The sequence below is a fragment of the Akkermansia sp. RCC_12PD genome (genome assembly GCF_036417355.1).
In the GTDB taxonomy this organism is placed as follows: domain Bacteria; phylum Verrucomicrobiota; class Verrucomicrobiia; order Verrucomicrobiales; family Akkermansiaceae; genus Akkermansia.
Map to the genome: position 1 here is coordinate 922,743 of NZ_CP143889.1, position 115,343 is coordinate 1,038,085.

Annotated in this window: 95 protein-coding genes and 1 tRNA gene (2 of these 96 cut by a window edge); 56 read left to right on the top strand and 40 right to left on the bottom strand. The window is 55.5% G+C overall.

All coding sequences use genetic code 11. The features are described from left to right. The 5 genes from rplA to rpoC form a co-directional block, all read left to right on the top strand. Nucleotides 1-660, top strand: partial view of a 50S ribosomal protein L1 gene (gene rplA / locus V3C20_RS03805; RefSeq protein ID WP_067570723.1) — the 3' portion only. It extends 42 nt beyond the left edge of the window; the window shows 660 of its 702 coding nt (coding positions 43-702); its start codon lies off the left edge, out of view; it ends in the stop codon at nucleotides 658-660. Nucleotides 661-681: 21 nt separating this feature from the next. Continuing rightward, nucleotides 682-1,185: a 50S ribosomal protein L10 gene (gene rplJ, locus V3C20_RS03810; RefSeq protein ID WP_067570725.1), complete on the top strand. Its 504-nt coding sequence runs from the start codon at nucleotides 682-684 to the stop codon at nucleotides 1,183-1,185. Between the two features lie 158 nt (nucleotides 1,186-1,343). Beyond that, a complete protein-coding gene (gene rplL, locus V3C20_RS03815; RefSeq protein WP_067570727.1) occupies nucleotides 1,344-1,718 on the top strand; it encodes a 50S ribosomal protein L7/L12 in 375 nt (124 codons plus the stop codon). 203 nt (nucleotides 1,719-1,921) lie between these two features. Further along, entirely contained in the window at nucleotides 1,922-5,860 is a 3,939-nt protein-coding gene (gene rpoB / locus V3C20_RS03820; protein WP_130083671.1) for a DNA-directed RNA polymerase subunit beta, read from the top strand. Nucleotides 5,861-5,932: 72 nt separating this feature from the next. Beyond that, nucleotides 5,933-10,126: a DNA-directed RNA polymerase subunit beta' gene (rpoC, locus tag V3C20_RS03825; RefSeq protein WP_130083672.1), complete on the top strand. Its 4,194-nt coding sequence runs from the start codon at nucleotides 5,933-5,935 to the stop codon at nucleotides 10,124-10,126. On the opposite strand, the gene V3C20_RS03830 is transcribed toward rpoC, so the two are convergent. After that, complete coding sequence (locus V3C20_RS03830; protein ID WP_130083673.1) at nucleotides 10,123-10,377, bottom strand: hypothetical protein; 255 nt, start codon at nucleotides 10,375-10,377, stop codon at nucleotides 10,123-10,125. The genes rpoC and V3C20_RS03830 overlap by 4 nt on opposite strands. A gap of 57 nt (nucleotides 10,378-10,434) precedes the next feature. Between V3C20_RS03830 and V3C20_RS03835 the strand changes: the two genes are divergently transcribed. Both V3C20_RS03835 and V3C20_RS03840 read left to right on the top strand, forming a co-directional pair. After that, complete coding sequence (locus V3C20_RS03835) at nucleotides 10,435-11,139, top strand: PEP-CTERM sorting domain-containing protein (RefSeq protein WP_130083674.1); 705 nt, start codon at nucleotides 10,435-10,437, stop codon at nucleotides 11,137-11,139. Between the two features lie 100 nt (nucleotides 11,140-11,239). Next, a complete protein-coding gene (locus V3C20_RS03840; RefSeq protein WP_130083675.1) occupies nucleotides 11,240-11,875 on the top strand; it encodes a GyrI-like domain-containing protein in 636 nt (211 codons plus the stop codon). Nucleotides 11,876-11,892: 17 nt separating this feature from the next. On the opposite strand, the gene V3C20_RS03845 is transcribed toward V3C20_RS03840, so the two are convergent. Further along, nucleotides 11,893-12,096 carry a hypothetical protein gene (locus V3C20_RS03845; protein ID WP_130083676.1) on the bottom strand — a complete coding sequence of 68 codons (204 nt, stop codon included), beginning with the start codon at nucleotides 12,094-12,096 and terminating at the stop codon, nucleotides 11,893-11,895. A gap of 261 nt (nucleotides 12,097-12,357) precedes the next feature. On the opposite strand from V3C20_RS03845, the gene lepA reads away from it, so the two are divergent. The 11 genes from lepA to V3C20_RS03900 all read left to right on the top strand — a co-directional run bounded on the left by lepA (nucleotide 12,358) and on the right by V3C20_RS03900 (nucleotide 25,593). Next, nucleotides 12,358-14,157, top strand: coding sequence for a translation elongation factor 4 (lepA, locus tag V3C20_RS03850; protein ID WP_067570480.1), 1,800 nt, complete (start codon nucleotides 12,358-12,360; stop codon nucleotides 14,155-14,157). Nucleotides 14,158-14,318: 161 nt separating this feature from the next. Then, nucleotides 14,319-15,155, top strand: a complete 837-nt coding sequence (locus V3C20_RS03855) for a hypothetical protein (protein ID WP_130083677.1) — start codon at nucleotides 14,319-14,321, stop codon at nucleotides 15,153-15,155. 26 nt (nucleotides 15,156-15,181) lie between these two features. Beyond that, the gene (locus tag V3C20_RS03860) at nucleotides 15,182-15,427 is read left to right on the top strand and encodes a hypothetical protein (protein ID WP_130083678.1); all 246 of its coding nucleotides are present in this window, start codon (nucleotides 15,182-15,184) and stop codon (nucleotides 15,425-15,427) included. Between the two features lie 17 nt (nucleotides 15,428-15,444). Beyond that, nucleotides 15,445-16,371 carry a hypothetical protein gene (locus V3C20_RS03865; protein WP_149873404.1) on the top strand — a complete coding sequence of 309 codons (927 nt, stop codon included), beginning with the start codon at nucleotides 15,445-15,447 and terminating at the stop codon, nucleotides 16,369-16,371. Between the two features lie 90 nt (nucleotides 16,372-16,461). After that, nucleotides 16,462-17,436, top strand: coding sequence for a thioredoxin family protein (locus tag V3C20_RS03870; RefSeq protein ID WP_130083680.1), 975 nt, complete (start codon nucleotides 16,462-16,464; stop codon nucleotides 17,434-17,436). Between the two features lie 249 nt (nucleotides 17,437-17,685). Continuing rightward, nucleotides 17,686-19,428, top strand: coding sequence for a sulfatase (locus V3C20_RS03875; RefSeq protein WP_130083681.1), 1,743 nt, complete (start codon nucleotides 17,686-17,688; stop codon nucleotides 19,426-19,428). Nucleotides 19,429-19,542: 114 nt separating this feature from the next. Continuing rightward, nucleotides 19,543-21,099, top strand: coding sequence for a beta-N-acetylhexosaminidase (locus tag V3C20_RS03880; RefSeq protein ID WP_130083682.1), 1,557 nt, complete (start codon nucleotides 19,543-19,545; stop codon nucleotides 21,097-21,099). A 119-nt stretch (nucleotides 21,100-21,218) separates the two neighbouring features. After that, the gene (cysS, locus tag V3C20_RS03885; RefSeq protein ID WP_130083683.1) at nucleotides 21,219-22,634 is read left to right on the top strand and encodes a cysteine--tRNA ligase; all 1,416 of its coding nucleotides are present in this window, start codon (nucleotides 21,219-21,221) and stop codon (nucleotides 22,632-22,634) included. Between the two features lie 488 nt (nucleotides 22,635-23,122). After that, nucleotides 23,123-23,878 carry a LamG-like jellyroll fold domain-containing protein gene (locus V3C20_RS03890; RefSeq protein WP_161981420.1) on the top strand — a complete coding sequence of 252 codons (756 nt, stop codon included), beginning with the start codon at nucleotides 23,123-23,125 and terminating at the stop codon, nucleotides 23,876-23,878. 202 nt (nucleotides 23,879-24,080) lie between these two features. Further along, nucleotides 24,081-24,968 (top strand): DMT family transporter, encoded by an 888-nt coding sequence (locus tag V3C20_RS03895; RefSeq protein ID WP_130083685.1) that lies wholly within the window; start codon nucleotides 24,081-24,083, stop codon nucleotides 24,966-24,968. 214 nt (nucleotides 24,969-25,182) lie between these two features. Further along, nucleotides 25,183-25,593, top strand: coding sequence for a PEGA domain-containing protein (locus V3C20_RS03900; RefSeq protein WP_192907204.1), 411 nt, complete (start codon nucleotides 25,183-25,185; stop codon nucleotides 25,591-25,593). Nucleotides 25,594-25,654: 61 nt separating this feature from the next. Here V3C20_RS03900 and V3C20_RS03905 read toward each other — a convergent pair whose 3' ends face one another. Together V3C20_RS03905 and V3C20_RS03910 are read right to left on the bottom strand one after the other, a co-directional pair. Continuing rightward, on the bottom strand, nucleotides 25,655-27,634 hold the full coding sequence (locus tag V3C20_RS03905; RefSeq protein ID WP_130083686.1) for an ABC-F family ATP-binding cassette domain-containing protein: 1,980 nt from the start codon (nucleotides 27,632-27,634) through the stop codon (nucleotides 25,655-25,657). An 87-nt stretch (nucleotides 27,635-27,721) separates the two neighbouring features. Continuing rightward, a complete protein-coding gene (locus V3C20_RS03910) occupies nucleotides 27,722-28,225 on the bottom strand; it encodes a peptidylprolyl isomerase (RefSeq protein ID WP_130083687.1) in 504 nt (167 codons plus the stop codon). A 525-nt stretch (nucleotides 28,226-28,750) separates the two neighbouring features. Between V3C20_RS03910 and V3C20_RS03915 the strand changes: the two genes are divergently transcribed. The 9 genes from V3C20_RS03915 (at nucleotide 28,751) to V3C20_RS03955 (ending at nucleotide 34,984) form a co-directional block, all read left to right on the top strand. Further along, entirely contained in the window at nucleotides 28,751-29,524 is a 774-nt protein-coding gene (locus V3C20_RS03915; RefSeq protein WP_130083688.1) for an Hsp33 family molecular chaperone HslO, read from the top strand. Between the two features lie 117 nt (nucleotides 29,525-29,641). After that, entirely contained in the window at nucleotides 29,642-30,214 is a 573-nt protein-coding gene (locus tag V3C20_RS03920) for a hypothetical protein (RefSeq protein ID WP_130083689.1), read from the top strand. Beyond that, complete coding sequence (locus tag V3C20_RS03925; RefSeq protein WP_130083690.1) at nucleotides 30,211-31,269, top strand: hypothetical protein; 1,059 nt, start codon at nucleotides 30,211-30,213, stop codon at nucleotides 31,267-31,269. The genes V3C20_RS03920 and V3C20_RS03925 overlap by 4 nt, the downstream gene beginning before the upstream one ends. Then, nucleotides 31,266-32,294 (top strand): GDSL-type esterase/lipase family protein, encoded by a 1,029-nt coding sequence (locus V3C20_RS03930; protein ID WP_130083691.1) that lies wholly within the window; start codon nucleotides 31,266-31,268, stop codon nucleotides 32,292-32,294. The genes V3C20_RS03925 and V3C20_RS03930 overlap by 4 nt, the downstream gene beginning before the upstream one ends. A 5-nt stretch (nucleotides 32,295-32,299) precedes the next feature. Next, nucleotides 32,300-32,707 (top strand): hypothetical protein, encoded by a 408-nt coding sequence (locus V3C20_RS03935; RefSeq protein ID WP_130083692.1) that lies wholly within the window; start codon nucleotides 32,300-32,302, stop codon nucleotides 32,705-32,707. A 395-nt stretch (nucleotides 32,708-33,102) separates the two neighbouring features. Continuing rightward, nucleotides 33,103-33,306: a hypothetical protein gene (locus tag V3C20_RS03940; protein WP_130083693.1), complete on the top strand. Its 204-nt coding sequence runs from the start codon at nucleotides 33,103-33,105 to the stop codon at nucleotides 33,304-33,306. A gap of 36 nt (nucleotides 33,307-33,342) precedes the next feature. Then, the gene (locus V3C20_RS03945) at nucleotides 33,343-33,948 is read left to right on the top strand and encodes a MarC family protein (protein ID WP_130083694.1); all 606 of its coding nucleotides are present in this window, start codon (nucleotides 33,343-33,345) and stop codon (nucleotides 33,946-33,948) included. A 15-nt stretch (nucleotides 33,949-33,963) separates the two neighbouring features. After that, a complete protein-coding gene (locus tag V3C20_RS03950) occupies nucleotides 33,964-34,671 on the top strand; it encodes an alpha/beta fold hydrolase (RefSeq protein ID WP_130083695.1) in 708 nt (235 codons plus the stop codon). Then, entirely contained in the window at nucleotides 34,664-34,984 is a 321-nt protein-coding gene (locus tag V3C20_RS03955; protein WP_130083696.1) for a DUF3820 family protein, read from the top strand. Before V3C20_RS03950 ends, V3C20_RS03955 begins: the two co-directional genes overlap by 8 nt. Nucleotides 34,985-35,375: 391 nt before the next feature. On the opposite strand, the gene V3C20_RS03960 is transcribed toward V3C20_RS03955, so the two are convergent. From V3C20_RS03960 to V3C20_RS03990, 7 genes are all read right to left on the bottom strand, one after another. Continuing rightward, on the bottom strand, nucleotides 35,376-35,654 hold the full coding sequence (locus V3C20_RS03960; protein WP_130083697.1) for a hypothetical protein: 279 nt from the start codon (nucleotides 35,652-35,654) through the stop codon (nucleotides 35,376-35,378). A 299-nt stretch (nucleotides 35,655-35,953) separates the two neighbouring features. Beyond that, nucleotides 35,954-39,868, bottom strand: a complete 3,915-nt coding sequence (locus V3C20_RS03965; RefSeq protein WP_130083698.1) for a TIM-barrel domain-containing protein — start codon at nucleotides 39,866-39,868, stop codon at nucleotides 35,954-35,956. Between the two features lie 400 nt (nucleotides 39,869-40,268). Then, entirely contained in the window at nucleotides 40,269-40,982 is a 714-nt protein-coding gene (locus V3C20_RS03970) for a GTP-binding protein (RefSeq protein WP_161981419.1), read from the bottom strand. Between the two features lie 22 nt (nucleotides 40,983-41,004). After that, on the bottom strand, nucleotides 41,005-41,811 hold the full coding sequence (locus V3C20_RS03975; RefSeq protein WP_130083700.1) for a phosphoadenosine phosphosulfate reductase family protein: 807 nt from the start codon (nucleotides 41,809-41,811) through the stop codon (nucleotides 41,005-41,007). A gap of 6 nt (nucleotides 41,812-41,817) precedes the next feature. Then, nucleotides 41,818-42,423 carry a hypothetical protein gene (locus tag V3C20_RS03980; protein WP_130083701.1) on the bottom strand — a complete coding sequence of 202 codons (606 nt, stop codon included), beginning with the start codon at nucleotides 42,421-42,423 and terminating at the stop codon, nucleotides 41,818-41,820. Nucleotides 42,424-42,762: 339 nt separating this feature from the next. Further along, nucleotides 42,763-45,012, bottom strand: a complete 2,250-nt coding sequence (locus tag V3C20_RS03985; RefSeq protein WP_149874300.1) for an alpha-1,2-fucosyltransferase — start codon at nucleotides 45,010-45,012, stop codon at nucleotides 42,763-42,765. 14 nt (nucleotides 45,013-45,026) lie between these two features. Next, the gene (locus V3C20_RS03990; protein ID WP_149874855.1) at nucleotides 45,027-46,073 is read right to left on the bottom strand and encodes a glycosyltransferase; all 1,047 of its coding nucleotides are present in this window, start codon (nucleotides 46,071-46,073) and stop codon (nucleotides 45,027-45,029) included. Between the two features lie 343 nt (nucleotides 46,074-46,416). Here V3C20_RS03990 and V3C20_RS03995 point away from each other — a divergent pair, with 343 nt between their 5' ends. Beyond that, the gene (locus tag V3C20_RS03995) at nucleotides 46,417-47,583 is read left to right on the top strand and encodes a DUF418 domain-containing protein (RefSeq protein WP_130084328.1); all 1,167 of its coding nucleotides are present in this window, start codon (nucleotides 46,417-46,419) and stop codon (nucleotides 47,581-47,583) included. Between the two features lie 165 nt (nucleotides 47,584-47,748). Here the strand turns inward: V3C20_RS03995 and V3C20_RS04000 are convergent. Continuing rightward, nucleotides 47,749-47,825: transfer RNA gene (locus V3C20_RS04000), tRNA-Met, on the bottom strand. A gap of 349 nt (nucleotides 47,826-48,174) precedes the next feature. Here V3C20_RS04000 and raiA point away from each other — a divergent pair. After that, nucleotides 48,175-48,768 (top strand): ribosome-associated translation inhibitor RaiA, encoded by a 594-nt coding sequence (raiA, locus tag V3C20_RS04005; RefSeq protein ID WP_130084329.1) that lies wholly within the window; start codon nucleotides 48,175-48,177, stop codon nucleotides 48,766-48,768. Nucleotides 48,769-48,983: 215 nt separating this feature from the next. Continuing rightward, nucleotides 48,984-49,112, top strand: coding sequence for a hypothetical protein (locus V3C20_RS04010; RefSeq protein WP_262714652.1), 129 nt, complete (start codon nucleotides 48,984-48,986; stop codon nucleotides 49,110-49,112). Between the two features lie 220 nt (nucleotides 49,113-49,332). Here V3C20_RS04010 and V3C20_RS04015 read toward each other — a convergent pair whose 3' ends face one another. Further along, nucleotides 49,333-50,034 carry a hypothetical protein gene (locus tag V3C20_RS04015; RefSeq protein ID WP_149873786.1) on the bottom strand — a complete coding sequence of 234 codons (702 nt, stop codon included), beginning with the start codon at nucleotides 50,032-50,034 and terminating at the stop codon, nucleotides 49,333-49,335. 132 nt (nucleotides 50,035-50,166) lie between these two features. On the opposite strand from V3C20_RS04015, the gene V3C20_RS04020 reads away from it, so the two are divergent. From V3C20_RS04020 to V3C20_RS04045, 6 genes are all read left to right on the top strand, one after another. Next, on the top strand, nucleotides 50,167-51,777 hold the full coding sequence (locus V3C20_RS04020) for an ABC-F family ATP-binding cassette domain-containing protein (RefSeq protein ID WP_130084332.1): 1,611 nt from the start codon (nucleotides 50,167-50,169) through the stop codon (nucleotides 51,775-51,777). A 58-nt stretch (nucleotides 51,778-51,835) separates the two neighbouring features. Beyond that, nucleotides 51,836-52,366: a hypothetical protein gene (locus V3C20_RS04025; protein ID WP_130084333.1), complete on the top strand. Its 531-nt coding sequence runs from the start codon at nucleotides 51,836-51,838 to the stop codon at nucleotides 52,364-52,366. 332 nt (nucleotides 52,367-52,698) lie between these two features. Continuing rightward, complete coding sequence (gene fabG / locus V3C20_RS04030; protein WP_130084334.1) at nucleotides 52,699-53,445, top strand: 3-oxoacyl-[acyl-carrier-protein] reductase; 747 nt, start codon at nucleotides 52,699-52,701, stop codon at nucleotides 53,443-53,445. A gap of 20 nt (nucleotides 53,446-53,465) precedes the next feature. Continuing rightward, complete coding sequence (locus V3C20_RS04035; RefSeq protein WP_130084335.1) at nucleotides 53,466-54,668, top strand: SUMF1/EgtB/PvdO family nonheme iron enzyme; 1,203 nt, start codon at nucleotides 53,466-53,468, stop codon at nucleotides 54,666-54,668. 617 nt (nucleotides 54,669-55,285) lie between these two features. After that, nucleotides 55,286-56,002, top strand: a complete 717-nt coding sequence (locus V3C20_RS04040; protein WP_130084336.1) for a PEP-CTERM sorting domain-containing protein — start codon at nucleotides 55,286-55,288, stop codon at nucleotides 56,000-56,002. A 387-nt stretch (nucleotides 56,003-56,389) separates the two neighbouring features. Next, complete coding sequence (locus V3C20_RS04045) at nucleotides 56,390-56,941, top strand: N-acetylmuramoyl-L-alanine amidase (RefSeq protein WP_130084337.1); 552 nt, start codon at nucleotides 56,390-56,392, stop codon at nucleotides 56,939-56,941. 195 nt (nucleotides 56,942-57,136) lie between these two features. Here V3C20_RS04045 and V3C20_RS04050 read toward each other — a convergent pair whose 3' ends face one another. Both V3C20_RS04050 and V3C20_RS04055 read right to left on the bottom strand, forming a co-directional pair. Continuing rightward, complete coding sequence (locus V3C20_RS04050) at nucleotides 57,137-57,955, bottom strand: TatD family hydrolase (RefSeq protein WP_162851517.1); 819 nt, start codon at nucleotides 57,953-57,955, stop codon at nucleotides 57,137-57,139. 5 nt (nucleotides 57,956-57,960) lie between these two features. Continuing rightward, a complete protein-coding gene (locus V3C20_RS04055; RefSeq protein WP_130084339.1) occupies nucleotides 57,961-58,233 on the bottom strand; it encodes a hypothetical protein in 273 nt (90 codons plus the stop codon). A gap of 233 nt (nucleotides 58,234-58,466) precedes the next feature. Between V3C20_RS04055 and V3C20_RS04060 the strand changes: the two genes are divergently transcribed. Genes V3C20_RS04060 through V3C20_RS04070 form a run of 3 tightly spaced genes read left to right on the top strand, consistent with a single transcriptional unit; the run spans nucleotide 58,467 to nucleotide 61,922 of the window. After that, nucleotides 58,467-59,135, top strand: a complete 669-nt coding sequence (locus V3C20_RS04060; protein ID WP_161981383.1) for a succinate dehydrogenase cytochrome b subunit — start codon at nucleotides 58,467-58,469, stop codon at nucleotides 59,133-59,135. Nucleotides 59,136-59,155: 20 nt separating this feature from the next. Beyond that, complete coding sequence (locus V3C20_RS04065) at nucleotides 59,156-61,114, top strand: fumarate reductase/succinate dehydrogenase flavoprotein subunit (RefSeq protein ID WP_130084341.1); 1,959 nt, start codon at nucleotides 59,156-59,158, stop codon at nucleotides 61,112-61,114. Nucleotides 61,115-61,154: 40 nt separating this feature from the next. After that, nucleotides 61,155-61,922 (top strand): succinate dehydrogenase/fumarate reductase iron-sulfur subunit, encoded by a 768-nt coding sequence (locus V3C20_RS04070; protein ID WP_067572315.1) that lies wholly within the window; start codon nucleotides 61,155-61,157, stop codon nucleotides 61,920-61,922. Nucleotides 61,923-62,254: 332 nt separating this feature from the next. Here the strand turns inward: V3C20_RS04070 and dtd are convergent, their stop codons facing one another. From dtd to V3C20_RS04100, 6 genes are all read right to left on the bottom strand, one after another. Further along, complete coding sequence (gene dtd, locus V3C20_RS04075; protein WP_130084342.1) at nucleotides 62,255-62,707, bottom strand: D-aminoacyl-tRNA deacylase; 453 nt, start codon at nucleotides 62,705-62,707, stop codon at nucleotides 62,255-62,257. Then, the gene (locus tag V3C20_RS04080) at nucleotides 62,704-63,480 is read right to left on the bottom strand and encodes a LysM domain-containing protein (RefSeq protein ID WP_130084343.1); all 777 of its coding nucleotides are present in this window, start codon (nucleotides 63,478-63,480) and stop codon (nucleotides 62,704-62,706) included. The genes dtd and V3C20_RS04080 overlap by 4 nt, the downstream gene beginning before the upstream one ends. Next, nucleotides 63,437-63,979: a hypothetical protein gene (locus V3C20_RS04085; RefSeq protein ID WP_130084344.1), complete on the bottom strand. Its 543-nt coding sequence runs from the start codon at nucleotides 63,977-63,979 to the stop codon at nucleotides 63,437-63,439. The genes V3C20_RS04080 and V3C20_RS04085 overlap by 44 nt, the downstream gene beginning before the upstream one ends. Nucleotides 63,980-64,078: 99 nt before the next feature. After that, a complete protein-coding gene (locus tag V3C20_RS04090) occupies nucleotides 64,079-64,321 on the bottom strand; it encodes an acyl carrier protein (protein WP_012420022.1) in 243 nt (80 codons plus the stop codon). Between the two features lie 135 nt (nucleotides 64,322-64,456). Then, entirely contained in the window at nucleotides 64,457-65,185 is a 729-nt protein-coding gene (locus V3C20_RS04095) for a type III pantothenate kinase (protein ID WP_130084345.1), read from the bottom strand. A 5-nt stretch (nucleotides 65,186-65,190) separates the two neighbouring features. Next, a complete protein-coding gene (locus tag V3C20_RS04100; protein WP_161981384.1) occupies nucleotides 65,191-66,411 on the bottom strand; it encodes a hypothetical protein in 1,221 nt (406 codons plus the stop codon). Nucleotides 66,412-66,502: 91 nt separating this feature from the next. Here V3C20_RS04100 and fmt point away from each other — a divergent pair, with 91 nt between their 5' ends. Together fmt and V3C20_RS04110 are read left to right on the top strand one after the other, a co-directional pair. Further along, complete coding sequence (fmt, locus tag V3C20_RS04105; RefSeq protein WP_130084347.1) at nucleotides 66,503-67,447, top strand: methionyl-tRNA formyltransferase; 945 nt, start codon at nucleotides 66,503-66,505, stop codon at nucleotides 67,445-67,447. Beyond that, on the top strand, nucleotides 67,448-69,454 hold the full coding sequence (locus tag V3C20_RS04110; RefSeq protein WP_130084348.1) for a UvrD-helicase domain-containing protein: 2,007 nt from the start codon (nucleotides 67,448-67,450) through the stop codon (nucleotides 69,452-69,454). A 164-nt stretch (nucleotides 69,455-69,618) separates the two neighbouring features. On the opposite strand, the gene V3C20_RS04115 is transcribed toward V3C20_RS04110, so the two are convergent. The 4 genes from V3C20_RS04115 to V3C20_RS04130 all read right to left on the bottom strand — a co-directional run bounded on the left by V3C20_RS04115 (nucleotide 69,619) and on the right by V3C20_RS04130 (nucleotide 75,177). Continuing rightward, nucleotides 69,619-70,191 (bottom strand): hypothetical protein, encoded by a 573-nt coding sequence (locus V3C20_RS04115; protein WP_149873787.1) that lies wholly within the window; start codon nucleotides 70,189-70,191, stop codon nucleotides 69,619-69,621. Next, the gene (locus V3C20_RS04120) at nucleotides 70,139-72,436 is read right to left on the bottom strand and encodes a sodium/solute symporter (RefSeq protein ID WP_238623845.1); all 2,298 of its coding nucleotides are present in this window, start codon (nucleotides 72,434-72,436) and stop codon (nucleotides 70,139-70,141) included. The genes V3C20_RS04115 and V3C20_RS04120 overlap by 53 nt, the downstream gene beginning before the upstream one ends. Nucleotides 72,437-72,448: 12 nt before the next feature. Next, the gene (gene galK, locus V3C20_RS04125) at nucleotides 72,449-73,627 is read right to left on the bottom strand and encodes a galactokinase (RefSeq protein WP_130084351.1); all 1,179 of its coding nucleotides are present in this window, start codon (nucleotides 73,625-73,627) and stop codon (nucleotides 72,449-72,451) included. Nucleotides 73,628-73,845: 218 nt separating this feature from the next. Continuing rightward, a complete protein-coding gene (locus V3C20_RS04130) occupies nucleotides 73,846-75,177 on the bottom strand; it encodes a sugar transferase (protein ID WP_161981386.1) in 1,332 nt (443 codons plus the stop codon). Nucleotides 75,178-75,620: 443 nt separating this feature from the next. Here V3C20_RS04130 and V3C20_RS04135 point away from each other — a divergent pair, with 443 nt between their 5' ends. Beyond that, entirely contained in the window at nucleotides 75,621-76,271 is a 651-nt protein-coding gene (locus V3C20_RS04135) for a hypothetical protein (protein WP_130084353.1), read from the top strand. 128 nt (nucleotides 76,272-76,399) lie between these two features. Here the strand turns inward: V3C20_RS04135 and V3C20_RS04140 are convergent, their stop codons facing one another. From V3C20_RS04140 to V3C20_RS04155, 4 genes are all read right to left on the bottom strand, one after another. Beyond that, on the bottom strand, nucleotides 76,400-77,134 hold the full coding sequence (locus tag V3C20_RS04140) for a L,D-transpeptidase family protein (protein ID WP_130084354.1): 735 nt from the start codon (nucleotides 77,132-77,134) through the stop codon (nucleotides 76,400-76,402). Between the two features lie 84 nt (nucleotides 77,135-77,218). Next, nucleotides 77,219-79,123, bottom strand: a complete 1,905-nt coding sequence (locus V3C20_RS04145) for a hypothetical protein (protein ID WP_130084355.1) — start codon at nucleotides 79,121-79,123, stop codon at nucleotides 77,219-77,221. Nucleotides 79,124-79,141: 18 nt separating this feature from the next. Next, entirely contained in the window at nucleotides 79,142-79,573 is a 432-nt protein-coding gene (locus V3C20_RS04150; protein ID WP_130084356.1) for a hypothetical protein, read from the bottom strand. Nucleotides 79,574-79,626: 53 nt separating this feature from the next. Then, nucleotides 79,627-81,450 (bottom strand): ATP-binding cassette domain-containing protein, encoded by a 1,824-nt coding sequence (locus V3C20_RS04155; RefSeq protein ID WP_130084357.1) that lies wholly within the window; start codon nucleotides 81,448-81,450, stop codon nucleotides 79,627-79,629. Nucleotides 81,451-81,812: 362 nt separating this feature from the next. Here V3C20_RS04155 and V3C20_RS04160 point away from each other — a divergent pair, with 362 nt between their 5' ends. Next, nucleotides 81,813-82,265 (top strand): GNAT family N-acetyltransferase, encoded by a 453-nt coding sequence (locus V3C20_RS04160; RefSeq protein ID WP_161981663.1) that lies wholly within the window; start codon nucleotides 81,813-81,815, stop codon nucleotides 82,263-82,265. A 465-nt stretch (nucleotides 82,266-82,730) separates the two neighbouring features. On the opposite strand, the gene V3C20_RS04165 is transcribed toward V3C20_RS04160, so the two are convergent. Both V3C20_RS04165 and V3C20_RS04170 read right to left on the bottom strand, forming a co-directional pair. Beyond that, a complete protein-coding gene (locus V3C20_RS04165) occupies nucleotides 82,731-84,338 on the bottom strand; it encodes a 4Fe-4S dicluster domain-containing protein (protein ID WP_330935422.1) in 1,608 nt (535 codons plus the stop codon). 222 nt (nucleotides 84,339-84,560) lie between these two features. Continuing rightward, entirely contained in the window at nucleotides 84,561-85,475 is a 915-nt protein-coding gene (locus V3C20_RS04170; RefSeq protein WP_130084360.1) for a DUF362 domain-containing protein, read from the bottom strand. Between the two features lie 165 nt (nucleotides 85,476-85,640). Here V3C20_RS04170 and V3C20_RS04175 point away from each other — a divergent pair, with 165 nt between their 5' ends. Further along, complete coding sequence (locus V3C20_RS04175; RefSeq protein WP_130084361.1) at nucleotides 85,641-86,216, top strand: class I SAM-dependent methyltransferase; 576 nt, start codon at nucleotides 85,641-85,643, stop codon at nucleotides 86,214-86,216. A 59-nt stretch (nucleotides 86,217-86,275) separates the two neighbouring features. Here the strand turns inward: V3C20_RS04175 and V3C20_RS04180 are convergent, their stop codons facing one another. After that, a complete protein-coding gene (locus V3C20_RS04180; RefSeq protein WP_130084362.1) occupies nucleotides 86,276-86,887 on the bottom strand; it encodes a non-canonical purine NTP pyrophosphatase in 612 nt (203 codons plus the stop codon). Nucleotides 86,888-86,914: 27 nt separating this feature from the next. Then, a complete protein-coding gene (locus tag V3C20_RS04185) occupies nucleotides 86,915-87,676 on the bottom strand; it encodes an exodeoxyribonuclease III (RefSeq protein WP_130084363.1) in 762 nt (253 codons plus the stop codon). Nucleotides 87,677-87,930: 254 nt separating this feature from the next. Here V3C20_RS04185 and nusA point away from each other — a divergent pair, with 254 nt between their 5' ends. The 3 genes from nusA (at nucleotide 87,931) to rbfA (ending at nucleotide 91,850) form a co-directional block, all read left to right on the top strand. Next, nucleotides 87,931-89,226 (top strand): transcription termination factor NusA, encoded by a 1,296-nt coding sequence (gene nusA / locus V3C20_RS04190; RefSeq protein WP_130084364.1) that lies wholly within the window; start codon nucleotides 87,931-87,933, stop codon nucleotides 89,224-89,226. Nucleotides 89,227-89,269: 43 nt separating this feature from the next. After that, nucleotides 89,270-91,330, top strand: coding sequence for a translation initiation factor IF-2 (gene infB / locus V3C20_RS04195; protein ID WP_130084365.1), 2,061 nt, complete (start codon nucleotides 89,270-89,272; stop codon nucleotides 91,328-91,330). Between the two features lie 142 nt (nucleotides 91,331-91,472). Then, nucleotides 91,473-91,850, top strand: a complete 378-nt coding sequence (gene rbfA / locus V3C20_RS04200) for a 30S ribosome-binding factor RbfA (protein ID WP_130084366.1) — start codon at nucleotides 91,473-91,475, stop codon at nucleotides 91,848-91,850. Between the two features lie 449 nt (nucleotides 91,851-92,299). On the opposite strand, the gene V3C20_RS04205 is transcribed toward rbfA, so the two are convergent. Together V3C20_RS04205 and V3C20_RS04210 are read right to left on the bottom strand one after the other, a co-directional pair. Continuing rightward, nucleotides 92,300-96,535: a sulfatase-like hydrolase/transferase gene (locus V3C20_RS04205; RefSeq protein WP_161981387.1), complete on the bottom strand. Its 4,236-nt coding sequence runs from the start codon at nucleotides 96,533-96,535 to the stop codon at nucleotides 92,300-92,302. A 193-nt stretch (nucleotides 96,536-96,728) separates the two neighbouring features. Then, complete coding sequence (locus V3C20_RS04210; protein WP_130084368.1) at nucleotides 96,729-97,493, bottom strand: PEP-CTERM sorting domain-containing protein; 765 nt, start codon at nucleotides 97,491-97,493, stop codon at nucleotides 96,729-96,731. Nucleotides 97,494-97,889: 396 nt separating this feature from the next. On the opposite strand from V3C20_RS04210, the gene V3C20_RS04215 reads away from it, so the two are divergent. From V3C20_RS04215 to V3C20_RS04245, 7 genes are all read left to right on the top strand, one after another. Further along, complete coding sequence (locus V3C20_RS04215) at nucleotides 97,890-99,359, top strand: carbon starvation CstA family protein (RefSeq protein ID WP_130084369.1); 1,470 nt, start codon at nucleotides 97,890-97,892, stop codon at nucleotides 99,357-99,359. 278 nt (nucleotides 99,360-99,637) lie between these two features. Beyond that, nucleotides 99,638-100,981 (top strand): MFS transporter, encoded by a 1,344-nt coding sequence (locus V3C20_RS04220; protein WP_130084370.1) that lies wholly within the window; start codon nucleotides 99,638-99,640, stop codon nucleotides 100,979-100,981. A gap of 160 nt (nucleotides 100,982-101,141) precedes the next feature. Then, nucleotides 101,142-101,735 (top strand): peptidylprolyl isomerase, encoded by a 594-nt coding sequence (locus V3C20_RS04225; protein WP_130084371.1) that lies wholly within the window; start codon nucleotides 101,142-101,144, stop codon nucleotides 101,733-101,735. Between the two features lie 31 nt (nucleotides 101,736-101,766). Beyond that, nucleotides 101,767-102,024 carry a hypothetical protein gene (locus tag V3C20_RS04230; RefSeq protein ID WP_130084372.1) on the top strand — a complete coding sequence of 86 codons (258 nt, stop codon included), beginning with the start codon at nucleotides 101,767-101,769 and terminating at the stop codon, nucleotides 102,022-102,024. Nucleotides 102,025-102,086: 62 nt separating this feature from the next. Next, nucleotides 102,087-103,235: an N-acetylglucosamine-6-phosphate deacetylase gene (nagA, locus tag V3C20_RS04235; RefSeq protein ID WP_130084373.1), complete on the top strand. Its 1,149-nt coding sequence runs from the start codon at nucleotides 102,087-102,089 to the stop codon at nucleotides 103,233-103,235. An 84-nt stretch (nucleotides 103,236-103,319) separates the two neighbouring features. Then, nucleotides 103,320-104,363 (top strand): biotin/lipoyl-containing protein, encoded by a 1,044-nt coding sequence (locus V3C20_RS04240; RefSeq protein WP_130084374.1) that lies wholly within the window; start codon nucleotides 103,320-103,322, stop codon nucleotides 104,361-104,363. Nucleotides 104,364-104,414: 51 nt separating this feature from the next. Continuing rightward, nucleotides 104,415-104,978 (top strand): DJ-1 family glyoxalase III, encoded by a 564-nt coding sequence (locus V3C20_RS04245; protein ID WP_130084375.1) that lies wholly within the window; start codon nucleotides 104,415-104,417, stop codon nucleotides 104,976-104,978. Between the two features lie 52 nt (nucleotides 104,979-105,030). Here V3C20_RS04245 and V3C20_RS04250 read toward each other — a convergent pair whose 3' ends face one another. Genes V3C20_RS04250 through V3C20_RS04265 form a run of 4 tightly spaced genes read right to left on the bottom strand, consistent with a single transcriptional unit; the run spans nucleotide 105,031 to nucleotide 109,483 of the window. Beyond that, nucleotides 105,031-106,119: a glycosyltransferase gene (locus tag V3C20_RS04250; RefSeq protein WP_130084376.1), complete on the bottom strand. Its 1,089-nt coding sequence runs from the start codon at nucleotides 106,117-106,119 to the stop codon at nucleotides 105,031-105,033. After that, complete coding sequence (locus V3C20_RS04255; RefSeq protein WP_130084377.1) at nucleotides 106,116-107,201, bottom strand: glycosyltransferase family 2 protein; 1,086 nt, start codon at nucleotides 107,199-107,201, stop codon at nucleotides 106,116-106,118. Before V3C20_RS04255 ends, V3C20_RS04250 begins: the two co-directional genes overlap by 4 nt. A 15-nt stretch (nucleotides 107,202-107,216) precedes the next feature. Continuing rightward, on the bottom strand, nucleotides 107,217-108,359 hold the full coding sequence (locus V3C20_RS04260) for a glycosyltransferase (protein WP_161981388.1): 1,143 nt from the start codon (nucleotides 108,357-108,359) through the stop codon (nucleotides 107,217-107,219). 11 nt (nucleotides 108,360-108,370) lie between these two features. Beyond that, nucleotides 108,371-109,483, bottom strand: coding sequence for a glycosyltransferase (locus V3C20_RS04265; RefSeq protein ID WP_130084379.1), 1,113 nt, complete (start codon nucleotides 109,481-109,483; stop codon nucleotides 108,371-108,373). A 423-nt stretch (nucleotides 109,484-109,906) separates the two neighbouring features. Between V3C20_RS04265 and V3C20_RS04270 the strand changes: the two genes are divergently transcribed. Both V3C20_RS04270 and V3C20_RS04275 read left to right on the top strand, forming a co-directional pair. Beyond that, the gene (locus V3C20_RS04270; RefSeq protein ID WP_130084380.1) at nucleotides 109,907-110,995 is read left to right on the top strand and encodes a glycosyltransferase family 8 protein; all 1,089 of its coding nucleotides are present in this window, start codon (nucleotides 109,907-109,909) and stop codon (nucleotides 110,993-110,995) included. 37 nt (nucleotides 110,996-111,032) lie between these two features. Further along, entirely contained in the window at nucleotides 111,033-112,118 is a 1,086-nt protein-coding gene (locus tag V3C20_RS04275) for a glycosyltransferase family 8 protein (RefSeq protein ID WP_130084381.1), read from the top strand. A gap of 44 nt (nucleotides 112,119-112,162) precedes the next feature. On the opposite strand, the gene V3C20_RS04280 is transcribed toward V3C20_RS04275, so the two are convergent. Next, nucleotides 112,163-115,343, bottom strand: partial view of a VIT domain-containing protein gene (locus tag V3C20_RS04280; RefSeq protein WP_130084382.1) — the 3' portion only. 536 nt of this gene lie beyond the right edge of the window; 3,181 of the gene's 3,717 nt are visible here — the last part of the coding sequence; the start codon falls outside the window, past its right edge; the stop codon is at nucleotides 112,163-112,165.

Here is a 115,343-nt window from a genome sequence, read left to right on the forward strand (position 1 = left end):
CTTGTTACTCCTAACAAGAACTACAGCATCTCCGAAGCCGTGGAAACCATGAAGTCCTTCCCGGCGCCGAAGTTTGACCCGACTGTCACCGTTTCCTTCCACCTGACCGTGGACCCCCGCAAATCCGACCAGATGGTCCGCGGAAGCGTCTCCCTGCCCAACGGCACGGGCAAGAACGTCCGCGTCCTCGTCTTCGCCCAGGGCGACGCCGCGAAGGCCGCCCAGGAAGCCGGAGCCGAATACGTGGGTTTTGAAGACCTCATCAAGAAGGTCCAGGACGGTTTCGTTGACTTTGACACGGCCATTGCCACCCCCGACGCCATGACGGAGGTTCGCAAGGTTGCCCGTGTACTGGGTCCGCGCGGCTTGATGCCCAACCCGAAAACCGGTACGGTTACGGACGACACGGCCAAGGCCGTGAAGGAAGTGAAGGCAGGCCGCGTCGACTACAAGGTTGACAAGAACGCCAACATCTCCGCCGCTGTAGGCAAGCTGTCCTTCTCCAACGAAAGCATCTGCGAAAACATCGCCGCTCTGGTTGATTCCGTCATCAAGGCACGCCCGGCTTCCGCCAAGGGCGCCTATGTGGAATCCGTCACCGTTTCATGCGCCATGTGCCCCGGTCTCCCGGTTGACACCGCTTCCATCGCCAAACTGTAACCCGAACCGATTTAGCACATCATGAATCCTGACAAGCGTATCATCATTGACGACCTGACCGCCCGCGTCAACGCCTCTCCGTTCCTGATCGTTGTGGACTACACCGCGATCACCGTGCCCGAGTTCACCAATCTGCGTTCCGCCCTGGCCGCCTCCGGCGCCCAGTGCCACGTGGCCAAGAACAATTTCATGCGCACGGCCCTGACGGATGCCGGCCTGCCGGACATCGGCGAACACCTCGTCGGCCAGACCGCCTTCATCACCGGAGCATCCGACGTGGCTGGTGCCGCCAAAGCCATCAATACCTTCAACAAGGCTTCCAAGAAGGCCGAATACAAGGTAGCCATTCTGGACGGGGCAGTCCTCACTGCCGACCAGATCCGCGCCATCGGCGACCTGCCTCCCCGCGACCAGCTGCTGGCCAAGCTCCTTGGCACCATCAATGCTGCCGGTTCCGCTCTTGCCCGAGTCATTCAGGCATATGTGGACAAGGAAAACGGCGGCAGCGAAGAACCCGCTGCTTAATACTAACCCCTTGACCGGACGGCCCGGTTGCACTTTAGCCAAAATGCGTGAAAACCGGGCCCGACCTCTCCTAGAGGTTCCTTGTCGGAACTCCGGCCGGAGAACTGAAATGCCAAGTGGCTCTTGGCGCGACTAGAACCAAAAAAGAAAACAATACAATGGCTGATATTAATAAAATCGCTGAAGAACTCGGCACCCTGACCATTCTGGAAGCCGCCGACCTCGTCAAGCTCCTGGAAGAAAAGTGGGGCGTTTCCGCCGCTGCTCCCGTAGCCGCTGCCGGCGCTGCCGCCGCTCCTGCCGAAGCTGAAGAAGAAAAGACCGAATTCGACGTTGTGCTGACGGACGCCGGCGCCAACAAGATCGCCGTGATCAAGGCTGTCCGCGAAGTGAAGGCCGGCCTCGGCCTGGTGGACGCCAAGAAACTGGTTGAAGGCACTCCCGCCACCATCCTGGAAGGCGTTTCCAAGGACGAAGCCAACGCCGCCAAGGCCAAGCTGGAAGAAGCCGGCGCCAAGATCGACGTCAAGTAAGCTTTTTACTTCCCGCGCAACAGGAGAAATCCCGTTTTTTCTCCTGTTGCGCTTCCTCGTCTTCACATCCCGCGTGACCGACTAGAGGCTTTTTGCACATCAAATCGCTTCCAGTCGGTTCCGTCTCCCCAAGGAAGGAACCGTTCTGCCCCGCATCCGGGCAGCAAGGATGCACATTCATAACATCTCCGCCACAGCAGCCCATGTCAAAGCGACTCTACTTCGGGAATATCAAGGAAGTCATCGAACCTCCCAACCTTATTGAGATTCAACTGCAATCATACTTCGATTTTCTACAACAGGACACGCCGGCCGCGGCCAGGAAAAACATCGGCTTGCAGGGTGTTCTGAAGGAAATCTTTCCTATCAAGAGCTATGACGAAAACATTGAGCTCGATTTTCTTTCTTATGAAATAGAACAGCCCAAGATGAGCGACTACGAGGCTATCCGCGCCGGGGAAACCTACAGCGCCGCCCTCCAGGTCACCTTCAAGCTCAAATCCGACAACGAATCCAAGGAAGAAACTGTTTACATGGGTGAAATGCCCATGATGACCAACCGCGGCACCTTTGTGATCAATGGCGCCGAGCGCGTCATTGTGTCCCAGCTTCACCGTTCTCCGGGCATCTGCTTTGAAAGCGCCCAGCACCTGAACGGCAAGCTCCTGCATTCCTTCCGCATCATTCCGGACCGCGGTTCCTGGCTGGAAGTCCAGTTTGACACCAACGACCTGCTCTACGTCTATCTTGACCGCCGCCGCCGCCGCCGCAAGTTCCTTGCGACCACGTTCATGCGCTATCTGGGCTTCAAGACCGACCGCGACATCGTCAGCCAGTTTTACGATATCCGCACTCTTCCCCTGAGCGAAGATATGACGGAAGAAGACCTGCACAACCTCGTCGCCGTCGATACGATCAAGGACAAGGATCTGGTTCTTGCCAAAGCCTTCGAACAGCTCAATATGGGCGTGGTACGCCAGTTGCTCCAGTTCGGCATCAAGGAAATCGACGTCATCAACCAGAACGAGGACGACGTGCTGATCAAGACCCTGAAGAAGGATCCCGCCCACGACGAGGAATCCGCCCTCAAGGAAATTTACAAGCGCCTGCGTCCCGGCGACCCCGCTACGGCCGCACAGGCCCGCACGCTTCTGAAGAGACTCTTCGACGATCCCAAGAAGTACGACCTCACCCGCGTGGGCCGTTACAAGATCAATCAGAAACTGGGTCTGGACACCAGCCTGGACCAACGCCTGATGACTGCGGAAGATTTCCTGGCCGCCCTCAAGTATCTCCTGCGCCTCAAGAAGGGCGAAGGGATGGTGGACGACATCGACCACCTGGGCAGCCGCCGCGTGCGCGCCGTGGGCGAACTCATGGCCAACCAGTGCCGCGTGGGCCTCGCCCGGACGGAACGCCTGGTGAAGGAACGCATGACCCTCATCGACCAGAATATTGAAGGCGTCACGCCCAGCAAGCTGATCAACCCGAAGGCGCTGAGCGCCGTCGTACGCGACTTCTTCGGCCGTTCCCAGCTGTCCCAGTTCATGGACCAGATCAACCCCCTCGCGGAACTGACGCACAAGCGCCGCCTTTCCGCCCTGGGACCCGGAGGCCTGAACCGCGACCGCGCCGGCTTTGAAGTGCGAGACGTGCATCCTTCACACTATGGCCGCATCTGCCCGATTGAAACGCCGGAAGGCCCCAATATCGGTCTGATCAACTCCATGTGCACCTACGCCCGCATCAATGAATTCGGATTCATTGAAACGCCCTACCGCAAGGTGGAAAACGGACGGGTCACCAATACCATCGAATACGTCACCGCCGACCAGGAGGAAGGCTACCTCATCGCCCAGGCCAACAACCCGCTGGACGAACAGGGCAACTTCACCACTTCCCGCGTGACCGCCCGTGAAAAGGGCGAGTTCATCGAAGTGGACCCGGCCGACGTGCATTACATGGACGTGTCTCCCAAGCAGCTCGTCTCCATCGCCGCAGGCCTCATTCCCTTCCTGGAACACGACGACGCCAACCGCGCCCTGATGGGCTCCAACATGCAGCGCCAGGGCGTGCCTCTGATGGTGGCGGAATCCCCGTACGTGGGCACCGGCATCGAAGGCAAGTGCGCCCGGGACTCCCGTTCCGTCGTGCTGGCGGAAGCGGACGGCATCGTTGCCTCCGCCTCTGCGGAAGTTATCATCACCACGAAGGACGGCGAATTGCCCGTACGCCCGGAAGTGTACCTGTCCGATCCGGACAGCGTCCGCACCGACCGCGACAACGGCATTTACGTCTATCCCCTGCGCAAGTTCATGCGTTCCAATGCCGGCACCTGCATCAACCAGAGGCCGATCGTGCGCCGCGGGGACAAGATCAAGGCCGGCGACGTGCTGGCGGACGGCCCGAACACGGACCAGGGCGAACTGGCTCTCGGCCGCAACGTACTGGTGGCATATATGCCGTGGAACGGGTACAACTTCGAAGATGCCATCGTCATCTCCGAAAAGACGGTCAAGGAAGATACCTTCACCTCCATCCACATTTCCGAGTTTGAAGTGCAGGCCCGCGACACCAAGCTGGGCCCGGAAGAAATCACCCGCGACATTCCGAACGCCGGGGACGAAGCCCTGAAGAACCTGGACCATGACGGCGTCATCCGCATCGGTGCGGAAGTGAAGCCCGGCGACATCCTCGTCGGCAAGATCACTCCCAAGTCTGAAACGGAACTGGCTCCGGAAGAACGCCTGCTGCGCGCCATCTTCGGTGAAAAGGCGGCGGAAGTGAAGGATACTTCCCTTCGCGTTCCCTCCGGCTGCACCGGCATCGTGATGGACGTACGCATTTCTTCCACAGGTTCCGGCCATCACCGCGGCGACCTTGTGGTGGACAGCGCGGAGAAGAAGAAGCAGTTCAAGAAGATCAACGACGAGCACAAGAAGAAGAAGGAACAGCTTATTGACCAGCTGACCAAGAAGCTGTCCGACATTCTTCTGGGTGAAAAGATCCCGCTTGATGTCGTCAACGAACAGACCGGCGAAATCATCATTCCGGCCAACCGCAAGATCACCAAGACCCTGCTGCGCAAGCTGGCGCTGGTTCACGACCACATCGAAATCGAGCCCAGCCCGATCCGCAACAAGATTCTGGAAATCATCACCTCCTTCGAAGGCCGCTTCACCGAGCTGGACGACGAACGCGAACACAGACTGGACCAGATGGAATCCGGGGACGAATCCGAACCCGGCGGCCTGAAGGAAGTCAAGGTGTACATCGCCGCCAAGCGCAAGCTCGGCGTGGGTGACAAGATGGCCGGCCGCCACGGCAACAAGGGCGTGGTAGCCAAGATCGTTCCCGAACAGGACATGCCCTTCCTCGCGGACGGCACTCCGGTGGACATCGTGCTGAACCCCCTGGGCGTACCTTCCCGAATGAATGTGGGACAGGTGCTTGAAGCCCACCTCGGCATCGCGGCCAGGGCCCTCGGCTTCAAGGTGGCCACTCCGGTGTTCGACGGCATCAGTGAAGAAACCATCTGGAACTATATGTCCGAAGCCAAGAAGGTGGACGGCTTTACCTGGATCGGCGACGGCAAGGACGGCACCGTGGGAGGCAAGAGCATCCTGTACGACGGCCTTACCGGCGAACCCTTCCACAACCCCGTTGTGGTAGGCCAGACCTACATGCTCAAGCTGAACCACCTGGTGGCGGACAAGATCCACGCCCGCGCCGTGGGTCCGTACAGCCTGGTCACGCAGCAGCCCCTGGGCGGCAAGGCCCAGTACGGCGGCCAGCGTTTCGGGGAAATGGAAGTGTGGGCGCTGGAAGCCTATGGCGCCGCCTACACCCTCCAGGAACTCCTCACCGTGAAGTCCGACGACGTGCAGGGCCGCACCCGCATTTACGAATCCATCGTGAAGGGGGACAACACCCTGGAAGCCGGCACTCCGGAATCCTTCAACGTTCTGATGAAGGAAATGCAGTCCCTGGGCCTGAACGTACGCCCCGGCAGCAAGGATGAACAACCTTCCCTGCAGCTCGGCGGTACGGACCTTGCCCCGGTGGACGGCATGACGGAAGGCTTTGACAGCGACGACATGGCCGGACTGGCGGATGTCGATTTCTCCGACCTTAAATTCTAACATCCATCGCATTCCCCTTCCGCCCTGCACGGTGCGGGAGGGGGCATCAACCCTTCTTAAGATTTTTAACATATGTCTGATACCCCTACCATTCGGGAAATGCACGGTCTGAGCGACAAGCCCAAGACCTTTGACCAGGTAGCCATCACCGTGGCTGATCCGGATACCATCCGCAGCTGGTCCCATGGCGAAGTAGTCAACCCGGAAACCATCAATTACCGCACGTTCAAGCCGGAAAAAGGCGGCTTGTTCTGCGAACGCATTTTCGGCCCCACCCGCGACATGGAATGCGCCTGCGGCAAGTACAAGCGCATCAAGCACAAGGGCATCACCTGCGACCGCTGCGGCGTGGAAGTGACCAACGCCCGCGTGCGCCGCGAACGCATGGGCCACATTGAACTGGCCGTTCCGGTGTCCCACATCTGGTTTTACAAGTGCATGCCCAGCCGCATCGGTCTCATGCTGGACCTGACGGCCCGCCATCTCGAACGCGTGATTTACTATGAAGATTACATCGTGGTGGATCCCGGCAGCACTCCCCTGGAAAAGGGCGCCATTCTGACGGAAGAGGAATTCCGCAATGCGGAAGACGAATACGGCTATGACAGCTTTGAAGCCGGCATGGGCGCGGAAGCCATCCAGAAGATGCTTGCCTCCATTGACCTGCCCTCCCTCGTGGCCGACCTCCAGGAACAGCTGGACAACACCAACTCCAAGCAGAACAAGCGCAAGATCGCCAAGCGCCTGAAGCTGGCCCAGGGCTTCCTTCAGTCCAACACGCGCCCGGAATGGATGATCCTGAACGTGCTACCTGTCATCCCGCCGGACCTGCGCCCGCTGGTTCCGCTGGAAGGCGGCCGCTTCGCCACGTCCGACCTGAACGACCTGTACCGCCGCGTCATCAACCGCAACAACCGCTTGAAGACTCTGCTGAGCCTGAAGACTCCGGAAGTCATCATCCGCAATGAAAAGCGCATGCTTCAGGAAGCCGTGGACGCCCTGTTCGACAACGGCCGCCATGGCCGCGCCGTCACGGGAGCCGGCAACCGCCCCCTCAAGTCCCTTTCCGACATGCTGAAAGGCAAGGGCGGCCGTTTCCGCCAGAACCTGCTGGGCAAGCGCGTGGACTACTCCGGCCGTTCCGTGATCGTGATCGGCCCGGAATTGAAGCTCAACCAGTGCGGCCTTCCCAAGAAGATGGCCCTCATCCTGTTTGAACCCTTCATCATCCACCGCCTCAAGGAGCTGGGCTACGTGCACACCGTGCGCTCCGCCAAGAAGCTGATTGACCGCAAGACGCCGGAAGTGTGGGACATTCTGGAAGAAGTCACCAAGGGCCACCCCGTCATGCTCAACCGTGCGCCCACGCTGCACCGCCTTTCCATCCAGGCATTTGAACCGGTCCTGATTGAAGGTTCCGCCATCCGCCTGCACCCGCTTGTCTGTAACGCGTACAACGCGGACTTCGACGGTGACCAGATGGCCGTGCACGTGCCGCTTTCCGTGGAAGCCCAGATGGAAGCCCGCCAACTCATGCTAGCGCCCAACAACATCTTCTCCCCGGCATCCGGCAAGCCTATCGCCACGCCTACGCAGGACATCATCCTTGGCGCGTACTTCCTGACGCACACCCGCGCCGCGGAAGTGCAGAATTACCAGGACAACCACCAGCACCTGCCCCTCTTCGAATCCATCGATGAAGTGGAATACGCCATTGCCGCCCGCAAGATCGGCTACCATGACTGGATTCGCCTCCACAATCCGGATTACGGCAAGAAGCCGTCCGAAGTGGTGTACGGAGACGTAACCAAGAAGGTGATCGTGACTACGGCCGGACGCGTGCGTTTTAATGAAATCTGGCCCCGAGAACTCGGCTACATCAACCGCAACGTGGGCAAGAAGCAGATGGGCGACATCATCTGGCGCTGCTACCAGACGGTGGGCAAGGAACGCACCGTGCAGACCCTGGACGCCCTGAAGAACCTGGGCTTCAAGGAAGCTACCCGTTCCGGCTGCTCCATCGGCATTGTGGACATGGTCGTTCCGTCCCAGAAGAAGACGGAAATCGAAAAGGCCTATGCAGAGCTGGACAAGGTCACCAAGCAGTACAAGAACGGTATCATCACGGACGGCGAACGCTATCAGAAGGTGGTGGATATCTGGACCCAGACTACGGACGTGATCCAGGCGGCCCTGTACCGCAAGCTGGAACACAATGAAGGTTCCAAGATGGCCAGCCCGCTCTTCATGATGGTGGATTCCGGCGCCCGAGGCAACAAGGCTCAGATCAAGCAGCTCTCCGGCATGCGCGGTTTGATGGCCAAGCCCAGCGGTGAAATTATCGAACGCCCCATCACGGCCAACTTCCGTGAAGGCCTCTCCGTGCTGGAATATTTCATTTCCACCCACGGCGCCCGCAAGGGCCTGGCGGACACCGCCTTGAAGACGGCGGACTCCGGCTACATGACCCGCAAGCTCGTGGATGTGGCCCAGGACGTCATCGTTTACGCGGACGACTGCGGTACGAATAACGGCATCACCGTTCACGCCATCTATGACGGCGACGAAGAGGTGGCCTCCCTTTCCTCCCGCATTTACGGCCGCGTTTCCTGCGAGCGTATCGTCGATCCCGTCAGCGGCGAGATCATCGTGGACATCAACGACCTCATCAACGAGAAGCAGGCGGAACAACTGGAAAAGATCGGCATTGAACAGCTGAAGATCCGTTCCGTGCTGACCTGCGAACTCAAGAAGGGCTGCTGCGCCAAATGCTACGGCCTGAACCTGGCTACTGGCCAGGAAGTGAAGATCGGTGAAGCGGTCGGCATCATCGCCGCCCAGTCCATCGGCGAGCCCGGCACCCAGCTGACCATGCGTACGTTCCACGTGGGCGGCACGGCCACTACGGCGTTCAAGCAGCCTATCGTGAAGGCGAAGAACGACGGTCGCGTGATCTACACGGAAGACCTCCGCACGGTGGAAAACGTGGACGGCAACTTTGTGGTTCTGAACAAGAACTGCTCCGTCCGCATTGAAAACGAACAGGGCCGCGAGCTGGAATCCTACCAGCCCGTCATCGGCACCATCCTGTACGTTCCCAACGGCGGCTCCATCAAGAAGGATGAAACCCTCGCCACATGGGACCCGTACAACGTGCCCGTGATCGCTGAAAAGGGCGGGATGGTCGAATTCAAGGATATGATCGTGGGGATCACCGTTTCCAAGGAAACGGACCGTGAAACCGGTACGTCCACCCTCGTCGTGATGGAACACAAGCAGGAACTCCACCCGCAGGTGGTCATCCGCGATGCCAAGACCCGCGAGGTTCTGGCCCACCACGCCATTCCCGCCGGGGCCAACCTGACCGTGAAGGACGGAGAGACCATTTCCGCCGGCACCATGGTGGCCAAGACGCCCCGCAAGGTGGCCAAGACAAAGGACATCACCGGCGGTCTTCCCCGCGTGGCAGAACTGTTTGAAGCCCGCAAGCCCAAGGACGCTTGCACCATCGCACGCGTGGAAGGCATTGTGCGCCTCAGTAGCAAGAACACCTCCCGCGGCAAGAAGGTCATCACCATTGAAACGCCCACGGGCGAACTGGTGGACCATCTGGTGCCGATGAACAAGCACGTGATCGTTCATGAAGACGACCACGTCCACATGGGCGACCAGCTTACGGAAGGCCCCGTTTCTCCGGAAGAAATTCTGGATGTCTGCGGCAAGGAACGCCTCCAGGAGCACCTCGTCAACGAAGTGCAGGAAGTGTACCGCCTCCAGGGTGTGGAGATCAACGACAAGCACGTGGAAATCATCGTGCGGCAGATGCTGCGCAAGGTTGTCATCACGGAACCCGGCAACACCGAGTTCCTGTGGGGCGATCAGGTGGACAAGACCACCTTTGACCGCATCAACGAACAGACGATCGCCCAGGGTGGCCAGCCGGCCGCCGCCAAGCCCGTTCTGCTCGGCATCACGAAGGCCTCCCTGGAAACGGAATCCTTTATCTCCGCCGCGTCCTTCCAGGACACCACGCGCGTTCTGACCGAAGCTTCCACCCTCGGCAAGACCGACACGCTGGAAGGGTTCAAGGAAAACGTCATCATGGGCCACCTCATTCCCGCCGGTACCGGGTTCTCCCGCTACAGCAAGATTGAAGTGGATCCCGCGGAAGGAGCTGAAGAAATCGTGCTCGCCGGCGAAGATGATGAAATGGACTCCATCGAAGAAGTCCTGAACGATACCATCAACTTCGACAACGAACGCTAATCCGTTCCCAAACCATATTCCAGGGCCGCTTTCCGCAAGGAGAGCGGCCCTTTTTCTGTATTAAAATATCTTACACTCAAGGCATTCCTCCCCAGGACGAATTGCAAATCCGGTGTCAAGAGAATATTTTGAAACTTTGACCTTTGCTGTAAAAAGGCATGTTTGAAAAACCCGGGAGCCTTGTTCCAAACCACGGGATTTTCACGCCAACTATAAAACGTTGAATTGATTGAAACCTTTTCCTGTTTCATGTGAATCCGGGCGGATTTGCAATCCGGCATGTTAACGGCAACATCAATCCAACAGCAATGAAGAAAATATTATGCACCATCTGCCTCGGCATGGCCTTTCTGGCAACCTCCGTTTCGGCGGCTACCATTGAGCTGATGCCGGAAATCTCCTCCATCACCGGCCAGGGCTACAATTCCGCAGGACGTCTTGCCAACAACAATATCACAGCCGCCGACGTCAAGGCATGGCTGGGACCCGCCGGACGCGCGGACGGATGGTACACCACTACCGGAAACGGTGACATGGGCTGGGGCAGCGCTTCCGTCAATACAGCCAACCAGACTATCAGCCTTCCCAACATGCCCGGTACGGCCGGGGTCTGCGCCGGCCTGAAAATGACCATTGAAAATATCCAGGCTTATTCCGGACTCACTTTCAGCTTCAGCCTGACTCCTCCCGGAACGGGCCCCACGTACACTTATTCCGTCTGGTATGAAACCACGGACGGAGACCTGGTGGAACTTTGCAGGGGAAGCAGGGGCAACAACGCCTCCCAGTGGAACGTTTCCTACGATGTGACCGACGAACAGCTTGCGGCCATGAAGACAAACGGCAACGGCAAGGTTTATGCCGTCATCGGCAGTTCGGGGGGCACCAACGGCAACAACGGAATCATCCGCGATATTTCGCTGGAAGGAACACTGGCGGTTCCGGAACCCACCGCGGCTTCCCTGAGCCTTCTGGGACTGGCCGCACTGATGCTGCGCCGCCGCAGGAATTGAACCGGCTCTTTCATTTTCCTTATATATGGAAGGCTGTCCCGTAAACGGGGCGGCCTTCTTTTTTCGTGCATAAGCTCCCCTCTGCCGTTAGCATGCCTCCATGCCCCCTTTGGATTACAAGAAACAGGACAGGCGCCTTTACCTTCCCTCTGCCGTTCCCGCCGTGGTAGACGTGCCGGAAATGCAGTTTTTCATGGTGGACGGCACGGGCAATCCCAATGCTCCGGACGGAGAGTATTCACACGCCCTGGAATTATTGTACACCCTTTCCTACGCCGTCCGGATGGGAGGGAAAAAAGGAGCTTTCCCGGCTCCGGATTATCTGGAATACGTCGTCCCTCCCCTGGAAGGGCTCTGGTGGAATTCGGGGCAAAACCCTTCCGCAAATAAAAATACGTTCCGCTGGACTTCCATGATACGCCAGCCCGGCTTCATCACTGCGGAGGCATTCGAGTACGCTCGGATGAACGCCATGAAGAAAAAGCCCCATTTGAACGTGGAAATGGCGCGCATGGCTTCCTTTGCGGAAGGGTTCTGCGTACAATGCCTGCACACGGGTTCCTATGACGATGAACCAGCCACGCTGGCCCGCATGCATGTTTTCATGGAGCAGTCGGGACTGCGCCCGGATACATCAGGTGTGCGGACACACCATGAAATTTATCTCTCAGCCCCCCGGAAGACGCCTGCGGAACGGCTGAAAACCGTGCTACGCCTTCCGGTGCTGAAAGCGTGATGCCGTTTTCCCGCTTCCTATTCGTTGTCGATGAAGTAGGCCTGCAAAATGCAGATAATATGCAGGACAATGGGAACCAGGGCAAAGATGAACCAGTACAACAGGCCGTAAGCCGCGCCCACCACCAGGAACCAGACAATGGCCTGGACGAAGTGCCCCTTGTACAATTGACCCAGACCGGGGACGAACAAACTTAAAACAGCTGCCAGGAATGATTTCATATGCTTAAAAAATAGAATTGATCCGGACGGCCTCTTCTGCACGCCCCTCACGCATTGAGAGCCGCTGTTCCGGCTTCCTGTTCAATATCACCGGACGCGCGCTGTCATGAATGACGGATTTCCTCCCCCGTACTGGAACGGGCATTCACGCCGCAGCCGGTGAAAACCGTGCAGCGGTCATGCTCCGGTCTTGACCGGGAGGAAGGCTGTGTTACCCTCGCCGCGCACAGGGCACTCACGTTAGAAGAGTAAGGAAGCATCATGTCCATTGAATTGACTCGCAATTTCTCTATCATCGCACACATCGACCACGGAAAGACCACCCTTTCCGACCGGTTGCTGGAAAAGACGAATACCATTTCCGACCGGGAAAAGCAGGACCAGCTTCTGGACGCCATGGACCTTGAACGGGAGAAGGGCATCACGATCAAATCCCACCCCGTCACCATCTTTTACAAGGCCAAGAACGGAAAAACCTACAAGCTCAACCTGCTGGACACTCCCGGCCACGTAGATTTTTCCTATGAGGTGTCCCGTTCCCTGGCCGCCTGCGAAGGGGCCCTGCTCATCGTGGACGCGGCTCAGGGGGTGGAAGCCCAGACGCTGGCCAACATGCACCTGGCCATGGATCTGAACCTAGCCATCATTCCGGTCATCAACAAGATCGACCTGCCCAGCGCCAACCTTCCCAATGTGTATCGCCAGCTGGAAGACATCGTTTGCATCCCCCATGAGGAAGCCATTCACGCTTCCGCCAAGATGGGAATCGGCATTGATGAAATCCTGGAGGCCGTCGTGGAACGGGTACCGGCGCCTAAAACGGAGGAAGACGGTCTCCTGCGCGCCCTGGTGTTCGACTCCGTCTATGACGCCTACCGCGGCGTAGTGTCCTACGTACGTGTCATCTCCGGCAGCGTGCAGCGGGGCATGAAGGTAAAGCTTTTCGCCACGGATGAAGTGTATGAGGTCAAGGAAGTGGGAATTTTCACGCCCAAAATGACAAAAACCGATACGCTGGAAGCCGGCGACGTGGGCTATATTATCGCGAACATGAAGTCCGCTTCCGACGTCAAGATCGGGGATACCTACACGGACTGCATGCGCCCCTGCCCCGAGCCTCTGCCCGGCTTCAAGGAAATCCGCCCCATGGTCTTTTCCGGCATTTACCCGGTTGATTCCTCTGATTTTGAAGCGCTGAAGGCCGCCATGGCCAAACTCCAGATCAATGACGCTGCCTTTTCCTTCCAGGCGGAATCTTCCGTGGCCCTCGGCTTCGGCTTCCGCTGCGGCTTCCTGGGCCTGCTCCACATGGAAATCATCCAGGAACGCCTGCGCCGGGAATTCAACATGGATATTATTTCCACATATCCTTCCGTGATCTATGAAGTCACCAAGACCAGCGGCGAGGAAATGCAGGTGGACAACCCCAGCCTGCTTCCGGAACCCCAGGAAATCCAGGAGATCCGGGAACCCATCGTCAAGGTGTTTATCATGCTTCCCGGCGAATACATTGGAGACATCATGCAGCTTGTTCTGGAGAAACGCGGCAGTGTGGACAATACGGAAACCATTGACGATACGCGCGTCATGCTCACCTGCACCGTGCCGCTGGCGGAAATCCTTGTGGATTTCAACGACAAGCTCAAGTCCATGACCCGCGGCTACGGCTCCATGGATTATGAATACTCCGGCTACCAGGCCGCCAAGCTGATCAAGATGGACATGCTCATCGCCGGAGAGCCGGTGGACGCCTTCTCCATGATCGTTCACCAGGACAAGGCGGCCTCCCGCGGCCGGGAACTGGCGGAACGGCTGAAAAACGTCATTCCCCGCCAGCTTTTCACCGTCGCCATTCAGGCCTGCATCGGCGGCAAGATCATCGCCCGTGAAAGCATCTCTCCCATGCGCAAGGACGTTACCGCCAAATGTTACGGCGGTGACGTGACCCGCAAGCGCAAGCTTCTGGAAAAGCAGAAGGAAGGGAAAAAGCGCATGAAGGCCATCGGGAAAATCAATATCCCGCAGGAAGCTTTCATCAAGGTGCTGAAAACTGGGGACTAACTTGATTCCGGCTCCTGCTCTGTTTTTCCATTCCTGCGGTTCCAAATCATCCTGCCGTACAGGAAGCATGTCTTCTTACAGATTTCATTTAAAAATATTGATTTTTCTATTGTTTAATACCTTTTAAGAAAATTAGAGTTTTATCATAGGGCCAGATAAAAATGGAATTCATCTTTCCGTCAAGATTATTCATCATCTCGTTTTGCCTGTTATCTGGCCCCCATCATTTCGCCTTTGGTGAAGAAGAAAAAGCCAAGTTGGAAATTGAATCGGAGCCGGATGAATTTTCCGCAGACTTGTGCATCGCCGAGGCCCAGGGAAAGCCTATCTCTGACGAAGAAAAAGAAAGGGAGCGAAAAAGGACCCGCTTTGGGGCTGGTGAATTGGTAAAGTTAAGATTGTCAGGAAAGGAAGCATTAATTGAAGATCCCAAAAAACTGGTATGGAGAATTGAACCGAGAAAAGGAGACAACTGGGCTCAAATAGAGGTAGACGATGGAAATAATCCCAGTTTATTGGTTCCTGTTGTTTTGACTATTAACAAAGACCTCGTTTTCGACACTTCTGAAGCACAGGATACTGAAAAGGAAATAGGAGATACAGCTTTGCAAACGGAAGGAGAATTCAATGTGCAAGTCCTACAAGGAGAAGAAATTATAGCCCAAAAAACCTTCACTGCCGTTCTTCCCTCCAAAATTACTGCTGAACATGAAGGGCGTCCGGTTTCCGGTAAAGATGGAGAATACGGGGAAGGATTTCCGCAAGATGGAGATTGGGAGCCTGCCGGAGCATCCTCCGTTCTTAACCTGACTTTTCATCCTACGGATGTCAGCTTCTGGAACCTCGCAAAAATTGAGGTGGACCATGACTTCAAAAAATATGATGACAATGGCCAAGAGGTTGAATTTCATAAGATTACGCCATCATTGATTGAAGTGCACCGGCCACTCCATTTGCAACGCTCATCACAAAACAAAATGGAGGCAGGGATCATATAGGAGCACGCAAAAGCTTGGACAAATTCATGAATCTGACGTTGCCTCTTCCCGTTGGTTGGACATGGTTGTGCGGTTTTTATACTGCCCTGGAGAATGCCGGCCAGGAGGAGATCCGTTCCCGCATAGGAATTTACGAGCAAAGAATAGATTTTCTTCAACACAAACCGGGAGACGTCAAAACAATCGAAACCATTTTAAGCAAATTCGGTTGTAAAGTAAGCCGCGTTACAGGAGGAAACCATAGCTTCACAAAAGAAAAACAAGAGCCGTGAAATCTATCACTTATTGCATGCTTGCCCTGATACTTTCGCTTGCGACCGGCAGAGGAGAACCCGTCCAGTTGGCCAGGACAATTCCCATTCCATGGAACAAGGAGATTTTGAAAGATCCGGAAACTGCATCCTCCCAATTAAAAAGTCTGCTTGAGGAAGGGCGGCTGGAAGAATTTTATGTTTTGGCTAAAAAGAAACTGCACGATTCCCGCCAAGAACTGAAAGAAACAAACCGGTTTTCCGAGAAAGGCTATCTGGACAGGCTCTGGATGCTATATTACATCACGGCAGTGCCTCTACTCACCGTGGATTATTCTCCGGATGTTCCTCATCCCCGGTTTAATAAAGACGACTATGTTTTAAAACGTGCCGCTCTCATGCAAATCGCGTTCGAGCTGATTTCCGACGAAGACTACCTCAGGTACGAACGACAGCATCACAAGGAATTAGTGCATTTATTCGCTTCCTATTCTGCAGGTCTATTAAAAAGAGTAAGGGAAAGCTACGACCCGGACCTGGAAGAAAAATTGAAAAAAATGAAATTCCAATCGCGCAAAGACGACCCTGCGGAAATAAGTAAACGCAATTATCTCTTTTTTATCAACAAACAAATTCTCAGGGATAACAGAAACAGTACCATTCCCAGTTACATCAACATGATGGAAGAGCTTTTAATGGGGCGCCTGTGGAGTTATTTTCACGGTCAGCCGCGGGAAGTGGAAAAGTATATCAAACTGGCAGGTTACCAGAGTGAAGAAGAGATTGACGAACTTATCTTCAGAACATTGGCAAGAACTCCAAAAACGGAATTCCTGTATCAAGGCGCCCGTGGGAAAAGATATGAAAGGAAGATACGTTCCGGAAAGGAGAGCAGCGTGAACGACCGGTATCTGCATTCAATTGACAGAGCTTTGAAAGCACAGAAAGCCAAAGCCGGACAATAAAAGCGGCTGACAAACGCCCCGGAACGCCAGAAGGTAGCCCGGGTAATTCCCGGATTGCATCTCCTTTCCCGTTATGTTATCAGATCGGGCATGAGTTTGTTCAGGCCCTTCATGCTCATAATAACGTCGTTTCTCCTGGCCTCCTGTGCAGGGACGTCTCCGGATGCAAACAAGCCGAAAGTCCGGAAAAGCCTTTCCGAACAGCTTCAGGACAATCTGGCCGCATCCATCGCCAACGTTCCCCCTTCTCTGATGGGGAACGGCCCCGGAACGCAGCAGGCCACCCAGTTGACCGCCTCCACCCAGGAGGAAATGCTGGCAAGTGCGGACAGCGGAGCCGTGTTTTTCACGGACCCCTACAATTCAGACGCATCCATTCCCGGCCTGGATGAAGCCTTCACGCGGAAGAAGGAAAACCAGCGGTGGATACAGAGTTATTCGTCCGCCCTCCGGGAAGCCCAGAGAACCGGCTATCCCATCCTGATCTGGTTCCACCATTCCAAGGGAAGCCCCCCCAGCAGGAAACTGGCTGCGGACCTGCTCCACACGCGGGAGTTCGAGGAATGGGCCAAGGAAAATATTATCCGCGTCTGCTATGACCAGGCGGAAGAATTTGAAAGCGAGCCGAACGCCAAAAAGCGCAGTCGGATGAAAGAGTATGTCAGCAAGGCCCCTTCCCTGTTCGGGGTCAGGGGCACGCCCGTACTGCTGATCATGTCTCCGGACGGCACCAAGGTGGATACCCTCCGCGGTTATTACAACGGTCAAAGCCGCCTTTATTTCGACCAGATCAAAAACAGCGTCAAACTGGCGAACCAGCAGTATGAAAAGTTTAAAAAAACTCTGATTCCCAAAGGCTACAGGACCTGGACCGGAGCAAACGGCAACACCTTGTTTGCCAAACTTTCACGCTACTCGGAGAAGGACCAGGCCGTCTGGCTTCAGGAATTCGACGGCCACCAGAATAAAACCTCTTTAAGAAGCCTTAGCGAGGAAGACAGGAAATGGATTCTGGATCAAAAGGCGGCACGGAAGGCCTCCGCTCCCGGAGCCGAAAAACGGTAGTCTTCTTCGCTTCTCTTTTTTAGCGGAAATTCTTTCCGGAAGCGTCTCTCCGGCAAATCAAATGCATGGCCGGGCATACTTCCGTGCCAGCTATCTCATTCCGGCACTCTCTGGTCTGTTTTTTACCTTGCAAGAGAAAATAGGGGTGCTAGTGTACTTCAAATGTCTCCATTTCATGGAGAGCCGCACGCCGGGAAATTCTCTGCACTTCTTTTTTCCTGGTATTTTTTCACTATATTGTCATATCCCATGCATCAATATCTAACGAACGGCCTGTTGCTTGCGGCCTGCTCCGCTTCCCTGGCTTTCAGCGCCCAAACCAAGGAGGGAGACCAACGGCCCAATATTCTGGTCATTGTCACGGACGACCATTCCTACCAGACCCTGGGGACCTGTGAAAAAGATTCTCCCATGCCCTACCCGAATTTCCGCAAGCTGGCGGACGAAGGCATGGTGTTTGACCGCAGCTACTGCGCCAACTCCCTTTGCGGACCGTCCCGCGCCTGCATTTACACGGGACGCCACTCCCACATGAACGGTTACCTGTTCAATGAACACGCCGCCCCCTTTGACGGTTCCCAGCCTACTTTCCCCAAGATGCTTCAGAAGGCCGGCTACCAGACAGCCATTGTAGGCAAATGGCACCTGGAAGCCATTCCGCCAAATGCCAGGGGAGACATGTCCAAATATGAGTCCAATCCCACCGGATTCGACTATTGGGAAATTTTCCCCGGCCAGGGCAATTACTTCAACCCGGATTTCATCACGCCCGGCAAGGACGGCAAACGCGTGGTGAAGACGGAACCCGGCTACGCCACGGAACTGGTCACGCAAAAGAGTCTCAAATGGCTGGACCAGCGTGACAAGACCAAGCCTTTCATGCTTGTCGTGGGCCACAAGGCTCCCCACCGCTGCTGGTGTCCTTCCATCCAAAACCTGGGACGCGCCAAGCAGTATGCAGACCTTGCCGATCCGCCCGCCAATCTGGAAGACGACTTTGCCAACCGTCCGGAATTCCTGAAAATGACGGAACAGACGCTACTCAATCACTTCAATGTGTGGTCCGACGAACACCTGATCAAAGAGGTCGTCCCGGAAGACATCCAGAAGATGCTATCATGCCCTGAATCCAAGACCCTGCACACCAAGTACGACTGGGAAATGCCCGAATGGGTGCGCATGGACCCGCAGCAGAAGGAAGCCTGGTACAATTATCACAAGGCCCGCACCCTCCAGCTCGTGAAAGACATTCGCAGCGGCAAGATCAAGACCAAGAATGATATTCTGCTCCGCCGCTGGCGCCATTACATGGAAGATTACCTGGGCACCGTGCTTTCCGTGGATGAAAGCATCGGGGAAATCATGGACTACCTGAAAAAGAACGGCTTGGAGAAAAATACCATCGTTCTCTACTGCGGGGACCAGGGATTCTACATGGGCGAACACGGCTTGTATGACAAGCGCTGGATTTTCGAGGAATCCTTCCGGATGCCCCTCATCATGAAGTGGCCGGGGCACATCAAGCCCGGCGTGCGTTCCAACGCCATGGTGCAGGAATTGGACTATGCCCCCACCTTCTGTGAAGTGGCCGGAGCCGCCACTCCGGAAAACATGTCCACTTTCCAGGGACGCAGCCTCACGCCGCTGTTCAAGACGGGAGATCACCCGGACTTCAAGGACCGTCCGCTGTACTACGCCTTTTATGAAAATCCCGGAGAACACAACGCTCCGCGCCATGACGGCCTCCGCACGGAACGCTATACTCTTTCCTACCTCTGGACCAGCGATGAATGGATGCTTTTCGACAACCACAAGGACCCCGCCCAGATGGTGGACGTTCACGCCAAGCCGGAGTATGCGGAAACCATGAAGGAACTCAGAAGGCTATACCAGCAGCTCCGCAAGGACTGCCAGGTTCCGGAAGGTTTTCCCGGAGCCACGGGCAAGCTGTCCGTCACCCCCAGATGGGACTGCGGGACCGGCAAGAATTGAAAAGCCTCCGCACTCCATTGTTCCGCATCTGAAAAATGCCGCATGGCGACGCATAATTTTTACAATAGCCAAAATACAATCAAACCAAACAAGATCTGATAGAAGTCACTATATATGAAAGCATTCCTATTTGCGGCGGCGTTCCTCTGCTCCCTTTGCTGGGCCGGAACCAACCCCTACAACATCATTCCGGAACCCGTCAAGGTGACGACCGCCTCCGGCACTACCAAAAACCTCAAAATCCTGAATGAACAGAAAGTTTCCGGACTTGGCAATGAAGGCTACACCATAAAGCTTACGCCCGGCGGCGTGGAATTGCGCTACACCACGCCCAATGGAAAAGCCATGGCCATGGCAACCCTCCTCCAGCTTCAGGATCAGCTCTCGGATACTCCGGCCGGGCTGCCCTGCGGCAGCATCCAGGATGCGCCGGATTTCGGCTGGCGCGGCATGATGGTGGACGTAGGCCGCTATCACTACCCGATGAAGGAGCTCTACAATTTTGTGGACGCCATGCACTACTATAAGTACAACGTCCTTCACCTGCACCTGACGGAAGACCAGGGCTGGCGCCTGCCCGTTCCGGGCTACGACAAGCTCCGTACCATAGGAGCGGTCCGCCCTTCCGCCCCGCCCAACCAGGGAAACGCCCTGCTGGCCAATGAAGGCATGTACACCAAGAAGGAACTCCAGGACCTGGTGGCCTACTGCAGGGCACGCGGCATCCAGGTGCTGCCGGAAGTGGAAATGCCCGGTCACAATATGGCGCTGGCAGCCTCCTACCCGGAATTCTGCTGCAATACCAAGCGTGCCCAGGTATGGACGCATGGCGGCGTTTCCTCCAAACTGATCTGCCCGCAGAAACCGGGAACCAAGAAGTTCATCAAGGACACGTTTGACACGGTCAAACAAATCTTCCCCTTTGACTATGTGCACATCGGCGGGGACGAATGCCCCATGGGCGACTGGAAGAAGTGCCCGGACTGCCAGGCGGCACGCGCCAAGAAGGGCCAGGGAGATGATGTGGAAGCCCAGATGAGCGATTTCACGAAGAGCCTGGGCGCCCTTCTGGCCAAAAACAAGAAAAAGCCCATCCTGTGGTATGACATCAACAAGGGTTACTACCACAAGGGAGAAACCGTCATGTCCTGGCTGCCGGGAGAATTCCCCCGCTGCATCGACAAGACGAAGGAACAGGGAATCGACCTGATCGTCACTCCCCAGTACAAGTATTACCTGGCCCGCACCCAGATGAAATTCCCGAAGGACGACGTACGGGCCAGGCCCGGCGGCGGCCCCATCCTCCTTAAGGACTGCTACAACTTCGACCCCCGCAACGGACGGGACAAGAACGACGTCAAGCACATCAAGGGCATCAACCTCTGCATGTGGGCGGAATGGATTCCTTCCGGAGAACTGCTGATGTACATGACCTATCCGCGGGCCATGGCCGTCTCTGAAACCGCCTGGGGCAACCACAAGAACCGCCCCAGCCTGGAAGATTTCGAGAAAAAGATGGAAACCCACAGGAAGCACTTTCAGAAGCGTTTCGGCTATACGCTGGACCGTACAGTCGAGAACAAGCCCTACCGCGAAAAGTTCATCACCCAGGAACAAATCGACCGCATTAACGAGAACTACAAGAAGGGTCAGCAGAACGCGGACAAGTAGTTTTTCCGCCCTTTCATAGCCATTCGATTCATTCAGAACGGGGACACGGTCAACCACGTGTCCCCGTTCTTTTTTTCCCGCTTGACCGGACGCGGCTCTTCCCTTCTAATCGTCCCGCCATGTTACACCTTTACGATACCCGCACCCGGAAGGCACAGGAGATTTCCCCAATGGATGGAAAAACGCTGCGCTTTTACTGCTGCGGTCCCACGGTGTACGCTCCCGCCCACATCGGCAATTTCCGCACCTTCATCATGCAGGATGTGTTCCGCCGCGTTGTGGAACTGGGAGGAACGGCCACCACGCATGTCCGCAACCTGACGGACGTGGACGACAAAACCATCCGCGACTCCCGCAAAGCGGCCGTCACTCTGGCGGAATTCACCGCCGCATGGGCGGACAAGTTCCACCGGGACTGCCAGGCCCTCAACTGCCTTCCCCCGCATGTGGAGCCCTCCGCCGTCGCCCACATTCCGGAGCAGATAGAAATGGTGAAAGCCCTTGTGGAAAAAGGCCACGCCTACCCTTCCGAAGACGGGTCCGTGTATTTCAGGATTTCCTCTTTCCCGGAATACGGCAGTCTTTCCCATCTGGACAAGCGGGAACTGGACCTCGGCAAAACCGCCAACGCCCGATCCCATGCAGACGAGTATGAAAAGGATTCCGTGGCGGATTTCGTGCTTTGGAAGAGCCGCCGTCCGGAAGACGGAGACAACTACTGGCCGTCTCCGTGGGGAGAAGGGCGCCCCGGCTGGCACCTGGAATGCTCCGCGATGATCCACAAATACTTCGGCAATGATTTCGACCTTCATTCCGGCGGTGTGGACTTGGTATTTCCCCATCACGAGAACGAAGCGGCCCAATCACGCTGCGCCTGCGGAGGCGGTTTTGCGCGCCTGTGGTTCCATATCGCCCACCTGCTGGTGGACGGCGGCAAAATGTCCAAGTCCCTGGGCAATATGTACACGCTGGAAGACCTAGAGAAACTGGGCCACAAACCGGAAGCCGTGCGCTACGTGCTGGCAGGCGGCTACTACCGCCGGCCTCTGAATTTCACTCTTTCTTCCCTGGAAGATGCCAGAGGCGCCTTGAACCGCATGGCCAAATTCGACGCACAGCTCCGAACCGCCGCAGGAATGGATAACATCCCTTCCTACGACGAGTTTCGCGTGTCCCGTCCTGAACTGGGCCTTTTCCAGCCTGCATGGGACAGCCTGAACGATGACCTGAACACTCCGGAAGCTCTGGGCCACGTCTTCACCGCCATGAGAAAAGCGGAGGTTCCCTCTCTGACTCCCGAAGAGGCTCTTCATATGCGGCATGCCTTCCATTTCATCCTGAACGCTTTCGGCATTATACTGCCGAAAGAGGAAAAAGAAGAAGCCCCGGAGGAAGTACGTACGCTGGCGGAACAGCGCTGGCAGGCCAAGCAGAGCAGGGATTGGGCGGAAGCCGACCGTCTCCGGGCTGCAGTAACGGCCCTGGGCTGGACTATCAAGGACCGGAAGGATGACTATGACATCGTCAAAAGCTAAGACAGAAAATTCCTGACAATCCGTTAACCGACAATTACACATCCGGGCAATGCTTTTCCAGTATTGCCCGGATTTTTTTCGATCAGGACAAAAGGGAGCTGGCCTGCATCATTCCTTCCATATTTCATTCTTCGATTAATCAAGTCAATTAAAGCGCTTTAAAGACACCTTCATTCTTACACATAAAAACGCAAATCTGTTCCTTCTTCTGAAAGATTCTTTTTTCTTTAATATTAAATATTTCTTCATACATCGAATTTGAAATCCGAAGTCAATGAAATTTTTTGATACAAAATGTCTTAGAAAAGCTGAAAAGAGTGAAGAAGGAGCTGGAAAGACGGGGAGAAACTATATGAATAAATATTCAATAATATCACCATTAATGATTTATGTATTTTTCAAAATAATTTGAAAGCTTTTTCGGATTTCAAATTCGTTTTGATCCGGCCATGCGCAAAAGTTTGGCGGCTGTATTTTTTTCCAGTGTCATGATGGGAACAGCATTACTGGCTTCAAACGCCGATGCTTCCACCCTTCTTTACGGACTGGATTTCAACAATTTGAATGAGCAGAATTTAACCAACCTGGGGAGCGGAACAACCGCTATCAACGGAACAGCCGGGTACATTAACTGGACCGGCGACAATGTTCCCCTCGGTGATGGAGGCTATGCCCACAGAGTGAACGGCGCAACATTCAATATCAGCAACAGTGGCGGCATTGACGGCATCAACCTTTCCACCGGATTCAGCGTCGGCCTCCATCTGAAGAACGGCAACAATCCCGTCTGGCAGGATGCCCTTTCCATCACATTCGGTAACACAACCATCAGGGTGGAAATGAATGCTTCCAACCAGTGGGTGATTTACAACGGTGCCGACATAGGTATTCCGCAAGGAACTCTTCTCTTCCAGACAGACCCCGGCAACTGGGATTACCTGGGTCTGACCTTCCAAGGCGACAAAATGAATGTGTACAAAAACGGCCAGTTGACCAATTCCATCACGACCGGCCTTTCAGATTCCACCCTCGTTACCGGCATCAGGGGAGGAGGCGAACATGCCGCTACTAATTCCCAGGTCTATATAGACAACGTGGCCGTTTATGACGGCGTGCTCAATGGCAACGATTTCGCCTACCTGAGCCAGAATGCCATGCCTGCCGAACTGGTTCCGGAACCGGCCACTGCTTCACTGAGCCTTCTCGGGCTGGCTTCCCTGCTTATGCGCAGAAGAAGAAAGTAACCCCCGTCTTTAAACATTTCAAAGCCGTTTTTCCCCACAGGAAAACGGCTTTTTCTTTTCCGGGGAGCAAAACGCTCCCTGCCGAATATTCCGGCATGACTGAAATATCGGTATCCTCCCCGGAGCTTAAGGATATTTGTGGTTGATCATGCCCGTCAGGGCCTACAGAATGCGCGCCGAACTTTTTCCGTCCACTTTTTTCATGCCGCGCCGCCAAAAAACCCTTGGGCACATTGCCGCCCTGCTGACTATCCTGATCTGGGGCACAACCTTCGTCTCCACCAAAGTGCTGCTGCGGGACTTTACGCCCGTTACGGTGCTCTTCACGCGCTTTGTCATCGGCTACGCCTTCCTCTGGTGCCTGAAACCACGCCTGATGCCTTTCTCCGGCTGGAAAAAGGAACTCCTGTTTGCCGGAGCCGGTTTAACGGGAGTCACTCTGTACTTCCTGCTGGAAAACATCGCCCTGACGTACACACTGGCTTCCAACGTGGGAATCATCGTGGCCGTGGTACCGTTCTTCACAGCTCTTCTGGCCCACTTCCTGATCAAGGGGGAACGGTTCACGCCGCGCTTTTTCCTGGGTTTTGTCGCCGCGTTCTCAGGCATCTTCCTCATCATGGCGAATGGAGCCTTCGTTCTGGAACTGAATCCGGCAGGCGACCTGCTGGCCCTGGGGGCGGCCCTTGTCTGGGCGGTTTATTCCATCCTGATGAAAAAAATCGGCGTCAATACGTCCAACATGGTAGCCTGCACGCGCCGCATTTTCTTCTACGGCATCGTGATGATGGTGCCGGCCCTGTCTCTGCTGCCGGTGAACTTTGACTGGGATCTGTTCATCCGGCCCGTCAACGCCGCCAATCTGCTGTATCTGGGCTTCTTTGCCTCCGCCCTGTGTTTCCTGGCCTGGAGCCGGGTGGTGGAAGTGCTGGGAGCCGTCAAATCCAGCGTCTATATTTACATGGTCCCGGTTGTGGCCGTGATAGCCTCCGCTATCATCCTAGGAGAACGCCTGACATGGATTTCCGGAACGGGACTTCTTCTAACTATCTGCGGCGTAATGATTTCCGAATCCAAAAAGAAGAAGTGAATTCCTGAAAGCGGTGTGCTAATCCGCTGTCAACGCAAAAATCTCACTGGAAGTCCATTGCTAGAAAAAATGATTCCAGAATGGATTGGAATCTATTGTTTGCGGAAGATTTGAGTCTTTATATTTAGGAATCTTCTATCTTTCATCAGAGTTGACTCTCTTGCGGATTAGCACTCCGTTATAATTTTTAAAGAAGAAATTAAAAAATATTTTTATGAGCGCTCATGAAAATGGCCCTATTTGTATTTCACAATTATTTATGCATGTTCCAACTGCAGTACTAGCAATTTCATTATTTTTACTCTCTTCCTGCGGAACAATCATGCACGGAGGCACGCAAAAAATCGGCATATCAAGTACTCCTATAGGGGCAGATGTAACAGTTGATGGCAAACCGGAAGGCAAAACGCCAGTAATTGTCAAGATGGACAGAAACAGCAATCACACCATTCTTGTTGCAAAGAAAGGTTACCAGCCTGCTTCTGCCACACTCACAAATTCAATTTCTGGATGGGTATGGGGAAATATTCTTTTTGGGGGTCTCCTAGGTTTAGCGGTGGACGCAATATCTGGAGGTTTATATACACTTGATCCGGAGAATGTAAACCTCTCTCTTCATCAATAAAAATCTTAAGCTCATTCACTGTAACATTCTTCTCAAAGAACTGTCCTGCATCCAAATATGTTTATAACACGGTTTCCGCCTCAATGCGGGCTTCCGTCTCCTCAATCTCTTCAGAAAGTTCCGCCCATTGGGAAAAGCATGCTTCCAACTGGCGGTCGGCCTGCTGGAAACGCATGGTCAATTCCATCACGGCATCCGTGTCCGCCGCTGTTCCCGGCTGTTCCAGACGGGTCGTGATGTCCGTTTTTTCCGTTTCAAGACGGCTTATTTCCGCTTCCAGGCCTTCCAGTTTTTCCTGGAGGGGACGAAGCAGGCGCGTCTTTTTCTGGCGGATTTCCGCCTCCATGCGCCTGCGTGCCTTCCGGTCCCCCCCGCCGCCCTGCTCCGTTCCTCCGGCGGAGGCAGAACGCGCTGCAGCGCCCAAGGCCTGGTCACGCTCCACCTTTTCCAGATAATCGGATACGTTGCCTATGTACAGGCGCGGCTTTTCCCCCGGCACGAATTCCAGCACCTTGGTAACAATGGGGTCCAGAAAGCTGCGGTTGTGGGAAACAATGCAGTAGGAACCCGGATACTCGGCCAGGGCTTTTTGAAGGACCTGCTGGGACTGAATGTCCAAATGGTTCGTAGGCTCGTCCAGGATCAGGAAATTGGCGGGATGCAGCAGCATGCAGACCAGGGCCACGCGGGACCGCTCCCCTCCGGACAACACTCCCACGCGTTTATGCACGTCGTCCCCCCGGAACAGGAAGCAACCCAGCAGATTCCGCACCATGGGGGCGGATTCCCGCGTTGCAGCCGCTTCTACGCATTCCAGCACCGTCTTGTCCGGGTCCAGATCGTCGGCGTGGGTCTGGGAGAAAAAGGCGATCCGGGTATGGTGGCCCATTGTGACATGTCCCGCAGTCGGTTCCTCCCCGCAGGAAATAAGGCGGGAAAAAGTGGACTTGCCCGCTCCGTTCACGCCCACGATGGCGATGCGGTCGCCCTTGACGATTTCAAAGTCAAACTTGTCCAGAATGGAAATGGGGCCGTAATTTTTAGAGACCTTTTCCAGTTTGACGACGGAATGGCCTCCCGCCGGGGGAGTAGGGAAGTGAAAGTCCATCACGGCGTCGTCTTCCTCCACCTCAATCAGTTCCACCTTTTCCAACTGCTTGATGCGGGACTGCACCAGGGAAGCCTTCGTGGCCTTGTAGCGGAAACGGTCGATGAATTCCTTCGTTTTGGCTATTTCCCGGTCCTGGGCCTTTTTCTGGCGCAGAAGGATTTCCTTCCTCTGTTCGCTTTCCTTCAGAAAGTAGGAGAAGTTTCCCGCATATTCCTCCGCACGCCCGTGATAAAAGGCGATCGTCCGGGAAACCAGGGAATCCAGCAGGGCCACGTCATGGGAAATGATCACGATGGCACCGCGGTAGGTGCGCAGATATTGTTCCATCCACCGCTGGGACTGGATATCCAAATGGTTGGTAGGCTCGTCCAGCAGCAGCACTTCCGGCCCGCGAAGAAGAAGCTTCGCCAGAGCAATGCGCATTTGCCAGCCGCCGGAGAATTCGCCGCAGTCCCGGTCGAAATCCCGGTCCTTGAATCCGAGGCCGCGCAGAATGGATTCCGTCCGCGGCCGGAGACGGGCGGTGTCATGGGCGTTCAGCACGAGTTCCAGCTCCCCGATTTCATTGAGCACTTCGGAATAGGCGGCTGAACGGGGGTCCAGCCCGGCCATGTCCTGCGTCAGCGCATCAATACGCTGCTGAATGTCCATCAGGTCCGCAAAAGCCGACATGGCTTCGTCAACCAGTTTGCGCCCCCGGACGTGAATGCCCTCCTGCGGCAAATAACCCACCTGGCAGTGTTTGGAATGAATGATGGAACCGGAGTCCGGCTCATTGAGGCCGGCAATGCATTTCATCAGCGTGGACTTGCCCGCGCCGTTATGCCCCGCCAGGGCAATGCGCTCCCCGTCCTCAATCGTGAAGGAGAGATCGTTGAACAATACGCGCGCGCCATATTGCACGCGCAGATTTTGAACGGCCAGAACCATGTGCCGGAATCAATCATCGGGACAGGCGGCGCGGAAAACGTTCCTCGAACGTTTCTGCGCCGCCTCCACCGTTTTTCCTTTTAATCCTTATTTGCCGAGGACCTTGTTCCACGCGGCGATACGGTCAGCCTGCTCCGTGAACAGGTCGGCGGTGTCGTCTTCAATCGTGATGCGGGAAATGGTATCTCCCTGCTCGATGGAGTCCACCACGTCCTGGCCTTCGGTCACTTTGCCGAAGACGGTGTGCTTGCCGTTCAGCCAGTCGGTAGGCACATGAGTGATGAAGAACTGGGAGCCGTTGGTACCGGGGCCCGCATTCGCCATGGAAAGTACGCCGGGGCCATCATGCTTGAGGTCCGGGCGGCATTCGTCTTCAAAACGGTAGCCGGGGCCTCCCATGCCCGTCCCGGTGGGATCGCCGCCCTGGATCATGAAATCCGGAATCACGCGATGGAATTTGAGGCCGTCGTAAAAGCCGCGGGAAGCCAGGTTCAGGAAGGAAGCCGCCGTCACGGGCGTCTTGGAAGCGAACACCGTCAGCTTGATGTCTCCCTTGGAAGTATGGATGGTAATATTCTTGTCGGTTGCCATGCACGCATGTTAAACGCATGGAAAGGCATGGTAAAGGCTGTATTGCGTGCAAATAGAGGGCCTGTTCCTTATTGGTCCCTCCCAATTCCTTTTCACTTTCCTACGCTGGTGCGCAGGGATTTGTCGCGCGTTTACGCACCTCTTTATGATGCTGTCTCCAGTCCATGTTGCGGAAGACCATTTGCCGCATTTCATGGATGAAAAAAGAAATGGCGCAGGGACTGCGGCGGCCCCATCCTCACTTCGGAGAATACGTTAATTCATCCGTCGGGAATACCCGATTCCGAACGTAGCGTTCCGGAAATCCCCAAGGTTTCCGGCTTTCCTCCCCCCCTTATTTCAACCGTTCCATCATTAAAAGGAACCCGCCAGGTACTTCCGGAAAGAATTCTTTTTCATCTTCCTTTTCAGGAGGGTAACATACCCGCAATTTCCCCGGAACAGGCCGTTCCGGCCTGTCATGATAGCCGGCGATGACAGGAGGCATGATTGATTTTCCCTGTAAAAGGGATGAATTTGCATCATATGAGCGAAGAAATGGTAGAAGAATTCGTTACGGTTGAATCTATCTTTGTGCGTGGACGCAACTGCCTGGCGCTTAGAGCGAAGTTCTCACCCCTGTTTACGGACTACTATCTTCATCTCATGCAGTACGGCCTGCGCAATGAAGAGATTTACGACAGCCTGCTGAAAGAGCTGATGGCCTATTTCACGCTGTACATGGTTGCCCGCCCCTGGGCGGAACAGCATGCGTGGACAGTCAATCTGAAAACTCCGATCGTGGCCAACCTGTTCGTTTCCGGATCATCCCTGACGGAATCCGTCGTAGGCCGCGTCTTCACGCAGGACGTAAAAGAGCCGGAAGAGAATACGCTGTATTCCACCATGCTCTGCAAGGGGCAGGAGCCGCGTTATTCCGTCGTTCCCATTCCCGGTGTATCCCCCGCCCAGTGGGTGGAGGAATTTTACAAGCAGAGTGAACAGAGAACGGCACGCTGCATTGAGTTGCCGGACGAATGCTATACGATGGTGACGGCCCAGCCGGACGCCGACGAGGAATGGCTCAATTCCCTCAATCAGGAAAAGATGGCCCATCTGGAAGAAAACGAAAATACGCGCGTGCTGGAAACCCGCCGCTTCCGTTTTTATTGCGGCTGTACCCTGGACCGCATACTTCCAACGCTCAAGGCGCTCCAGGAGAAAGAGAAAGATTTGTTCCAGGGAGAAAATGAGCTGGAAATCACCTGCCCCAGATGCGCCGCCATCTACCGCGTGACGAGAGAAAATCTGGAAGATTGAGACATACACGATTTCTTTCTGACAATTAGCCTTTTCGGCAACGAAATTCGTGCTTAAACTTTCCTCGTGCCGACTTGTCCGAAGTGCTTACATAATTTCCACCGCGGGGCGGAATCATTGTGCCCTCACTGCGGCTTTTCCCTGGAAAATCTGGACAAGAAATACGGCAGGGATTCCATCCCCTACCGCCGCGTGTGCGACAACGCGGGAGCGCTCCGCCAGCAGGACCGCGTGAAGCTGAACGCCCTGCTGGAAAAACTGGAACGCCGCATTCCCCCCGTTCTTCTTTCCGTCTATTTTCCCAATATTCTGGAGCCCTTCTCCCTGATTCCCCACAGTTTCTGGATGATGAACCACCTGATGGTGGATGAAGCCGGATTTCCCAATCACCAGGGCCCCCTCGATCCGCAGTGGCTGCTGGTTCTGGTGCTGGATGTGCGGACGGATACGGCTTGCTTTATGTGGGGATACGAACTGGATCCCTATGTGGAACCGGACCTGATCAACAAGTCCATCATGAAAGCCCGCATTCCCCTCCGGGAAAGCATGCTTCTGCACGCCGCGGGCTCCATCATGAAGGACGCCGTCCACCTCGTGGCCCGGAAGGCGCGTTCCAAGGTCAGGCATCCCATGAGGTACGGTCTTACGCTGCCCGCTCCGGCAGAAAGGAAAGGAGGCGGTGCGGCATGAAAAAGCTCCTGCCTGCGGCCATGCTTTTCATGGCGGTCCTGACGGCCCCCGCTCAGGAGCTTCCCCTCCTGAAATGGTCTTCCAAAGACCAGCAGTCCCTGATGAAGGGAACATGGTGGGAAAGCCATGCCCCCATCCTCCCCCCCGTGGAAGCCGCCGTTTCTCCGGTTCCCTCCGCGCCGGAAGCGCCTGCGGACGCAGATTCCCCCGCCGTGGACCCCATTCCGGAGGATTTCACGGATGTAAACGAATATTTCCTGCCGGAATATATCCGGACCACGACAGGGCTGATAGATCCGCAAAAGCTGCTTGGAGAAGTGGAGAGGAACGACGTCATTGAACTTATCCGGCTCATCAAGGACCGCTACAACGTCAATCTGTTTGTCAGCATCTTCGCCGCCGGGCAGAAGGTCCCCCCCTCCGTCAACGCCCCCACCATCGCGCGCCAGATTTTCAAGGACAAGGAACGCAACCTGCTGCTGCATTTCCATATGGGGGATATCAAAAGCGCCCAGATAGCCCTGGATCCCGACCTCAGCTCCCATCTGGGGGATGCCGGACGGCGCGATTTGCTCTACCAGGTGAAGCAGGACGCTTCCCGCTTCACCAATCCGCAGGACGAGCTGATCACGGCCATGATTTCCCTGGCCCGGAGAACGGAAGCCAATATGGCCGCCGCCCCCAAGCCTGCCCTGCCCGCTCTGGAAGCGGACAATCCCGAAAGCATCCCGGAAGCCAATATAACCATCCTGGAGACGGAGGAAACCCCGGAATCCCACCTGCACGTCCTGATGAAGGCCTGGATGTCCTTCGCCCTGGCGAATGTTGCGGGCATCATCCTGCATGTCTCCGCACTGGTTTCCCTGGCGGTTCTCTGGCTGGTCTGGAAAAACAAGCGGGTAGTACGCCTGCTTCCGTCGGAACCGGATAAAAGGCTTGGCGCCCCGCACGGGGCCTCCCAGAGCCGCCCTGTCAATTACTGCATGCAGGAAGGTCGTCATCCTGACTCCATCGGCCGCAGGCAGATGCGGCAGCATATGCGCGACGTATCATGACGGCAGCCCTTCCATCCCCTGAAATCCACGCCGTTCTGAACGATGCCGGAGAACTGGAACTTACCCCGGCCCATGCTCCGGACGGGGCCGTTATCCGTGTGGACCTCAATGCGGATTCTTCCCGCATGCTGTGCACGCAGGGGCAGTACCTGGCCCCCATCCAGGCGCCTCCGGGGACGCGCATACGCTACCGCCTTTTTACGGGCAAAAAGGGAATCGGAGAACCGGAAACCTTCGTCATGCCGGGAATCCCCTCCATTTCCCCCGTTCCTTCCACGCTGGTTCCCTGCACCCAGAACAGGGATTTCCTGATCTACGACTGGCCCGCACGGCATGAAGCGGTCTGCCGCCTGGTCCGGGAAACACATCCGGACCTGCTTTTCATCGGAGATTCCATCACCCATTTCTGGGGAGGGAATCCCGTGGACGAGCCGCACCGTGACATCCTTCAAAAATCCCCGGAGACCTGGGCCGCATGCACAGAGGGCATGAGAGCCGCCAATCTGGGATTCGGCTACGACCGCGTGGAAAACGTCCTGTGGAGGCTACGCCACGGAGAGCTGGACGGCGCCGCCGCAGACGCCGTGTGCGTGGTGCTGATCGGCACGAATAATTTTGCGGAAAACACGGACGAAGAAATCCTGCTGGGCATTCGCGCCGTATGCGGGGAAACCAGGAACAGGCTCACCGGAGCTTCCATCATTCTTCAGGGATTTTACCCGCGCAACAGCGGCCGGGAGGGAACGGCGGAGCGCATTGCCTCCATCAATCTGCGCTTGGAGGCCCTGGCCACCGAGCAAGGTTTTTTTTACACGGAACCGGGACGGCTGATGGCGGATGAATCCGGCCGAATTCCGGCGGAGCTTTCCTCCGACGGCCTGCATCCATCCGCTTCAGGATATGAACGGATAGCCTCTGTTCTCGCTCCCGTCATCCGCCGGGCGGCGGAAGAAAGAAAAAATGACACGGCCAAGAAACCTTCCTCCCCTTCCGGGGTTTCTGTAATAGAACCCCCAACGGAATAATCACGATGAACGAACAGGACGATACAAAACTCTGGCAACTGCTCGGCCATGCTTCCCAGACGGCTCCGGGGGATGGCTTTGCCCGTAAGGTCATGATGCGTATTGCCGAAGAGGAACGCGCACAGTCCGCTCCCGTAGAATCCATCCGAAGCTTCAAGTGGAATTCCTTCCGCATCTGGGCCTCCTCCGCAGCGGCGCTGGTCGTCGGGGTAATCGGCATTTCCGTACTGATGGAGCCTGCGGCACCGGAAGCCCCCTCCATCTCCGTCGCTTCCCTGAACATCGACGATGTGCTTGTGGAAGAGGCCGGGCTCGCCCTGGGCCAGGAAAACCTGATGGATGCCATTTGTACTCTGTCTTCCATGGAAACGGGCGTCATTTCTTCCGACAGCATTCAAGACCTGCTTCTTTAACTCTTAAAAATAGTGAATTAGGTACGCATCCGGCACTGGTTTTTGCAAGCTTTTCCAAAAAATGGTACAAGTCTTTATCCGCCGTCCATGGCCGCCCTGCCAACCCATTCCCCCGTTTTCATCCGTCAGGCCGCGCCTGCGGATTTTCCCGCTTGGATGGAAATGACCGCAACCGTCCGGGACGATTTTCCCGGCATGGCTCCTGCTGATCATCGTGGCGTCATGGAACGGTGCACTGCCAGAAATACGGCCTTTGGCGCCTGGACGGAAGGAGAACTTGCCGGAGGAACGGCATTCTCCCCAAAGCACGGCGGAATCGGCTTTCTGGTCGTCCGGCCGGGATACAGGAGGCGCACGGCATCGGAAGCCTGCCGGCCCGGAAGGCTCTTTCCTGCATGCCGCCGGACCGCGAGGCATTCGTCCATGTTCATCCGGCTACTTTCTCCGCACGCTCCCTGTTCCTTTCCCTGAGCTTCCGGGAAAGTGAATTCATCCGGCGGGGTGGACAGGTTTACCAGACCCTGCTTCCCTCTTCCGAACGGCTGAAGGGAATAGTGGGCCAAAGCCGGAATTTGCCCGCTGCCGGCGGTTGCCTTTGACGGACGCTTTTTCATGGGTTACAAAGAAAGACATCCATGCAGGACTTTCTTTCCACAGTCATTCTTCTGTTCATTGTCATCGATCCCGTGGGACTGGCGCCGATGATCCAAGGAATGATGAAAAAATACACGCCGGAGAAGCAAAAGGCCATTCTGAAAAGGGAACTGGTTTTTGCGCTGTTCTTGTTGCTCCTGTTCTTTTTCTCCGGAAAATTCCTGCTGAACCTGCTCGGTCTGGAACCGGCTACCCTGAACATTTCCGGCGGAATTCTGCTGTTCCTCGTGGCTCTGGGAATGGTGTTTCCCGCCAAGGATATGCTCACGTCCGCGGCCCATGCGTCCGGAAAGAACGAACCTTTCATCGTTCCCATCGCCATGCCGCTGATGGCAGGGCCTTCCTCCCTGGCCATCATCATGCTGCATGCTTCCCAGAGCCCGGACAGCATTTCCCAGATGACTTACGCCGCCGCCATCATCACGGCGTGGCTGCTTTCCGGTCTGGTCCTTTTCATCGCTCATAAATTCCTGCGCCTGCTGGGGGAAAAAGGGACAGTCGCCCTGGAGCGGCTGATGGGCATGGTGCTCATCATGATTTCTGTTCAGATGTTCATGAATGGCCTGGCGGGATACGGCGTCAAATAGAACAGAAATTCGACCATGATCTGGCTCCTTCACGGCAACTTGGGATCTCCGGCGGACTGGAAGCCCGTCATGGATGCGTTGCGTTCCAACGGAATCGAATCCCGCGCTCTTAACCTCTGGAAATATCTGGAATGCTGCCCTAAAAGCCTTCCCGAAATGGGCCGCGTGCTTTGCTCTGAAATTGCCGCACAGGACAAGCGCCCCTATATCTGCGGCTATTCCCTGGGAGGAAGACTGGCCATGCACGCGGTTCTGGCACATTCCCCACTCTGGAAGGGGGCCATGTTCATCAGCGCCAACCCCGGTCTGAAGAATGAAGAGGAAAAGGCCGCGCGCCGCGCCGCGGATGCGGAATGGGCCGTTAAATGTCTCTCCACCCCCTGGGAGAATTTTTTAAGGGAATGGGATGCGCAGGCCGTGTTTGGCGGAGAAGCGGGAAATCCTGGCCGCTCCTCCCTGAAACCGTGGCGCAAGTCCATCTCCCGCGCGTTTATTGACTGGTCCGTGGGCGCCCAGGAAAACCTGGCTCCGCTCCTCAAGCAGTCCCGTGTTTCCCAATTATGGATAGCCGGGGAACGGGACTCCAAATTTACTGCCCTTGCCCGCCGGGCAGCGGGGGACAAGGCGGTGATCATCCCCCATGCCGGCCATCGGCTTCCTCTGGAAGCTCCGGAAAAACTGGCGAAATGCCTGCAACAACTAATCACTGCAACTTATGAATGATTCAGGAATCCCGGATGCGGAAGACTTGAGAAAACTGGTGGAGGAAATAGCCCAGGCCCACATCCCATTCGGCATGTACGGCCCGGCCAAATACCCGCCCAAGGGATGCCCCCTGATGGATGTGCCTCAGGAATATCTGGCATGGTTCCAGGCCAAGGGGTTCCCCAAAGGCAAACTGGGACGCCTGATGGAACAATGCCTGCTCCTGAAGGGGAACGGGCTGGACAACCTTTTCGACCCCTTCCGGAAGGCCAATGGCGGCAGGACGAAGAAGAATGGCCGCCGCCGCGTGTGGGATTTCGAGAATGAATGATACTGCACGGCCAGCGGAACAATCCTGATTTTCCGTCTGTTGCAAACAGATGGACGCTTGAAGATTCTCCTACCGGGCCACCAGTCCCTTCCAAGAGCAGAAGCATTCCGCGGCCGGGGAAGAAACGAACGCCTAATTCATTAGAGTCTGGTGCTTTTTCAGCAATTCCGCCTTCAAGCGTTCCGGAAAGGTTCTGGCATTGAATGAACGTGCATCTTCCCCGCACGTTCCCTTTCATACAAACGCGCCGGAATATCCGTACTCATGCTGTTGATGAAATAATAGCTGAACATCTCCAGAACGGTTCCCAGGGAGTTGGGGATTGCTACCCGGAAGAGGGGTTTTACCCAGGCCCTCCTATTCAGGGAAACCGTATCCTCCCATCCCTTGTTCATTTTTCCACGGAACTTTTTCCATCATCTAGGAAGTGGTGAAAAAGCCAGGACGGCATGCCCATCAATCCAACGAGATCAGAGGAAGCCACCGTTACGCCGCCGGAGGAATATTCCCTGAACCGCCCGGCGCATAGTAGCTGGACCATCAATTCAAGTGCGTCCTGCCTGCCGTAATAATACAGCACAAACACATTTCCGGCTCCGGTTCCCATATAATTACCGTCATAGGGGCGGTCCGCCACGTTTCCCCAGTTGTAACTCCAGTCGCAATACACCCGTCCCTACTTCAGAAGCATGCCGCCCGAATGGACGGAGAGGTTCAGATTCATATTCACGGATTCCCAAATACCCCTGTTTCCGGTTTCTTTCATCCGTGTTGGACCACAGGTACGCATTGTTCCCAGGGGTTCTTTTTTCCTTATTCCCGCACTCAGGAAGAGCTTCTCCATTGGCTTCAGAAAAGGCGGGAGAAGCGGCAGGCTCATCATGCCGGATTTGCCACCGACAAAAACAATACGGCCCCGTTTTCCGGTTGAATTATTACCGGAAAACGGGGCCGCTCGAATAGACGCCCTTACAATTTTTTAGTATTCAGCTTTTTGTCCACCAGCATGCCGTCCTTGAGTTTCAAATCAAATTTGACATCCCTTCTGGCCTTGAATTTCAACACAAAGAGTTCCTTGGTACCTTCTACCGGCTCCTTGTCACCGATGTTGACGAAGGTGGGGTACAGTGCCTTGTCACCATTCGTATGAAGCCTGTCGTTCGTCAGGTTTTCCATTTTATTCATGCCCGTGACCTCCACACCCACGAATTCATAGTCTTTGGGATCATACGGGAGGGCAAAGCTCAAGGCATTCACCAGACTGAGTTTCTGCCCTTTGACAGTCACTTTGGCGATGTCTCCCTTGCCGTATCTCTTTTTATCCGCACTGATTAGAAGCTTGCCGCCCAGTTCCGCTTTCTTTTTTCCGGCGGTGGCGTCCTTCTGTTTTTTGGCATCTCCCTTATCCTGGTCGGCATCCTCCTGCGGCTGGTCGGAGTCATCTTCCAACTGAGTGGCGACAACAGAGATGTCATAGGCGTCAATAAGGCCGTTCCTGTTGATATCTCCATTGCTGATATAGCCCTCGAAGTCGGAATCCCCTTTCCTCAATCCCGTGTAGTTGATGTAGGAGGTAAGGTCGTTCCTGTCGATCTTGCCGTCATTGTTGATATCGCCCGGAAGGTAGCTTTCCGTTCCCGGCACCTTGAAGACGTAGATTTCCCGGCCTGAACCGTAGCCTCCCACGCCTTCGGTTATATTCAGCTTGATGTAACGGGCGGTGGGAGCATCCTTGAACCCGAAGATTTTCACTTCATTGTTCTTGTCCCACTGGAAGGTTCCGGCCTTCGTCCAGGTTTCCTTGTCCATGCTGTAGTAGACGGTGCCCTTCAGAAGGGTGCCATTCCCGGCGTCTTCACGGGGAACGTAATGGAATTTTTCAATCTTGTTGATTGTTTTCAGATCCATGACTAAATCAAACGGGATGGCCTTCGCACCATATTTCGTGTGCCAAGCATCCTTTTCCTTGAAGTCAAACAGCTTGGTCAGGGAATTGCCCTGGTTTTCCGCAGTTGTTTCACCAACAATTCCTTCAATGGCGAATTCAAGCGGATTCGCCTGAGTTTTGGCATTAAAGGCCGTCCAATCCGAATGACCATCGCGGTTGACGGCACGCAACTTGAAGGAGTAGGGAGTTTCGGCTTCCAGATCTTCAAACAGGAATTCCGTACCTTTGATAGTGGTGTACAGCATGCCGCCGAACTCGATTTCATAGTAATCCGCATTGGCTACGGCATTCCAGGTGGGTTTCAGCGTGTAGGCAGCCGTGTTTTCTTCCGTAACTCCGGCATTCCCGGGAGCGGACAGAGGACCGGATGAGAGGCGGTATTTTTCCGCAGGCTGGAACTGGAAGCCTTCCACGGAAAGCACAACGGGATTTGCCGTAACGTCCGTCGCTGCCAGTTTCACCAGGAGCTGAGGATTTTTGGCAATCACTTTCTTTTCAAAATCGCTTCCCTTCGTGGCGAATTTGTTCAGGTTGGGAGCGGCATCGTAAAAATAAACATTCTCCCGTGACAGGAAATCGTCTTTGGACGCCGCTTCTGCCAGTTCCAGATTGTCCTTGCCAAGCCGTGCGGAAACTTTGTCCGGCTTCCGCGTCACGTTGATGCGGAATTCCGTCGATTTTTTCTTGTCGAATCCGGTGAAGTCGCCAACTGCCGGATGAACGGTTACGGTCACGTTATTATTGCCGTCAAGGTCCGATTCAATCCGGGTTCTGACGCTTTTGCCCTGCCGGTATTCCTCCGTTACGCCGTCGTCGTCGTACGTGGTGAAAGAACTGCGGCCATGGGGGTAAATTTCATATATCCGGTGGTTCGGATTTATTTCCGATACGTTGTTGTTCGGGCCCGTCATGGGAATGATGGCTCCGTTTTTCACGAAGACGGGCAATTTCCAGACGGGGGCGTCAAAACAGTTGTAGATTTTACCCCCTTCGTACAAGTCGCCCGTAAAGTAGTCGATCCACTGGCCTTCCGGCAGATAAATGCCGTGGCGGATGTCGTTGCCCTCCTTGTCCGCGTTCGTTTCCTGGTAGACGGGAGCCACCAGGAAAGAGGGGCCGAAGAGGAACTGGTACTGCGTCGCCTTGCCCAATGTATAGGGATTGGGATATTCCAGGAACATGGCCCGGACCATCGGCATTCCGCTGACGGATTCTTCCGCGATGCTGTAGGCATACGGGATGAGTTCCGATTTGAGTTTCAGATACCACCGGTTGATGGAGGTGGCGGGTTCCCCAAATACATGGGGATATTTTTCATTGGCTCCCCAACCGTCCATGTTGAGTTCCATGGGGGTAAAGGTTTTCCATTGGAAATCGCGGATGTTGACTACGGGATTCTTCCCACCGAAGATGCCGTCCATATCCGAACAGATGTTCGGCTGGCCAGACAGGCCGGAGCCGATGTAGGTAGGAATATGGAAACGGATGTATTCCCAGGCTCCGCCCGTCTGGTCGCCTGTCCAGATGCCGGCATAACGCTGGGTTCCGGCCCAGCCGTCCAGGGAAATGATGAACGGGCGGCTGTTGTTCCCGTAATAGGTCATGATCTGGGCGACGTCCGTAATACCGTTCAGTCCGAAGGAATAGCCGGGCCCTACCCAGGCGACGTCCGTTTTCAATACGCGTATCCCGGCGTCCCTGACTTCCTTGACAATGTCACGCTGCAGAAGGGCGCTTATCTCCGGTTTGGGATGCAGATCCGACTGAGTCCACAAGCCGATTTCCACTCCGTTTTTCAGAGCGTAATCAGTCAGGCTTTTCAAATTCGCAATATTTCCGTCCAGAGTGTCCGTCTGTCCATAACCGGCGCCGTAGCCGTCATTCGGGAGGAGCCAGCCCAGGGGCATGTCATGGGCCTTGTAGCGGTCGATCACGGCACGGGCGGAAAACTGGTAGTTGTCCAGTTCTCCATTCAGGGATTCCCTGATTCCTCCATTGTCCTTCTGGCTCTCCTTGTATCTCTTGCCGTCTTCAAACAGAATGCCTTTTTCATCTTCCTTCCAGTAGTCCCTGTTGTAGGCGTTCAAATGCCCCTGGTAGAAGGCGAATTTGGGCAGCAGAACGGGATTTCCCGTCAACTGGTAAAACTTTTGCAGCAGGTTGACCGCTCCGTCGTCAACCATGAAGAAGACATCCAGATAATTTTCATCATGGCTGAGATTGACGATGCCTTTTTCCCTGGCGCCGAAATCATACTGCCCCTTCTTGAACGTATGCCACAGAAGTCCGTAGCCGTTTGTGGACCAGTAGAAGGGAGTGGGGGAGGCTACGCCTCCATCCGTCCAGCTGTTCTGGTTTTCAATGGAGATTACTTTCCCCTTGTGCGAGAAGCGTCCGTTCTGCACGCCTCCTCCGTAGAAGTATTCTTCCGGCCCCGTTTTCAGGGACAGAGTGGTTTTGCCCTTTTCAAAAAGGACGGGAGCCGCCTGCTCAACAACCACTGTTCCGGTTTTCAAATCAACGATTTTGATCAGGGAAGTCTTCTTGTCAATTTCCACCCTGATTTTTCCCGTGGTGATTGTGACCATATTCCCTTGGTTGCCAACATCCAGTCTGGACACGGCCTTCCTGGGCTGCCCGACCAGTATTTTAGCTTCGGGCTCCGCTTTCGGGTCCCGGATAATTCCTCCCGAATCGTCGCGGAAAAGGCGGAAGATGTTGTCCCCGTAAAAGTCGAAGGTCATCCGGTGGTCTTTCCCGAGCAGCACCTCGACGGCCGAAGGATTGATTTTCCGGGCATCCTCCACCAGCGGGGCCTGCCGCCCTTCCTGCGGCCCACCCTGGGCGGAAAAGGCAAAGCCGGAGAAGAAGAGAGACACGCCGCAGGTCATTAAAACAGTTTTCCTCAGCATGCTGCTGTCAGTTGAGTTTCCCATTATCATATCATTTTTATCACGTCAGCCGGAACACCGTCTCAAAATGAACTCCAATAATCAATCCAAAGATGAATGGAATCCCCCTTTTTTATCAACTATGTAGTTTCCTGTACAGGCTGCGCCTGCAATATCGGATGTGTACGCGAATCATATTAAAGAGGGCCATGCGCTCCGGCATTTTCCAGCTGCCAGATATACCGGCAGTTTCCTGCGCTTTTTTCATCCTTTCCCCCGCATGCGTTTCATCCGGGCACAACCCTCTTTTGAACTATGCCTCAATAATATTCCTGGTCAATGCCATAGAAAACCCGGACGGCAGATTGGCGAAGCACTGGAAAATGCGACATGCCGCCGGCTCTTTTACCAAGAACCAACGGCATGCGGGTTATTTCTGAATGTTTCAGGCGGCGCATCCCACGCCTACAATATTTCCCTTTTTGGCGCGGCAAACGAGAAAACGGCCGGAGAGGGAAGGCGGCAATCCGTCAATGGAAGAGCAGTCCCCCGGATCATGGTTGCCTTCATGGGACCAGTCCAGAGGATGTCCTGCCAAATCATACAGAACGTACCGGGCCGTTCCGTCCAGGGAATCGAACCATACAATGCGGGATTCGCTTGCCGGAATCTGACGCTCCTTTTGGAGAAAACGGTCCATGACCTCCAGCAGCCGATCCATGGCGGCATCAAAGGAAGGTTGTTCCGTATCATAATGGATTTGCCCCGCCTGTTCCGCCATGGAATGACTGTGAACCACGGCAATGTTTTCTACGCCGATGGCAGCGGCAATTTCTTCCAGTTTCCTCTGGTACGCTTCCGACTGCTCCCGCCGATTTTCATCAATGATCAGGATATATCCCTTGGAGGCGCACAACCCCGACACGATTTCCGGAAGGTATTCCAGATGCCCGGGGCAGTCGCAGAAGACCAGATCGGTATGGTCATTGACGGGGCAGGCGATACGGGTTCCCGTGATCGTACGGCCCGTGGCCTGTTCAATGCACAGCGCATCCGGTTCAATCACGCGTCCCGTGTTCTTCCGAAGCAGGCTCTTGATAAGCGTGGATTTTCCACTGTCCATCAGGCCGCATACGGCTATAGTGGCTTTTGATTTCATATGTTTAAATGTGGAGAATGGATCAGCAAAAACCGTTGCGGCGGAGCATTTCCATGCAATGCGGCACGGCTTCATCCTGGCGCGCTCTGCTGGCGCGTTCCGGAACGAGGGTTACGGCTACTTCATCAATAATTTTCTCAATAGTATCCGCTCCGGAATCCACGGGGGTGGTTACAGGCATACACCCAAGGGAACGGTAGCGTTTGCCGTCAACTGCAAGGTAAAGGGGACACAGGGGAAGCTTGCGTTCCAGGGTGTATTGCCAGATGTCCAGTTCCGTCCAGTCCAACAGGGTATTGACGCGGTAATGCCCTTTTTCCGGGGTGGAAATATTAATTCCTTCAAAGGGATGGAATTCCGGATTGTTGTCCGACGGTTCATAGACGCCTTGGGCGTCCCGGTAGGAGAAGTAGCGTTCCTTGGCCCGCGAACCTTCTTCATCGCGGCGGATTCCCGTGAACAGGAAGTCGATTGCTTCATCACGGATAACCTGTTTGAGGGGTTCCGTCTTGAGCGCAGCCGTTACTTCGAAAACAGGCGTATTTTCATAGTTCATTCCGGAATTCAGAGCAGCCGTATTAGTCACGGTGAGATCACCGGAACCGATAGCGAATTCCTTGATAATGTATTTCTTGTAGGCATAAAGCTGCGGGAATTCAAAGGTCGTATCGACGTGAATGACCCTCAGCCGATCCAGGTTGATGTGCTGCCGGAGCAAGTCCAGCAGGACAATGCTGTCCTTGCCGTAGGAGCAGAGGACGGCCGGGCGCTTCGCCTTGGAAAGAGCCGTTTTAATGATTCTGTGTGTTTTTTCTATCCAGTCAGTCATGGTTTGTTATTTCGTGGGGTTAATCCAGAAAAGTTTCTTGAAACGTTTTTCAAGCAGAAAGTCGCCGGCCCAGTTTTCCCTGATGCTGGCAATGTCGGCGTCCGTCAAATCGCCCCGTGTCAGTTCATGTTTGCCATCCATATTGAAATTGCACGGCTCCACGTTCATGACGGTCCTCATATAGTCGGGCAGGTTTTCAACGCGGACTATCGTGTCAATCCGGGGACAACGGTCATAATACCAGGCCTGTACTTCAAAATGCCGCCCACACCTGCCGGGATGATTGGCTTCATTCATCCGAATAAGCAAATGCATGGTGTCCAGCAACTGCCTCTTGCTCCTGCAGGATGAAGTGAAGGGAGAAAATATTCCCCGGTTGATGCACCAGGCATAATTGGCAAGGTTGACAAATCTTTCGCCAGGATCGCGGAAAACAGCCAGATGATTGTATTCCCGGAATTTGTCCGCATCATAATCCTGATTGTTCAGGCAATAGTTGCAGGTATTCTCATTCCAAACCCTTACCGGACTCCTAGCCGCAGGATTGGATCCCAGTTCGTGAAATACGGTTCCTATCTGCGTGCCGCACGCATTTTTGGGAATCAGGTACATTAGAGTTTTTGTCGGTACATGGAGAATATATTTTCTCCGGTCACGCTTGCAGCAAAATGCCGGCCCTGCCACCGCCCCGCCGCTCCTGTCGCGGAATACTTATCAGTAACCGGATTATAAGCCAGCGTCTCGATACTTTCATACCCGGACGAGAAGAGGGCCCGGGGATTTTCTCCAGCTCCTTTCGTAAGGGTAGACATGTCATTTCCCGGTTCCCGGAAAAGCCGGAGGTCCTCTATGCGGCAGTTTTCCTCCCGTCGCAAATGAATAATGCGTATGTCTCGTGCTGTCCTTGTATTCACGGCGAATTATACCCAAATTTCACTCTGTTATTTAAAGTTAAATCTTTATCCATTTATCTCGATAGACATCCTGATAATCCTTAATTTTACTTACAAACCACTCCTTCTGGATAAAGACTTTATCCTGATCTCCCAGATAGGCACCCCACCAAGAGAATGAGGAACAGGAAAGAACGAGTTCCTGCATGGCTGTCAATTCCCGAAGGGCACCCAGCGTTTTATGTTCATCCACAGTCACTTCGAAACGGCGAGCTTCTGAAACATTCTCCATTAGCTTCCGGGCATGTTCAGGAGAGTCGGAGAAAACAACCAGCTTCCTGATATTGCCGGACAGCCTTGCAAGCGCTTCATTCAGGAAGGGGACATCCGGAGTATGGTAGAGGAAGGTCAGATTAAGGTAATCACCCATTCTTAAATGAACTCCCGCCGTTCCTTCCTGCTTGGGAGCGATTAAATTTCCGAAGAGGGCTCGAATTTCATTTCCATATTCCTCAAAATATTTTTCACTCTGAAAGTAACCTTCTATGGCTCCTTGCCGAATCATGCCGGGAATGGGGCGGTAGGAAAAACACGGTTCCTCGTAAACAACGGGAAAGTCGTATCCTCCTTCCGGACAGCATGCGCAGGAGTCTCCCAGCCACTCTTGCAAATTCCTGGTTTCTTCCCTCATTTTCCAGGGTATTTTGCATTCAAGCCCATGGCGAAGAGCATGGGCGTAAGTAGCGGCGATCTGAAAAAGGTGGTTTCCGGTGCGTGCATAGTCCTTGAAGAAAGGAGCTACGCAACCATTCCACTTATGCGGAGAAAGGATACGAAAATTGACGGGGGCGTGTCCGGGCCGAGTTCCGTTTGCCGGCTTTTTCGCTTCCATACACACGGTCCCCAGCAGATCGAAAGGATGCTCATCGCGGTCGGAACGACGTTCCAGAGACTGCAAGTGACCATACTCCGACACTCCCGGATCCCGAACCTCCACTTCAAAACCTGCGGATTTAAGTACTTCCGTCAGCGAATCAACCGTCCACAAGGATTTTTGTTTATAGAAGGCCAGGATGGCCCCCACTTCATTGGCAGGAATAAACGTGTCCGGATACTTGCTTTTCATGTATTGGCGGAATGCAGGAGTAACAGTCCCCGTCAGAGAAAGCACATCCCGGAATGCAAGCCTCAAAATGCCGCCGGGTTTCAAAGAACGAAATGCCTCAAAAAAGAAGCAGCAGGCTTTTTCCGAGCTTATCCCGTCAATGACATGTTCCAAATAATAAGCATCCACAGATTCACTTTCCCAAGGCAGCGGACGGGATATATCATAATTGGGAGCATCCAGATTCAGCCAGCCGTTTAAACGTCGGTCTCCGCAGCCAAGATGGACATACAACTTGGAGGAATGCGGAAATTCGGCATTGCTTCCATGTTCCTGGCACAATTGTTCCAGAGGCATCATTCCGGCATGAAATTGAATCGTGATGGATGATCCCACATATTTCCCATGCTGGGGCAGCAATTGTTCCATGGGCCAGACGAGCCATTTCAATATCAGCTCTCCCTGGCTTCCCATACTCCACCAGCCATAACAGCCCGAAGACTTGCGACGGAATACTCCATTGGCATAAAAATGCAGTTCATCCTTCCAATGCGGATGGCTGGCATCACCTACCAAATCCGGCCGGGAGTAATTGAATGCATACAGGGCGCGCAGAATAGGGGGCGTGCACCAGTGCGCCGTTACCATGTCATTCCCGGCATCCGGGTAATATACATTATTCATGTAAAGACGGCCTGTCGACTTCAGCCTCCCTTCAAGCTTCCCTACCAGTTCACCCACAATCAGATCCTCCGCCCCGCAATCAGCAAAGCCGGGCGCCTCCACAAGCTTCTCCACCATGCTCCTTTTCAGAAAATAACCCGCTCCCCCACTCGGAGAGTGACGAGTCGATACCATCACATCTCCGATCAGGTCATACTCATCATCAACCACGGATTCCAAACGGCTCAAATCCACATACGTATCGTCATCACACTTGAACAGCCACTCAAAGTCGTAGTTCTCCAGCGCATACCGAAAGAAAGACTTCACCTTCCCCGGTAGCTCGTCGTAGCCATCCGCTGTGTCCAGCACCACCGTATCCCCCCTTTCCTCTTCCAGTCCTTCCTTTCCTCCCACAAAGAACACGCATTCTATCCCATCCGCCGGATGCTCCAGCCACGTCTCCCTCACCGCATCCCTCTTTTCCTTCATCCGCTGGCACGAGCAGATTCCTACCAGTATCTTCACTTGCTTTTTCATGTCTTTTCTCCTTTCTAGGCAGGAAGCTGTTCCACCGCTTCAAAGATTTCCTCCCAGCTGGATACCGACGCTTCCAGCCCCCCCAGCTCCATACCCCGCTCACGAGCCGCCTCCGCCATGTCCCTCCTCAGGTTCGGTTCGTAGGCCATCTTGCTGGCGTAGTAGATGAAGTCCCTTTCATGGTCGCACAGCCATCCGGTTTTGCCGTGCTCCACCATCTGGCGCCAACCTCCGCGGTTGTCCACCACCAGCACGCTGCCGCTGGCCATCGCCTCAAAGCCCACTCTCGGCCAGTTTTCCGTCGTGTCCGTGGGCTGAAGCACTATTTCACAGTGCTTGTAGAAGTCCTGCTGGCTCACCTCCCTCTGGTCGCGCGCCGTGCGTATCCACCCGTAGGGTTCTCCGATTTTCTCCCGGCTCCTCTGGTCGAAGCCCAAAAACAGGCCACGCTTGAAGAGGGGGGAGACGAAGTATTCGTAGATGTGGAGCGTGTTGGCGGCGAATTTGTCCGCGTCCTGCCGGGAGATGCGCCCGCAGCCGAAGTATTCCCCGCTTCTCTCGGCGATGAAGGGGAAGGAGTCGTTGTGGAAGTAGGGCTTGAAGGTCATGAACGCAATGGAGGGGTCGTCATTGCAGCGCTTGAGCAGGGGCATGTTTTTCTGGCGGACTTCTTCGTTTTGGTAAAGGAACATGGCAATGAGCCCCTGCTTCATGAGTTCCTTTTCCTTGTTGAAGAGCCAGGTCATGCAGTTGACGAAGATGGTGCGCCTGGTTTTTTGGCGGATGGCGGGGAGGTTTTCCAGGTATTCGCCGTTGCAGAATCCGATGATGGCATCCCCTTCTTCCAGGGCGGACCAGTCGTTGGGAGCGTGGATGTGAACGCCCAGCCCCACCATTTCCAGGTAGAGGGCTTCGTTTTGGAAGCCGTCGTTGGTGGGGATGATGTGGACGTCAATGTCCATGTGTTTCCAGACCAGTATCTGGTGGTGGAGTTCAGTTCCGGCTCCGCCGTAGAGGCTGGGGAAGCCGTTGACATAGATTTTCTTTAAGGAGGTGCTCATGGGTTAATTCTCAAGTGGATTCACTGAGCGACGCTAGCACGCAGACTTTTATCCTGGCAATGGACAAGTTTTGAAAATATGGCAAAGAAATACCTGCCACCGGCAAAAATCAAAGTTTTGCGCTTTATTTCTGCATTTATGTTAAATACATCCGGGACCTTTTTATTTTACAGCGGACAGCATCTGTTTACTTCCCTTAATCATTTCCCTATCTTCCTTTTTTCACTCCATATATTATTCCGGCTTTGGACAAAGCGGCCGGTTGCTTATATTCAACTGAAAAATAATCCTTTTCAAAATTCAGTCTGAAAGACAAAGGTATTCCCCCCCGTAGGAAGAGACAATGACTGAAAACACTCCTATTAACAATACCCAGCGTATCCAGGTTGTAGATGCCTTGAGAGGTTTCGCGATCATTGCCATTATGCTGGTTCATTTTTTGGAGCACTTCATCTATAATTCCTATCCGGTTTCTTCTTCTCCGGCAATGGCCTCCGTCAATGAAACGGTAAAAGAGGCTTTCTTTTTCCTATTTGCGGGAAAATCTTATACAATGTTTGCTCTGTTGTTCGGGTTTACATATGCGATTCAATATGGAAACCAGTTGAAGAAGGGAAAGGACTTTGCCGGACGGTTCGCCTGGAGGTTATGCCTGTTGGCTGGTTTTGCCTGTTTGAATGCCATTTTCTTCCCCGGCGGAGATATCCTGCTGACCTTTGCAACTGTCGGGTTCATTTTAATTCCCGCGCGTCGTTTGAGCACAACGGCTCTTGTCCTGGCTTCCTTCTTCTTTCTGGCTCAGCCGCTGGAAATCATTTATGCTGCAGTTCAATGGATATCACCCGGCTGGACGCCTCCCATCCTGCATGCGCCGGAATCTTATCCCACGTTAAAGGTCTTTGTGGATTCGGGCAACTTCTGGTCCATGGCCTGGCATAACCTGACTCTGGGGCAAGTCGCCAGTTATACTTGGGGTATTGACGCCGGGCGCCTGATGCAGGCCCCGGGCCTGTTCATCCTCGGATTCATTCTGGGGAAGGGCGGCTTTTTTAAGGAAAGCGACAAAAATACGGTTTTCTGGGTCAGGACTCTGTTGATTTCCGCCGTTGTTTCTTTCACATTCTTTATTGCAAAAGAAGTGCCGACACTTTACACCCCCGTCAAAACCATCTTTACCATGTGGCATAATGTCAGCTTTACGGGGATATGGGTAGCGGCTTTCGTCCTGCTTTATCGGCTGGAATATTTCCGTAAAATGACGGCAGGGCTGACATTCTACGGCAAAATGAGTTTGACGAATTATATTTCCCAGTCGATCATTGGATCGTTGATTTTTTTCCCGTATGCATTGGGCCTCGCCCCTTATCTGGGGTATTTGAACAGCTTCCTTGTTGGCCTGGTCATCATGCTGTTGCAGATCAGGTTTTGTCAATGGTGGCTGGCGCGGCACAAATATGGCCCGCTGGAAGGGCTTTGGCACCGAGCCACATGGATTTGTTCCCAACGTTAAAAGGCCGCAATGCTCCCCCTACCATCATAAACGCAGTTTGACTTGCGTTTTTAGAGGCCCAAGCGGCCATTTGACACTTATTCCACCCTATTTCCGGCTTGTTTCAAGCACGGTGTTCCGGATGCGAAAAAGCCCTGCAAGCTTTTGACTTGCAGGGCTTTCAAATGGTTACGGGAGCAGGATTTGAACCTGCGACCTTCAGGTTATGAGCCTGACGAGCTACCTGGCTGCTCCATCCCGCGATTTGGAGAGCATCCGTAGAGGAGTGCGAAACTTTTATAGCTTCTCTTTACAGGATGTCAAGTATTTTGCTATAAGATTTTTTAACATTCCTTGTCGTATGACAAAGGCCCCTAATGACTTCAAATGCTTCTTTTTTCCGCGCCGCGTTAAAGGCCACTCGCGCCGCAGACTGGAAAACAACCGATAGGCGCAAAAACGGGGTCTCCCCACCCGAAGGGGGAACGGACGATTTCCGGCATCACGGGCGGAAAAAAAGAAAGGATTCCTCGACAAACATTGTCAAATCTGTATATCTTGAAAGGTGCGGACAGGGTTCCGCAATCAACATCAATAGAAAGAGGTACGACAATGCAAAAGGTAAACGTAAATACACCTATTACGATCACGGGGCGCCATGTGGAAGTAACCGACGCGATCCGGGAATTCGTAACGAAAAAGATTGAAGGGATCCGTCTGGATTTCCCGCGCATTATGGAGGTTAAAGTCTTACTTGATGTCCAACGCGACCGCATGATTTCTCAGGTTATCCTGTTCTGCTCGGACCACATCACCATTGACGCTTCCACGGAGGGAGCGGACATGTACGCCTGCATCGACGAAACGATCACCAAGATCATGCGCCGCATGCGCAAGCACAAAACACGCCTGATGAAAAAATTCCGTCCTCATCATCAGGAAACCATCCGCAAGCTGGATGAAACCGTGTATGACGATTCCGTACTCGATCATCCGGAAGATTCCAAGGAAGACCCGGAACCGATGCTGATCCACCGGGAAAGCTATAACCTCAAGAAGCTCTACAAGGAAGAAGCCATCATGGAACTGGAGCTTTCCGACAAGCCTTTCGTGCTGTACAGGAACGCCCGCCGCGATGTTCTTCAGATCGTGTACAGAAGGCCGGACGGAGATTACTCCATCATTGAGCTCGGCACTACTTTATAAAGTGAAGTGCGCCAGCCGGGCACACGGACGTTTTCCGCACTGCGCGGCACAGGGCAGGATTCCCGATGAGGGAGTCCTGCCTTTTTCTGTAATGCCGTGACATGGAACAAGAAAATCTCTTGATTTCTACTTGCCACCATTTACATTGGTCCCAGCAAACCTCCGTGGATGCGGAGGTTCCAGTAGTTAACAAACACTGTAATTTAATTCGAATTATGAAGAACATCGCTATCCTCGCCATCGCCGGCGCAGCTTGCCTGGTTGCTTCCTGCTCCCAGCAGCAGCAGCAGCAACAGCAGCCCATACCGAGCAACCCCCCGGTTGTTCAGCCCATGAAGAAGTAAGTTTGCTGCAGGGCGCGCCCTGCTACATTAGCAAATTATCATTTAATCCGCACTCGGTGTACGCACTGAGTGCGTTTTTTATTTTTCAGGCCACCGTTTCACCCATAAAAAAGAACCGCGCCTTCCGGTTATGGAATTAATTTGCCGACGGCCGGAAAAACGGTGGCTTTCCGCAGTTTCACTTCAGACTAACGGATATGCACGGACAATTCCGTCAATTTCAGGAAGCTGGCCCGGCAGTACCGGATTCGGGAGCTTTCTGCTGAGTCTGCATCCGCTGGAACATGTTGCGCCTCTGAGCCCATCCGGGCCAGACGAGATGGTACTGCATATCATAGGAATGGCCTTCCGGAAAAGCGGCGGAGACGTAAGGCTCACGCCAGTCTTCCTCCCATCTGCCGCCTTCCCTGTCCTTCTGGGTCAGAACAACCAGGTAGCCACAGTTTTTCCAGGCATCCAGCACCAGGGAGTCCTTCAATCCTTTCCCGGCCGCATTGATGTACACGCAACTGTGCTCGCGCCCTGTCCCGCGGTCCCGGATAGTCAGCCCTACACGGAAATACTTGACCGGACGGCGCCGCAAATCCCGGTACAGATCCTGCTGGACTTCCCAGCAAAGGCCGCGGTCCCGCAGATTGGAATTCACCAGAATATTGTTCAGCCAGCCGAATAACACCACCCTGTTTCTTCGGGCAATGGAGGCCGACTGCGTTACCGCCGTATCAGCCAGCCATTTGGCTTCCTCCTGCGCAGCCGGCCGGGAAGCCTGGCTCCCCGGCAACAAACCCAGGAAAGACTCCTTAAGACTGGACATTTGATGCTGTGCATAAGTCTGTTGCACATAATTTTCACCAGGAGGGGTGCAGCAGGAACTCCAGCCTCCCAAAAGTACGGCGGCAAGAAAAAGCCTGAATGTGTTCATGGCTGGCATAGCGCGGCAAGGCTATCAAACTGCACGGGAAAATCCAGCAAAGCTTTCAAAATTCCCCGGCAACAACCTGCCCGCTCTTGCCTTCTCCGCACCTGATCGGTAGAATGCACCCCTTCCTCCACCATGCTGACAATTAAAAAACTTACAAAAGCCCACGCCGGACGCACCCTGTTCAGAGAAACGGAAATGACCATCAACTGGGGAGAGAGAGTTGCCCTGGTTGGACCCAATGGCGCAGGCAAATCCACCTTGTTCCGCATGATTCTCGGGGAAGATACGCCAGACGAAGGTTCCATCAGCCTGGATGAATATGCCATTGTAGGCTACCTGCCCCAGGAGGCCAGCGAACCGAAGGACGAGACCGTGCTGGAAATAGCGATGGGCGTCACACCGGAAATGGAACGGGCGATCCATATCATCCGCATGAGCGAGAATGCCAATAAAACGGACACGCCGGAGTATGCGGACGCGATTGACACATTTAATGCCGCCAACGGCTATCAGCTGGAACCCAAGGCCAAGAAGATTCTCAAGGGACTTGCCTTCCGGGAAAGCGATTTTCACCGTCCCGCACGGGAGATGTCCGGCGGATGGATCATGCGCGCCTATCTGGCCAAACTGCTGGTTCTGGAACCGGACCTCCTGATGCTGGACGAACCCACCAACCACCTGGACCTTCTTTCCCTGCTCTGGCTCCAGCGTTATCTGAAAAATTATCCCGGCGCCATCCTGATGATTTCCCACGATCGGGATTTCATGGATGAGCTGGTGGAAAACGTGTACGACATCGACAACGAGGAATTGGTAGAATACCGCGGCAATTATACGGATTTCCTGAAACAAAGGGATGTCCGCTTTGAACAGCTCCAGGCCGCCTACCGCAACCAGCAGAAGGAAATCGCGCACATTCAGGAGTTCATCGACCGTTTCCGCTCCATTAACTCCAAGGCGGGCCAGGTGCAGAGCCGCATCAAGCAGCTGGAAAAAATGAAGGTCATCCAAAAGCCCGTAGCACGCAGAAAGGTGTTCAAGTTCAACTTCCCCCAGCCTCCGCGCAGTACACAGAAGGTGATTGAGCTGGAAAAGGTGTGCCAGTCCTACGGCGACCACAAAGTCTATGAAAACCTGGATCTGCTGGTGGAACGCGGGGAAAGAACTGTTCTAGTGGGTCCCAACGGTGCGGGAAAATCCACCCTTCTGAAAATCCTTGCCGGCATCATCCCCATCGACTCCGGCAAGCGTATTCCCGGCACCACAACGCGCATCGGGTACTTTTCCCAGGCACGTACGGAAAACCTGAATCCGGAAAACACCGTTCTGGAGGAAATCATGAAGTGCAATGCAGAAATCCGGGAGGAGGAAGCGCGTTCCATTCTGGGGTCCTTCCTGTTCCGCCGCCTGGATGTGGAGAAACGCGTCAGCGTGTTGTCCGGGGGAGAAAAATCACGCCTCAGTCTGGTCAAATTCCTGGTGGACCCTCCCAACCTCCTGCTGATGGATGAACCGACTACCCACCTGGATCTCCTTTCCGTGGAAGCCCTTGTCCAGGCCCTGAAACATTATGAAGGCACGCTGGTCTTCATCTCCCACGACGTGCACTTCATCCGCTCCCTGGCGGAAAAAACCCTGCACGTCAACCGGGGAACCATCACCACCTACGCAGGCGGTTACGATTATTACCTGGAGAAATCCGGGATTCTGGACGACGAGAAGGGCGGCATCACGGCGGAATAGCCCGCGTACGTCTTCTTTTCTCCTTGCTCCGTGTGCCTCTCTGCTTTACAAAGAGTAAATGAAGACTTCTTCCATCCCCGTCTTAAGTTTCGTCCTTCTGTCCGCCGCTCCCCTGCTGGCAGACACACCCGCCGTTCCCCAGGCTCCGCCGACATCCACTCCGGCTGCGACTGCGACCGCGAAGGAGGCCATCCCTTCGGCTGATTCCCTCGTCAATCAATCTCTCTCCCTGTTAATCAACATACAGCAGACCCTGGCCGCAACCCAGGACAAGGAAAGCGCAGACAAAGCAGCCAAAACCCTGGAAGGTATTCAGAAAGACATCAAGCATTTCCAGGATCTCATGAATAAACTCAGCGATGCGGAACAGGAAAAAGCGTTCGATTTGTTAGAAAAGATGGAAGAGCGGGGAAAAAGACTGGAAGAAAGCTGCAAACAGGAAGGCAAGCGCCTGGTAAAAGCTGATTTTTACAACTCCACCGCCCTGAAAGATGTGATGAATAACTCGGACGAACTTAGCGAATTCATCGAGCAGGACGAAGAAGAGGGAGGGCCTGCCTCCGGAGGGGACGAGCAAGACGAGGAATAATACCTCACATCTTCCGGGTTGCCTGCAAAACGGCCTCCACCATCAAAAGGCCGGATACGGAAATACGGTGCAGTCCAATAATCTGTCTGGGTAATGTATTCCAGCAACACGGTTGACGGATGGAAACTCCCGACCAAGAGCGCAGGCCTACCCGTTACACGGTTCAGACGGATGGAAAGGCCATCGTGTTTTGAATCTGCGGCGGGATTCGGCAAGAGAGACGAACAAGGGACAGCATATCCTGAGAGAAACGGGAACACCGGGTTCAGCCCCCTGCCCCGCTCCATTTCAAGCTTGCCGGATACGCGGAAAACAGGTTTACTGAGGGCAGCATGCAAAAATTAGCAGGTAAAACAGCAATCGTCACCGGCGCAGGCCGCGGCATCGGCAATGCCATTGCCCGGCGCTTCGCTTCGGAAGGAGCTACGGTCATCCTGATCAGCCGCAGCGCATCCAGCTGCGGGGGAGCCGCGGAAGAAATCAACAAGGAATTCCCCGGTTCATGCACGGCCTATCCCTGTGACGTGGCAGATTATGACGCGGTTCAGGAAACTGCGGCGGCCATTCTGGCAAACTTTCCGCAGATTGACATTCTGGTGAACAACGCCGGAATTACGCGCGACACCCTGATGCTCCGCATGAAAGAGGAAGACTGGGATTCCGTCATGTCCACCAACCTGAAAAGCGCCTTCAACATGGTCAAGGCTTTCCAGCGCATCCTGATGAAATCCCCTGCGGGCCGCATCATCAACATGAGTTCCGTCGTAGGCCTCACGGGCAACATGGGCCAGGCCAACTACGCTGCCTCCAAGGCAGGCCTCATCGGCTTCACCAAGTCCCTTGCCCAGGAATTCGCCAGCCGTAAAGTAACAAGCAACGCCATCGCGCCCGGCTTCATCGCCACGGACATGACGGACGCCATCCCGGAAAAGATCAAGGAGGAAATGCTCAAAAAGATTCCTCTGGGGTCCCTTGGAGAACCGAACGACATCGCATCCCTTACCGCCTTCCTTGCCTCCGATGATGCACGCTATATCACCGGACAGGTCATCACCTGCGACGGGGGCATGACGATGTAAGGCCCGGACATCACTTTTCCATGCGCGGCATTTTCCTTGTTTCCTGCCTCCTCGGGGGGGGTGCCCTGCTGGCAGGGTGCCGGGATGACGGCAGTCCCAGGCCAGCCACGGAGGATGCCGCGCGCATTACCGGCGCGCGCCAGTGGGGAGAAAGCCGTTCCGCGCTTCAAAAACGGGAACTGGAACGTGCTGCAGGACCTGCCCTTCCCGTTCCCGACGGCTTGCCCTCTCCGGAACTGGTGGGAACCACGCGCCAAATTCATCAGCTCATCGAATCAACGGGTACCCCTGCCCGGTTTGAATCCTATACGGAGGCCGTACCCGCAGCGGGCGCCTCCCTGCGCATGATTGCCATACCGGGAGGTTCCTTCCTGATGGGAAGCCCGGAAAATGAACCCCACCGTAAGCCGGACGAAGGCCCTCAGCATGAAGTAAGCATTTCTCCCTTCTGGATCTCGGAAATGGAAATCCCCTGGGAACTTTACACCGCCTTCATGGAAAACGGGCGTCCGCGCGCCAAAGACGGTCAACTGTTGGAGGAACAGCCGGACGACGAACTCTGGGATGCCGTGACACAGCCCACAGCGCCCTATACCGCCATGAACCTGGGAATGGGCCACGGCTATGAACGCGGCATGCCGGCCATTTCCATGTCCCACCACGCCGCCAGTAAATTCTGCGAATGGCTCAGCGCCCAGACCGGGCATTACTACCGCCTTCCCACGGAAGCGGAATGGGAATACGCCGCCCGTGCCGGAAATCCCGGTGCTTATTGCTACGGCAGCGGAGAAGACCGCCTGGAGCGGTACGCATGGTATTGGGACAACTCCAATGACCGCTACCAGCGGACGGGAACCAGAGAACCGAATGCCTGGGGCCTGCGCGACATGCATGGAAACGTGGCGGAATGGGTTCTGGACTCCTACGCACCGGATGCTTACGGGAAAAGAACCGGGAATGCCGTGAAAGACCCGCTAGTTATCCGGCCCAGAGCGCCCCACATCGTCCGGGGCGGTTCATGGGAGGATGATCCGGACCGACTGCGAAGCGCCGCACGCCGTGCCAGCACCCCCGCCTGGAACCGGCAAGACCCCCAGAACCCTAAAAGCATCTGGTACCTGACAGACGGCGGCATGATTGGCTTCCGCGTGGTACGCCCCATGCACATCCCGGACGTAATTACCATGCACCGCCTCTGGAATTTTTCTAAAGGGGAACCATGAGTAATTCCTCTCAGTGCGCCTCCGTTTCAATCGGTGAATGGCTGCAAATCCTGAGTTCACCAATGCATTCCTCCGAGTCGTTTATGGAATAATGACCTATCCGGTACATTATCTTTGCTCGGCTTTAGGACCAACAATCCTAGGGCTATGACAAAGAAATAATTAATCCATCAACGAAACGCTCATTCCATGCGGCAATGCATCAGCAGTGCAACCGGACCAAGAAGACTCAAAGCCGCCGTAACAGATTCCGGAGCCGTTTCCCACGGGGTTCCGTAAAAACGGATGTTGGCCTATTGTGTTCACCAATCACACTGCACTCTTAATACCAGCAGATTAATCAATAACTTCTTCATGCTAATACTGTTGTTCCATATATGAAATTTACCTATGCGAATTTGGAATCCGCCAACAACCAAAAATATTAACCGTCAATATTATGTTTTCCTAAAGAATTAATATTCATTGGCTTTTTATATAACTGGTTCTTTCATCCAGGGGGCTTTAAATTCTTTGTTTTACATAGATTTAATAATTTCTTCAGTTTGTATGAAAAACAGAACGGATTCCAAAACCGTTATGTAGGCAGGAAACAAGCCCGCCACTTAAAATCAGCCATGAAGAAAATATTGTCCATTCTAATGCTTACAGCAGGTCTCAACGTAGCCGCTTCCGCAGCCACCACCCTCCTGGAGCAGTCAATCGTGGGATATTCCGATTTTGAGTCCCGAATCGCCGATTTCGGCACCCAGCGGGACTCCGTCACAATCGCCACAAGCGGCGACAACCTGCTTCTGTCCGGTCCGGATGTCAAATTCAGCCAGCCTTCCGGTAATGGCGGGCGCAACAACATGACCCTCTCCATGGTTCTGGATTTGTCAAAACTCAATACTCCTGAAAGCTATACCGCTCTGTTCAACGCCAAAGGCGGAAGTACAAGCTGGGGTGTGGGCCTTAATACAGACCGCACCCTGCAGGGATTGTGGAATAATGGAGCCTATTCCGGCGGCCCTACGACGACAACCCTGGGTACGGAAGGCACGCTGACCATTTCCGTGGTTACCGGAGAATCCGGAACCCGCATTTATCTGGGGGACGAGTCCACCTATTATACTGCTAGCGGATTGAAATTCGGCAATGTGGATATCACCCAGCTCCTGATTAACGCGGGAATGGCGGACGCCATTGAACAGCTCTACGTGCATGATTCCGCCCTTTCACAAGAGCAGATAGGCCAGCTCATGGCTGAAATAGCAAACGTTCCGGAACCCGCCACTGCTTCCCTGAGCCTGCTGGGGCTGGCCGCTCTGATGATGCGCCGCCGCAGAGCATAGGTTTTCCATCCTTTTTAATCTTTCTTTCGGGACTGCTCCGCCAAATGCGGAGCAGTCTTTTTTCATCTTTGAAAAGTTTACGCAAGGCAGGCGATACTGAAGGGTATTCTTTTCCGGTACTGTTTGCATTCATGCACAGCTGCTCTTCTTCCGTTCCGTACATTCCCAGGCGTCTCCTGAACCAGAAAAGCGGAATTTCCTTTTCACACCGTCCGTTTATTCCTGCGGTATCTTCAGCGGAAGAATTTCCACATGAGCGACTTCTGTTCCGTGGGCAATATCTTCAAAACGTATTACGCACATTGATTTTCCACCGTCTTTATCCTAGTCTGTAATTCGTGGGCCAAAGGAGCTCCGTTCAATTAACAATTCCGACAACACATCGCCATGAAAATTGCCTTATCCATCGGCCACTCTCCAAAAGACGGAGGAGCGGAAACATATGATAAAAAATATTCCGAATACTCTTTCTGGAAACATCATCTGCCCTTGCTGCAGAAGGAACTTCAACAGATGGGGCACCAGGCACCTATCGTCAACCGTTCCGACACCGGAGGAACCACTCCCGGACATGCGGCGGCAGCCTGCAACAACACCGGGGCGCACCTGGCCATTGAATTCCATTTCAACAGCGCGGATTCTCCTTCCGCTACCGGCACGGAAACTTTGTACTGGGAAAGCTCCCCCAAGGGAAAACTGGCAGCCACACTGGTAAACGACGCCATGGTAAGTGTTCTGGAGCTGAAAAACCGGGGGTTAAAACCGGTCAACAGGCAAAGCGCACGTGCCGTTTCCTACTTCACCAAAACCAGAATGCCCGCCGTTCTGGTGGAACCGGCCTTTGCTGCATCCAATCCGGAGGACAATGAACGACTCCAAAACCGCATCCGCGAACTTTGTGTGGAAGTGGCCCGTGCCATCAACGAGTGGAAGCCTTGACCGGCATCCTTCTTTTCCTGCGCTAACGAAAAGTCTTAAAGTTTCCCGGACCCGGCAGGCAGAACCGCCGGGCACTACAGTAACCCTCCTGATAGCCCATTTCCACCGCTTTCCTCCCGTTTTCAGGAACGGGTAAATGCCGCTATTCCCCCCTGCCCTGTTTCCAGGCAGGGACAGGGGAACCGGAAATTTTCCCTAACCCAGCCGGGCGGACACCTTCCGAAACTTGGGAGATTGGCCCATGAACGCCTCCGGATTGGACAAAAGAAGGCGATCCACTTCCGTCCGGGAAAAACCGCGCCCGTAAAGCTCACAAGCCAGAGCAGTCAGCGCCAGGGGATCGGAATCTCCCCAATCCGCGGCGGAATTGGCCCAGACACGGTCCATTCCGTATATTTCCAGAATATCCGCCGCACGTTTGGGATTGAGCTTGCTGGTCGGGTACAGGGTCAGGCCTGCCCAGTAACCGGCATCCTTCACCAGCGGGAACGTATGTTCCTCGCAATGATCAATCAATATCCGGCTCGGCTCCAATTCCGGACGGTTTTTCAGGGCATCCAGAATCATGTTGGTCCCCTTGAGCTTGTCTTCCAAATGGGGAGTGTGAATCAGGACAAGCTGATTGAGATGGATGGCCAGGTCCAGATGCTCTTCAAAAATAGCCAGTTCCCGTGAAGTGTTCCTGTTCAGGCCGATTTCCCCGATGCCCAGGACATTGGGCCGGTCGATGAACTGGGGAATGAGCTTCATCACTTCCCGTGCAAAGACCACGTCCTGGGCTTCCTTCGGGTTGATGCACAGCCAGGTATAGTGATCCAGGCCGAACTTGGCTGCCCTGGCCGGCTCGCATTCCGTAAGCTGGACAAAGTAGTCCCGGAAACCGTCCACGGAAGAACGGTCATACCCGGCCCAGAAGGCGGGTTCCCCCACGGCCAGGCATCCGGCCTGGGCCATGGCGCGGTATTCGTCCGTGGTGCGGCACACCATGTGAATATGTGGTTCAATGAAAGCCATGATGATTATTTGTTCGGGTTCGGTGCTCCGCAGGCGGCCTTGGAGGCGGCGGTTTCAGCTATGGCGGCATCCCGGCAGGAAAGCGCTTCCAGCACGGCGCGGGCTCGCCCGGGGCCGGGGACGGACAACAGCGGGAGTACTTCCAGCAATGCCTGGTAGCGGAAATCGGCTTCTCCTTCTCCTCTGTCCACACGGTCCAGAAATGCGGCTACATCCAGCACGCCCGCACGCGCCGCGGCAAAGTCCGCGTCCAGAACCTCTTTTTTGCTCCTTTTCATGCAGTGACGATACGCCCGTGCGGAAAGCCCAGTCAAGCCGGAATGGGTAACAAATTTATAACTATTCCAAACTAGTGATTTGCAAGGGGTTCCCGCGCCTTTGCGAAAATCCAAAAAGCGCCGGGAATTCAAGAAGAGGCTTGCCATCCGAACCTGAATCCGTCATCCTGTGGAGACGCATTTATTTCATTAGAGCGCCTATGAATGCACTAGTAAAAACCATATGTACATTCGTGACATCCTCCATCGGCCGCAAAATCATTGTGGCTCTGACGGGGTTATGTTTAGTCTTGTTCCTTGCGGGACACCTGGCAGGCAACCTCCTCATTTTCGGGGGGCCTGAGTGGATCAACACATACGCCCATGGCCTGCACTCCATGCCGGAAGCCGCCCTGTGGGGCATCCGCCTGGGCCTTGCGGTGATCTTCATCATCCATATCTGGCTGACCATCCAACTGAAGCTGGAGAACAACGCGGCCCGCGAACCCTATGTGTTCAAGAACACGATCAAGGCGACGCTCTCCTCCCGCTACATGATCTACACCGGCCTGACCATCCTGGTGTTTCTGATCTACCATCTCTACCAGTACACCCTGCGCGTCGGCTATGATCCCGCACAATACGTCGCCTACATCTCTGACGGCAAAGTGGAGACATTCGACGTTTACAGGATGATTGTCAACGGGTTCAGCAACGTATGGTGCTCTGCGTTCTACATCCTGGCCATCCTGATGCTCTTCAGCCACCTGCGCCACGGCGTGCAGTCCATCTTCCAGACGGTGGGCCTTGACTCCCGGAAAATCCGCCCCGTGTACAACTTCATCGCCATCGCTTACGGCGTGGTGATATGCGCCGGCTTCATCTCCGTGCCGGTGTCGGTTCTTTTGGGTATCATCAAATAACCTCAACTCACTGCAAAGACATGATTAATTTTCCCGTAAGCGATTGGATGCCGGACGCCAATATTCCCTCCGGCCCTATTCAGGACAAATGGTCCAAGTACAAGCTTGAAGCCAAGCTGATCAACCCGAACAACAGGCGCAAATACACCGTGCTGATCGTGGGTTCCGGACTGGCCGGCGGTTCCGCAGCCGCGACTCTGGCCGAACTCGGCTACAACGTAAAATGCTTCTGCTACCAGGACAGTCCCCGCCGCGCCCACTCCATCGCGGCCCAGGGCGGCATCAACGCGGCCAAGAATTACCAGAACGACGGCGACTCCGTGTACCGCCTGTTCTACGATACCGTGAAGGGTGGCGACTTCCGCGCCCGCGAAGCCAACGTGTACCGCCTGGCGGAGGTGTCCTCCAACATCATTGACCAATGTGTCGCCCAGGGCGTTCCCTTCGGCCGTGAATACGGCGGCCTGTTGGACAACCGTTCCTTCGGGGGCGCCCAGCTCAAGCGCACTTTCTACTCCCGCGGCCAGACCGGCCAACAGCTTCTGCTGGGCGCCTACCAGGCCATGGAAAAGGAAATCGCCAAAGGCCACATTGAAATGTTCACCCGCCATGAAATGATGGACCTCGTCATCGTGGACGGCGAAGCCAAGGGCATCGTCACCCGTAACCTGGTAACGGGTGAAATCAAGTCCTACGCCGGTGATACCGTGCTGCTCTGCACGGGAGGCTACGGCAACGTGTTCTTCCTGTCCACCAACGCCATGGGTTGCAACGTGACCGCCGCCTACAAGGCATATAAGCGCGGCGCATTCTTCGCCAACCCCTGCTTCACGCAGATCCACCCCACCTGCATTCCGGTGAAGGGGGACTATCAGTCCAAGCTGACGCTGATGTCGGAATCCCTCCGCAACAGCGGCCGCATCTGGGTGCCCAAATCCCGTGAGACAGCGGAAAAAATCCGCAAGAAGGAAATCAAACCCTCCGACGTTCCCGAAGAAGAACGCGACTACTACTTGGAACGCAAGTACCCCTCCTTCGGCAACCTCGCTCCGCGCGACATTTCCTCCCGCGCCGCCAAGGAAGCCTGTGACGATGGCCGCGGCGTGGCCATCACCGGCAAGGGCGTGTTCCTGGACTTTGCTGACGAAATCAAGCGCATGGGCCGGGAATGGATTGACGGCCAGTACGGCAACCTCTTTGACATGTACGAGGAAATCACGGACGACGATCCCCATGAAACGCCCATGATGATCTACCCCGCCTCCCACTACACCATGGGCGGCCTCTGGGTGGACTACAACCTCATGTCCAACGTAAAAGGCCTGCACGTCCTCGGTGAAGCCAACTTCTCCGACCACGGCGCCAACCGCCTGGGAGCCTCCGCTCTGATGCAGGGCCTGTCCGACGGCTACTTCGTCATCCCCGCCACCCTGCCAACCTACCTGACGTCCACCAAGCCCGGCGCCGTCACTACGGCCGCTCCGGAATTCAAGGCTGCGGAAGACGCTGTGAAGGAACGCATCAACAAGCTGCTCAACGTCAAGGGCACCAAGACGGTGGACTCCTTCCACCGCGAACTGGGGCTGATCATGTGGGACGACTGCGGCATGGCCCGCACGGAAGAAAGTCTCATGCGCGCCATTGAACGCATTCCGCAGCTCCGGAAGGAATTCTGGGAAAACGTGCTCGTTACAGGCACCGCGGAAGGCATCAATGCGGAACTGGAAAAAGCCTGCCGCGTAGCGGACTTCCTGGAATTCGCCCAGCTCCTTTGCTACGACGCCCTGAACCGCCAGGAATCCTGCGGCGCCCACTTCCGCGTGGAATACCAGCTGCCGGACGGCGAAGCCAAGCGCAACGACGAAGAATACGCCTATGTGGCCGCCTGGGAATACGCCGGGGTGGACGAACTGCCGATTCTTCACAAGGAACCGCTGACCTTCGACAACGTGCACCTTGCCATCCGCAGCTACAAGTAAAAATAGCCACTACATTAACACTTAAAAGAAAGATTATCACATGGCTAAAACAATCAATCTCACCCTCAAGGTCTGGCGCCAGGAAAACAAGGATGCCAAGGGCCGCATTGAGACTTACGCCGCCAAGGATATCCCGGTGGACGCCTCCTTTCTGGAAATGCTGGACATCGTCAACGAAGGTCTGGTGAAGGAAGGCAAGGAGCCCATCCACTTTGACCACGACTGCCGGGAAGGCATCTGCGGCATGTGCTCCCTGACGATCAACGGCATCCCCCACGGGCCGGAACGCCAGGTGACCACCTGCCAGCTTCACATGCGCAAGTTCAAGGACGGCGATACCGTCTGGATCGAGCCCTTCCGCGCGAAGGCTTTCCCGATCCTGCGGGACCTGATGGTGGACCGTTCCGCCCTGGACCGCATCATTGCCGCCGGCGGCTACATCGACGTGCGCACCGGAGCGGCCCCGAATGCCAACAACATTGCCGTGGAAAAGGTGAAGGCGGAAGCCGCCTTCGACGCCGCCGCCTGCATCGGCTGCGGCGCCTGCGTGGCTTCCTGCAAGAACGCCTCCGCCATGCTGTTCACCTCCGCCAAGATTGCCCACCTCAACCTTCTGCCCCAGGGCCAGCCGGAACGCACCAAGCGCGTCCTGGCCATGATGAAGCAGATGGAAGCGGAAGGCTTCGGCAACTGCACGAACCAGTATGAATGTGAAGCGGCCTGCCCGAAGGGCGTGAGCGTGGACAACATTGCCCGCCTCAACCGCGACTTCATCCGCGCCAATGCCAAGGAAGGCCTCTGCTACTAACAGGACTTTCAGCAAAATCCCTATCAAGGGGCTGTTCTGCCCAAAAGCGGAACAGCCCCTGTTTTTTTAAATCCCTTTTGAAACCCCGCCGTCTTTCAGCAAGGACGGTTACTGAGAATAGTATTCAATCATGCCGCCTTCAACCGGAAAGGCAGGAAGTTCTTCCCCATCCTCCACACTGACGGAGCCACGCAGAGGCAGCCGGGATATCCACCGCGTCTTTTCCCTTGTCTGCGGAACGGAAATTAAGCTCTCGCAGTCTTAACGGCTATCCGTCTCAAATGAAAAGCGAGACTCCTCTCTGAACAATGCGCTCGCCAGGGAGGAAAAACTTACTCCCTGTTCCGGGAATCCATGAAGATTGTCACAGGGCCGTCATTGACCAGGGAAACCTGCATATCCGCACCGAATTCCCCGCTCTCCACCCTGCCTCCCAGCAGTGCGGCCAGCTCCTTCTTGAACCGTTCGTAGAGGGGAACGGCATGGTCGGGCTTCGCGGCGCGGATGAAGGAGGGCCTGTTGCCCTTTTTAGTGGAAGCGTGCAGCGTGAACTGGCTGACGACCAAGGCTCCTCCCCCGATATCCTTCACAGAAAGATTCATCTTTCCTTCCTCATCGGAAAAAATGCGCATGTCCACCGCCTTTTTCGCCAGCCAAAGCACGTCTTCTTCCGTATCCGCCTTCTCAATACCTATCAAAATCATCAGCCCGCGGCCCGTGCGGCCCGCACAGACTCCCCCGATATGGACGGCGGCTTCCGTCACCCGCTGGACGACCATCCTCATTGTTCCGTTCCCTTCTCCCTGATAATAGTCACTTTGGTACCCGGCCTCGTCAGCATGGCCAGTTCATTGCAATCCTGCCGGTTCAGATAAAATCCCGGGGAACGGGGGGTTCCGTTTCCGGCGTCGATGATATATCCTCCGGCGGCCAGCAGAAGGGTCTTGTCCGCCGCGGGATAATGTTTGTCGTAGATGGAAAAGGAAGCCTGTTCATCCTTGACGGTCGTCTCAAAATTCTTCCGTCCCGTGTCCTTCATGGCCACAATGGGATAGGCCCTTACAAAGTTTTCTCCGTCGTACAGGCAGACTTCCTTCTCAGGCACGTTGACCACCACATGGAAATTGAGGGGGCGGTATTTGAATACATCCCCCGGTTGAAGAGAAGGAACATCCATCAGGCCATTCAAATGCACCAGCATGGCCTGGGAACAGCCCAGCCTCTTGACCATGCGTATCCAAGAATCTCCGCTTTTGACGGTGTATTGCTTCACATCCGGTCCATTGGGGTCCAGAACCTGGCGGATGCGCAGGGCCCCGATGAGATCCTTGGCCTCCCGCCCCACTACACCGCCCTGCCTTACCAAGGGCTGGAGCAGTTCCAAGGCTTGCGCCAGATTGCCGCGGTCCATCAACCTGCGGGCTTCTTCAAGGGCTGCCGGACGGCGCGGCCAAAGGGAGTAATTTTCCCCGTCGGCCACAGCGGCATGGGCGCAGAATAGCACCACCAGAAGGCTACAGCAGGCCCTTGCGCTTGAAGTCGAAAATGTTGATCTCATGGGATTTTTGTATCATTTCCACGGTGAATTTCAAGAGGGAGACCTCCCATGCGTCATCCACCCCTTCCACAAGGGCCATGAATGTGTCCTCGCCGTTGCGCACCTGGTCCAGCAACCGGCCGCGAACGGTTTCAAGTGGTTCATGCAAAATTTCCTCCCGTACCTCCGACCGCTTGAACCGGAATCCATACTCCAGCAGAGTCAGGAATCCGGGACCATTTTTGGACAGCCAGTCAAAAAAGCGTTTGGCCTCCCCGGAAAACCCCTCCGTACTGACTTCATTGTAAATAGAGGGGCGTATGATCTTGGGCTTCTCTGCCTCCACCCAGCCGCTGCGTACGCGCACCACGTCAATCTCGTCCATCACTTCGGAGATCAGGAGGAAATTGAACCGGGTGTCGCCGAAGGTATCTATGCGGCGGTCCGGTTCATATACTACGCGGGTCATTTCCGCCGCGTAGCGAATGTCGTCACGGGAATATGGGGGCAATTCACTCATGGCAGAAAGGCGGAAACCGAGGTCATCCCATGAAAAAGCGGCTCCCTTGCAGAATTACAGGGAAGCCGCTTTTTATACAAAGGATTTCAGCAGTTCAACTTAGCCCTGAACTTTTTCGATGTAGGCAACGACGTCTGCCACGGACTGAAGTTTTTCCGCTTCTTCGTCAGGCACTTCGATGTCAAAGTTTTCTTCGAAAGCCATCACGAGTTCAACGGTATCCAGCGAATCAGCACCGAGATCCTCGATGAATTTCGCATCAGCAGTCACTTTATCGGATTCAACGCCAAGTTGGTCAACGATGATACTTCTTACTTTTTCTTCGATGCTGTTATCAGACATGATATTTATTGTTAAGGTTCATGGATACTACATGGGGCATGCAGGTTTTGCAATACCTATTTATGAGTTTTTACGTGTCATCTATCATGCCACCCGGAGGGAAATCCCTTCTGAAGCAGGCTCTTGCACCACTTTTCAAAGATTAAGCCCGGCAACCATCCGCAGGCCGTTCAGCGTAATATCCGGGTCCACATGGTCGATGCGCGGCACTCCCCGGGCAATCAGGGCCGCATCTCCGCCTGTAGCCACGACCGTGGGGCGCCTTCCCACTTCTTCCTCCAGCTTCGCCAGAATTTCCTTCACCATGCCGCGGTAGCCGTACACGGCGCCGGAATGCATGGCTTCCACCGTGCTTGTTCCGATGGCATGTTTCGGCTCATGGGGTTCAATGGCGGGCAACAGGGCCGTATTGCGTGCCAGGTAATCCCCCATGCTGGCCAGCCCGGGGGCAATCGCTCCGCCCAGATAAGTGCGCTCCGGGCCGATCACGTCAAATGTCACGGCCGTTCCGAAGTCAACCACAATGCACGGATAACCGTAATAGGCCACGGCCCCGGCGGCGTTCGCCAGCCTGTCCGCACCGATCTGGCGCGGGGAAGGATAGTCTATGCCCACGCCCAGCCGGGAATCGCAGGAAAGAAAATGGCTTGGCCTGGTGAGCCAGTTCCTCAGAACATCCGCCACGCGGGGCACCACGGAACACACGACGGCGGCATCATAGTGAAGTCCCTTGAGGGCGTCGTCCAGCCGTTCCTCGCTCACTTCCCGGGTGGGGATCATGCGCCGCTCCTTCAGCAGGGCCTCCGGGGTGGAGAGCACGAATTTGGTGCGCGTATTGGAGTTGTCGATCAGCAGATAGGTCACGGGAATCAGTTAGTACGTTCCGCCGCGAGATTCAAGGCCAAATCCGCTATCTTTCCGCTTCCTCCGGTCATATCCGCCTTCAGCAGGTTTTCATGCAGGAGCCTCCATGGCGCTCCTTCGTCCGCCATCATGTTCTTCAGGGCTTCCGCCAATGCGGCGGCATCCTGCACATGGCCGCCGCCGCCCAGGGTCTCCAGCAGGCGGGCGTTTCCCTCTTCCTGTCCGGGCAGAAGAAAATTCACCAGCATGGGCCTCGCGGCGGCCAGCACCTCATGCACCGTAGCGCCTCCGGCCTTGCCGACCACCACATGGTTTACAGTCAGGTACGAGGGTACGCGGCGCGTCCAGCCGCGCACGGTCAGCCTTGTACCGTATTTCGCGCGCAAATCGCGGATATGGGGATAAATCCTCCTGAATTTGCGGCCCAGGATGCAGGTCACATACACGGCGGGGTCGGCCTCCAGCATGGCCTCCAGCTCTTCACGGGCATGCCGGAAAGAACGCTGGGCAAAATAAAGAACGCGGAACGGTTCCCCCGGCTTCCAGCAAATGGGATGCTTCCGGACCGCCTCCAAACAGGGATTTACGGGAAAACCAGTCACGCGAATTCTTTCCGGATCAATTCCCTTTCCCGCCATGACGTCCCGCGTCCATGAATCCGTAACGGCAAAGAGAGGAGAATCCGCACACAGCCACGACTTGTTGATAACAAAGGAGTCCGTCACCACGGTGATATACGGCACGGCGCGTCCCGTACGCGCGGCGATGGAATCCAGCATGTAGGGATACACCATGTATGTACAGACAACGGCGTCCGGCTTCCATTCCAGCAGCAGCCGTTCCAGCAGCCCTTCCACCGGGCCCAGGCCCTTGACCGGCTTTTCCGCCATGTTGCGCCGGTCACTCACGTCGTACATCAGCTTCCAGAGGCCGGGCATGCGGGAAATGACCCAGAGATATCCCGCGCGGGTCATCCGGAACATAGCGGGCATGGCCTCCGCACACAAGTCAACAAGACGCGTTTCCGCCCTTCCCTTCACCGCCTCCTGTACGCCGCGGGCAGCGGAATTGTGCCCTTCTCCATACCCTGCGGTGATGATCAAAATACGCGGCAGCCTTCCATGCTCCATGGAGAAACATATACCATATTCCACCCAATCGGAAAGAACTTCTTTCCTCACGAACCGGGCCGTCGGGAAACAGACGACGGCGCACCGCCGCGGCATAACGCAAAAAACCGGTTCCCCGCAGCGATATTCCCTCCATGTCTCCTGATTTAAATTGACCTGCGCAAGCCGGCAAGGCAATCTCCCTGCCATGCGCATCGTCTTCATGGGTACGGGCGACATTGCCATTCCCGCCTTCCGCAGCCTGATCCGGCACACGGATCTGGTAGGACTGGTTACGCAGCCCGACCGTCCGGTGGGCAGGCACCAGATTCTCACAGCACCCCCCATCAAGAACATCGCCCGGGAAGCGGGCATCACCGTGTTCCAGCCGGCCTCCCTGAAGGCGCCGGAATCCCTGGTGGGCCTCAAAAGGCTGAACCCGGACCTGATCGTGGTCATGGCGTACGGGCAGATTTTAAGCCAGGAAGTAATCGACATGGCCCCCATGGGTTGCATCAACGCCCATGCCTCCCTGCTCCCGCGCCACCGCGGCGCGGCCTGCATCCAGTCCGCCATTAAATCGGGGGATTCCCATACGGGTGTAACGATCATGCACATCGTCAAAAAACTGGACGCCGGAGACATCATTGCCCAGATCAGCACTCCCCTGGACGGCACGGAAACCGGCGGCAGCCTGCACGACAAACTGGCGCAAATGGCCCCGGACGTTCTTCTTCCCGTCATCCATGCCATTGAAAAGGGAACGGCCGCACGCGTCCGCCAGCAGGAAATCCTGGCCACATACGCCCCCAAGCTTCTGCGGGCGGACGGCAAGATAGACTGGACCGTTCCCGCCGAGGAAATCGGACGGATGATCCGGGCCTACGATCCCTGGCCGGGTACCTTTACCAACTATTGGAACCGCAAGGGGCGCATCCGCAACATGAAAATCTTCCCTGGCTTCACCATCGTGCCGGAGGCTTCCGGCAAACCGGGCCAGGTGCTTTCCGCCGGGGAGCAGGGACTGCTGATTGCCTGCGGTGAAGGAGGCCTGCTGGTGACGGACGTTCAACTGGAAGGCAGCACGCGCATGAACATTGCACAACTCATCGCTGGGCACCCAAATTTGAAAGACATCCATTTCGACGTGTAAATGGCCAAGTCATTTTCCATGGAAAGCCTGAACGCGGCCCAGCGCCGGGCCGTTCAGACCCTTCAGGGGCCTGTCCTGATCCTGGCCGGAGCGGGAACGGGAAAAACGCGCACCGTCACCTGCCGCATTGCCCACATGGTGGACAAAGGCATCAGTCCGAAAAGCATCCTGGCCGTTACGTTCACGAACAAGGCCGCTCTGGAAATGAGGGAACGCGTGGGCCAGATGGTGGACCGGAAGGCGGCGCGCCAGATCATGGTCAGCACTTTCCACTCCTTGTGCGTGCGCATCCTGAGGGAGGACATAGGCCGTCTGGGTTACAAGACCAACTTCACCATTTACAGCGGGTCCGAGCAAAGCGGCCTGATCCGCCGCCTCATCGTCCGCCACGGCGGCATCAAGGAAAAAATCGGGCCCAAGGACGTGTTGTCCGCCATGAGCCGGATGAAAAACAACGGCCTCGGCATTGACTCCATTGAAGACAACTTGACGGCCAATATCGCCGCCTCCTACCAGCGGGAGCTTCAGGCCCAGAATTCCGTGGACTTTGACGACCTGCTGATACTGGCGGACAAACTGCTGAAGGAACACGCGGATGTCCGGGCCGCCTGGCAGCAGCGCTTCCGGTACATCACCGTGGACGAGTTCCAGGACACCAACAGCCTGCAAATGAGCCTCCTCGGCCACCTGGTAGGACCGGATCACAACGTCTGCGTGGTAGGGGACGACGACCAGTCCATTTACGGATGGCGCGGCGCACAGATCAGCAACATCCTGGAATTCGAACGCTTTTTCCCGAACCCCTCCGTCATCAAGCTGGAGGAAAACTACCGCTGTACCGCCCCCATTTTGGACACGGCCAACGCTCTGATACGGCACAACCTGGGCCGCAGAGACAAAACGCTGCGCGCCCACAAGGGCGGCGGAGATCCCGTACGCCTCATCTCCATGCCCGGCGACGCGGAAGAGGCGGAATTCATCATCACGGACATTGAAAACGTCCGCAGACAGGAAGAACGCCCCTGGGAGGATTTTGCCATCCTGTTCCGGGCCAATACCCAGAGCCGAGTCATTGAACAAACCCTGCGGGAACACAAAATACCCTACCGCATGGTGGGGGCGCAGAGCTTTTTCGACCGCAAGGAGGTGAAGGACCTTATCTCCTACCTGGCAACGATTGAAAACCCGCAGGCGGACGAATATCTGCTGCGCATCCTCAACACGCCCCCCCGCGGCATCAGCGACCTGACGGCCCAGCTTGCCATCGACTGGAGCCGGGAACACGGCAACAGCGTCTGGGCTGCCCTGCAGGACGAGGAATTCCTGGAAACCCTGACCACCCGCGCCCGCAACAGCATTCAGGAATTCAACGAGCTAATCACCAAATACATCGATATTTTCCAAGACAAGGAAACCAACTTTGGAGATGCCATGGAACAGCTCATTGGAGAAACGGGATTCAGCGACTACGTCACTCGGCTGTGCAAGACGGAGGCGGAAACGCAGAAACGCCTCGTTTCCATCGGAGACGTGAAAGCCTCCCTCCGCAATTTCTGGCAGCCGGAAAAAAGCCTGAGGGACTATCTGGCCCAGGTTACCCTGGACAAGGAGGACAACGATGACGACGTGGAAAACAAGCCGGGCGTCTGTCTGATCACCATGCACGCCGCCAAGGGGCTGGAATTCCCCGTCGTTTACCTCGTAGGCCTGGAGGAAGGAATCCTGCCGCACAAGCGCTCGCTGGAAGACGGCAACTGCGACGAAGAACGCCGTCTGCTGTATGTGGGCATCACGCGTGCGCAGGAAAGACTCATGCTGACCTACTGTGCCACACGCCTGCGCTACGGAGATCGCATGCCCTGCCAGCGTTCCTCCTTCCTGAGCGAAATTCCCCCCCACCTGATGGAATATTCCAAATGGGAAGACCTGATGAATGCGGAGGCTACGGAAGAGGAATCGGAAAACTTCTTTGATTCCCTCCGCAGCATGCTTCTGGAAGATGAATAGGTAGTCGGGATAATCGGTATCTATTCATGAATACAACGTTTTCCTTGATTAACAAACACGGCGGCGCACAGTTCCCATCTGGCACAGAGCCGCCGTTGCGGGCTCAAGAAGGATCGAGGCGGAAACACCGCGCGTTACCGCCATGGGGGAAAATGCCGTAATTGTCATGCGGCCCAAGCAATCCGTTGGAAATCCCTATTGATGAAGGGCTGAAACGCAGAATCCGTTTCCTGCTCCCAGGCCACTACGAAAAGGTCCCCGGACAACAGGATTTCCGGGGCGCCGCTGCCGAAATGCAGCAGCCCCATAACCTGTCCATCCGTATTCGGCAAACAGGCGTCCTGGAAATTGAATACTGTCCTCTTTGCATTTACGGGATGATTTGAATGCCATGCGGAGACAGGGACACACCGCTTCGGTGAAGACGGGGGAATGGCATAGGGACCGTTTTTCCGCAAGCCTCCAAGGAAGATATCACCAGTATCAACCGGGTGCCCTACGTTCCATGCCGGGTTTTCATTTCCTCCCTGGGCCGTCTTTTCTGAATCAAGAGGATAGCCATGAGCTTGCTTCCACAGGTTATGATTTTCATTCCGTTTATTCCAATGACGGAAGTATTCCGGCCACAAAAAATCCTCCCGGCGCAACCGCCGGGAGGAGGAAAGAAATCCCTGTCGCCTTACATCACCAGAAGATGATGTACAAAGCAACCGTCGCGGCAACCACGAACCAGCCAAAAATCTTGGCTCGGGAAGAAGATTGCAACGCTACCGCCCCTCTGTCGGGCAGGACGATGGCCTGGCCTCCGCGGGCGACGTTCACGGCCGTAAAGATGAATCCGATGATCACTACGGTAATGAAGCAAATGGCCATGCGGTTCAGGAACGCCATTTCCGGTTGCCAGATCTTCAGGAAGCCGTACAGGGCGGCATTGATGACGATGCCCAGCCAGCCGAAGATGCGCGGACACTTGGGCACGAAGAAGCCGAAGAGGAACACGCACAAGGCGCCCGGGCTCAGGAAGCCCTGGAATTCCTGAATGAAGTTGAAGATACCTCCGAAGGCCGGACTATCCAGGAACGGGGCAATGCACAATGCAATCAGGGCACACACCAGCAGTCCGATCTTGCCAACGGTAACGAGTTCCGTCGGCTTCGCGTTTCTGCGCAGCTTGTTGTAAATATCCATCGTGAAGATGGTGGATGCGGAGTTCAGCATGGACGCCAGGGAAGACACCACTGCCCCGAAAAGGGCAGCGAGTACGAACCAGGTCCACCCCGTACCGGGCAGCAGTTTCCTGATCAGCGTGCCGAAAGCGGAATCATAGTCGAAACCTACCAGCGTATCCGTCAAATAATAATTGTCCGTATCGTTCGCAGCAGGCTTGATGATCTCGTCATTGAGAGTGGCGATTTTTGCCACAAAGGGAGCGCGTTCCGCCAGCGTAGTCTGTTCATTGGCGGCATCCGCCTTGAGTTCGTCACAGGCCTGTTTCAACTCGGCCATCACATCTTCGCCGGCCTTCATGACCGCAGCGTTGTGCAGGGCGTGGGCGCAGCCGGCTTCCACGTTTTCTACCAGGAAGCTGTCCGTGATCCTGTAAATGACAGGACGCCCCTTGACGACGGCGGCATCCTTCGACTTGTCGATTTGCTTCTCATACTTTACTTCCGCCTGTTCCCTCAGATCATTGCGGTACAGATTGTAGGCCAGAATGCCGGGTACCACTACCACGAACGGGATGATCAGTTTGAGGAAAGCGGCGAACACGATGCCCATCTGGCCTTCCGCCAGGGACTTGGAAGCGAGCGTACGCTGCATGATGTACTGGTTGAGGCCCCAGTAAAAAAAGTTGGGAATCCACAGGCCCAGGCAAAGGGCCGTCCACGGGATTTCGGCATCGTCCGCCGGACGGATCATATGCAGCTTGCCGCCCACAGTGTTCACGCCGCTGGTCGCATCCCCGGAATTAAGTTCAAAGAAACGCGTTACCCCGTGCCAGAGGCTGTTGGACGGATCCCCCAGGGAAGCCACCGTAGCCCCGGAATTGGCGGCTGCGGACTGCACCAGGTGATTCGGATCTGCTCCGCTCAGGGCCATCAGGGCAAAATAGGCCACTACGCCGCCGCCTACAATCAGGGCGGCGCCCCAGAACAGGTCCGTCCAGGCACAGGCCTTCAAACCGCCCACGAATACATACACGGTACTGCAGAATGCGATGATGATGCAGCCGACGGTAATATTGCCAAAGTCGATACCCATGGCGCTGTAGCCGGTAAAGAATACGGAAATCACCTTGGCCCCGGCGTAAATAACGCCGGCGGTCGGCACGCCCACCAGAATCAGGAGCGTAGCAATAGCCATCAAGGAACGTGCCGCAGTATCATAGCGCTGTTCCAAGAATTCCGGAATGGTATACACCCCGCCTTTCAACAGTTTGGGAAGGAAACAGAAAGCCACGACCACCAGCGTAATGGCGGCCAGCCATTCATAACCGGCAATCGCCATGCCCACCCAGTTGGCGGCCTTGCCGGACATGCCCACAAACTGCTCCGTGGAAATATTGGCGGCAATCAGGGAAAAGCCGACGAGCCACCAGGTCAGGCCGCGGCCGGCCAGGAAATAGTCGGAAGCGCCCTTTGTTTTCTTTTCTTCTTCCGTCTCTTGCGGATCACGGCTCTTCCAGATACCCAGAGCAATGACACCTACGACCACCACACAGAATAAAATGACTTCCGTCGCGGAAAGTGGAGCCGGAGTCGGTTCACTGGACTCATCAGCTTTTGGGACGGCGTTTTCCACAGCCACGGGAGAGGCTGGCTGGATGTCAGCGGCTGGCTGCATTTCCGCAGCAGGCGTCAAAGCCGGAGCGGCCAGCGTGGGCTGGGCGTCCGGAGCTGTTGCGGGAACGGCCCCCTCCTGGGCGGCGGCGCCCCACGTCATCAGGGCTACGGCCCCGAGTATGGTTGCTAGTTTTCTCATAATCAGTATGGATTAAGCTTGGTACAGTACACGCGCGCCTTCACCGGCACTCGTCACGAGGTAGGTGGTTTCAATCCCTGTTTCCTGACAATAGGCCTGGAGCAGTTCCTGCGCTACCTTGTCAACATCTTCCGTCTTGACCAGGGCGACGATGCAACCGCCGAAGCCGCCGCCCGTCATGCGGGCTCCGTAAATGGAAGAAGCGGAAGGAATGCGGTCGCAAAGGGAAACCAGAGTATCCACCTCCGCACAGGAAACTTCATAATCATCGCGCAGGGAGGCATGGCTGCCGCGCATGGCGACGCCGGCTTCATCCCAGTCGCCGCGGGCGAGGGCATCCGCAAAAACAGCCACCCGCGCGTTTTCACCGATGACGTGGCGAGCACGGCGGTAACGCACGTCGCCAAGCTGTTCCTTGAAAGATTCCAGCAATTCCAGGGAAGCTTCGCGCAGGGAAGGCACCCCCATGATGGCGGAGGCTTCTTCGCACTGCTTGCGGCGCTGGCCATAAGCTCCGTCCGCCAGGGAATGCTTCACGGCACTGTCCAGAACCAGTACGGAAACGGAATCGTTATTCATCGGCACCAGCTCATATTCCAAAGTGGCGCAATCCAGCTTGAGGGCCATGCCCTTCTTGCCGTTGGCGGAAATGAACTGGTCCATGATTCCGCAGGGCACATTCACGAACTCATGTTCCACGGCCTGCCCGATCAAGGCAACCTCCTTGGGATCAATCCTGACGCCGGCAAAGGCGGCCAGCGCGGTGCAGACGGCAACTTCAAGAGCAGCGCTGGAAGAAAGACCGCCGCCGCGGGGCACGTTGCTGTCAATCAGCATGTCCACCGGGCCGATTTCTACGCCGCGACGGTGCAGATTGGCCAGCACGCCGCGTACGTAATTGGACCAGAACGGCTCGCCGGGAACCAGGGCGTCCTCCACGGCAATTTCATGTATCTGGTCTCCCAGCGAACCGCAGAAGCGATGCTTGCCGACAGGAGAAGGAGCTACCGCGACGACACAATGATTGTCCAGAGCCATGGGCATCACAAAACCATTATTATAATCCGTGTGTTCGCCAATGAGGTTCACACGTCCCGGTGCCGCTGCCACATGAGTTGGAGCCTGACCGAAATACTCGATGAAATACGGAGTCACCGTTTCTTTAGAGATTTCTCGCTGAACTAAATCCATAGTGGGCTGATTCTGCCCCAACGCCTCCCGCACCTCAAGGTTAAAGTCTCCGCCCGGCCTCAAATCACTTCATTTTTTACCAAACTTTTGAGTTTTTTCAGAAAAAGACCGCCTGATGCCACGGCGGACATGAGGCAGAAAGCCGAAAAACACCCTCCCAAACGCATGCCAGGCCCGTAAACAGGGCATTTCCGTACCCTCCCAGCTGCCGGAAATCCTTACTTGGCCCCGCGGGCAAACAATACGGCGGGGACTGTTTTCAGCAGCAATTTGACATCCAGCCACAGGGACCAGTGGTCGATGTAATACATGTCCAGCTCCACCAGCTTTTCAAATTCCTTGATGTTGCTGCGCCCCGCTATCTGCCAGTATCCGGTGACTCCAGGAAGCACGCTCAACCTGCGGCGGTGTGCATCACTGGTAAAAGCCTCCGTTTCATAAACGGGCAGTGGCCGGGGGCCCGTCAGGCTCATCTCTCCTTTCAGTACATTGATGAGCTGAGGCAGTTCATCAATGCTGAATTTGCGCAGAATGCGGCCGAAAGGAAAGATACGGGGATCATTCCCCAGCTTGAAAATGGGGCCGTCCATCTCATTGCCGTGGCTGGCCTTTACTTCATCCAGCCTTTTGTCTGCATCCTGATACATGGTGCGGAATTTCCACATGCCGAATTCCTTTCCATACAATCCGGAACGCTTCTGGCAGTAGAAAACGGGACCGGGAGCAGACAGCTTGATGCCGGCGGCCGCAACCAGCCACAAAGGCGAAGTAAGCACCAGCAGGACAAGGGAACCGAGCCAGTCCATGGTTTTCTTTATCTGCCAGGACGTGGTGTAGGGAATGGGGGTGGACTTGTACACCAGCATTCTGACCTCTCCCATCACTCCAAAGTAAGTTTTGTGGACGGTTGGCATCCTCACCATCATGGAAGCATAAAAGTCCACTCCCATCTTGCCGCAAAGATCGGCCAGGCACTTCGCGACGGAAACATCCACCCCTTCCGGCAAAAATACGACTTTGCTGATGCATTTCCTGATCATCACATCCCGCGTTGTGACAGAATCCACGGATTTGGGAGAAATCACCGTCAGGGCTCCCTGAATATCCACGCGGTCCCGCTTCATCTGCTTCAGGAATGTGTCCACATATTCCGGAGCGCCTACCAGAAGCATGGGAGCCTCTTCTTCCAGCTTCTTTTCCGACCGGAACCGGAAAATACACAGCCACAGCACTCCAAGAAAAGTCAGCAGATACCCCAGTATTTGAACGGCAGGATCTCCGGAAAATGGGACCAGATACTTCCAGATGATGGAACTCAGCACCACAAAGCATGCGTAGGCCAGCACCAGTCGCCAAACGGTGCCGCTCAACGTCATGCAGCGGTAATACACCCCAAACTGGTCACAGCAAAAATACAACAGCAGGGACATGGTCAGAGGGGCGAGCACCAGTGTGCGGAGCCGCCAGGGTTCAGGCTGGACGCCCAGTGAACTCCAGGAAATGAACCCAACAACCATAAAAACGACAAACGCCAGAACAGTGACCGCCATTTTATTGATTCCGTAAGTTGTACGGTCTGCGTTTTGGATAAGCATCGAGAATGAAGGAGCTAGCGGACCACATAGTTAATGATGCCAAAGTTTTTGTCAAGTTTCATCCAATTCCGGACTGCCTTCCCGTCACAAGACCAGTTTTCGCAAACGGGTTTTCGTCTCCGCGGGGCTGGAAAGCCCAAAATGACGGGATACCGGCTTGCAAGAAACGGCCTCCGTGTGCATTGGTATACGCGTCAATCCGCCGGACTGACACCGCACACAGCCGGATCGCTCCTTATCAGACCATGCACGGACCGTTGATCGGGGCACGGGGCATCCGCATTTCTGTCTTTCCTTACGGAAACGGAACACCCCGGCGATTCGCCGGACGGAACCTATTGCATGGGGCATGAAAATCCGGCATGACACCAACATAATCATCAACTTAGCATATAAGTATGTCGCAACACCACACACAGGGAAGACAAGGCCAAGGCCCCCGTCGCCGCTATCACAAGGGCGGCCATTCCTATGGCAATGACCGCCGGGAATCCGGCGGATACCGTCCCAAATATAAAAAAGAAGCTCCTGCCAAGCTCTCTTTATGGCAGCGTTTCCTGGGCATCTTCGGCATCCGCCCGGCCAAGGGCAAGCCTGCCGTCAAAGACAAAAACGCCTCCAAAACAAATACCAGGGTGGCCCGCACCAAGCAGGAACGCATCATCACTCCCAAGCAGCCTGTCTCCAACCGCAGGCTGTATGTGGGCAACCTCTCCTACGAAGCTACGGAAAGCGACCTTGAAGACGTGTTCAAGGGCATTGGCGAAGTCACCTCCGTGGAAATCATTTACAATCCCCGCACTCACAAATCCAAGGGCTACGCCTTCGTGGAAATGAAGAAACTGGAAGATGCCGTCCGCTCCGTGGACATTCTTCACAACCAGCCTTTCATGGGCAGAAACCTGCTGGTCAGCGGCGCCAACGAACGCCAGGAACAGTCCAGGCCGGCCCGCGAGCCCCGCGCCCCGCAGGAAGAACAGGATTCTAGGGAAGAAATAAAGGAAACTTCTACCCCCCTGATTCAGCCGGAAACCCAGCCTCAGGCATAAAACAAGTTTTTACGAATCAAGAGCCGGCTCTCCCTCAGGGAAAGCCGGCTCTTTGCTTTCCTGCCGCTTACGCCGCCTCCAGAAGCCTGTAAATTGCGGGGGAACCCGTCATACGAAGAACGGCCATATCACGGCAGCCCCCATGCCTTGCGCAGCCTCAGGTATTCCCTGGAAGGCAGCAGGATGTACAAAGGATGCTTGGAAGGGTCCAGCCATGCGATCATGGCACGTAAATTTTCCTCGCTCATGGCGGTGCATCCGGCCGTGGGGGCCTGGCCGTCCCTCCTCCAGATATGGAAGAAAATGGAAGACCCTCCCCCTGCTACGGGGCGCCCCTGATCTCCGGTGGCGTTATGCCTGATGAACAGCTTCAGGCTGTGGGCGTAATCGTTCAGCTTCATCTGCTGCTTGAACTCCCAGGGAGTCACGGGATCATGCTTCAGCACGAAATGCTGGTTGTAAAGAGGGGAGGACGGGTCATCGACCCACATGTCCCGGGGCGTGATGCGGCGGTATGGCATGGAACGCTTCTTGTTGGGAACGGGCACGGTGCCGTACACTCCGCCCAATTCAAAAATTCCGGCGGGAGAACGCAAATCCCCCTCCTTCTTCACGGGACCTTCCGCGGGAGGGCTGCTGACCCCCCTGCCCCATACCAGTCCGGACTTCCCCAAGCGGGCCGGAAACGGCCCCTTCACCATCATCCACCCCTGGGGACCTTTCTCCAGAAGGCTCAATTTCACATGCGAACTGTTCCAGCCGTCGGACGTCCCCACAATTACCTGGCGGCAGTCTTCAGGGAGAGCCATGGCCGCAGCGCAAAACATCGCCAGCATGCACACGCATACATAGATACCCTTCATGCGCCGTAGCATACCGGGGAAGCTCCGGAAGGGAAGCAAATACTCCGTCCTTCCCCGGCATCCGGCAGACGTACACAAGAGTACCTACTTCAACGGAAGCACCTCGTCCAGCAGCGATTCTATCCCCTCCTTGGCAAATCGGGAATGCAGGTAAAGCTTCTTGGCTTCCATGTACTTGCCGAGGGCGGAACCGACTTCCTTGGCATTCCGCGCATTTTCCGCATCGTCCAGCAGCTTGACCAGCCTGCTTGCCTTGGTCGTCAGATCCAGATACTGGGAATTCAGCTCCTGGTCATTGACAAACAATTCCTGGTCGCGCAGGCGCAGCTGCTGCAATTCCTCCCAGGCGCCGTAAACGTCCTGCATGGCCTCACGCTGACGCGCCGCGCCCAGTGCCCGCTCAATGACCGCCATTTTAGCCAGGTCATCCACAAACTGGGCCTGCAGTTCCGGGTCATCCTTCACCAGCACGGCAAACTCGTGCTGATTGTCGAAAATACGCCGATAGTTCTTGTTCTTGTGGAAACGCTTGAAATCCTCCAGGGCATGGGACTGCTGGCCTGCGGCCATCATGGCATTGCGCAGGGGGAGCAGGCGCGGATTCTTGGGCCAGATCTCAATGGCCTTCTTCAGGCATTCTTCCAGCTTGACGCGGTCCCCCTTGGCAAGGGCTTCCTGCCCTTGGGCGATATAGGCGTCGCTGGCGAACACGGCAGCGCTGATGGCGGATTCTGCCCGGCCCGTGCTGAAATCCCGGGAAGTCTTCTTGAGGTCCTCCACCAGCGTGAGGGCTTCCTCGTAATCCTTGCCGTTCATCAGCTCAAACAGTTTCTCCACATCCCGCTTGAACACATACAGCTTCTGCTTCTTCTCGTACGGGAACGTACTGACGGGCGCCATGAATTCGCCGATCAGGAGAGCTTCATTCAACCGTTCCAAGGCATCCACGTAATGGTGGGAATCCACCAGATTGTTCACGGCCTTCATGTGGCGGTCCGAATCCCGCGCCAATTCCCGGGAAAGATTGTCCAGAACAGCCACGGTAGGAGGTACGCCCAGCGTACTTCCGAACATCTTGGCCGCATCGGAACCCTTCTCCAGGCGCAATTTCGTATCGCCGTCATTGAACAGGCGGCTGTACACGCCGCAGCCGATGGACACATGGTCAAAACGGCGCTGGGCAAACAACTGGACAAGTGTGGACTGGAACACGATTTTGGCTTCCGTTACGGTAAGCACCTGCTCGGTTTCCAGTTTCAGTTTGCGGGCCTGCATCTCCACCACGCGCTTTTCCAAATACTTGTAGCGCGGATTGTCCCGCGCCGGATTGGAAGAGGAATTCCCCTTCCTGCCCCCTTTCTGGTTGGAGGGAGAGCCGGAGGATACCGTCACACCGCTTTCCATCAGGCTCATTTTCTGGGTATTGGTGCGGATTTCGCGTTCCATCGCGTCCATCATCTTTCCCTTGTTCTTCCCGTTGGTCTTGGCCTGCCATGCGGTATAGATGGCCTGGCACAGAGCGTCGGAAACACCGCCGTCCAGCGGATTGCTGGAAGCGGCGGTCAGCAGGTCCACCACCTGCCGCAGGACATTGTCCGCCGCCAGCCTTTCCTTGCGCATGGAAAGCACATCGTGAATCTTGTTGAAAATCTTCTGGTATTCACGAGCATCCTCCGTATTCTCCTCCGGCTGGCTCAGGTACTTGTTGAAGCGGGCCTCAATTTCCCGGAAGCTGCCCATGTTCAGGGTCTGCCCGTTGATGGTTACCGTGCCGTCCTGAGGATTCAGAAACGGCAGTTCATTGCCGTACAGGGATTTGGCATCTCCCTGGCTGCCCGGCTGGTAGGCGTTGGGCTGAATGGAGCCGGATGGATTGGCCGGCTGTGGAGACGCAGGAGCGGGGGTTCCTCCCGTTGCCGGAGGATTGTACATCATCTGCCCCATCGCAGGAAACGTACAGGCCAAGGTCAGAAGAAAGCAGTATTTCATGGATCGAAAAAGCTCGGGTTATTTAGGCAGGATGGAGGTAGCCATACACACGCCGCGCACGTTCGGGCTGATATCCTCCACCCGGAATTCTATTCTGTATTGCTGGTCTCTGTTGATGTTCATTCCATTTCTGGCTTCTGCGGAAACGCAGATGGGAATAATGTATTCCCGTCCGGACGCATCCTTGTACAAAAAGGAAATCAATTCCGACTCGCCGCGGGGAAAACGGTCAATCACGGTGCCGTCCAGCACGTAATTGTTGTTGGAAAGCTGGGAGGCGTTCATCGCCAGAATATCCAGCGGGATGTCGGATCCCGCCTGGGGCTTGTTGCTGGAGCGCGTCACGGCATAGCCGATGACAAGCGCCAGCACAAGAACCACCGCCCCGATGACCAGCATCGGAGCAGATGATGATGAACTCTTCTTTTTCGCTGTACGTCGTCTCGCCATAATCTCTTGTCGAGAAAATGTATAACGAACACGCAACGATTGCACGCATTAAATTACAGTTCCCAGCGGGAACGGCGGATGCCGATGTAGGAGGCGGCGATGCCGCATGCAACATGCGCGCCGAGGACAATATAGCAGATCAGGGCCGGGGTCAGCCCCGTATCCAGCACATTCTTGACGGCATTGTACACGTCCGGCTTCAGAGCTGAAATGCTTCCGGACCAGGACCAGTACGCGGAAATGAACGGCCGGATGAAGCTTTCCACCTGCTCCGGGAGAGCCAGTACCGCCCCTGAGAGGGGAAGCTGGAAGCCCACCAGGTAAATGCTCAGCAGGGAGGCTTGGTCCGCGCTCTTGGCCAGGGAGGAAATACCCAGGCAGACAAACGTCATGGCGGCATTGGCCAGTATCAGGAAAAACAAATGCGTCAGGCTGCCGCCCCGGTCCCAGAAGAAATCCACGAAGGCGAACATCCACACGGACTGAACCAGCACCAGCACGCTCAAATACGCCAGCTTGCTCGCCAGATAGGAGGAAGGCCGCATGCCCGCATACTTCTCCTTCTCCATGATGGCGCGTTCCCCGGCCACCTCCCTTGCGGCATTGTTGGACCCCATCAGCCCCAGCAGGATCACCTCAAACATGATGATGCCGGAAACGGCGGAACCGGTCTTCATATTCAACTGCTGCGCCTCAATATCCTTCTGCAGCGTCTGCACGTCCTGCGTGGCGGAAAGCCCTACGATCTGCCCGGTTCCCTTATCCGTGAACATGGCTACCAGCACGGGAAACAAAAGCACCATTACCAGTTGGAGGACAAGCTGGGAGCGGTCACGGAAGAAAATGCGCCACCGGCGCCCCAGCAGGCAGAAAAACTGGGTGAAGAAACCGGGCACTTCGGGAATGGCTTCCTCCCCGCCCTCAAATGCGGCGGCAATTTCTTTTCCGGCTGAAGCTCGTTCAGAAGATCCCCGTTCCCCATCTTCCTCTCCGGCAGGAGCCGGCGTTACTCCGTTCTCTTCGTCAAAAGGCTTGGCATTTGGGTCCGGCAACTCTCCGGAAAGAATCTTCTGCTCCCTTTCCTTCTCCAGCCGGGCATAATAGGACTCCCGATGCTTGGCCCAGGACCGGGACCAGGAAGCTCCGGTCCGGTCCTGAAGCTTGGGATAAATCTCTTCAAGAGCGGAAACACCGAAGTAATGCAGGATCGTCTTGGGGGAACCGTGGTAGACCACGCATCCCTGATGCATGACCAGGATGGAATCGTAACTGTCCAGATGAGCCAGGCTGTGCGTAACGGAAATGACGATGCGCTCGTCGGAACGGGACACCTCATGCAGAAGGTTCACGATATCGTGCTCGGACCGCGGATCAAGGCCGGAAGTCACCTCGTCGCAAATCAGGAGCCGGGGATCGGACACCAGCTCCATAGCCAGCGCCAGGCGCCGCTTCTGGCCCCCGGAAAGAATCTTCACGTCCCTGTCTGCAATTCCCTCCATGCCCGTTACCTCCAGGGCGTTGTCAATGCTGTCGTCCAGATCGTCAAGAGACTCGAACTTGCAGCGGAGCTTCGCGGCGCTTTCCACATTCTCATCCACGCTCAACTGGTCATAGGCAATGCTGAATTGGGGGACAAACCCGATCTCCGTCGGTTCAAAATCCTCTTCCGCCAAATCATGCCCATTCCAGAAAAAACGGCCGTCTGTCTCCGCGACCATGCCCGCGATAGCCTTCAACAACGTGGTCTTTCCGCAGCCGGACGGCCCCACGACCGCCATGAAATGCCCCTTGGGCACATTAAAGCTCACATTGTCCAGCAATTTCAAAGGACCGTCCTGGGCCTCTATCTCGTACGTAATGCCGTCCGCCTGCAACATAATGCATGTACCTTATCCCATCAGTCTCCGCATCATCAAGGAAAATCGGGACTCTTCCCTCACATGTTGAACCCATGCGCAAACTTGTTATTTTGAAAAGGTTCCGCCCCGGACGACGAAACACCTGACTACCCTCATGTTGTGGATTTGCGACTTCCGCGCCGCGAAGAATCTTCCCTCCACTCCTCCCCTGCTCATCAGGATTACTTGTGATTCCTGTGAGGTCCTCTTTTTAACGGATTTCCAGGGTGCCGGAACTCCGGAAAAAGAATTCCATGTCAACCTCTTGATTGAATCGGAAGAAAAAGCTGAACCTTTCTTTTTCCTCGCTTCCCCGCCCGGATGGAGGCATCATGGGCTTCATGATCAGCCGGACGGTAAAAGACGATCTTCCGGAAATCCTGGATCTCCAGCTCCGGGCCTTTGGAGAAGTTGCCCGGCGCCTGAACGCCGCCACTCTGCCTCCGCTGGAACAAACCATTGAACAATTGCTGGAAGAAGAGCAGAACTCTGTATTTCTTAAATATACGGAGGACGGGCATATCATCGGTTCGGTCAGAGGGAGCCTGGATGCCTCCGGCACCTGCCATGTGGGCAAGCTGATTGTGGACCCGTACTGCCGGAACCGGGGAATCGGACGGCAGCTCATGCAGGCGCTGGAAGAATACTTCCGCGGAAAAGCCTCCCGGTACCTCCTGTTCACGTCGGAGGAAACTCCGGAAACCCTGCACTTGTACGGCAAACTGGGTTACGAAAAGCTGTACACGCGGAATGCCGGAAGCACCGTCATGGCGTTTCTGGAAAAGAAGGCTTGAAAAAACGGCCCCCGCAGGAAGAGGAACACTTCATTCCAACATTTTCCCTACGGCCAGCCGGATCAAGCACCCGGCCAGAAAAATCCCCGCCGCTACCCAAAAGGAAAACCATTCCAGCAATACCCCGCATACCAGGAATATCAACGCACACCACAGCAAAAATGTGTTGATCACACGCATCAGGTCCATTCCTCCGGGTAGAAGGGAGAAATAAGGAAAACCTTCATCAGGATGTCCTCCAAAAATCCCATCATGTGCCGCAAGATGAATTCCAAAACACTCATGGACTTTAATATTTAATAATTAACCACACAGTCCATTTTACACCCTTCTCCGCAAAAGCACAAGCAGGGGCACGGCATGGAACATCATGCCTTTCATCCTCTCCTGCCGGATAGGAGAACAAACCGCGAAAAAACAACGGATAAATGAACAAGGCCCAAGTACCGCCCTGCGGCAACCGCATCAGAACGGGAAATCCGTATCGCCCACCGGGTCCACGGCTTTTTCCTCAAATTTCTTTACGGCCTTCTGCTGGGGATTCACGGCCCGCACCACAATGGCTCTCGGGGGCACCGCTTCCCGCTTTTTGAATTCGCACTTTTCCTCGCACAAATTGCAGGGGCCTACCCGCACGCGTTCCTCCGGCTTTTCCGTCGTAACGGGACAGGCGTGCTCACACGCCCCGCAGCCGATGCACAGGGTAGGATCCAGCTTCGGCAGGCGGTGTTCCTGGCCGTCGCGCCCGATGTAGGGCACTGTGTAAAGCGCCTTGGTGGGACAGTGTTCCGTACAGGCGCCGCAGTCCATGTCCTCCCTCCTGACCAGGCAGCGGCACACGTAAAACTGGGCCACGGCAATGCGCGTGGTATCCTTCGTGATTTCCGTCGTATCCTTTTCAGCGGTAATAGGGAGTTTTCTGATGGCCCCGGTGGGGCACACTTCCGCGCAGCGGTGGCAGTCGTAAAGACAATACTTGGTGCTGAAATCCATCCGGGGCTTCATGAATCCCTTAATGCCCATCTGGAAATAAGCGGGCTGGAGCACGTGGGTGGGGCAGCTGGCGATGCACATCTGGCAGCCGGTGCATACGTCCAGAAACCGTTCCAGGGAACCGGCTCCGGGCGGAAGAACGCACTGGGTGGGGTCCAGCCTCTGGGCTGCATCCCCACGGCATCCCGACAGGGCGGCTCCGGCAAGCCCGACGGCGGTAGCCCCCAGGAATTCACGACGGGAACTTTTCGCGACAACCGGAGAAAACGCCGCCGAAGGGCGGGAAGAAGCCTCTTTCCTTTCCTTTTTGGCAGGAATCAATCTCCGGGCCCTGGTGAACCAGCGGTAGCGGATTCCTCCCTCATCACAGGCGCGCACGCAATCGTAGCACGCCACGCAGCGGGAGGCGTCTATCCGGTATTCCTTGAGATTCAGGCATTGGGCCTTGCAGGATTTGATACACTTGCCGCACTTTTTGCAAGATGCGGGATCAAAACCCAGCCGGAAAAGGGAAACCCGGGAAAGGAGCCCCAGCAGGGTGCCGACGGGACACACCGTATTGCAATACAAACGTCCCCTCCAGGCACTCATGGCGACAACCAGCCCGAGCATTCCGGCGGAAGCCAGCAAGGCGGGAAGAGCCACGGGATAATAATCCATGCGGACCAGGTCCGCGGAAGCGCTGTCCGCCGCGAGCAGGTTGTTGCCCCAGACGGCGGCAGGCCATGCAAGCACGTACATGATGCGCCCAAAGATGCTGTACGGATCCAGCCAATTGAGCGTCAACCCGGCAAAACCGATTATACAGCAGACGGCCAGCGCAGCCAGAATGGAATACCGCACCCACGGCACGGGCCGGGAGAACTTCAAAAAAACTTTGGGCCTGATCCATCTGCGCATCCTGAACACAATGTCCTGCAAAATCCCCAGGGGACAAAGGAAAGAGCAATACACACGGCCGAAAAGCAAGGTCAGCGCCAGCAGGAGGGCCAGAGCCGCCACGGAAACGCCCACCCAGTTCAACGTCCCCAGCACGGAAGGGACAAACTGCCACTGCGCCAGCGCAAAGGAGTCTTCCATTCCTTCCCCGCCCCCCCGTCATATTCGGCACGTTCCACGCAGGAATGCCGCGCAGGAAAGCATAGGCAATCCCCACGAAGAAAATAACGGCCACGGTCACGCGGAGCCATTTCAACGGACTCACAAAAAAAGCTTTAATGATTGACATACCAATCTATGAAACACCGCCCGCAGCGAAAAGTTGGCGTCCGTCCGCAATAGTTGCGGACGGACGGGAAAACATCAGGCCATGTTGATGCGGCGAATGTTGATCTTGGTGAGGTCCGCCGTTCCCAGCCCCATTTCCTCTCCCAGCAATACATGGCGGATCTTGCCCGCCTTGTTCAGCAGGGCCGCACCCGCAGAGTCAATCGCCACGATGTCGCGGGAGGCAAGGAGAGTCTTGCGCTCCACCAGATCGTTCGTGTCCTTGCCTACGGGGCCGTTGCGCACCATGGGCATGTAGGCGTCCAGCACGCACAGGTCCGGCTTGCGGAAATACACGGCGTCCGCAATGCACTGGTGCAGGTCGTTCTTATGCATGGCGCCGCGGTCCCACACGGTTCCCATGACGTTCTTCATGCAGGCGGTCATTTCAGATCCGCTGTGGTGCTTGAGCGGAGGGCAGGTGATATAAACGTCTGCTTCCAGAACAGCCTTGTGCACCTTGGCGGAGGTGAATTTTTTGGCCTTCGGATTTTCCTTCTGAACATATTGCCCTTCATTGCCGCCGTCCACCATCACGCCTCCGGCTTTTTCCACAGCCTCTTTCACGCCGCTGCCTTCATACGCGCCATTATGGCAGCAGTGGTCAAAAACCTTTACTTCCTTTGCGCCGGCCTGCTTGCACAGTTCCACCAGCGTGGCGACTGTTTCCGGGTGGGTGTTGGACCCGAACTCCGGAGCCTTGTTCCAGCCGATGTTCGGCTTGATCACCACGGTCTGGCCCGGCTTCACGAACGCCTGCATGCCGCCGAGCGTTTCCACTGCCTTTTTAACCATTTCCGCGCGAGTCCCGTTGCGGACGGCAACCAGGTCGGGAATGCCGGAAGCCGTTTGGGGAGACGCCTCCTGGGCGAAGAGGGTTTCCATGTCCGTAATGGCCGCTAAAGCGCCCACGGCGGCGGTCCCCTTCAAAAATGTACGTCTGTCAGTCATATTGGTGCAAAGTCAAATGTTCATCTTTCCGGCAACGGAGCATTTCCGATGCCTTAGTGCCTACCTTATCATACGGAAAATGGAAAAACAACCTGTCAATCATTTTCCCTGCGGGAAATTCACAAACTAATTGTCATACACGCCAGGCTCCTATAAAACCCGGTCATGAAGTGTTCCCTGCTCAGCCGGCCCATGACCTGCGCGCACGACTGGATCAGCCGTCTCGTCCTGCCCGGAGACACGGTGGTGGACGCCACAGCGGGAAACGGGCACGATACTGCATTTCTGGCACGCCTGGTCGGCCCGGAAGGGAAAGTGCACGCCTTCGACATTCAGGAAGAGGCGATCCGCTCCGCCAGGGAACGCCTGAGGGAAGAGGGGCTGCTTACGGACGCCGTCTGTTTCCATCTGGCCAGCCACTCGCGCCTCGCGGAACTGGTCCGCGGCCCGGTCAAAGCAATCATGTTCAACCTGGGCTACCTGCCCGGCGGGGACAGGAACCTCGTCACCCGTACGGATTCCACTCTGGCGGCCCTGGAACAGGCCGTGAACCTGACAGCCCCCAACGGAATCCTCAGCGTCATGTGCTATCCGGGCCATGAGGGAGGAGACATGGAAGCGGCCGCCGTGGAACAATTCCTTTCCCGGCTTCCCCATCACCTGTGGAGAACAGGCAAATACCAGCTTCTGAACACTTCCACGCCCGCACCGTTCCAAATTTGTGCATTCAGGCTGGATTGACATTCCTTCAGCTTCCGGAAGGCGAACACAGACCGGAAGATATTCAAGGAATACCCTTCTCACGCACGGCCCATCCACTCCACCACCTGCGCCAGCGCACGGCCCCGGTGGGACATGGAATTCTTCACCTCCATGGGGAGCTGGGCGAAACTCTGCTCATACCCTTCCGGCACAAACAGGGGGTCATATCCAAATCCTCCCTCCCCGGTCAATTCCGTCAGCATGTGGCCTTCTATGGAACCGGAAAATTCCGCCAGCACCGCACCTTCGCGGGCCAAAACCATCACACAGCGAAAGCGGGCGGCAGGCTTGCCTCCCGGGCGCACTCCGGCCTTCCGCAACTCTTCCAGCATACGGCGGTTGTTCCGTTCATGATTACCTTCCTCTCCCCCGAAGGAAGAAGACCAGACGCCCGGACGGCCATCCAGAACATCCACCTCCAGCCCGGAATCGTCCGCCAGGACAATGCCGGGAATGCATTTGGAGGCGGAGACTGCCTTGAGCGTGGCGTTTTCCGTAAACGTAACGCCGGTTTCTTCCACGGGTGGGGCCTGGGGATAGTCGGAAAGGTCCCTTACCTCCCATTTTCCGGCCAGCATGGCGCGGATTTCCCCGGTTTTATGGGCGTTGCGCGTGGCAACCACCAGCAATGGCAATTCCTGTTGCATCATGTTGAAATTCTCGTGTCGTGTTTTTTCTCAGCAGTCAATCTCCAGGCTTACGGGGCAATGGTCGGAACCCATCACGTCCATATGGATGGCCGCGCTCTTCACCCTGGGAGCCAGAGAATCGGAAACGCAGAAATAATCAATGCGCCAGCCGATGTTCCGGGCACGCGCGCCCCCGCGGTACGACCACCAGCTGTACCAGGACGGTTCCTCCGGATGCAGCAGGCGGAACGTATCGGTAAATCCGGCTTTCAGCAACTGCGTGAACCCGGAGCGTTCTTCGTCGGTGAACCCGGCGGAGAAACGGTTGTCCTTGGGCCGCGCGATGTCGATCTCCTGATGGGCCACGTTCAAATCGCCGCAGAAAATGACCGGCTTGACAGCCGCCAGGCCGGCCACGTAATTGCGGAACGCCTGATCCCACTGCTGCCGGTAGGGCAGCCTTGCCAGTTCGCTCTGGGAATTGGGCGTATAGCAGTTGACCAGATAAAATTGCTCAAACTCCATGGTGCACACGCGCCCTTCCCGGTCATGTTCCTGCCAGCCCATGCCCATGGATGTGGACAGGGGCTTCACGCGGCTGAGGACCAGCACCCCGGAATAACCTGCCTTTTCCGCCGGATTCCAGAGCTGGTACGGCCAGGAAGACAGCCACAAATCATCCACCTGCTCCGGACGCGCCTTGATCTCCTGAAGGCAAAGAATGTCCGCATCCAGCGCATCCGCGGCTTCTCCCAGCCCCTTGCCCAGAATCGCACGCAATCCGTTCACGTTCCAAGAAACGAGTTTCATGCGGGCATACTTCCCGTTTTTCCCCTTCCCGTCAAGCCCTCAAACTCCCCTTCAGCGGCCCTGCTTCACCCCTCCGCGCAAACCCTTCTTCCGGAATCATCCCCAGTATCTTGCATGCCGCACGGAACAAGTGTTTTTTCTTGCCAACCGGCGGGGGCCATGCTTACTTAGATAGGCAAACACCCCGAGAGGCACTCGAGAGTGGGTCTGTCGACCCGCTCTTTTTTGTCTATCCATCACACATCTCTACGCTCATGACAAACGACATTAAAGCTTTGATCGACTACTACGAGAGGGAAAAAGGGCTCTCCCGTGAAAAAATTCTCCTCGCTCTGGAATCTGCCTTCCTGTCCGCCTACCGCAAGATGGTCCCCGGTTCCGGCTCCATCAACTACCTCCGGGCTGAAATCAACGTGGACAAGGGCAAGGTGCGTATCTTTGCTGATCTGGAAGTAGTTCCGGATGAAGAATACAAAGACAAATTCAATCAGATTCCCCTCTCCCTGGCCGTCAAGCTGGACAAAAATGCCGTCCTGCACGATCTGCTGGCTACCAACATCACCCCCAAAGGATTCGGCCGCATTGCCGTGCAGACGGCACGCCAGACGATGCTCCAGAAACTGCTGGATGCGGAAAAGGAAATGCTTTATGACGAATTCAAGGACCGCGCCGGCGATCTGGTCACGGGCACCATCCGCCGCTTTGAAAAAGGAGACATCTTTGTGGACCTTGGAAAATTCGAGGGCGTCATGACCTCCCGCGAGCGCGTGCCGAATGAAGACTACAGCGTAGGCGACCGCATGCGCTTCTACGTGGTGGAAGTGCGCACGGAAGGCCGCGGACCGGAAGTCATCCTCTCCCGCAGCCATCCGAACCTGGTGCGCCGCCTCTTTGAATCGGAAGTGGTGGAAATCGGGGACCAGACGGTGGAAATCCACGGCATCGCCCGCGAAGCCGGTTACCGCACCAAGGTGGCCGTCATCAGCCATGACGACAAGGTGGACCCGGTGGGGGCATGCGTGGGTATGCGCGGAGCCCGCGTTAAAAACATCGTCCGGGAGCTCAACAATGAAAAGGTGGACATCCTGGAATGGACGGAAGACCCCGTCGAATTCGTCCGGGAAGCCCTCAGCCCCGTGGAGCCCCGGGAAATCACCGTGGATGAAGACGCCAAACGGGTCTTCGTCATCGTCCAGGACGACAAAGACCTCTCCAAGGCCATCGGTCGCAGGGGCCAGAACGCCCGCCTCACCTCCCGCCTGATGGGCTGGGACGTCCAGGTGCGTGTCTTTGACGTTCAGGAAGCTGAAAAACTCCAGAGCCAGGCTGCCGCTGAAGAAGTGATGCGCCAGTGCCAGGCCGCGGCGAAAACCCTCAGCGAACAACTGGAAATCCCGGAAGAAACCGCCATGGGCCTCGTGACCATGGGGGGAACGGACCTGGTGGCCCTCACCGGATTTGAAGCTTCCGACATCGCGGAAAGCATGGGCATTCCCGCAGAGGAAGCCGCCCAGATTCTGGACAAGGCCCGGGACCTCATTTCCCAATAAACCATTGAGCATGGCGCTCAATATCTAACCAATTTAAAATCAAATGCCTAATAAACAAGAAGAGAACGAACCCAAAAAAGAAGTGCTGGATCTGATCGGCGGATCTCCCAAAAAGAAACGCGCACCGCTGCCCGAACCCGTTCCGGCCCCGGCGCCCACCCCCCGTCCGGCTCCGGCCAAGAAAGAAGCTCTCGACTTGCTTTCCGGCCCCAAGAAAAAAGCGCCTGCTCCCGTTCCCGCCAAACCGGCTCCCGAATCCGTCCAGCCAGCCCCTGCCGCCGCACCCGCGCCGCAGGAAGAGGAACTGTCTTCCAGGGATAAGGTCATCAACCTCAAGCCGCCCGTTTCCGTCTCCGAACTGGCCGCTCTGCTTCAAGCCAAGCCTTTCCAGATCATCAAGGACCTGATGGGCATGGGCATCTTCGCCAACCCGAACACGCCGCTGGACGCTGACGCCGTCAGTTCCATCTGTGACCTGCACGGCTACACCTTCGCCCGTGAAAAACGGGAAAAAGGAGGTGGAGTCAAGGCCCAGCAGGAACCGGTGAAGGAGCCGGAACCAGTGCCGGTCGTGGAAGAACCCAAGGCCACCCTCATCACCCGCACGCCCATCATCACGGTCATGGGCCATGTAGACCACGGGAAAACCTCCCTGCTGGACTACATCCGCAAGGCCCACGTAGCGAAGGGGGAAGCCGGCGGCATCACGCAGCATATCGGCGCCTATACGGTAGACTACAACGGCAACACCCTCACCTTCCTGGACACGCCCGGTCACGCCATCTTTACGGAAATGCGCGCCCGCGGAGCGGACGTGACGGACATTGTCGTGCTCGTCGTAGCCGCCAATGACGGCATCATGCCCCAGACGCGGGAAGCCATCGCCCATTCCAAGGCGGCCGGCAAAACCATCATCGTGGCCATCAACAAATGCGACCTCCCTGCGGCAGATCCCATGAAAGCCAAGAGCGGCCTGATGGAAGAAGGGCTGGTCCCCACGGACTTCGGCGGCGATGTGGAATGTGTGGAAGTCTCCGCCCTGACCGGGGACGGCATTGACGACCTGCTCGGCCTCCTTTCCCTCCAGTCGGAAGTGCTTGAACTCCAAGCCAATCCCAAGGCCAACTGCCGGGCATCCATCATTGAAGCCCGCGTGGAACCCGGTACCGGCAGTTCCGCCACGGCCATTGTGGAAAGCGGCACCATCCGCATCGGCATGCCCTTCATCTGCGGCCCTTACGCCGGCAAGGTGCGCGCCCTGGTCAACGACCACGGCGAACGCGTCAAAAAAGTCGGCCCCGGGATGCCCGTGGAAATCATCGGCTTTTCCGAGACCCCGAACGTGGGTGACGAACTCGTGGAAATGGAATCCGAACGCGCCGCCAAGAAACTGGGCGAAGAACGCCAGGAGGAACTGCGCAAGCAGCGCCTGGCCCAGCCCCGCAAGGCCCGCATGGAGGAACTGCTCGCCATGATGGGCGACGGTACCCAGAAGGCCCAGCTCAAGATTCTCCTGAAGGGGGACGTCCAGGGTTCCGTGGAAGCCATTAAAAAGGCAATCATGGACATCCAGTCGGACAAGGTGGAATGTGTCTTCCTGAATGCCGCCGCCGGTCCCATCTCGGAATCTGATGTCCTGCTGGCTTCCTCTTCCGACGCCGTCATCCTGGGCTTCAACGTCAAGGTGGAATCCAACGCCGTGAAACTTCTCAAACGTGAAGGCGTGCAGGTGAAGCTGTACTCCATCGTGTACGAACTCATCGACCAGGTGAGGGACGCCATGCTGGGCCTGCTGGAACCGGAAACGCGTGAAACCATCATCGGCCACGCCAAGGTTCTCCAGGTCTTCAAGCTCAACAAGGGTCGCGCCGCAGGCTGCATGGTTGAGGACGGCAAGATCCTCCGCAGCTGTGAAGCGCGCGTCATCCGCGACAAAACTCCCGTTTTCGACGGCAAGATGTCCACTCTCCGCCGCTTCCAGGACGAAGTGGAAGAAGTCAAGGCCGGTCTGGAATGCGGCATTCGCCTGGGCGACTTCAACGAATATGAGGCTGGCGACATCATCGAATGCTACACGCTGGAAAAAATCCAGCAGACGCTGTAAGCCAATACGTAATCTCACCGAAGCGGGAATGGAACCGCCCCAGGGCTCCGGCAGGGTCTCTAGGGAGCTTCCATTTCTGCCATTCGTGTACATCCCTCCTTCCGATTGAACAATCGGACAGCCCCTTACTCTATTTCTTCATATGAGCAGACGCACAGACAAGGTTAATGAACTCCTCCGCCGGGAAATAGGCACCACCATCCAGCGGGACTTTGAATTCCCCGGAACGATTGTCACCGTAATTGAAGTGGAAGTGACGGATGACCTGAAAGAAGCCAGGGTCTGGGTGGGCGTCGTGGGCCGCATGGCTCCTCCCCAGGTTCTGGAAAAGCTGAACTCCCGCCACGGTCTCATTCAGTCGGCCGTAGCCAAAAGAGTCGTTCTGCGCAACACTCCGCGGCTCTCCTTCCGGCTGGACGACTCCGCGCAGCGCGGGGTTGATCTGGTCAACCTGCTGGACGACATTGACAAAAATCTGCCTAAAGCCCCTCCCGCAGATCAGGAGGAAGAACAGGCCTGAATCCCGCGGCCCCCTGGAATAACACTCCGGATACTGGAAATCAGCGATTCTTCCACCTGTTGAAGGCAAAAAAATCTGTCCGTCAAAAACAGGATACTCTCGCCCCGGACACCGGAGCCGTGACTCCCGGCAAACAGACATTTCCGGAGGTATCTTTCCATAAGCGTCTTTGGGAGTACACATTTGGTCACTGCTTCCCACGGTCGCTTTATCCTTCGTGAATCTCGCGTGGCGCAATCCGTGCAGCCGGGCTTGCGGCCCGTGCCCGGTTTTTTGCTTTTCGGTCGGAAATAGACCTCGGCAAAGAGAAGGAATTCCGGAGAAATCTTCCGAAGAGCTCCGGAACGGTGATTCGCTATTAATAAAAGGTAACCGGATCACGAAAAATCCCGGCATGGAGTACCGCCTGTATCGGCATTCAATTTTCGATGCCAATACAGGCCCAGATTCTACTCTCTCGTTACTTTCAAACGCAGGAAGCGGCGTTGCGGCGCATTTTCATCAATGGCCACCGTGTCCCGGTATTCTCCCTTGCTGCCTGCCGGAACTACCGTTTCCTCCTCATTCCAGGTCTTCAGGTCCGCGGAGCTTTCCACGCTGAAAACCACATCCACGGCTTCCGTATTGACCGGCCAGTCCAGCACCAGATATTCCTGGCTGCCCTCTTCCTTCCGCACCGTCAGCGTTGTTACACTGCCGCACGGTTTCAAAGGATCCAGGCCGGTAGCATACTTCATCAAATTGCTGATTCCGTCGCCTGCAGGGCTGGCTCCCGGAGCCATGTCGTCTTCCGTCGTTCCGGCGGGGAACTTATCCTTCTTCCACTTATCGTATCCGGTCAATGGCGGCGCGGCACTTTGAGTCAGCGTGAAGGTCCTTTGTTCGCCGTCACACGTAATGGTCACAACTGCCGTACGATGTGTTTCCTGGCTATTGGCGTCCACGCTGACAGCCAGCGTAGCGGTACTGTTCCCGGAAGCGGGAATGACCGTGACCCAGGGCTGGTCGCAGGAAGCGGTCCAGGGCAGCTGGGTCTGCACGGTCAGCGTCGTCTCCGCAGCGGCAAAGCCCACGGCCTCCTCCGTTTTATCAATATTGAAAGGATTCACGTATTCATACGCAAACGCGCTGGCGGGGATCTCCTGCTTGGAAATGCCCGCATCGGCGCTTTCCCACTGCATGGAAAGGGAAGACGACGAACCCTGGCCCACATAGCCGATGCGGATCGGATGAACGCCCGCCGTAAGCTTGACCGTCTGTACGGCATTGGGCTGTACATCGCTGGAAACGCCTTCCCGCGCATTGGAGGCAACTTCCGTTCCCGGCGTATAGGCATAATCCGCGTCAAGGAGCTGCATGTCGTGCAAATGGACAAAAGCCTTGGAACCTTTGTTGGAATCCGTTTTCAGGTAGAATTTATATTCCCCCGTAGCAGGCACGGTGAGATAACCGGTAAGTTCCACGCCCTTCTGGCCGGAAATTGCGGGGTTGACATCCAGCACGCCGGAAGCGCCCGTAGCTCCTGTGACGGCCGGGGCTTCCTCCATCTGGCGGAAATCCGGCACCCAGTCGAACCCGCGGTTCCACGCGCGCTGGCGCAACCGCCCCTGCCGGAGGTTGGAGGGAGGCGCGACGGGTGCAACGTAAGCAGTGTCAAAGTTCGTAGCTGCCGTGGGAGAAGGACGGCGCATGCGCAATGCCTGCGCCTTCATTTTCTCCTGAAGGTCCGGACGGGAGGAAGCCAGGTTGTTGGCCTCCTGCGGGTCCTTTTCCGTATCATAGATTTCAAAGTCCGTAGCGGGAGCGGCATTGCCCATCCGCAGGCCCTTGAAACCGTCCGCAAACACAATCTGCTGCTGCTGCCTGCCGCGGTTCCTGTGGGCCTGGAGGAAGTCACTGTAGCCCGGAGTATTTCCGCCGTAGGCATATTCCGTGTAAATGACGCCGGTTCTCTGGCGCTCCGGAACGCCTACCAGCGTGGGCAGCAGGGAAACGCCGTCACAGCGGGACGGAACGGGTACCCCCGCCACATCCGCGAAGGTGGCCATCCAGTCATGGAACTGGCTGGCGCCCAGGCTGATCCCGCTGGGAACCACTCCGGGCCAGCGCACCACCGCAGGCACGCGCATGCCGCCCTCCCAGCAGTCCCGCTTGATGCCGTCCATCATTCCATAACTCATGAAGTACCGCGGGTCTTGGGCCCCGTTGTTGTAATTACCTGAGCCCGACTCATTGTGGGGGCCGTTGTCGGAGGTGAACACGATCATCGTATTGCTGTCAAGGTTCAGCTCCTTGAGCAGCTGGATCATATCCTTCAGAACATCGTCCACGCGGCGGATCATCGTGGCGTGCCGGGATTCCGTCTTGCCGAAAACCGTGTGTTCCGGATAAATGTACGTATCCGGGCCAAAATCCCCCTGCACGCCAGTCCAGCCGTCCGCGGCGGTATTGCAGGCTTCATAGCCATCTTTCTTCTCCCATTGCAGGCCGCCGGTTTTTCCCAATCCCTCCGGATAGGCGCAGGCAGGAGCAGACAGGCAGCCGTGGGGGGCGGGGAAAGCCAGGTACAGGAAGAAAGGCTGTGAAGGGGCCTTTTCATGGTGCTCCATAATCCACTGCTTGGCCCGGGCGCCGAAGAGGTCCGTATCATAGGCGGTGCCGGGGACCTTGGCGCTGACGTTCGTCCACGCCGGGGCTGCGGACTGGTCATCATATTCGTAAATCTCCTGGGAACCCGCCGTCAAATAGTGGAAGTGGCCCGCCAGATGCTTGATGATTCCGTAAAAGTAGTCAAACCCGCGCATATGGGGCGCTCCGGTCAGCCCCTTGCCGCTTTGCCCTCCGCCGCCCACGCCCCATTTCCCGATGGCCGCCGTGTGGTAACCCGCGCCCTTCAGCAGCGTTCCCAGGGTGTGGGAGTTTTCAATGGGGTAGTCAAAGGTGTTGTTGCGCACCACGCGTGAGTGGCCCTGGTGCACGCCGAGAAGCAGTGAGGCGCGCGCCGGAGCGCACACCGGAGCGGCGCTGTAATGGCGCCGGAGCTGCATGCCTTCCGTAGCCATCGTATCCAGGGTCGGAGTCTTGAATTCATTCCTGCGCGTCACCTGGCGCCCGTTTTTATCCTGCTGCGTCCAGTTGACGCTCAGGTCCCCCCAGCCCATGTCATCCACCAGCACAAAGATGATGTTCGGCCTGGAGCCGGATACACCGGAAGGCATGGAAGGCTTTTCCGCCACATTCGTCACCAGGTTCAGCCTTCTGGAAGCGCGGTCATAGCTCCAGGAAACGGCTCCCTTCGGAAGGTCCTTCACGGTAATTTCCGCTTCCATCCCTTCCGCAAACTGCACCGTCAGCGTATGGCTTCCGGGCCATTCGGCAATCAAGTCTTCAAAAGACGAATCAAACAGGATGACGTATTCCTGCGCCTGCAGGGAGGAATTTTCCGGCGGCACGGCCCCGGCCTGCGGCACGCCGTCCAGGGCGGTCACATGGGAACGGCCCAAGGCCAGGGAAGAACTGGGAAGGGTAATGTCCCCTTTCACAGCGAGAGTGCCGCCCGGAGCATATGTAATCGTGCCGTTGAAATTTCCGCTTCCCGCCAGGGAACAATTCCCTTGAACGACCAGATTTACTTCCGGAACTTCTCCGTTAAAATCAACGGAGGAATTATTCAGGGTAATGGTGACGTTTTTCCCTACGGACTGAATTTCTCCCGGCTTGCCTTCCCTGTTCGTGTAGGTGATCCGGGCATCATCCAGAATCGTCTGCTTCAGCGTTCCCTGTGAACCTGAAACTCCGGATGTTCCGGAAAGAATCGCTTCAGCCTCCACTCCCGCTTCAGACATGTCCAGTGTGGAACTTTCCAGCGTGATGGCCGTATTTTTCCCGATGTTCCATAAGCTGGAAACCTTTGCCGTAGTCCCGGAGAAAGTCACGGAAGAATTTTCCCGGGTAATCAGAGAGCCCTGATACAGGGCCATGCCCTCCAGCCGCGCGGCGTCCTCCACCGTAATCGTATTGCTCATTCCCCGGTCCGCCAGGTCCAGCGTGGGCGTTCCCTGCCCCGCATTCATCACGAAGCCGATCACGCCGGAAATATTGTTCAGCAGCATTCCCTCCCCGATGCGCACGGCGCCGGCGCCCGTCAGCGTTACCACCCGGGCGGCATCGTTTTCAGAAGTCAGGGAATAGAGACCGCCGGCGGGGGCCGTTTCATCGCTCCCCACATAAAAACTGCGGCCCTCCTCCACATGCCAGGTCTGGTCCGAGGCTACGCGCAACTGGGCAATCCCGAAATCCGCATTGTATCCCCCCGTTCTTGTATTTGATACAGTAATGCCGCCATCCTGGATACGAAGGTAAACCTTTTCGTTTGTATTCTTGATGAACAACTGAATTTTCCCTCCGGGCTGGTTATTGACACCCTCCACCCGGACACCCTTCAGATACCTTCCGTCGGAACCCAGGCCTCCCACGTCCGTTCTTCCCACGGAATCCGCTCCATTAGTGGTCATCCAGTGCGTGTAGGCAGAAGATTGGGCTCCCGGAGCAACTGACGGGCTCCAATTGGACAAGGTCCCCCAGGCATTTCCTCCCGTCCCTCTCCAGACATATTCTGCATCCTCTCCTTTTACAGGAGACAGAATCAGCAGGGAGGAAATCAGAGCGGATAAGAAGCGAAACATGAACATGGCAGTCAATGGAAAAAAGACCCCGGATGAAAAGGACCGGGACAGGAAATTCTAGCGGAGAAAACGGATTGGATGATGGCAACAAGCATCAGTTAAGCAAACAACATGTGAGAGTCCCGTTTGAAAGAAAAAAGCCGCCTGCTTCGGAAAATCCACAGGACGGCTTGATGAAATGTTGCTGAAATGGTCAGGCCCTGCGGCGGCGCACCATCAATGCCGCCAGCCCCAGAAGTCCAAGGGACGCCGTGGCCGGTTCGGGAACCAGCTCCCCATTGATCTGAATGCCGGATAACCCTGCAAAACACCCCTTGTTATAGGCTTCATGCTGGGAAGCGTCAATCGTGATGGTCAGCGACTCTCCCGCCTTCAGAACAAAGCCATCGAGAAAATCGTAGCCTCCCGTTCTGGGGGTGTCCCAGTTCCCTGAACTGCCCCCACCCGTAGCAGCATTGAACACAAGAGTTTGCGAACCGACACTATCTATGGAAAGGGCCAAGTTGATAGGCTTGTTGCTCAAGCCCGTAGTCGTGCCAATCCATCCGTCCTGGCCTGCTACACCACCACCGGTATTCTGAGCAGCTCCACCGCCGGTCACCCCTATCATGGTCAGGTCAATGGAAGAAATCTGCATGTCCTGGGCAGCGGTGTTGGTAAACGTAAAGGACATGCTCCAGGAACCGCCGCTTGCCACATTGGAATTGGGAGTTACCACGGAGGACGGAATGGAACTCTGTCCCAGCAGATCTCCGCTTTGGCCTCCAGCCGGATTTCCTCCTTTGCTGAAAGAGGAAATGGAAGTGGGGCCTTCCAGCCCGTATCCAGACTCGTTATTAATCGTTACCGATCCAAGGCTGTTACCCGTCCGGTTGAATGTCGTCGTGCACAAGACCGCCGCCTGAGCCGATGCCGCAGCCAGGGCAAGAGATGAGAGCAGGAACAAAGTTTTCTTCATGATACTGCAAGTGTAAGTTAAAGTGCCAAAGAGTCAGCCTCATCTTCTTAGCGGATTGCAAATTCGAAGTCAACATGTTTTTTTCAGACAAAACGATTTATAAGGATTAACCCTGAGAAAATAGTCAGATTACCCAAGTCTAGTTTTTCATTTTATCAATATTCATGTTACTTTATTATTAAGTAATTATATCATTCATCGGACAAGGCTTCTCCTTGGACGAATTTGCAATCCGCTCAGATTATCTGGAAATTGACGTTGTGTTTCTTTTCATTTTCCGGGCAAAAAATCCGGAATCTACAGATCAATAACGTCTTGCCAGAATGCAATGGAAAAGTTACGTTTCACACGCGGACGGCCTCTTGTTATTTCTGCCCGGGAGTCCTCCTTTTCAACATGAACGGTTACTGCTACTTCATTCTGGGAATGCTGGTCCTGGCGGCCGGCTATTTTACGTACGGCCGCGTGCTGGAGCGGATTTTCCAGCCGGACTCGGAACGCCGGACACCGGCCGTGGCGTACACGGACGGCGTGGATTACGTGGTCATGCCGCGCTGGCGCATCTTCCTGATTCAATTGCTGAACATCGCAGGGCTGGGCCCCATTTTCGGAGCCGTGATGGGGGTGCTGTACGGCCCCGCCGCCCTGCTCTGGATCGTGTTCGGCTGCATCTTCGGCGGCATGGTGCACGACTATTTCTCCGGCATGATCTCCCTGCGGCACAAGGGGGAGAACCTTCCGGAAATCCTGGGCCGCTATCTGGGAAGCCAGGCCCAGTGGATCAGCCGCGCGGCCTGCATTGTGTTCAGTGTGCTGGTGGGGGTGGTATTCGCCGTGGGGCCTGCCGCCATTCTGGCCCCGATGACGGGGTGGAACGTCTCCACATGGGTATGGATCATCTTCGGCTACTACTTTCTGGCTACCATTCTGCCCATCCAGGCCATCATGGGGCGGGTGTACCCCCTGTTTTCCGTAGCGCTGATCATCATGGTGGCCGGCATTCTGGGCGTGATGCTGCTGATGCCCTTTGCGGAATCCATGCCGTACTGGATGCACATTCCCCGCATGGAGGTGCTGCCGGACATGGACTTTTTCCACAACCTCCACCCGGCGGACTTCCCGCTGTTCCCGGTCATGTTCATCACGATTGCCTGCGGAGCCGTGAGCGGCTTCCACGCCACCCAGTCCCCCCTGATGGCCCGCTGCCTGAAAACGGAAAAGGAAGGCCTGCCCGTCTTCGGCGGAGCCATGATTACGGAAGGCGTCATCGCCTTCATCTGGGCCGCAGCCGCCCTGACCTTCTACGGTTCTCCGGAGGCGCTGGGCATAGCTACCGCCAACGGGAAAGCCCCTGCCCTGGCCATCCAGATGATTTCGGAATCCTGGATGGGGCACGCAGGTTCCATTCTGGTGATGATCGGCGTCGTGATCCTGCCCATCAGCACGGGAGACGGAGCCCTGCGGGTAACGCGCCTGATGATTGCCGACTGCTTCAAGCTGAACCAGGAGCAGTTGAGCCGCCGCCTGATGATCGCTATCCCCCTGTTTGCCGTGGCCATCGCCGTGAGCAGCATGGATTACAACATTATCTGGCAGTACTTCGGCTGGGCAAACCAGCTCCTGGCGGCATCCACGCTGTGGGCTGTCTCCATCTATCTGCGCAGCAAAACCCGCTGCTGCTGGATAGCCGCCGTTCCCGCCGCGTTCCTGAGCCTGGTCGTCTTCCAATACCTGTTTTCCAGCCCGGAAATGTGCGGGTTCGGTTATGAGGCGTCGCTTATCGCCAGCGTCGTGGCGGTAGTCGTTATCGGTGTTCTCTGCCTGTTCCGCAGTTCCGGGCTGAGGGAATCGGAAGAAATTGCATAAAATACCGGAAGCCAAAACGGGAGGTCCCATGAGCTGAAGGTACGGAGCCTCCCTTCTGCGTCCTTCCACAGCATCTCCCCCGGGAGCGGCATCCCTTCCACCTACAGCCCCCGGATACTGATGACCCCCTGGGATGCGGCTCCCTGGGCTCTTCCGGCTTGCCAGCAACACGGGGAAAAGTTAAGCTCCGCGGACAGGCGCCCTTTGCCGGGCCGCCCTGCCTGGTCCGGAATCCCGTACTGAATCCAGAAAAACGGAGGAACCAAGCATATGATTTCATGAAACATGACTCCCACACCCCCGGACCGGTTGACAAGGTGCCTTGGGGTGCCTTCTGGCGGCTCGTGCTGATCCAGGCGCAGAACTCCTTCAACGAAAAGGGGGCCCAGTTCCTGCTGATTCCCCTGGGCGTATGGCTGTACGGTACGCAGGGAGACCTGGAATATCCGCTGGGGGCCATCATCGTTCTTCCCTTCATCCTGTTTTCCCCCTTTGTCGGGTGGCTGTCCGACCGCTTCTGCAAGGCTCGCATCATTCAATTCATGGCCCTTCTCCAAATATGCGTGCTGGGGGGAATGTACTGGAGCCTGCGCTCCCACAACCTGAACGGAGCCATCCTGTGGTTCTGCGTCTTTGCCTTGCAGGCCACCATTTTCAGTCCGTCAAAAAAGGGAATCGTGAAGGACATTGTGGGAACGTCCCGCATGGGATTTGCCAGCGGCATTGTGGAAATGGCCTCCATCCTCAGCCTGCTGATCGGCCAGATAGGCGTCTTCGTCTGGTTCCGCTACCTGCTGGAGCCTTCCACGGACACCGTCTGGCATCATTTGCTGGGGGACGGCTTCTTCCAGTGGTTTGACGCATGGCTAAAACCCTCCGGCCTCAGCGACGGCTGGTACGCCGCCTCCTTCCCGTGCCTGGTGTTCCTTCTGCTGGCCATTCCCGTGGCAATTTCCAGCTTCTATCTTCCGCGGTACGCTCCGGAAGGGTTCAGGCCCTTTTCCTGGTCCCTGTTTTACGAGCACTTCCACCAGCTTTCCAAAATGTGGAAAAACAGGAACTTGCGCGTCAGCGAAATGGGCATAGGCTACTTCTGGTTTTTTGGGGGCACCGTGATGCTGATGACCATCCAGATGGCCAAGGAAATCTCCGGCGGCGGCGACGATTTCAGCTCCGTGGGGGCCGTGCTGATGGCCTGGATGAGCGGCGGTACCGTACTGGGGGGCATCCTCGCCTCCCTGATGTGCAGACACCACATCCGCATGAAAGTCTCCGTGGCGGGGGGGGCGCTGATGGCCTTGAGCTGCCTGGCCCTTTCCACGGTCTCCATGACCTCATCCGTCTTCTACGCCCTGCTGATGGCGGCCGGCATCTCCGCCGCCCTGTTCCTGGTGCCGCTGAACGCCTTCTTTCAAGACCGGGCGGACAACGACAAGCGCGGCGACATGATTGCCGCCGGAAACCTGGTGGACTGTGTTCTGGGTCTTGCGGCCGTGGGATTCCAGTACGCCATGATGCTGGTCATCCCCCCATCCTGGCAGTTCGTCGTGATGGGCGTCCTGAGCCTGTGCATGACCTGGCTGATCTTCCGTTTTTCCCGTGCAGCCGGAGGAGTAGTATGAAAAATCATTTAAAAACAGCATATTGAGATTAAAAATGCCTTTGATGCCTCTGATCCCCCGCTTCCAATTCCCGTTGGCGTGCGGCACTCTCCCGCCAGGGCACGCGATTTACTTGCAAACCGGCCTCTCTTAGGGCAACATGGGGGAACAACAAGAAGCCATGAAAAAGTATTTTACCCTTCTGCTGTGTTCCTTGTGCGCCCTGGCGGCCTTTACGGCCTGCGCCGACTCCACCGCCGGACTCAAGGACGTGAAAGTAGTCATGTCCACCACCAAGGGGGACATTGAACTGGCCCTCTATCCCTGCAAGGCACCAGTTACTGTCGCCAACTTCCTGAACCTCATTAACAGGGGCTATTACAAGGGAGTAACCTTCCACCGCGTGATTCCGGACTTCATGATCCAGGGAGGCGATCCCCAGGGCACGGGCATGGGCGGTCCCGGCTATGAGTTTGAAGACGAATTCTCCCCCGACCTCAAACACGACGGTCCCGGTATCCTTTCCATGGCAAACCGCGGTCCCCGGACCAACGGCTCCCAGTTCTTCATCACCCACGTGGCTACGCCCCATCTTGACGGACGCCATACCGTCTTCGGGAAAGTGCTGAAAGGGCAAGCCGTCGTCAACGCCATTGCCCGCGGAGACAAAATCAAGGACATCCGCATTCTGGACAAGGCCGAGGCAGACGCCGTTCTGAAAGTGGAAGCCGCCCGGGTGGCCGAGTGGAACAAGACGCTGGACGCACAGAAGTAATTCATGCCGACCGTCCCGTATTGCCCCTCCCATGGCTCCCAACATCTTCACCCGGCTGATCGACTACATTTCCATACCCAGGGAAGTGGAGGCAACGCCGGAAAACCTGGCCAAATGGGAGAAAAGGGCGCCCGGCTGGGTAATGCACTGCAACAAGTGCGGTCTGGAAGAACCCTTCGGGAAATACGGCATCCTTTACAAATCATCCGGCAGGAAGAGGAACTTCGGCCGTTGCCCCCGGTGCCGCAAATGGTCCTGGCTTGTCATTGACAAAAGAAAGGAACTGTAACATCTCTTCCCCATCATTCATCAAACATACTTATCCATTCCACCAAACAATTATTTATTTTTATGAAAACACTCATTAAAAACGCACGCATCATTTCCCCCGGCATCGACCTGCCCGGGGCAGCCGTGGAAATCGAAGGAACGGTCATCACCGCCGTTTATCCCGCCGGGAGCGAACTTCCCGCGGCGGACAAGGTGGTGGACGCGGAAGGCAAGATGCTCCTTCCCGGATTCATCGACATCCACAGCCACGGTGCCGGCGGCTGCGACACCTGCGACGCAAAGCTGGAAAGCCTCCGCACCATCGCGGAATGCAAAATGAAGGAAGGCGTCACCTCCTGGCTGCCGACCACCCTCACCCTGTCTCCCAAGGTGCTGGAAAACGTGTGCGCCTCCGTAGCGGAATACATGAAGAACCAGGAATTTGCGAAAACCCCCGGCGTTCATCTGGAAGGGCCGTTCATCAATCCCAAGTGCTGCGGTGCGCAAAACCCCGCCTTTGTCCGCCAGCCGGACTATGATGAAGTAGCCAATCTCAATTCCATCGCCAAGGTGCTGCTGGTCTCCCTGGCGCCGGAAATGCCCGGCGCCGTGGACTTCATTTCGAAAGCATCCGCCGCAGGCATCCGCTGCTCCGCCGGCCACAGCGCGGCTACCCACGAGGATTTCAACAAGGCGAAAGCCGCCGGCCTGGTCCACCTGACCCACTACTGCAACCAGATGTCCCCCCTGCACCACCGTGAAATCGGCCTTGTGGGCTCCGGACTGCTGGACAGGGAAATCAAGATCGAAATCATTTGCGACACCATCCACCTCTGCGCGGACATGCTCAAAACCGTATTCAAGAACAAGGAAACGGACCAGATGATGATGATCACGGACTCCCTGGCCTGCTCCTGGATGCCGGACGGCCCCGGCGACCTCGGCGGCCTGCCCATCATCGTGAAGGACGGCGTGGCTCGCTTGCAGGAATCCGGCGCCCTGGCCGGCAGCACCCTCAAATATGCCCACGGCCTGAAAAACGTGCACCGCCTGACCGGCAAGCCCCTCAGCGAGCTGGTCAAGGCTACCTCCTGGAACCAGGCCCAGTCCCTGGGACTGGAAGGCCTCGGCAAGATCGCGCCCGGCTTCACGGCGGACATGGTCCTGCTGGACGATGATTTCAACACCTCCAGGGTGTTCATCGACGGCGTAGAAAAATACAGCGCCTGAATGCGCACACTTGTGTGATGGAGCGGCTTTGCCGCTCCATCACACAGCACTTTCCCATATTCCAACATTCAATATTCACTCTCCATGGCCATTACCATTGAAATGCCCCGCCTTTCCGATTCCATGCACGAAGGCATCGTCCTGAGATGGATCAAAAAAATAGGAGACTTTGTGGAAGTGGGAGACCACCTGGCCGACATCGAAACGGAAAAGGCCCACGTGGAGCTTCAGGCATGCGAGGACGGAACCCTGACGGAAATCCTGGTGCCGGAAGGCGCCACAGCCGCCGTGGGCACTCCCATTGCCCTGCTGCAGTCGGAATTCGGTGCGGCCTCCTGTGACTGCCCCCCTTCCTCCCCCGTGGTAAAATTCAGTCCTCTGGCTGCCAAACTGGCGGCGGAAGCCGGGATGGACCCCGCCAGCCTGCACGGCACCGGTCCGCACGGCAGAATCATGGCGGCGGACGTACGCGCCGCGGTTCGCCGGACTGAAGGCCCCGCGCGGAAGGTGCATACCCCCCTGGCGCCGAAGGATACGCGCCATGCCACGCGCGTGGACAACTTTTATCTTTATACTCTGGGGGCCAACATGTCCTATCTGGCCGCCATCAGCACGCCCATTGCCGTCCAGTGTGAAAAGCTCATCGGGGGGCGCTACAGTCTGTTCGACTACGTCGTGCGCGCCGCCGTCAAGGCATGTCTCAGCGAACCGGAATGGCTGGCGGGAGACGCTTCCGCGGAACTCCTCATGGTGCTGGACAAGGGGGAAAAATACGTCCTCATTGAAAACGCTGGCGCCAAGACCATCTACAACATTGCCATGGAACGGTTCGCCGCATCCAAATCCGGTGCGCCCGCTCCGGGAACCGTGGCGCCCAACATCCTGCTCTGTGACAGCGGCGTGAATGTGGAAGCCCAGCGCTCCGTCATACGCGACATGCCCCACAGCATCATCAGCATCGGAGGCACGACACCAAAAACGGGCATTGAAGCGGGACGCCCCGTTTCCAAGCTCATCCTGCCCGTCACCCTGTACGTAAACGCCAACATTCTTCCGGAATGCAAGGCCTCCAAAATCGCCGCCGAATTCAAAACCCTGCTGGAAAACCCGGTCTTGCTGCTCCTGTAGAGGCTGCCTGTTTCCTTGAACATTCCATCCTGCCATTCTGTCTTACCAAGCATGAAAAAAGTCGCCATTCTTGCCGCACCCGGATTTGAAGAAATCGAACTCATTGCCCCGCTGGACATCCTGCGCCGGCTGAATATGGAAGTCCTGCTTGCCGGCGTACAATCAGACAAGGTGGTTAGCACCCACGACGTAACCGTCACTACGGACACCATGCTGGACAAGCTCCACGCCGACAAGCTGGATGCCCTAGTTCTGCCCGGCGGCGCAGGCTCCTGGATTCTGCGGGATACGCCGGAAGTCATTCATCTGGTAAAGAAAATGAATGAAGCGGGCAAACTGGTGGCCGCCATCTGCGCCGCCCCCATCGTTCTGGCAAAAGCCGGACTGGTCAAGGACAAGGACATCACGGCCTACCCGGCCCAGGACGTCTACCGGGAGCTCAACGAGGCTGGGGCCCACATCATCAAGGATGAAAATGTGGTTCTGGACGGCAACGTGCTCACCGCTAACGGCCCCGGAGCCGCCATGCTCTTCGGCTACTCCATCGGGGAATACCTGGGAGAAGACCTCCAGGTGGCCCAGCTTAAGGAGCAAATGTGCTACACCGGGGTGTAATCTCCGGCAATCATGCCATTTTTACCTCCAAACACTTCCCCCTGAACACGCGTTATACACGAGCCAAGTCCAGGAGTTGTTTCCTCAAAGTGTAATAAGCACCGCGGCGTCCTTTGCAGAAGGACATGAGCTGGCATTGCCAAAAGGCGGCCTTATTCCAATTTAACGGGAATTTTCTCAGAAGAAAACAAAATGTTCGATCCCACTTGTCCAGCCGCTCCAAACTGTTTTCTCCACCAATCAACTCCAACCATTCATTCCATTTTTTCAACAGGCTCACGCGGTCTTCCTTGGAGGCTTTGAAAAAGGCTCCCTCTTGCATGATGAAATGCCGGCGGAGGAATTCCATGTAGTAGTCAATCAACCCATATTTTACTTCCGCCGTCCATAAACCTTTTTCCTGCCAGAATCGTGTGACCGCATTCATGTTGAGCAAATCCATACGGTAATCATTAAGCAGAATGTTTCTCCCGTAAGTGGCTGAACCGGCTCTTTCACGGCGATAATGATAAAAACGATTTCCCATTGTTAGTAACCGTGGGGCAAAAGGGAGAAGCATCAGCAAAAAAGCCATGTCTTCCCCCTCTTTCAGACCAGGAATAAACCGCACGTAATGTTCTTCTAGCACGCTTCTGCGTATCAGCTTGTTGCATACCGGGCCCACACAACGGCTCCAGATAGAACCCCGCCGGAATTTCTCCACATGCTCCTCTGGATAAAACATGGTATCGGGAGACCAGCTTTCCTCTTCCAACACAGCACCCGTCTTATCAGAAAAAGCGGTGTATCCGCATACGGCAACGTCGGCCTGGTTCTCCACGGCATTCTGGAACAAGCATGCAAACATGTCCTTTTCCACCAAGTCATCCGGATCAACGAACCCTACATAACTCCCTCGAGAAATCTCTAACCCGGCATTTCGTGCCATGGATACGCCAAAATTTGACTGGTCAATAATCCGGATGTGCGGGAATTGTTGCGCCCATATCTGCAAGCGGGACAAAGTTCCATCCGTGGAACCGTCATTCACGCAAATGATTTCCATTTGGTGCAAGGTCTGAGCCGTCAGTGCCTCTAGGCAATTATCCACATACGACTCTACGTTATAGCATGGAACAATAATGGAAACATCAATATTCATAAACAGGAGGACAAGTACAACTTCAAGCGGTAATAACGGCCACGGCGACCACTGCAAAATCCCATGAGGCGATAAATCAAACGAGGGAACACCAACTTTTCAGGCCCCCTCCCATCCAGTAACCGGCAAAACTTTCGGTCCCAGGATCGCAGTCCTTTAAATTCCGGCGACAAACCGGAAACAGCAAACCATTCACGGTATCTTTTCACCAATTCCTTCCGGCTGCAGTCATCCAGCACACGAAAGATTTCTTCTGCTGATGAAACGTGCGCCAGCAGAAAGCGCTTCAGCAAATAAGCCATCCAGCCACGGGAAAGGGCAGACTCCTGCCAACTAATGTTACACCAATAAGAAGTAACGTATTCCAGCCGTTCCATGTCCAAACCATAAGGACAACCGCAAATTTCCCACTGGTAGGAAATAGCTCCCTTCCTCTGCTTGCGGTACCAATACAAACGATCCGGAATAACGGCAAGACGGCCCATATGGGGGAGCAACATCAGCCAAAAAACATCATCTTCTCCCTTTCGAAATGAAGGCACAAATTTAAGAGCGCACTTTTCCAGAAACGAGCGAAGATACAATTTGTTACAGGCTATAGATTCCATCCGGCACCAGACGGAATCCGAGTGAAAAACACTTTCCCGCACGCATTCCTCCACTCCGGCAGCAGGAGATCTGCTCCACTCCTCCATAATAGTGCCGTTACAATCAGAGAAGGCAACATAACCGCATGCAGTAACATCAGCTCTGGAGGATCTGGCAGTTTCTAACAGGCGTTCGTACATGGAATATTCCACATAATCATCAGGGTCTACAAAACCGATATATTCTCCCTGTGCCAAATCCATACCGGCATTGCGTGCGGCGGAAAGGCCGCCGTTCTCCTGATTGATTACCCGGATGCGGTGGTCTTTCCTCTCCCAGCACTGGAGTACCGCCAATGTACTGTCCGTAGAGCCGTCATTCACACAAATGATCTCAATATCCTGCAAAGTCTGGTTCACCAGGCTGTTCAAGCAAACATCCAGGTACGGAGCTACATTATAGCAGGGAAGAATAACGGAAACCGTATTATTCATGGGTCATCTATCTTATTACAGTTTCTTATTCAGAGGGACACCAGTATCTTCCGTTTGCAGGCGGCTGGCCTCTGCCGCTGCAAGAGCCAGCTTTCTCCGCATCACGTAATAGCGTCCGCGACGTCCACGGCAATGGGAAAGAAGATTCCACCAAGCCAGGGAAAGGGGACCAGCACGTTCCGGAGGACATGCAAGCAAGCGGCAAAAGGCATAATCCCATTTACCCAGATTGCAGAAGACATCTGTATCCCCTACCATTGAAAACCATTTCCGGCACTTATTGCGGAACAATGCCCATTCCTGTTCATCCAGAGACGGGAGAGGGTGGTTCATGGAAATCAAATGCGCCAGCAGATAATGTTGCAAAACGTGGGATACCCAGCCCAGACTTACACCCGATTCCCACCAGCCCGCCTTTTTCCAATACATCGTTGCATACTCCAACCGTTCCAATACCACTAGGAAAGAAGTTCCATCTTTTCCGCAAAAGGAAGAAACAGAACCTTTCCTTTGCCTGCGATACCAATACAAACGGTCTGGGATAACAGCAAGGCGGGTTACGTGCGGTAACAACATCATCCAAAACACATCATCTTCCACGGAACGGAATGAAGGTTCAAACCGAAGACGGTTTTTTCTCAAAAAATCATTCCTGTACAGTTTGTTCCACACAACGACATCCGCCTGCATCCAAAGAGCATTCCATTGGAATGGACTTTCTTTCATGTTTTCCTCTACTCCGGCATCTGGAGAAAGGCTCCATTCTTCCAGCACTGCCTCATCAGAATCGGAAAAACCTGTATAACCGCAAACCGCTACGTCTGCATCATATCTACGAGCTTCTTCCAGCAGACGGGCATACATGGAATGTTCCACATAATCGTCCGGGTCTACAAAACCGATATATTCTCCCTGTGCCCAATCCATGCCGTCGTTGCGGGCGGCAGCCTGCCCTCCATTTTTGCGGTTAAACACATGCACACGGCTGTCTTTTAAAGCCCATGCATTTAATAGAGACGGCGTATCATCCATAGAACCGTCATTCACACAGATGATCTCAATATCCTGCAAAGTCTGGTTCACCAGGCTGTTCAAGCAAACATCCAGGTACGGAGCCACATTATAGCAGGGAAGAATGATGGAGACGGAGGGGTGCATACTATTGAAAATTATTTTTTCGGGTATTCCTGTGCCAAAAGAACTCGCAGGGTATAATAGCGGCCCCGGCGTCCACCGCGGCGGGAAAGAAGTTTCCACCACATACGGCGCATCCAGTACGGAGTTTTTGCGGGCTGGGATAATAGACGGCAAAACGCTGTCTCCCATTTATCCAATATCTGCAACCTGTCCACCTTGTCCCCGGCCAGCGCAAACCACTCTTGGAATTTTCCGTGGAAAGCCCGCCATTCCTCTCTGCTTAAAGGGGGAAACGGCTTATGCACGGGCACCAGGCGTTGCAACAGGTAGCACCGCAGGAAATAAACCACCCATCCTCTTTCCAGGCCGGATTCCAGCCATCCGAATTTTTTCCAGTAAACGGTAGCACATGCCAGACGATCTATCAAAAGAAGAACGGGGGCCCCTTCTTCTTCCCATTTCAGGGAAAGGGCTCCCTCCCTTTCTTTCCTGTACCAGTATAAACGGTCGGGAATTACTGCCAGACGGGAAACATGCGCCAGCAGCATCAGCCAGAAAAGAACGTCCTCCGCCTGCCTGCAGGAAGGTTCAAAGCAGAGGTTGTTTCTTTCCAGAAACCCTCTCTTATATAGCTTGTTCCAAGCGACTATATCCATTCTTTCACAGGCAGACCCTGATCCAAATACACTTGACTGTGCATCTTCCTCCACTCCGAAATCCGGCGAGATATTCCATTTCTCAAAAACCTTCCCGCCATGAACTGAAAAACATGTATAACCACACGCCACGACATCCGAGTCATGCCTGCGGGCTTCCTCCAGCAGACGGGCATACATGGAATGTTCCACGTAGTCGTCCGGGTCCACAAAGCCGATATATTCCCCTGCCGCCAGTTCCATACCAGTGTTACGGGCCACGGAAAGGCCGCCGTTTTCACGGTCAATCACCCGTACACGGCTGTCCCGTTCCTCCCAGGCGCGCAGCAACGCCGGGGTACCGTCCGTGGACCCGTCATTCACACAAATAATTTCAATATCCCGGAGAGTCTGGCACACCAGGCTGTCCATGCAGGCATCCACATAAGGAGCTACATTATAACAAGGGACAATGATGGATACGCTTACCGCATGCAATGCAATCTCCATGTAACGGATTAGAAATCCGAAGTCAAACCAAACAGCCGGACAGAAAAGGGCATACGCATTGCCAGACGCATGTTCCTGAAAAAAGATTTTCCTATGAGCTTCTTTCCAGAATTTAACATAATTGTTTTATTAACAAATGGTAATCAACCTTGGGAAAAATCGGAAACAACCTTCCGGATTTCTAATCCGTATAATTAATTCCGTATCATGAGCGTTTTTACCGCAGAAGTTGTCCTATGCTGTGAATAACGGAAAAAGCAGTTGCAGACGTGTTTTTACGCTTCCTCCCCAGCGCACCGGAATTCATCCTCATCATGAAACTGAAACTTCCTTCTTCCACCATTCCCTGCATAAGGATTCTTCACAGGCAACGGAACCTCTCCTCATTCCGCCCATTTTTCGTTTCCTGTTGAAATCCAGCCCATGCCGACTTCATCTTCTCCTTGCCAGAAAAAGGGGCATCCCGTTCCCATCATGTTTGCCGTCACTTCCTCCTGGCTTGTTCCTTTGGCGGTGACCCTTTATTCTCTCTGCCTTCATTCCAATCCCCGCCGCCTTTATGAAATCCAGATCGTTCATGACGGCCTGAGAGCTTCAGAAATGAAGGAACTGCACAAGGCCATCTCCGGCCATCCCCATATATCAATTCATTTTGCCACGCTCCCGGAAAAACTGTTCCAATCCCTCCAGAACAGGGATTGCGGCCGATTTTCCTCCCTGTCCTACGTCCGCCTTCTGGCTGCCGGCCTGTTTCCCCAGTATGACCGGCTCCTGTATCTGGATGCAGACATCCTGCTGAACGGAGACGTAGCTGAACTTTACGATACCGAACTTCAGGGAAAACCGATAGCCGCCGTCCGGGATTGCGCTGTCCTGCAGAGCATCTGCACGGGAAGGCTCGCGCCCCATCTGGAATGCGTGGCTGGCACGGGCGTAACTTTCCCGCTGCTGTACTGCAATACAGGAGTAATGGTCATGGATCTCCGTCAAATGCGGCAAAAAGACATGGAAAATACTCTTTTCCGGATACTCCGCTCCCGCCCGGATTCTTTTCCGTACGGGGATCAGGACATTTTAAACATCGCCTTTCACGGCAGCATGATGCCCCTGCCCGTAGAGTGGAATTACCACTTCCAATTCGAACTGCACCACAAAGGAATGCAGGCCCTCATCACCGGAACCGAATTCGAGAAAGTGCATGCCCTGTTCAACAACCGTTCATGGAAGCTGTTCCATCTGGTCGGCGACTACAAGCCCTGGCTCCCGCCGGACATGGAAAAGATTTACCACCGCCTCTACCTCTCCCTCTGGTGGCCGGCCGGCCGGCAGACTCCCGCATTCCGCGCCGAACTGCGTTCCCTCTACCGGGAATTCACACGCCCCATCCGTTCCCGGATGCACCGCCATCAATGGAGGCTGCTCATCTCCCCCGCCAAAGTCTTCCGGAAACGCCGGATAAAGATCAAAGGTCTTCAACGACTGCTGGCCGTCTTTGACGGCAGCTGGCAATAATACTATATTTTTCAACAATTTTCCCTTTTTTACCCTTATGCAATCTACATCAATCCATTCCCCGCACGGACAGGCTGCCGTTGCTGTCATGTTTGCCGTTACTGCGCCATGGACCGTCTGCCTGGCCGTCACCCTTCACTCCCTGTGCGTCCACGCCAATCCGGACCGGAGCTATGAAATCTGGATCGTCCACGACGGTCTGACCGGAGAAAACATACAGGAATTGCGTAAAGCCGTTGCCGCATATCCTCATGTGCTCCTGCATTTCAGCACGATGCCGGACAAACTGGCGGCTGTGCTGGACCACCGGGACGTCAAACGCTTCTCTTCCCTGGCATATGCACGTCTGCTGGCCGCCAGCCTTTTGCCCTCTCACAACCGAATAGTGTATCTGGATGCGGATACGGTCATCTATGCGGATGTAGCGGAACTTTACGATGCCGACCTCGGCGGAAATCCTCTGGGTGCCGTTCGGGACGTATCTGTACTGAGCAGCCTGATTGCAGGCTATCCGCGCCTCCAGCTTAGAAAACTGGAACCGCTCGGCCTGAGCAATCCCCGCCATTACTTCAACTCGGGCGTTTTGGTTCTGGATCTGGCCCTGATACGGGCGGAAAATGCGGAACCGCGCCTCCTTCAGGTGATTGAAGAATACAACGAACAACTGGAGCATCCGGACCAGGACGCCCTGAACATCGTGTTTCACGACCGGATATCCCCTCTCCCCGTTGAATGGAATTATCACTTCCAGTTTGAGCTGAAAAAAGACGGCTTGGAAGCCGCAGCGGAGGGAACGGAATTCTCCGGCATTTCCACGATTTACGCCAACCGCTCATGGAAGCTCTTTCATATGATCGGCTCCAAAAAACCCTGGCTTCAGCCTGAAAAGACGGAAGAATACCTTATGTCCACGAATGTCTGGTGGGAAGCGGCCATGGAAACCCCTTCCCACCAGCCCTACGTAAAGAATTTGCTGGATGAATTCACACGCTGGACGCGCAAGCAGCTCCGCTACAACCAATGGCACCTTCCCTTCTCCTTCGGAAAGAATTTCCGCAAACGCCAGAAAAGAATCCGCTTGTTGAAACGCCTGCTGCACGCTTTTGAAAACGGCAGGGCATGATCGGGCATGTATGGGATGTAAGGAACACGCTCCATCATTTTTCTTCACCGGGGAAGCTTGATGATTTCTCCTGCCTTCGGCTCCCGTTCCTTTAATTCTGGATTCAACCGGATGATCTCCTTCTTCCGTTCCTTATCTCCCAACTGATCCGCTGCAATGGAAGAGCGCGTTTCCCCGGCCTTCACCTGGTAATCGCGTGTCATGCCCTCCTGCTGATTCCGGCCATACGTCACATCTCCCACGTGAACCACCTGCTTTCTTCCGTCCAGACGGAACACGGACGTTTTGCGGGTTTCCTCCGGGCGGCCATAGTCCGTATATACCTCCGCATAGAGGGTAACGGGCGCCAGCATTTTTTGCGAATGGGTTCCGTAATAGTCCGTCTGGATTCTGTAGGGACCGGGAATTGCCTTGCGCACGAGGTATTCTTCCGGACCGTAGCCCTGCGTCACGTCACGGGAAAGATGACCGCCGGACTTGGTCAATTTATTACTGTAATAGCATTTTTCCCCGGTGGCGTCCGTCACCCACAAGTCCATGTCCGATGCGTCCGTATCCCAATTAATGACCACGCGCAAATCCGCTTCAACAGGCCTGATGAAGGCGGGGTCAATTCTTCTGGTATCCAAATCCAGCCCTTGGGCCTTGCTGCGGGAAAGCAGACGGTTCATTTCCACCAGTACGATTTGCTCTATACCGGTAAAACGTTCCGGCATCGGGCGGTCCAGCACCTCCTTGTACATATCGAACGCCGCTTGGGCTTCTCCCAGTTCGTCCAGTACCAGAGCCAGGTCCCGGTAAGACTGCGGTTCTTCCGGAAACAGGTTTTTCACAATCTCAAAAATGTATTTTGCCTGTTCCAGTTCCCCCATGTAGCGCAGCTTGTAGCCCAAAACCCGGAGCAGGGAACGGTTTTCCAGCTCCAGTTCCGCCAAATTGGAGAGAATTTGAATGGCAAGCGCCTTCTCCCCCTTTCCGGCAAACCAATCCGCGCAGTCCATATAAAATCCGGGACTTTCTCCATACTGTTCCTTAAGCCTCATATACACTGCAACAGGCCGGTCGGCTGCCTCCAGGGCAGCCAGATACGGAGCCTTGGAATCCCATGCCTTCACATTGACCACGGGGGAACTGCCGGAACGGCTCTTTCTCAAAGCCCCTGCATTTTCGCTTAAGCTGCCAAACCCTCCGGCCGCACCGGAAATCGTCGGCAATGTTATTTTATCCGTATTTCCCGTAGCACTACCGGAGAAAGAATTTTCCTCTTCCAATCCCAACTCGGCGCCCTCTTCCAACATAGGCGGTAAAAGGTCTCCTTCTTCGACAACCGTGCTGGCGGGTGCTCTTTCTGGAACTCCATTGACGCTATCAACCGCGAAATCGGCTCCAAAAGGATCCGAATTCTCATCGTTACCGGAAAACTGCATCACAGGAGAAGAAACAGGAACAGGAACAAACATGAAGGGATCGTCAGACGCGCCATCCACAGCTTCCTGCATGGCGGCCCTGGCTTTGTCAAAGGCGGCCCTGCAGGAGAAAACCATTCTGCGGCTAATATTTTCCAGCTCACGGCGGGCTGCTGCGTTATCAGGATCTTTTTTCAGCACATTGCCGAACAGAAGCACCGCTTTTTCATAATCGCCGACATCGCGGAATCCGGACGCCAGGGACAACATGCCCTGAACGCTTTCCGGCATCCCTACGGCATATTCCTTTTCCAGTTTTCTTTTCAAGGTCTGGCGTTCTTCTTTCGCCTTCGCGGCCTTTTTCACACCTTCCAGCGTACTCCTGAACTCTTTCAGGCGTTTCATGGCATACCTGTTTCCGGCATCCTGCTTCAATATTTTCTCATATGCGTCAATAGCTTCCTCCATTTTTCCCTGCTTCCACAAAACTTCCGCCGGAACATATTTCAAGCTGTCGTACCACTTCTGCAGCCGCTCCCAGGAGGCAAGATAAGTTTTCAATCTGTCAAGCCGGGCGCTTTCTTCTTTCAAGACTTCCCTCTTTTCTCCTTCCATCATCATTCTGTCATATTCAGCACGCAATTCCGGAGAAGAGGCAGAAGGCCGGACTCCGTATTCCAGGTACTGGTCCAGGGAATCCAGCACCAGCAGGGATGTGCCGGGAGTTACCATGCCGTATTCCATTCCCAGTTCCCTGACTGCCTCATCCCTGCCTCCGGAAGCTGGCTGGCGCATCAATTCGTTCAATTTGGCCTGGGCATACAAGGACCGCAACATGGTGCCTGGAAGGGCCCGATCCGTATCTACGCTTACCGGGATGTTCCTGTCCGGAACACCACCGCCGGAAACTTTTATTCCTCCCGTAAACACGCCTTTCCCTTCCAGTTCCGCCACCAGCAGAACGGAGCCCGCCGGAAGCCCGGGAGATTCATACCGGAGAAAAGCACCCCAGGGCATGTCTCCCTTGTCGTCAAAACCGGCATGTACCTCTCCGGAACGGACCTTTTCCATGGCCTGCTCCACCGTCTGGGTACTCAGGTCAAGAATCCGAAAACCCATGCTCTTGAACAGGTTGACATCCTTGCGGGGAACGGCCACCACGGCATACGCCTCTTCCGGAAGAGGTGTGGTCCGCCCGGGAGCAGCGCTGAAATTGACCAATCCGTCACTCACAACCATGCAGGCCCCCTTGCGGTCCGCATAGAGGGCCGCGGCCACACCCAAATCCCCGGTAGCCCCGTCATAATCCAGGGCCTTCAATTCCCTGGACAAATCTTCCAGCCTGTCAGGAGCCACCGTGAAGGTTTTGGACGGCAAAACCCTGTCCCTCACTACGGTCAAACACAGTTCCACGCCTTTCCCAACGTTGCCGTAAGAAAGATAACTCTTTAAGAAATCAAGGACTTTCGTTACATCGATATCCTTCATGGAACCGGAGGCATCCCATACCAGATGGATGAAACCGGGACATGCCCGGGCTTCCGTATTCACAGCCGCCTGGGACGGAGGAAGAAAAACGGCCGCATAAGACTTGCCGTCTGAAGACTCTACAAATACGGAAGCCTCTTCCGCTTTTTTTCCTTCCGCACGCGGCAGGGCTATGAACAAATCTTCCGTTAGGGACAAGCCTTTCCATTCCTTTTCAGCCAGAAACGCGCTGCTCCAGCCCTTGAATTCCACATTGTCCAGCGGGGAGGAAACGACGACCGGCTTCCGGCTGTTGAGTACTTCCATCCTCAACTTGAGGGAGTCCAGCTTT

Bases quoted from the DNA above. Each gene is read 5' to 3' on its own strand.
- rplJ (WP_067570725.1), top strand. From the start codon at position 682: ATGAATCCTGACAAGCGTATCATCATTGACGACCTGACCGCCCGCGTC.
- rplL (WP_067570727.1), top strand. From the start codon at position 1,344: ATGGCTGATATTAATAAAATCGCTGAAGAACTCGGCACCCTGACCATT.
- rpoB (WP_130083671.1), top strand. From the start codon at position 1,922: ATGTCAAAGCGACTCTACTTCGGGAATATCAAGGAAGTCATCGAACCT.
- rpoC (WP_130083672.1), top strand. From the start codon at position 5,933: ATGTCTGATACCCCTACCATTCGGGAAATGCACGGTCTGAGCGACAAG.
- V3C20_RS03830 (WP_130083673.1), bottom strand. From the start codon at position 10,377: ATGAAACAGGAAAAGGTTTCAATCAATTCAACGTTTTATAGTTGGCGT.
- V3C20_RS03835 (WP_130083674.1), top strand. From the start codon at position 10,435: ATGAAGAAAATATTATGCACCATCTGCCTCGGCATGGCCTTTCTGGCA.
- V3C20_RS03840 (WP_130083675.1), top strand. From the start codon at position 11,240: ATGCCCCCTTTGGATTACAAGAAACAGGACAGGCGCCTTTACCTTCCC.
- V3C20_RS03845 (WP_130083676.1), bottom strand. From the start codon at position 12,096: ATGAAATCATTCCTGGCAGCTGTTTTAAGTTTGTTCGTCCCCGGTCTG.
- lepA (WP_067570480.1), top strand. From the start codon at position 12,358: ATGTCCATTGAATTGACTCGCAATTTCTCTATCATCGCACACATCGAC.
- V3C20_RS03855 (WP_130083677.1), top strand. From the start codon at position 14,319: ATGGAATTCATCTTTCCGTCAAGATTATTCATCATCTCGTTTTGCCTG.
- V3C20_RS03860 (WP_130083678.1), top strand. From the start codon at position 15,182: ATGAATCTGACGTTGCCTCTTCCCGTTGGTTGGACATGGTTGTGCGGT.
- V3C20_RS03865 (WP_149873404.1), top strand. From the start codon at position 15,445: ATGCTTGCCCTGATACTTTCGCTTGCGACCGGCAGAGGAGAACCCGTC.
- V3C20_RS03870 (WP_130083680.1), top strand. From the start codon at position 16,462: ATGAGTTTGTTCAGGCCCTTCATGCTCATAATAACGTCGTTTCTCCTG.
- V3C20_RS03875 (WP_130083681.1), top strand. From the start codon at position 17,686: ATGCATCAATATCTAACGAACGGCCTGTTGCTTGCGGCCTGCTCCGCT.
- V3C20_RS03880 (WP_130083682.1), top strand. From the start codon at position 19,543: ATGAAAGCATTCCTATTTGCGGCGGCGTTCCTCTGCTCCCTTTGCTGG.
- cysS (WP_130083683.1), top strand. From the start codon at position 21,219: ATGTTACACCTTTACGATACCCGCACCCGGAAGGCACAGGAGATTTCC.
- V3C20_RS03890 (WP_161981420.1), top strand. From the start codon at position 23,123: ATGATGGGAACAGCATTACTGGCTTCAAACGCCGATGCTTCCACCCTT.
- V3C20_RS03895 (WP_130083685.1), top strand. From the start codon at position 24,081: ATGCCGCGCCGCCAAAAAACCCTTGGGCACATTGCCGCCCTGCTGACT.
- V3C20_RS03900 (WP_192907204.1), top strand. From the start codon at position 25,183: ATGAGCGCTCATGAAAATGGCCCTATTTGTATTTCACAATTATTTATG.
- V3C20_RS03905 (WP_130083686.1), bottom strand. From the start codon at position 27,634: ATGGTTCTGGCCGTTCAAAATCTGCGCGTGCAATATGGCGCGCGCGTA.
- V3C20_RS03910 (WP_130083687.1), bottom strand. From the start codon at position 28,225: ATGGCAACCGACAAGAATATTACCATCCATACTTCCAAGGGAGACATC.
- V3C20_RS03915 (WP_130083688.1), top strand. From the start codon at position 28,751: ATGAGCGAAGAAATGGTAGAAGAATTCGTTACGGTTGAATCTATCTTT.
- V3C20_RS03925 (WP_130083690.1), top strand. From the start codon at position 30,211: ATGAAAAAGCTCCTGCCTGCGGCCATGCTTTTCATGGCGGTCCTGACG.
- V3C20_RS03930 (WP_130083691.1), top strand. From the start codon at position 31,266: ATGACGGCAGCCCTTCCATCCCCTGAAATCCACGCCGTTCTGAACGAT.
- V3C20_RS03935 (WP_130083692.1), top strand. From the start codon at position 32,300: ATGAACGAACAGGACGATACAAAACTCTGGCAACTGCTCGGCCATGCT.
- V3C20_RS03940 (WP_130083693.1), top strand. From the start codon at position 33,103: ATGCCGCCGGACCGCGAGGCATTCGTCCATGTTCATCCGGCTACTTTC.
- V3C20_RS03945 (WP_130083694.1), top strand. From the start codon at position 33,343: ATGCAGGACTTTCTTTCCACAGTCATTCTTCTGTTCATTGTCATCGAT.
- V3C20_RS03950 (WP_130083695.1), top strand. From the start codon at position 33,964: ATGATCTGGCTCCTTCACGGCAACTTGGGATCTCCGGCGGACTGGAAG.
- V3C20_RS03955 (WP_130083696.1), top strand. From the start codon at position 34,664: ATGAATGATTCAGGAATCCCGGATGCGGAAGACTTGAGAAAACTGGTG.
- V3C20_RS03965 (WP_130083698.1), bottom strand. From the start codon at position 39,868: ATGGGAAACTCAACTGACAGCAGCATGCTGAGGAAAACTGTTTTAATG.
- V3C20_RS03970 (WP_161981419.1), bottom strand. From the start codon at position 40,982: ATGAAATCAAAAGCCACTATAGCCGTATGCGGCCTGATGGACAGTGGA.
- V3C20_RS03975 (WP_130083700.1), bottom strand. From the start codon at position 41,811: ATGACTGACTGGATAGAAAAAACACACAGAATCATTAAAACGGCTCTT.
- V3C20_RS03980 (WP_130083701.1), bottom strand. From the start codon at position 42,423: ATGTACCTGATTCCCAAAAATGCGTGCGGCACGCAGATAGGAACCGTA.
- V3C20_RS03985 (WP_149874300.1), bottom strand. From the start codon at position 45,012: ATGAAAAAGCAAGTGAAGATACTGGTAGGAATCTGCTCGTGCCAGCGG.
- V3C20_RS03990 (WP_149874855.1), bottom strand. From the start codon at position 46,073: ATGAGCACCTCCTTAAAGAAAATCTATGTCAACGGCTTCCCCAGCCTC.
- V3C20_RS03995 (WP_130084328.1), top strand. From the start codon at position 46,417: ATGACTGAAAACACTCCTATTAACAATACCCAGCGTATCCAGGTTGTA.
- raiA (WP_130084329.1), top strand. From the start codon at position 48,175: ATGCAAAAGGTAAACGTAAATACACCTATTACGATCACGGGGCGCCAT.
- V3C20_RS04010 (WP_262714652.1), top strand. From the start codon at position 48,984: ATGAAGAACATCGCTATCCTCGCCATCGCCGGCGCAGCTTGCCTGGTT.
- V3C20_RS04015 (WP_149873786.1), bottom strand. From the start codon at position 50,034: ATGAACACATTCAGGCTTTTTCTTGCCGCCGTACTTTTGGGAGGCTGG.
- V3C20_RS04020 (WP_130084332.1), top strand. From the start codon at position 50,167: ATGCTGACAATTAAAAAACTTACAAAAGCCCACGCCGGACGCACCCTG.
- V3C20_RS04025 (WP_130084333.1), top strand. From the start codon at position 51,836: ATGAAGACTTCTTCCATCCCCGTCTTAAGTTTCGTCCTTCTGTCCGCC.
- fabG (WP_130084334.1), top strand. From the start codon at position 52,699: ATGCAAAAATTAGCAGGTAAAACAGCAATCGTCACCGGCGCAGGCCGC.
- V3C20_RS04035 (WP_130084335.1), top strand. From the start codon at position 53,466: ATGCGCGGCATTTTCCTTGTTTCCTGCCTCCTCGGGGGGGGTGCCCTG.
- V3C20_RS04040 (WP_130084336.1), top strand. From the start codon at position 55,286: ATGAAGAAAATATTGTCCATTCTAATGCTTACAGCAGGTCTCAACGTA.
- V3C20_RS04045 (WP_130084337.1), top strand. From the start codon at position 56,390: ATGAAAATTGCCTTATCCATCGGCCACTCTCCAAAAGACGGAGGAGCG.
- V3C20_RS04050 (WP_162851517.1), bottom strand. From the start codon at position 57,955: ATGGCTTTCATTGAACCACATATTCACATGGTGTGCCGCACCACGGAC.
- V3C20_RS04055 (WP_130084339.1), bottom strand. From the start codon at position 58,233: ATGAAAAGGAGCAAAAAAGAGGTTCTGGACGCGGACTTTGCCGCGGCG.
- V3C20_RS04065 (WP_130084341.1), top strand. From the start codon at position 59,156: ATGATTAATTTTCCCGTAAGCGATTGGATGCCGGACGCCAATATTCCC.
- V3C20_RS04070 (WP_067572315.1), top strand. From the start codon at position 61,155: ATGGCTAAAACAATCAATCTCACCCTCAAGGTCTGGCGCCAGGAAAAC.
- dtd (WP_130084342.1), bottom strand. From the start codon at position 62,707: ATGAGGATGGTCGTCCAGCGGGTGACGGAAGCCGCCGTCCATATCGGG.
- V3C20_RS04080 (WP_130084343.1), bottom strand. From the start codon at position 63,480: ATGAGATCAACATTTTCGACTTCAAGCGCAAGGGCCTGCTGTAGCCTT.
- V3C20_RS04085 (WP_130084344.1), bottom strand. From the start codon at position 63,979: ATGAGTGAATTGCCCCCATATTCCCGTGACGACATTCGCTACGCGGCG.
- V3C20_RS04090 (WP_012420022.1), bottom strand. From the start codon at position 64,321: ATGTCTGATAACAGCATCGAAGAAAAAGTAAGAAGTATCATCGTTGAC.
- V3C20_RS04100 (WP_161981384.1), bottom strand. From the start codon at position 66,411: ATGCCGCGGCGGTGCGCCGTCGTCTGTTTCCCGACGGCCCGGTTCGTG.
- fmt (WP_130084347.1), top strand. From the start codon at position 66,503: ATGCGCATCGTCTTCATGGGTACGGGCGACATTGCCATTCCCGCCTTC.
- V3C20_RS04110 (WP_130084348.1), top strand. From the start codon at position 67,448: ATGGCCAAGTCATTTTCCATGGAAAGCCTGAACGCGGCCCAGCGCCGG.
- V3C20_RS04120 (WP_238623845.1), bottom strand. From the start codon at position 72,436: ATGAGAAAACTAGCAACCATACTCGGGGCCGTAGCCCTGATGACGTGG.
- galK (WP_130084351.1), bottom strand. From the start codon at position 73,627: ATGGATTTAGTTCAGCGAGAAATCTCTAAAGAAACGGTGACTCCGTAT.
- V3C20_RS04130 (WP_161981386.1), bottom strand. From the start codon at position 75,177: ATGGCGGTCACTGTTCTGGCGTTTGTCGTTTTTATGGTTGTTGGGTTC.
- V3C20_RS04135 (WP_130084353.1), top strand. From the start codon at position 75,621: ATGTCGCAACACCACACACAGGGAAGACAAGGCCAAGGCCCCCGTCGC.
- V3C20_RS04140 (WP_130084354.1), bottom strand. From the start codon at position 77,134: ATGAAGGGTATCTATGTATGCGTGTGCATGCTGGCGATGTTTTGCGCT.
- V3C20_RS04145 (WP_130084355.1), bottom strand. From the start codon at position 79,123: ATGAAATACTGCTTTCTTCTGACCTTGGCCTGTACGTTTCCTGCGATG.
- V3C20_RS04150 (WP_130084356.1), bottom strand. From the start codon at position 79,573: ATGGCGAGACGACGTACAGCGAAAAAGAAGAGTTCATCATCATCTGCT.
- V3C20_RS04155 (WP_130084357.1), bottom strand. From the start codon at position 81,450: ATGTTGCAGGCGGACGGCATTACGTACGAGATAGAGGCCCAGGACGGT.
- V3C20_RS04160 (WP_161981663.1), top strand. From the start codon at position 81,813: ATGATCAGCCGGACGGTAAAAGACGATCTTCCGGAAATCCTGGATCTC.
- V3C20_RS04165 (WP_330935422.1), bottom strand. From the start codon at position 84,338: ATGGAAGACTCCTTTGCGCTGGCGCAGTGGCAGTTTGTCCCTTCCGTG.
- V3C20_RS04170 (WP_130084360.1), bottom strand. From the start codon at position 85,475: ATGACTGACAGACGTACATTTTTGAAGGGGACCGCCGCCGTGGGCGCT.
- V3C20_RS04175 (WP_130084361.1), top strand. From the start codon at position 85,641: ATGAAGTGTTCCCTGCTCAGCCGGCCCATGACCTGCGCGCACGACTGG.
- V3C20_RS04180 (WP_130084362.1), bottom strand. From the start codon at position 86,887: ATGATGCAACAGGAATTGCCATTGCTGGTGGTTGCCACGCGCAACGCC.
- V3C20_RS04185 (WP_130084363.1), bottom strand. From the start codon at position 87,676: ATGAAACTCGTTTCTTGGAACGTGAACGGATTGCGTGCGATTCTGGGC.
- nusA (WP_130084364.1), top strand. From the start codon at position 87,931: ATGACAAACGACATTAAAGCTTTGATCGACTACTACGAGAGGGAAAAA.
- infB (WP_130084365.1), top strand. From the start codon at position 89,270: ATGCCTAATAAACAAGAAGAGAACGAACCCAAAAAAGAAGTGCTGGAT.
- rbfA (WP_130084366.1), top strand. From the start codon at position 91,473: ATGAGCAGACGCACAGACAAGGTTAATGAACTCCTCCGCCGGGAAATA.
- V3C20_RS04205 (WP_161981387.1), bottom strand. From the start codon at position 96,535: ATGTTTCGCTTCTTATCCGCTCTGATTTCCTCCCTGCTGATTCTGTCT.
- V3C20_RS04210 (WP_130084368.1), bottom strand. From the start codon at position 97,493: ATGAAGAAAACTTTGTTCCTGCTCTCATCTCTTGCCCTGGCTGCGGCA.
- V3C20_RS04215 (WP_130084369.1), top strand. From the start codon at position 97,890: ATGAACGGTTACTGCTACTTCATTCTGGGAATGCTGGTCCTGGCGGCC.
- V3C20_RS04220 (WP_130084370.1), top strand. From the start codon at position 99,638: ATGAAACATGACTCCCACACCCCCGGACCGGTTGACAAGGTGCCTTGG.
- V3C20_RS04225 (WP_130084371.1), top strand. From the start codon at position 101,142: ATGAAAAAGTATTTTACCCTTCTGCTGTGTTCCTTGTGCGCCCTGGCG.
- V3C20_RS04230 (WP_130084372.1), top strand. From the start codon at position 101,767: ATGGCTCCCAACATCTTCACCCGGCTGATCGACTACATTTCCATACCC.
- nagA (WP_130084373.1), top strand. From the start codon at position 102,087: ATGAAAACACTCATTAAAAACGCACGCATCATTTCCCCCGGCATCGAC.
- V3C20_RS04240 (WP_130084374.1), top strand. From the start codon at position 103,320: ATGGCCATTACCATTGAAATGCCCCGCCTTTCCGATTCCATGCACGAA.
- V3C20_RS04245 (WP_130084375.1), top strand. From the start codon at position 104,415: ATGAAAAAAGTCGCCATTCTTGCCGCACCCGGATTTGAAGAAATCGAA.
- V3C20_RS04250 (WP_130084376.1), bottom strand. From the start codon at position 106,119: ATGAATATTGATGTTTCCATTATTGTTCCATGCTATAACGTAGAGTCG.
- V3C20_RS04255 (WP_130084377.1), bottom strand. From the start codon at position 107,201: ATGAATAATACGGTTTCCGTTATTCTTCCCTGCTATAATGTAGCTCCG.
- V3C20_RS04260 (WP_161981388.1), bottom strand. From the start codon at position 108,359: ATGCACCCCTCCGTCTCCATCATTCTTCCCTGCTATAATGTGGCTCCG.
- V3C20_RS04265 (WP_130084379.1), bottom strand. From the start codon at position 109,483: ATGGAGATTGCATTGCATGCGGTAAGCGTATCCATCATTGTCCCTTGT.
- V3C20_RS04270 (WP_130084380.1), top strand. From the start codon at position 109,907: ATGCCGACTTCATCTTCTCCTTGCCAGAAAAAGGGGCATCCCGTTCCC.
- V3C20_RS04275 (WP_130084381.1), top strand. From the start codon at position 111,033: ATGCAATCTACATCAATCCATTCCCCGCACGGACAGGCTGCCGTTGCT.